The following is a 115,038-nucleotide window of genomic DNA, read 5'->3' on the forward strand; positions in this document are numbered from 1 at the left end:
CGCCCTCGCGCGGACCGACGGCACCGTCGTCGGCGACCCCGCCGAGCGTGCGCTCTCCTTCGACCATGCCGACGAGACCGCCCATCCCCACCACTATCGGGTGATCCTCGACGGCGGGATCGACGCGGAGCTGGCGGCGACCGATCACGTGGTCCTGATGCGGTTCCGGTTCCCGGAGGGTGCCTCGGAGGGGGTGCTCGTCTTCGACCAGATCCGCGGCGACGGCGAGCTCCGGCTCCCCGCCACCGGTGCGTCTCCGGACGGTGCGATCACGGGGCTCACGCGCGACGAGCGCGGAGGCGACCGCGCCCCGTCTCCTCCCTACCACCTGCACGCCGAGCTCGACCGGCCGGTCGTCGCCTCGGGGATGCTGCCGCGGTTCGGCGCCGACGTGCGCGGATGGGTGCGGGTGGCGCTCGGGGCCGATCGCACCGTCGTGGTGCGCGCCGCGACGAGCGCCATCGGTGCGGAGCAGGCGGCGCGCAGCATCCGCGTCGACGGCGCCGACGCGTCGTTCGACGAGGTCGTCGAGCGGGCGGCCACGGCCTGGGACGCCTGGATCTCGCGCGTCGAGATCGACGGCGCGACACCCGAGGAGCGCGCGACGATGGCGACCGCGCTGTACCGAGTGGGCATGTTCCCGCGGCGCGGCCACGAGGACCTCGGCACCCCGGGAGCGCCCGCGCCGCACTACGCGAGCCCGTTCGACCCCGCCGCCCCGGTCGTGGCGGGCGAGCTGAGCGTCGACCAGGGCTTCTGGGACGTCTATCGCACGTCGTGGCCGCTGCTGGTCCTGCTCGATCCCGCGGAGGCGGCGCGCCTGCTCGACGGCTTCGTCGAGCACTATCGCGCGGGCGGGTGGACGAGTCGCTGGAGCGCACCGGGGCCGATCGACTCCATGACGGGCACCTCGAGCGACGTCGTGTTCGCCCACGCCGCGGCCGCGGGCGTGCCCCTGCGCACAGGTCCCCCCGAGGGGGTCGACGACGCGCGGCTCGACCTCTGGTCGGCGTACGACGCGGCCGTGCGCAACGCGACGGTGCCCTCCGACGACCCGCGCGTGGGACGCAAGGGCCTGGGTCGGTCGATCTTCCGCGGGTGGGTCGACACCCGCGTGCACGAAGGCCTGTCGTGGACCCTCGACGGAGCGCTGGGAGACCTCGCCGTCGCTCGCCTCGCACGCGTCCTGACCGGGCTCGTCGGCCGGGACCACCCCCGATCGAGCGAGCTCGAGGCATCCATCGCGTACTTCACGGCACGCGCCGGCGGCTACGCCGACTCCTTCGACGCCCGCATCGGGTTCTTCCAGGGGCGCCGCCCCGACGGCCGGTTCCGTCACGACCCCGACGCCTACGACCCCACCGTGTGGGGATACGACTACACCGAGACGAACGGGTGGGGGACGGCGTTCTCGGCCCCGCACGACGGGGCGGGCCTCGTGACCCTGCACGGGGGTGCCGAGGCCTTCGCCGCCCGCCTGGAGCGGATGCTCGCCACACCCGCCGAGGCGGCCTGGCGCATCACGGGGTCCTACCCTTCCGTGATCCACGAGATGGTCGAGGCGCGCAACGTCCGCTTCGGCCAGTGGGCCCCGTCCAACCAGCCCGCGCACCACATCCCGTTCATGGCGCTGTTCGCCGGACGCCCCGATCTCACGCAGCGCCTCGTGCACGAGGCGGCGACCCGGCTGTTCGGCGGGGGCGAGATCGGCCAGGGATGGCCGGGCGACGAGGACAACGGCGAGATGAGCGCCTGGTGGGTCTTCGCCGCGCTCGGCCTGTATCCGCTCGTGCCGGCCACCCCGGGATACGTCCTCACCGCGCCGATCGTGCCCGCCGCACGCTTGCGGATCGGCGACGGTCGGATGCTGCGGATCGAGGCCCCCGGCGCCGGCCGCGACCGCCCGTACGTCGCGGGAGTGGAGATCGACGGCACCCCGTGGGAGTCGACCTTCGTGCCCCACGACGTGCTCACGGCGGCGCAGGTGATCCGTGTCGACCTCGCCGACCGGCCGCAGACGTGGGGAACGGATGTCGCGGCGCACCCGCCGTCGCTGACCGCGCCGTCCGCCCGTCCGCAGGTGCTTCGGGATGTGACGCGCGACGCACGCGTCGTCGCCGTGGTGGGCGGGTCCGAGACGGATGCCCGCGGGCTGGTCGACGACGACAGCGGGACTCCCGGGCTTCGGCTGGAGGCCGGCGACGCCGTCGAGATCGTGCCTCGGGAGCCGGGGGTCGCGCAGTTCCTGACGATCACCCCGAGGCGGCGGGGCGTCGTCGCGTTCCGGATCGAGCACGTCGCCGCCGACGGGCGCACGACGGTCGTCCACCACGCCTCGGAGGAGTTCAGCGGCGACCGGCAGACGCGACCCTTCCTTCTCGCCGAGCTCGGGCCCGCAGCGCGGTGGCGCTGGGTGGCGGAGTGCTCGGTCGAGCTCGTGCAGATCGAGGTGCTGCAGCGTGTGCCGTGGGCCCGACCTGCGGCGGAGCGCTGACCCGCGTCCGGCACCCCGGTACGCTGAACCCGTGCTGCTCAGCGACCGCGACATCCGCCTCGAGATCGACAACGGCCGGGTCGGCCTCGACCCGTGGGATCCGGAGATGGTGCAGCCCTCGAGCGTCGATGTGCGGCTCGACCGGTACTTCCGGCTGTTCGACAACCACAAGTACCCCTTCATCGATCCCGCCGAGGACCAGCCCGAGCTGACCCGCCTGATCGAGGTGCGGCCCGACGAGCCGTTCGTCCTGCACCCGGGGGAGTTCGTGCTCGGCTCGACCTACGAGCAGGTGACCCTGCCCGACGACGTCGCGGCGCGCCTGGAGGGGAAGTCGTCGCTCGGTCGCCTGGGCCTGCTGACGCACTCGACGGCCGGGTTCATCGATCCGGGGTTCTCGGGGCACGTCACCCTCGAGCTGTCGAACGTCGCGACGCTTCCGATCAAGTTGTGGCCGGGGATGAAGATCGGGCAGCTGTGCTTCTTCCGGCTGTCCTCGGCGGCGGAGAACCCGTACGGGACGGGCCCCTACCTCAACCGCTACCACGGACAGCGCGGGCCCACCGCGTCCCGCTCGTTCCAGAACTTCCACCGCACGGACGTCGGATCGACCGACGCCGGCGCGCGCGGCGCCTGACCCCACCCGGGCCGCGGCCGCTCAGTGCGCGGTCGTGACGCCGACGCGGTCGTGGACGAGCACGGCCGCCACGCGGGCGCCCTGCCCCGCCGCGACGATGAGCTGCTGCGGACCGGAGGCGGCGTCGCCCGCCGAGTACAGCCCCGGGATCGACGTGCGCCCGGCGCGATCGGTCCGCAGGTGTCCCGCATCGTCGCGGTCGGCGCCGATCCCGTCGAGGAAGTCCAGGGCGGGGTCCCACACCGGCCGGACGAACCCTCCGTCGATCTCGACCCGCGCGCCGTCGCCGAGCAGCACCGCCGCGACGGCGCCGCGTTCGCCCACGAGCTCGGCGATGCGCGCCCGCTCGACCCCGACGCCGGAGGCGACGAGCTCCGCCTCCTCCGCGGCATCGATCGTGTCTGCGCCGTTCGTGAACACCGTGAGCCGGTCCGTCCAGTGGGCGATGAGCCGGGCCCGGGCGGCGAGGTCGGGGGTCTCGCCGATCAGCGCGAGCCGGCCGCCCTGCAGCTCCCAGGCATCGCACGCGGCGCAGCTGAACAGCGACATCCCGTAGAACGAGCGGATGCCCTCCACGGCGGGAAGGGTCTCGCGCAGACCCGTGGCGACGACGATCGACCGGGCGGCCAGCCACGGCTCCGCGGTGCGCCCCTGGAGGGCGACGGCGAATCGGGCGCCGGCGGGCCGCATGGTGTCGGATGCGGGGACGACGGCGGTGGCGATCGTCCGATCGAGGATCCGCACGTCGGGGTAGCCCGCGAGCTCCGCGTGCGCGAGCTTGCGCAGCTCGATCGGCGGCACCCCGTCGCGCGTCAGGAACCCGTGCGACCGCAGGGTCGCCGCGTTGCGCGGTCGTCCCGCATCGACCACCACGACCGATGCCCGCGCACGGGCGAGGTTGAGCGCGGCGGAGAGTCCCGCCGGGCCGCCGCCGACCACGACGACGTCCACCGTCCGCACGCCCGACCCCGCGGCGGCCGGCCGCGTGCCGGTCACGACTCGATCAGCGCGCCCGCGCGCGAGATGTCGACCTGCTCCTCGCGGGGCACGACCTTGACGCGGTCGCGGGTGTGGACGTGGTCGGCGCCGAGCGCGCGCTCGTGCGCATCGAGGGCCAGCCAGCCGTCCCACGTCGTGTACTCGATCTGCCGCTCGTCGAGCAGCTCCCGCACGTCGGCACGCACCGTGGGGACGGGCAGGAGGCCGGAGCGCACGTCGGCGACGAGATGGGTCACCGTCTCGAGGGCGTCGGACTTGGTGTGACCGATGAGGCCGACGGGGCCGCGCTTGATCCATCCCGTCGCGTACAGTCCCGGGATCGGCTCGGCGGACGCGTCCGTGACGCGCCCCTCGACGTTCGGCACGACGCCGCGGAGCTCGTCGAACGGAGCGCCGACCACGGGCGTCCCGAAGTATCCGACGGCCCGGTACACCGCCTGCACCGGGACGTCGCGCAGCTCGCCCGTGCCACGGACGGCGCCGGCCGGATCGCCGGGGACGGGAGCGGTCCGCTCGAAGCGCACGCCCTCGACATCCGTCTCGCCGAGGACGGCGATCGGGGAGTGGAAGAAGTGCAGGTGCACTCTCCGCGCGCGCTCGCCGTGGGTGCGCGCGGCCTCGGGCTCGCGGGTGCGCCACGTGTCGAAGATCCTGCGGATGACCTTGAGCTGGTTGTTGCCGGGGGCGGCGGCCGCGTCGAGCGCCGCGACGTCCTCGTCGGCGAGGACGATGTCGACGCCGGGCACCTCGCCGAGCTCGCGCAGCTCGATGGGCGTGAACTTCACGTCGAGAGGGCCACGTCGGCCGAAGACGTGCACGTCGGTGACGGCGGACGCCTCGAGTCCGGCGAGCACGTTGTCGGCGACCTCGGTCGAGCGGAGGTCCTCGGCGTGCTTGGCCAGGACGCGGGCGACGTCGAGCGCCACGTTGCCGTTGCCGATGACGGCCACCTCTCGTGCCGTCAGGGGCCACGTGCGGGGCACGTCCGGGTGACCGTCGAACCAGGCGACGAAGTCGGCCGCGCCGTACGATCCCGGCAGGTCGATGCCGGGCACGGCGAGCTCGGCGTCGCGGATCGCGCCGGTCGCGAGGATGACGGCGTCGTAGCGCTCGTGCAGCTCGTCCAGGGCGATGTCCCGGCCGACCTCGACGTTGCCGAGGAAGCGGATCGATCCGGCGTCGAGCATCTCGTGGAGCGAGGTGACGATGCCCTTGATGCGCGGATGGTCGGGGGCCACGCCGTACCGGATCAGGCCGTACGGGGCGGGGAGGGACTCGAACAGGTCGATCGCGACCGTGCCGCCGGTCTCGCGGACGGCGTTGGCGAGGATGTTGCCGGCGTAGATGCCGGCCGGTCCCGCACCGACGATGGCGACGCGGAGGTCCGGGGTGGGGGCGATGCTCACAGGGATGCCTTTCGGAGGACGGGCTCGGCCGGCGTGACGGCGGCGAGGTCGGCGGGGGCGTAGGGGCTGAGGGTGACGACGTCGCCGACCACGACGACGGCGGGTGAGCGCACCTCGCGGGCGGCGGCCTGGTGCGCGATGGTCGCGAGCGTGCCGACGGTGACGCGCTGGCCCGGCCCGTAGCCGTCCTCGACGATGGCGACGGGGCAGTCGCCGCCGCGGTCGCCGCGGGCGAGGGTGAGCGCCGCGTGGGCGAGGGTGCCGACGCCCATGAGGAGCACCACGGTGTGGTCGCGCGCTCCGCCGACGGCGGAGATCTGGTCATGCGCGGTCACGACGGTGAAGGCCGTCGCGAGGCCGCGATGGGTGAGGGGGATGCCGGCGATCGCCGGCACCGAGACCGCGCTCGTCACGCCGGAGACCACCTCGACGTCGACTCCGTGCGCGCGGCAGTGGGCGAGCTCCTCGAGGCCGCGGCCGAACACGTACGGGTCACCGCCCTTCAGCCGGACGACCCGTCTGCCCTCGCCGGCGAGCTGGACGAGCAGCGCGTTGATGGCGTCCTGCGGCACGGCGTGGTGGCCCGGCGCCTTCCCCACGTCGACGACCTCGGCGGTCAGGGCGTACCCCTCCTCCGCCAGTCCGTCGAGGACGGCGCGCGCGCCGAGCCGGTCGGCCACGACGACGTCTGCCTCCTGGAGGGCGCGCAGCCCCCGCAGGGTCAGCAGGCCCACGTCGCCGGGGCCGGCGCCGACGAGGGTGACCCGGCCGGCCGGTGCGGGTGTCGGGATCGGCGCGTTCACCGGGGACTCCCGACGAGAAGGCCCCGGTTGCGGAGCATCCGCCGCTCGAGGGGTGCGAAGACGGCGAGCTCGACGAGGATGCCGATGGCGAGGATCACGAGGATCGTCGCGAGGACTCCGGCGAGGTCGGCGAGCTGACGGCTCTGGTCGAGCATCTGCCCCAGGCCGAACCCGATCGTCCCTCCGGTCGCGATGATCTCGGCGGCCATGAGCGAGCGCCAGGAGAACGCCCAACCCTGCTTCAGTCCCGCGACGTATCCGGGAAGGGCCGCTGGCAGGACGATGAGCAGCGGCTGCGTGACGCGCGTCGTCCCGAGGACGGTGCCCACGCGCCGCAGCTGCGGCGGCACCTGCGCGACGCCGGCGATCAGGCCGTTCACGATCGACGGGATCGCCCCCATGAGGATGACGAAGTAGACCGTGGCATCCGACAAGCCGAACCAGAGGATCGCGGCGGGCACCCACGCGACGGACGGCAGCACCTGCAGGCCCGAGATGATCGGCCCGACGGCGCGCCGGATCGGGCGGACCTCGGCCAGCAGCAGTCCGATGGGCGTGCCGACCGCGATCGCGATGAGGAAGCCGATCAGTCCCCGCTCGAGGCTCGTCGCGACGGCGAGCTGCAGACGCCCCGCGTCCCACGCGTCGCCGAGCGCCGTGGCGACGTCCAGAGGCGAGGGCACGATGTCGGGTCGGGGGTGGGCGATCACGACGTAGAGCTGCCACGCCGCCAGCGCGACGAGCAGGAACAGCACGGGCGGGAGCACGCCGCCGGCGATACGCCGCCACCGGCCGGGCGGACGGACGGAGTCGGTCTGCAGTCGGTCGAGGCCGGAGGCCAGGGTGCGCAGCTCGTCGTCCGACGCGGATGCCGCGGCATCCGCGCGTTCGACGGTCGTCGTCTCAGGCGGCATTGCGGCGGATCTCCTTGCGCAGGCGGTCGGTGATCTCCCCCGACAGCTTCGACACCTCGGGCGATTCGATGCGCCGGGCGGTCGCGCCGGGCACCCGCCACTCGTCCGCGACGCGGCCCGGGCGGCTCGAGAGCAGGATGACGCGCTGACCGAGACGCACCGCCTCGCGCACGTTGTGGGTGACGAACACGATCGTGCGACCGGTCGCGCGCCACACCCGCTCCAGCTCCTCGTGGAGCAGGTCGCGCGTGATCGCGTCGAGCGCGGCGAAAGGCTCGTCCATCAGCAGGACCGGCCGGTCCTGCGCGAGCGCGCGCGCGAGCGCCACGCGCTGACGCATGCCGCCGGAGAGCTCGTGCGGGCGCTTGTCGGCGGCGTCGGCGAGGTTCACGACGTCCAGCAGCTCGCGGGCGCGCTCGCGGCGCTGCGCCCGTGCGACGCCGCGCAGCTGCAGGGCGAGCTCGACGTTGCGCGACGCGGTGAGCCACGGCATGAGGGCGGATTCCTGGAACATGACGGCGGTGCCCTCGGGGGGCGTCTCGATCGTCCCGGACGAGGGGGCGTCGAGTCCCGCGATGAGGTTCAGCAGCGTCGACTTGCCGCAGCCGGATGCGCCGATGAGGCAGACGAACTCGCCGGGGGCGATGTCGAGGCTCACTCCGTCGAGGACGAGCGGACCGGTCCCGAAGCGCTTGCCCACGCCCTGCAGACGCACCAGCGGCGGCGCGGTCGGCCCCGCCGGGGTCGGCGGCGCCGCGAGGTCGAAGCTCGGCCCGAGGGGCGACGCGGGGCGGGCGGGCGGCGCCGGAGCGGACGCGACCTCCGGCGCGGGGGCCGCCGGTGCCGGGCGGGTCGTGGGGCGCGGACGGACCACGGTCACTCCTTCCCGAGGCCGTCGGCCGAGACGGCGGGTGCGCCCTGATCCTTCAGCAGCCCGTTGAGCAGGCGCAGATCGAACAGCCCCTCGATCGAGCCCTTCTTCTGCGTACCCGCGTCCAGACCGTGGTCGACCAGCGTCTGGAACGTCTCGGCGCGGGGGTCCGCCGAGAACGTCACGTGCGCGAGCGCCCGCTCCAGCACGGCGTCGCTCAGACCCTTGCCGGTGTCGGCGGTGAGCTTCGCGTTGATCTCGGCCGGCGCGGTGTCGGGGTGGTCCGCGATCCATGCGATCGCGTCGAGGTCGCCCTTCACGAGCGCGGCGACGGTCTGCGGATGGGCGTCGAGATAGTCCTTGCGCACGAGCAGCACGGTCGTGGGGAAGGCGCCGTCCGGCCAGAGGTCGGCCTCGTCGACGAGCACTTTCGCGCCCGCGTCGACGACGAGCCGCGAGACCCACGGCTCCGGGAGCCACGCGCCGTCGATCTGTCCCTGCTGGAACAGCGTCAGCGTCTGCGCGTTCTCGGTCGGCGTGACGTGCACGTCGCCGCCGCCGGTCGTGTCGGTGGTGAAGCCCTGCTCCTTCAGCCAGCTGCGCAGGGCGACGTCCTGCGTGTTGCCGAGCTGCGGCGTCGCGATCGTCGTTCCCGCGAGGTCGGCGGGCGTGTCGATGCCGTCGCGGACCACGAGGGCCGCACCGCCCGTGGTCGCGCCCGCGACGATGCGTGCGGAGGCGCCGCCGGACTGGATGAACGTGTTGATCGACGGGTTCGGCCCGATGAAGGTCGCGTCGATCGCTCCCGCCGAGAGGGCCTCGATCGCCGCCGGTCCGGCGTTGAAGGTCTGCGTCGTGAGCGCCGTGTCGCCGAGCGCCTCCTGGAAGATGCCCTCCTGGAGCCCGATCAGCGCGGGGGCGTGCGTCACGTTCGCGAAGTAGCCGAGGCGGAGCTCCGCCGCCGGCGTGCCGCCGGTGGGGTCGCCCGCCGTGTCGGCGGATGCCGCGGAGGAGCAGCCGGCGAACGCCATCATGCTCGACACGGCCAGTGCGGTCAGGGTGAGGATACGTGTGGTCTTCTTCATCGGTTCGCCTCCTTCGGGGTGCGGATGTGCGCGGATGCGCGGGTCGTGCGGGCGGTGCGGTCGGGGATCACGCCTGGACGGTTCCGGCGGCGAGGGTCGCACCGTCCTGGGGGTGGATCACGAGGAACGATCCGGTCGCCCGGTTCGTGGCATAGGGCTCGACGGCGAGATCGGCGGACAGCCGCAGGGTGGCGCGGCCGATCTCGTTGACCGCGATCGTCGTCGCCGGCTCGTGGGCGAGCGTGTCCAGGTCTCGTCGCGAGACGATGTCCGCGACGAGGGCCTGAACGGTGGTGGTGCCGTGCTTGACGAGCACTCGGCTCCCGGGCGTCAGGGCGCGGGCGTCGAGCTGGAAGAGCTCGGCGTCGATCGTGCGCGTCGGTGCCGGCAGGGTCCCGGCGGCGGCGATGACGGCGCCGCGCGCCGCGTCCACCTCGTCGGCGAGCTGCACCGACACCGACTGCGGGGCGACCGCCTCGTCGGCGGCGCGACCGGACACGTCGATCGCGGTGACGGTCGTGTCGACCCCGGCGGGGAAGACCGTCACCCGGTCTCCGACCCGCACGGACCCCGACGAGATGCGTCCGGCGAACGACCGGTGGTCACGGTGTCGTTCGGCGGCCTCCGGGTCGGCGGCGAGCTCGGGCGCGAGGCCGCCCTGCGGACGCAGGACGAGCTGGACCGGCAGGCGGAAGTCGTCGGAGGCGGTCTCGAGTTCGTCGTGCGCGGGGAGGGTCTCCAGGAGTTCGAGCAGCGCCGGGCCGCGGTACCAGGGAGTGCGGTCGGAGCGTTCGACGATGTTGTCACCCTCGAGCGCCGAGACCGGCAGGACGTGCACGTCGGCGATGCCCAGATCGCCGGCGACCGCGCGCACCTCGTCGGCGACCGGCGTGAAGCGGTCCTCCGCGAAGCCCAGCAGATCGATCTTGTTCACCGCGACCACGACGTGCGGCACGCGCAGCAGGGCGACCACGGCGAGGTGGCGCCGGGTCTGCTCCAGCACGCCCTTGCGGGCGTCGATCAGGACCACGACGGCGTCCGCCGTCGTGGCCCCGGTGACCATGTTGCGCGTGTACTGCACGTGACCGGGGCAGTCGGCGAGCACGAAGGAGCGCGTGCCGGTCGAGAAGTACCGGTACGCGACGTCGATCGTGATGCCCTGCTCGCGCTCGGCGCGCAGGCCGTCGGTCAGCAGCGCGAAGTCGAACTCGCCGTGCGCGAATCCGCGTTCGGCGGAGGTGCGCTGCACCTGGGCCAGCTGGTCGGCGAGGATGGCCTTCGAGTCGTGGAGCAGACGCCCCACGAGAGTCGACTTGCCGTCGTCGACCGAGCCCGCCGTCGCGAAGCGGAAGAGCGTCGGCGTCTGCGTGATCGTCGCGGTCATCAGAAGTACCCGTCCTTCTTGCGATCCTCCATGGCGGCCTCCGACAGACGGTCGTCCGCCCGTGTGGCCCCGCGTTCCGTGATCGTCGTCCGAGCGACCTCGCGGACGATGGCGGCCACGTCCGCGGCATCCGACTCCACGGCGCCCGTGCAGCTCATGTCGCCGACCGTGCGGTAGCGCACCGTGCGCCGGACGACCTCCTCGCCGGTGCGGGCGGGGGAGTGCTCGCCGATCGCCCGCCACATGCCGTCGCGGGCATACACCTCGCGCTCGTGCGCGAAGTACAGCGGCGGCAGGGTGATCCCCTCGCGCTCGATGTACCGCCAGATGTCCAACTCGGTCCAGTTCGAGATCGGGAAGGCCCGCACGTGCTGCCCGGGGGTGTGCCGTCCGTTGTACAGCGACCACAGCTCGGGGCGCTGGTTGCGCGGATCCCACTGGCCGAACTCGTCGCGCAGCGAGATGATCCGCTCCTTCGCCCGCGCCTTGTCCTCGTCGCGGCGCGCGCCGCCGAACACGGCGTCGTGGCGGCCCTCCGCGATCGCGTCGAGCAGCGGCAGGGTCTGGAGCGGGTTGCGCGTGCCGTCGGCGCGCTCCTGCAGGCGCCCATCGTCGAGATAGTCCTGGACGCGGGCGACCTCCAGAGTGAGGCCGAGCCGTGCGACGGTCTCGTCGCGGAACGCGATGACCTCGGGGAAGTTGTGGCCCGTGTCCACGTGCAGCACCGGGAACGGCACCCGCCCGGGGAAGAACGCCTTCGTCGCGAGGTGCAGTACGACCACCGAGTCCTTGCCGCCGGAGAACAGCAGGACGGGTCGCTCGAACTCGGCGACGACCTCTCGGATGATGTGGATCGCCTCGGCCTCCAGCAGGTCGAGGGTGCTCAGGCGCGCCGGCGCGATCAGGTCCGTGCTCATTCGTGCAGCCCGCATTCCGTCTTGGCCGACCCGGCCCAGCGGCCGGAACGGGGGTCGTCGCCGGGCGCCACGGGGCGGGTGCACGGTCGGCACCCGATCGAGGGGTACCCGAAATCCAGCAGCAGGTTCATCGGCACCGCGTGGGCGGCGGCGTACGCCATGAGCTCGTCGAAGCTCCAGGCGGCGACGGGGTTCACCTTGACGAGTCCGTTGCGCTCGTCCCACGTCACCAGCGGGGTGTGCGTGCGGGTCGGCGCCTCCTCGCGTCGCACACCGGTGAACCACACCTCGTATCCGCCGAGCGCGCTCTGGAGCGGCTCGACCTTGCGTCGTGCGCAGCACAGCGACGGGTCGCGTTCGTACAGGCGAGCCCCGAACGCCGCGTCCTGCTCGGCGACGGTCTGTTCGGGCAGCACATCGACGACCCGAACGTCGAGGGCGCGATCGACCTCGTCGCGCGTGACCCGCGTCTCGGAGAAGTGGTAGCCCGTGTCGAGGAACAGCACGTCGACGCCCGGCAGATGCCGCGAGACGAGGTGCGGCAGGGCGGCGTCGGCCATGGAGCATGCCACGGCCGCCGCCTCGGCGGCGAAGTTGTCGGCCACCCAGCGCACGACCCGGTCGGCGGACGCCTCGTCCGCGGTGAGGCTGCCGAGGGCGGCGTTCCCGGCCTCGGCCAGTGCGCGCAGCTCGCCGGCGCTGCGGCGGGTGGTGACCCGGGGAGCGAGCGAGACGCTCATACGAGAGCCTCCTCGTCCGCGCGGTGCGCCCACTGGGCGAACGTCTCGTCCGCCGCGACGTCGCGCTCCGCGACGAAGCGGGTGACCACGCGCTCGACGTAGTCGGCGATGCCGTCGGCGGCGACCTTGAGCCCGCGCACCGTGCGGCCGAGCCCGGCCTCGTCGCGGTCCTGCGAGGCGAGGCCGCCGCCCAGGTGCACCTGGTAGCCGGGCACCTGCTCGCCGTCGATCGTGACGAGCTGTCCCTTCAGCCCGATGTCGGCCGTCTGGATGCGGGCGCACGAGTTCGGGCATCCGTTCACGTGCAGCGACAGCCGATGCGGGACCTCCACGCGGGCGAGGCGCTCCTCGAGATCGAGGACGGCCCGCGTCGCATGGGCCTTCGTCTCGACGATCGCGAGCTTGCAGAACTCGATGCCCGTGCACGCGATCGTGCCGCGGCGGATGAGGCTCGGCCGAGCCGAGAGTCCGAGCTCGTCGAGACCCGCGACCAGCGAGGGCACGCGGTCCTCGGGGATGTCGAGGATGACGAGCTTCTGATGCGGCGTCGTGCGCAGTCGCGTCGATCCGTGCGCCTCGATCAGGTCGGCGAGCGCGTCGAGCGTGGGACCCGAGACCCGCCCGACGATCGGGGTGACGCCGATGTAGAACCGGCCGTCCTTCTGCCGGTGGATGCCGACGTGGTCGCCTGCGCTCACGGGCTTCGGCGCCGCGGGACCGTCGGGGAGTGCGTAGCCGAGGTACTCGTCCTCCAGCACCCGTCGGAACTTCTCGGTACCCCACTCGGCGAGCAGGAACTTCAGGCGCGCCTTGTTGCGCAGGCGCCGGTAGCCGTAGTCGCGGAAGATCTGGGCGACGCCGTGCCACACGTCCGACACCCGGTCCGCCGTGACGAAGACCCCCAGCCGCTCGCCGAGGCGGGGTGCGGTCGACAGGCCGCCGCCGACCCACAGGTCGTAGCCGATCCCGAGATCGGGATGCTCGACCGCGACGAACGCGACGTCGTTGATCTCGTGCACGACGTCCTGGCTGGGATGCCCGGTGATCGCGGACTTGAACTTGCGCGGCAGGTTCGCGAGCGACGGGTCGCCGATGAAGCGCGACTGGATCTCCTCGATCTGCGGCGTCGGATCGATCAGCTCGGTGGCGGAGATGCCCGCGACCGGCGAACCGAGGATGACGCGGGGCACGTCGCCGCACGCCTCGGTCGTCCCGAGACCCACCGCCTCGAGGCGACGCCAGATCTCGGGCATGGACTCGACCTCGATCCAGTGCAGCTGGATGTTCTGCCGGTCGGTGAGGTCGGCGGTGTCGCGTCCGAACTCGCGAGAGATCCCGGCGATGACGCGCAGCTGCTCGGTGGTCAGCTGGCCGCCGTCGATGCGCACGCGGAGCATGAAGAAGGCGTCCTCGAGCTCGTGCGGTTCGAGAGAGGCGGTGCGACCGCCGTCGATGCCGGGCTTGCGCTGCGTGTACAGCCCCCACACCCGGAAGCGGCCGTGCAGGTCCGTCGGGTCGATGGAGGCGAAGCCGCCCTGCGCGTAGATGTTCTCGATGCGGTCGCGGACGGCCAGCCCCTCGTCGACCTGCTTCCACTCCTCGTTCGCGTTGAGGGGGGTCGTGCCGTCGATCTTCCACTGTCCGTGCGGCTTCGAAGAGGGGCGCACGGGCCGGGCGGGACGCCCCGCCGGCGCACCGGTGTCCGCGGCACCCGCTGTGCGCGCGTGGCTGTCGCTCGTCGTCATGGTGGCCCCCGGCCCGCTGGATGATGCTCTCCGATGGTGGGGCGCGGTCCGTGACCGGACCCCACGGGGATGCCCCGAGGCATACCCCTCCGAGAGATTAGGGAGCGCCCTCGGGACCCGTCGCGGCCGGTGACACGATGCGTCACGGTGCGTAACGCGGCGTCACACGATCGCGCGCGGGGCCGGCGATGTGCTGCGCGGAGTGGGGCCGTATGCCGGGGCGCGGTATGCCGGGTCGCGGTGTCCGAGTGCGGCGTGCCGGGGCGCGTCGTCCGGGGGCGGCGTCAGAGCACGCCGCGATAGCGCTCGACGACGAGGTCGACCAGCGCGGGGTCCGGGGCGTCGGCGTCGAGCAGGGGGCGTGCGACGAGCGCACCCGCCGCCTCGCGGACGGCGAGGTCGTGGAAGTACCCGGGCGCGAGCAGATACGCGGAGACGACGACGGGGCGGCCGCTCGTGCGCGCAGCGGCGACCGCGGCGCGCAGCCGGGGTTCGGCGGCGGCGAGGAAGCCGATCCGGACGGGCCGCCTCACCCGCTCGGCGAGCAGTCGGGCCACCTGGCGGCAGTCGTCGTTGGCCCGCTCGTCGCTCGACCCCGCGACGGCGAGGACGATCTCGGGGCCGGTGTCGTCGCCGCGGACGGTGTCGTCGGCCGGGAACCCCGCCTCGACGAGACGGGCGAGCAGGACATCGACCAGGCGCGGGTCGGGTCCGAGCGCGGGGGCGATCGTGACATCCGTCCGCTCGGCGGTCTCCCGTGCGAGGTCGACCCGGACGTGGTAGCCCGCAGACAGCAGCAGCGGCACGAGCGTCACGCGACGCTCCGCGAGCGCGGCGAGAGAGGATCCGACGTCCGGCTGCTGGACGTCGACGTGGCCGAGCCGGACATCCGTCTCCGGCATCCGGTCGGCGACCGCCGTGACGAGCGCGGCGACGGCCGCCTGCCCCGCGGGGTCGCCGGTGCCGTGCGAGATCGCGAGGAGGGTCGTCATGCCGTCATTGTCTCGCGTGCGGCCCGGCTGGCGGGAAGAGGGGGTGGCGGGGTGGGATGCGGGGAGCGTCCCACCCCGGCGGGTTCAGGCCGTCGCCTCGCGGCCGCGGGCGAACCCGGCGTCGAAGCCCCTCGCGTACGCCTGCTCGGCGCGACGCCGGCCGTGGCCGTGGCCTCGGTCGTGGTCGCCGGAGCGGTCGTCGAGACCTCGGGGGCCGCCGAACCCGTGGCGTCCGAAGCCGCGGGGTCCGCCGAAGCCGCGGGGTCCGAATCCGGGGCGTCCGGATCCGGGGCGTCCGGCGTCGATCCGGTCCGCGCCGAGGTCCCGGGCGATGGCCTCGAGGGTCGCCCGCGTCGTGGCGAAGTCCGCCTCGGAGACGGAGCCCGCGACACGGGCGCGGACGCCGTCGAGGGCTGCGGTGAGACGCTCCTGGACGGCGCGCCCCTCGTCGGTGAGGCTCCAGCTGCCGTCGGACTCGGTCGCCCAGCCGCGATCGGCGAGGCGGCGCAGCTTCGAGGCGAAGCGACGGCGCAGACGCTCGTCCTCGTCCGGCGCGTGGGCGCCGGGGCCGATTCCTGCGACGACCGCGAGGAGACGTGCCTCGCGCGGCGAGACGCCTTCGTCGGCGAACACCGAGGCGGACTCGCGGGCGATCAGGTGGTCGACCGCGCGGAGCCAGAAGCCGAACGGGCGGTCGTGCGTGGAGCCGTGGCGTCCGTCGGCGGGTCGGGACGGGTCGGGGATGTGGGGGGTGGGGGTGTGGTTCTCCATGGGAGAGGTCCTTTCGAGAGATCTGAAGGGCGGCGGGGATCCGTTCGCCGATACATGTCATTGTGCATGTACATGCAGTATGACATGTATGTCGAGAGCATGTCAATACGCATGTAAATTCGGAGCATGACCGATGCTGAGAACGACCCGGCGGCGCGAGACCTGGATGCCATCGCCGCGGCGCTCGGCCGGATGCGCGGGCGCCCACGCGGTGAACACCCCTCGCGGGGCGCCGACCACGGCGACCGCGGCGACCGCGGCGACCACTCCGGCCACCGCGGTCACGGTGGACCGCACCGGCGGGTCGGGCGCGAAGCCGGGTTCGGACCGGGTCCAGGATTCGCGCCGGGTTTCGGGCCGGGGGCGCGGATGGCGGGCCTCGCCCGTCTGCGGATGCTGGACGCCCTGGCGACCGCGACGCACCCGTTGAGCGTCAGCGAGATCGGCGAGGCGATCGGTGTCGACCAGCCGCGCGCCTCGCGTCTGATCCAGCAGGGCGTCGAACTCGGCCTGGTGCGTCGCGAGGCCGATCCCGACGACGCCCGGCGCACCCGCGTCGCGCTCACCGAGGACGGCGCCGGCCTCGTACGGGGCGTCCGCGGCCAGCGGCGCGAGCATCTCGCGGAGGCGCTCGCGGACTTCACGGACGCCGAACGCTCCGAGCTCGCGCGTCTGCTGACGAAGCTGGCCGCGGGATGGCTCCCGCGGGACTGACCGCGGGTCTAGCGGGATCTCCCCGCAGAGGCAAGCTCGGATGGCGGCGGGATCTCCCGGATAGCCTGGGACGATGACCGAGATCCCCCCGGCCGCCGATCCGCTCGCCTCTCGAGGAATCTCCCGCTGGGTGTTCTGGCCCGCCGCCGCGGTGGTGGCGATCATCGCGGGCTTCGCGATCCTGTTCCCCGCGACGGCGGAGACGGTCTTCGCGACGCTGCAGTCGGCCATCGTCCGCACGTTCAGCTGGTACTACGTCCTGATCGCGGCCTTCTTCGTCGTCTTCGCCCTGGTGCTCGGCTTCAGTCGCTTCGGCGACATCCGGCTCGGACGCGACGACGACGAGCCGGAGTTCTCGTTGGGGGCCTGGTTCTCGCTGCTGTTCGCCGCGGGGATGGGCATCGGACTCGTCTTCTACGGTGTCAGCGAGCCGCTCAGCCACTTCGTGCAACCGCGCCCCGGCGTCTCCGGCACCGATGCGCAGCTCGCGCAGAGCGCGCTGACCCAGACCTACCTCCACTGGGGGGTGCAGGCGTGGGCGATCTACGTCGTGGTCGGGGTGGCGCTCGCCTACGCGATCCATCGTCGCCGACGGCCGATCTCGATCCGGTGGGCCCTCGAGCCCCTCCTCGGCAAGCGGGTGCGTGGTGCGTGGGGGAGCGTGATCGACGCCCTGGCCCTCGTCGGCACGATCTTCGGCGTCGCGACCTCCCTGGGGCTCGGCGTCCTCCAGATCGGTGCGGGGCTCGACGCGGCGGGCTTCGGGGCGCCCGACACGGCGATGCAGATCCTCATCATCGGCGTCATCACCGTCTTCGTGCTGGCGTCGGTGCTGTCCGGCGTGAGCCGCGGCATGAAGTGGCTGTCGACGTTCAATCTGGTGCTCGCGGGAATCCTGCTGCTGTTCGTCCTCTTCGCCGGCAACACGGTGTACCTGCTGCGCGAATGGGTGCAGTCGATCGGCGCGTACCTTCAGAACTTCGTGGGCCTGAGCTTCACCGTCAGCGCGTTCCAGGGCGAGGCGGGTGAGCAGTGGCAGGCGTCGTGGACGTCGTTCTACTGGGGGTGGTGGATCTCATGGGCGCCGTTCGTGGGCATCTTCATCGCGCGCGTCAGCAAGGGCCGCACGGTGCGGGAGTTCGTGCTCGGCGTCCTCATCGTCCCGACGCTCGTCGGCATCCTGTGGTTCGCCGTGCTCGGCGGGTCGGCCCTCGCGCAGGAGCTGCGCGAGCCCGGCTCGATGCTCGCCCCGGACGGCACCGTCGACCTGCAGGGCGCGCTGTTCCAGCTGTTCGCGCATCTCCCCGCGGGCCAGGTCCTCACGATCGGGGCGATCCTGCTCATCGCGATCTTCTTCGTGACCTCCGCCGACTCGGGCGCCCTGGTCATGGGCATGCTCGCCACGGGCGGCGACGCCGAGCCCCGCCGGTGGATCCGCACCTTCTTCACCCTCGCGACCTCGGTGCTCGCGGTGGCGCTGCTGCTCGCGGGCGGTCTCCAGGCGCTGCAGACCGCCGCGATCACCATCGCGCTGCCGTTCAGCGTCGTGATGCTCCTCATCTGCTGGTCGACCGTCATCGCGTTCCGGCGTGAACGGCGCGTCTACGAGCGGGCCGAGCGGGCACAGCTCGTCGAGTACGTCGGGGATCACTACGGCTTGGACGTCGAGTCCGGCAACGAGCAGGGCGTCCGGATGCCGACCTGGCTCCGCCCGCGCCGGCGCCCCCACCCCTGACCCTCGCGCGCCGGGGGGCCCTGCTCCGGGCATCCGTGCCCCCGGGCATCCGAGTTTCGGACGCCTCAGGCGCCCAAAACGCGCTCGTGGCGGGCTTCGGTCCTCACAGGCGCCCGAAACTCGCCGCCACGCTGGCCACGGATCGCGCCGCGAGGCTCAGCGCGGCGCGGCGGCTGAGCGGGGCGGCGCCTTCACGAAGATGAGCATCACGAAGCCCACGGCGAGCACGAGCGCGATGCCGAGGATGCCGTAGAGGGTCTGGTTCGCGGCGAGGGCGATGAACACGCCCCACAGGAGCGATGCCATCCAGCTGGCGGCGCGACCCGTGGTCGCGTACAGGCCGAAGACCTCGCCCTCGTGGCCCGCCGGCGTCACGCGCGCGAGGAAGGACCGCGACGCCGCCTGAGCGGGGCCGACGAACACCGCCAGGACGATGCCGACGATCCAGAACAGGGCCTTGCCGCTGCCCGCGGCGAAGAACACCGTGAGGCAGCAGGCGACGATGCCGCCGATCGCGACGAGGATGACGGTCTTGGGACCGAAGCGGTCGTCGAGGCGCCCCGCGAAGATCGTGGAGATCCCGGCGACGAGATTCAGGGCGATGCCGAACACGACGAGGTCGGTGAACCCGAACCCGAAGACGCGGCCGGCGATGACCGTTCCGAACGTGAAGACGGCGGCGAGGCCGTCGCGGTAGACGGCGGATGCCAGCAGGAACCACAGCGTCGGGCGGGCGGTGCGCCACAGCCCCCGGATCGACCGGACGACCTCGGCGTACCCGGCGAAGAAGCCCACCGCGCGCGCGTCGGACCCCGGCGGCGGCTCGGGCACGCTGAGGAAGATGGGGATGGAGAAGACGAGCGTCCACACCCTCGCCCCCGCCGCGACGAGCTGGAAGGTGAGCGGCTGGGTGCCGTCCAGGACGCCGGCCAGGATGAGTCCCACGACCGTGGCGAGGGCGATGATCCCGCCGAGGTAGCCGAACCCCCACCCGAGTCCGGACACGCGTCCGACGGTGGCCGGGGTCGACACGGAGACGAGGAGGGCGTTGTAGTTCGCTCCGGCGATCTCGCTCACGACGCTGCCGAGCGCGATCATCGCGACGCCGAACCAGAACATGGTGGGCACGCCCTGCACGAAGGCCATCGCGAGCTGGCACGCGACCAGGAGCCCCGTGAACACGCCCAGCATGAGCTTGCGCCGGCCGAGCGCGTCGGCGCGTTGGCCGACGACGGGCGCGATGAGTGCGATCATCAGCCCCGCGATCGTGATGCCCCATCCCAGGCTGGCGTCGAGGGAGCCGAGGCTGCGGCAGTACTCGGTGGCCGTGTTCGCCGCCGTGTCGCAGTCGATCGCCCTCCCGTCGACGACGCCGCTCGCCGCGACCGACGGGTCCAGGAAGAACGGCGACACCAGGAAGCTCGGCACCCAGACGAAGGTGAGGAGCACCGAGTTGAACGGCTGGGTCGCCCAGTCCCACAGCGCCCACGCGAAGACCCGGCGCCGAGGCACGGGGGCGGTCGAGAGCCCTGCGGAGGACGTCCGCTCGCCCGACGCGGCGACGGCATCGGGGGCGGGATGATCGGGGAGAGACATGTTCGTCACGCTAGGTCCTCTCGGTGAACTCCCGGTGCACCGCGGCGCCCGCTCGCCGCGACGACGCGGCTCGTGCCCACACTAGGCCCCGCACAAGGCGTTCGCACGGCTCGCGACGACTAGCGTGGGGGGATGACGACCGAGACCGCGCCCGAGGAAGCCCCGGCGACCCCCTCCCTCACCTTCGCCGACCTCGGCCTCGACGACGCCGTGCTCCGCGCCGTGCGCGACGTGGGCTACGAGACGCCGTCCGCGATCCAGGCGGCCACCATCCCGCCGCTGCTGGCCGGCCGCGACGTGCTCGGCACCGCGCAGACCGGCACCGGCAAGACGGCGGCGTTCGCGCTGCCGATCCTGTCGCAGCTCGACCTGTCGCAGAAGACGCCGCAGGCGCTCGTGCTCGCGCCGACGCGCGAGCTCGCCCTGCAGGTGTGCGAGGCGTTCGAGTCGTACGCCGCCCGGCTGAAGGGCGTGCACGTGCTGCCGGTCTACGGCGGCCAGGGGTACGGTCAGCAGCTGTCGGCGCTGCGGCGCGGCGTGCACGTCGTCGTCGGCACGCCCGGCCGCATCATGGACCACCTCGACAAAGGCACGCTCGACCTCTCCGAGCTCCGCTTCCTCGTGCTCGACGAGGCCGACGAGATGCTGAAGATGGGCTTCGCCGAGGACGTCGAGACGATCCTCGCGGACACGCCGGCCGGCAAGCAGGTCGCCCTGTTCTCCGCGACCATGCCCGCGCAGATCCGCCGCCTGGCGGGGACGTATCTGAAGGACCCCGACGAGATCAACGTCAAGGCCAAGACGACGACTTCGGCGAACATCACCCAGCGCTACCTCGTCGTCTCCTACCCGCAGAAGGTGGATGCCCTGACCCGCATCCTCGAGGTCGAGAACTTCGAGGGGATGATCGTCTTCACCCGCACCAAGAACGAGACCGAGACCCTCGCCGAGAAGCTGCGCGCCCGTGGATACACGGCCGCCGCGATCAACGGCGACGTGGCGCAGGCGCAGCGCGAGCGCACGGTCAACCAGCTCAAGGACGGCAAGCTCGACATCCTGGTCGCGACCGACGTCGCCGCCCGCGGGCTCGACGTCGAACGCATCAGCCACGTCGTGAACTTCGACCTGCCGATCGACACCGAGTCCTACGTCCACCGCATCGGACGCACCGGTCGCGCCGGCCGGACCGGCGACGCGATCTCGTTCGTCACTCCGCGCGAGCGGCGGATGCTGTCCACGATCGAGCGCGCCACCCGTCAGCCGCTCACCGAGATGGCGCTGCCGACCGCTGAGGACGTCAACGCGACGCGCCTCACGCGCTTCGACGACGCGATCACGGCGGCGCTCGGCGACACCGAGCGCATCGACCGGTTCCGCGACATCATCAACCACTACGTCACCCACCACGACGTCCCCGAGGCGGACGTCGCCGCGGCGCTCGCCGTCGTAGCGCAGGGTGAGACGCCGCTGCTGCTGGATGCCGAGGCCGACGAGCCCGCACGCCGCGAGCGCGACCGGTTCGAGCGCGACCGCACCCGCGACCGCGATGCGGGCGGATCGGGCGACCGGCCTGCGCGCGAGCGCCGGGCATCCGGACCCACGGCGACCTACCGCATCGAGGTGGGGCGCCGGCACAAGGTCGAGCCCCGCCAGATCGTCGGCGCGCTCGCCAACGAGGGCGGCTTCCGCCGCGAGGACTTCGGGGCGATCCAGATCCGGCCCGACTTCTCGCTCGTCGAGCTGCCCGCCGACCTGTCGCGCGACACCCTCAAGCGGCTCGAGAACACCCGCATCTCGGGGCGACTCATCGAGATCAAGCCCGACCGCTTCCAGCGCTCCGCGAAGCGCCCCGATCGTGGGGAGCGTCCGGTGCGCGATCGCGATCGCGACGAGCGTCGTCCCCGCCGCGACTGACCCGCACACGAGACGAGGATGATCGGTCGTGCCCAAGATCGTCGACCATGACGCCCGCCGCGCCGAGATCGTGCAGGCGACGTGGCGCGTCATCGCGCGCGACGGCATGGAGGCCACCACGATGCGCGGGCTGGCCTCCGAGCTGGGGATGGCCAACGGGGCACTGGCCGGGTACTTCCCCAACAAGCGGGCAATCCTCGCCGCGGCGTTCCGACACGTGTTCGACGTCACGAGCCGCCGCTACGCCGACGAGCGGGCGCGGGGTCTCCGGGGGGCAGCCGCCCTCCGGGCCTTCCTCGCCGAGCTCTTTCCGCTCGACGAGGAACGGCTGCTGGAGTCACGGATCGTGATCCCCTTCCTCGAGTACGCCGCCCATGACCTCGAGATGCGAGCGCTCTATCTGGAGCTGGTGGGTCAGTGGGAGGCCGAGTTCGAGGTCCTCCTCGAGGAGATGCAGGATGCCGGGGAGATCGCGCCGGGGCTCGATCGTCGCGCCTATGTCGACCACCTCCTGGCGGCCACCAACGGCGTGCAGGCGTCGGCCGTCCTGATGCCGGAGACCGCCACGACGGAGCGACTCGACGCACTGATCGGCTCGCTTCTGTCCGCGGCGCGCTGACACACCCCCGTCACGAAACGCGTCCGCGTGTGCCGGAGGTGTTTCCTCATGTAACGGCCGTGATAAATATCCGCCCCGAGTGCTCCGCGGCGTTGCGCGGCACGGAGCGCGGTGCCATTTTTGCTCTACCGCTGTATAGAAAAAACATCGCAGCACCCGAGGAGCGAGAATGACCGACCCCGCCGACCTGGTCGTACGCAACGCCCGTGTCCACACGCTCGACGACGCATCGTCCGTGGCCGACGCCTTCGCCGTCCGCGACGGTCGCGTCGTCGCCGTGGGCGCGGACGCCGAGATGGGGGCGCTCATCGGACCCGCGACGCTCGTCGAGGACCTCGACGGGGCGGTCGTGATCCCCGGGCTCGTCGACGCCCACAATCATCACTCGGCCGCGGGGCGCGCCGAGCTGTTCGAATGCTCGTTCCCGGACACGGCGGGGGTCGACGAGATCGTCGCCGCCGTCGCGCAGTGGGCGGGGAGCCACCCCGATGACGAGTGGATCGTCGGCGGAGCGTGGGGCTCGGGTCTGTTCGGGGCCCTCACCGACCCGGCGGCACTCGCGGCGCTCGATGCCGCGAGCGGGGGGAAGAAGGTGCTGCTCGCCGACGACTCGCTCCACAACCGGTGGGCCAACACGGCGGCGATGACGGCCGCGGGAATCACACGCGACTCTCCCGATCCGCAGGGCGGCCAGATCCTCCGTGACCCCTCCGGGGCGCTGACCGGGGTGCTGATCGAAGCGGCCGGTGCGCTCGTGGAGGTCGTGCGTGCCGAGGCGACGCCCGCGGATGCGGAGTTCTGGGCACGCTGTTCGGCCCGCGGGATCGAGATCATGAACGAGCGGGGCATCACTGCGTTCATGGACGCGTCCGCCTCCGAGGGACTCATGGCGGGCCTCGCGCTGCTGGATGAGCGGGGTGAGCTGTCGGCCTGGGCCGTGTCCGCGATGCTCGTCAACGACTTCATCTTCGGCACGTCGGTGCTGGGCGACGACCTGTTCGCGATGCGCGAGCAGTTCCGCACCCCGCATCACCTGCCCGACTTCGCGAAGATCTTCCTCGACGGCGTGCCCCCCGCCTACACCGCGGCCTTCCTCGAGCCCTACCGCGACGGCGGCCCGCACGGTGCCTGCTTCCACGGAACGACGACCATGCCGCCGGAGGAGCTGCTGGGCTGGCTGCGCAACGCCGGCGGTCGGGGCATCGGGGTCAAGGTCCACTGCACGGGCGATGCATCGGTCCGGTACGTGCTCGATGCCGTCGAGACGGTCCGATCCGAGGGCGTCGACGTCATCTTCCACATCGCGCACGGCCAGTTCATCGCCCCCGATGATGTGCCGCGCCTCGCGCGCCTCGGCGTCGTCGCGGAGATCTCGCCCGCGCTCTGGTCGCCGAGCGTCATCATGGACGCGCTCGAATCGGTCCTCGAGCCGGATGTCATGGCGCGCATCCATCCCAATCGCGACCTGCTCGACGCGGGGACCACCGTGGCGTGCGGCTCGGACTGGCCGGTCTCGCCCGACCCGAATCCCTGGGCGGCCATCAGCAGCCTCGTGACGCGCGCCGACCCGTACGGAGTGCTGCCCGGCACCGTGGCGATCGATCAGGCGATCGCGGTGCGAGAGGCTCTGCACGCCTACACGCGCGGCGGCGCCGCCGCGCTCGGACTCTCCGATCGCATCGGCACGATCGAGGTCGGCAAATCCGCCGACTTCGCCGTCATCGACCGCGACCCGTTCACGGTCGACCCGGCCGATCTCGCGACGACGCGCACCCTCGCCACGTGGTTCGCCGGGTCGCGCGTGTTCGCGGCCGCCTGAGCGGCGGCATCCGACTCTTCTGCACCGTTCCGCCTGCTCCACCTGCTCCAACGGCACCACCGGTGTTCGGCGTGCCCGCCGGACACCGTCACACCCGACCCTGGAAAGGACTGCGCATGCGCACTTCCACCCGCCGCGGCGCTCTCGCCGTCGCCGCCCTCACCACGGCAGCCCTCGTGCTCACCGCGTGCGGCACGACGAACGATGCCGCACCTGCCGACGCCTCAGCCGCCTCCGGTGACATCTCGACCGTGCTGTTCGACTACCCCTACACCGCACTTCCCGTCTACCAGGTGGTCGCGTCGGCGGCGAAGGCGCGCGCGGCGGAGCGAGGCGTCACCCTCGAGCTGACCAACGACAACATGGACCTCTCCACGCAGGTGAGCACGCTGAACACCTGGCTGACCAAGAAGCCCGGCGCCGTCGTGAGCTTCCCGATGGACCCGGCCGCGATCGAGAACATCGCTGCGGGCTTCCGCAGCCAGGGGTCGACCTGGGTGACCTACGGCGGCGACCTGGAGAACCAGGACGGGTCGCTCCAGTTCAGCTTCTACGACTCGGGGTACGAGCTCGGCAAGAACGCGGGCGAATGGGCGAACGCTCACCTCGACGGCACGGGGAAGGCGCTGCTGCTGATCGACGACACCATCCAACTGGGTCGCGAACGTTCTCAGGGGATCGCCGACGGTCTGGCCGCCAGCTCGCCCGGCATCCAGGTCGTCGCGAAGCAGCAGGCGATCACCCCGGAACAGGGCATGTCGGTCACCAACTCCGTCCTGTCGCAGAACGCCGACGTCAACATCGTGCTCGCCGCGTCCGGGGATGCGGCCCAGGGCGCCTACCAGTCGCTGATCGCCTCCGGACGCGCGGCGGACGACGCCTCGACCTACGTGGGCGGCCTCGACGGCAACCTGTCTCTGCTCCAGGCGATGAAGCGCGATGAGTTCGTCCGCGCGCTCACCACGATCGACCCCGTGGAGATCGGCAACGCGGTCATCGACGTCCCCCTCGACATCGCCGCGGGCACGCTGAAGGACGGCGTCTTCAACGTGGACGTCGACCTCGTCACGCGCGACTACCCGGGCCTGGACGCCCTCATCGCCGCCTTCGGCGGCTGAGCGGGGCACGAGCGATGACCGTCACCGTCACCGGGCTCACGAAGCGCTACGGCGCGACCCTCGCGCTGGACGGCGTCGACCTCGAGGTCGCGTCCGGCAGCATCCACGCTCTCCTGGGGCACAACGGTGCCGGCAAGTCGACCCTCATCGGCTGCCTCGGCGGCGGCACGACGCCATCGGCGGGCGAGATCGACATCGACGGGGTGCGTGTCGACGCTCTGACGCCGCGCACCTCGATCGCCCACGGGATCGCCGTCATCTATCAGCACCTCTCGCTCGTGGAGTCGCTGACGGTCGCGGACAACCTGTTCCTCGGGCAGGAGCTCACTCGCGGCGGGGTCGTGCTCGACAGGTCGGAGCAGAACCGCATCGCCCGTCGATCCCTCGAACGGGTCGGGGCGGTCTGCGGGCCGCACGATCTCGTCGGAGAGCTCTCCATCGGACAGCGGCAACTGGTGGAGATCGCGAAGGCGCTGCAACGCGACGCCCGGCTCCTCGTCCTCGACGAACCCAGCGCCGCCCTGTCTCCGGTCGAGGCGACGAATCTCGCCGCGCTCGTCGAGTCGCTGGCGGGCCAGGGGATCGCGATCCTGTACGTGACGCATCTGCTGGAGGAGGTCATGCGCCTGGCCGATCGGGTGACCGTGCTGCGCGGGGGCAGGGTGGTGTGGACCGCCGCCGAGCGCACCTTCACGAAAGCCGATCTGGTCGCGGCGATCAGCGACGGTCACGCGGGGGATCATCCCGCCCCCGCGCCGATCGACGAGGGCGCCGCGCCGGTCCTGTGCCTCCAGGACTTCCGCGGTCCCGGGCTCGGGCCGATCGATCTCGAGGTGCGCCCGGGGGAGATCATCGCCCTGTACGGGCTCGTGGGATCCAGCCGCACGCGTCTGCTGGAGATGCTCTTCGGAGCCCGCCGGCACGACTCCGGGACCGTGCTCGTCGACGGACGGCCGGTGACGATCTCGTCGCCGGCGTCCGCGCTCGCATCGCGCATCGCGCTCGTGCCCGGAGACCGGGCCACGCAGGGGCTGTTCGGCACTCTGCCGGCGCTGGACAACCTCGTCGTCCGGGCCATGCAGGTGCTGGCGCGCGGCGGCGTACGCCGGCGGGGCCGAGAGTCCGAGGTCTTCGCTCGTGCCGCGGCGCAGGTGTCGTTGCGTCCCGCCACGCCGGGTCTGGCGGCGGCGCGCTTCTCCGGCGGCAACCAGCAGAAGCTGATGTTCGGTCGCTGGGTCAACTCGACCAGCGACGTGCGCGTCCTGCTCCTCGACGACCCCACGCAAGGCGTCGACGTGGGAGCACGGGCGGAGATCTACGACGTGATCCGCGCTTTCGCGGCCGACGGGGGTGCCGCGATCGTCTTCGCGACGAACGAGCCCGAAGAGGTCGTCGCGCTGGCACACCGCTGCGTCGTCATGCACAAGGGGCGCCGGGTCGACGAGATCGACGTCCGCGCCAGCAGCGAGGAGGAGCTCCTCGCCCTCATCCACTCCCAGAACTCCGCGGCCTGACCGCGTCCACACAGGAAGACCGCAATGGACACCACTCTGCGTCATCGCGTGACGAACGCCCTCATCTCCAATCCGCTCTTCGTCCTCCTCATCGTCATGATCGTGGCCGTCGCCCTCGCGACGGGGGGCACCCTTCTGAACTGGGTCAACGTCCGGGGCATCCTTCTCGACGGAGCCATCGTCGCCATCGTCGCCGTGCCCGGCGCGATGCTCATCATCGCCGGATACATCGACCTCTCCGTCGGGTCCACGCTCGCTCTGGGCGGCGTGGTCGCCGGGTCGATCATGGCCGGAGGGCACGGGTCGCCGGCGGTGGCCGTGCTCGCCGCGGTCGGGGTCGGTCTCGTCGTCGGACTCGTCAACGCGGTCGCGAGTCCGCTGTTCGGCCTGTCGGCGTTCATCACGACGCTGGGCACCCTCACCGCCGTGCGGGGTGTGGCTCAGCTGGTCAGTCCGCTGGGTGCCAACAACTTCGGGTCCGCGTTCGGTCTCCTCGGCGTCGGTACGCTCCTCGCCGTGCCGATCGCGGTCTGGATCGCCGGGGCCGGACTCATCCTCGGGGCGTTGTTCCTCGTCTTCACGCCTGCCGGGCGCCACGTCTACGCGATCGGGGTGAATCCCCGTGCGGCGCACCTGTCGGGCGTCGACGTGAAGCGGATGCCGTTCATCCTCTATCTCGTCTCGGGCGCCGCGGCGGGGCTCGCCGGTGCCGTCACGGTGGCGCGGCTCAACTCCGCCCCCGCCGGTCAGCTGGGCCTCGGGTTCGAGCTCACCGTGCTGACGGCGATCCTCCTCGGGGGCGTCGCGCTGACCGGCGGCGAGGGCAGCATGTTCGGCGTGCTCGTGGGAGTCCTCTTCCTCGGCATCCTCAACAACAGTCTCGTGCAGCTCGGCGTGACCAGCTTCTGGCAGAACGTCGCAAGCGGTGTGGCGCTGGTCGCCGCGATCGCGATAGGCGCGGCGACGCACCGCCTCCGCCTACGGCTTCAGGCCCGCGAAGCCGTGCGCATCGCCCGTGAGACGCCGGCGACCTCGACCTGACCGACCGTCATCCCGCCCCCCACGACCCACGACCCACACCGGAGACACCCCATGAGCACCACCCCGCAGATCGACTTCCTCTACCTGTCCGAGCCCGACATGATCCGGGCCGGGGTCACCGACATGCCCGCCTGCGTCGACACGATGGAGGAGATGCTGACCCTGCTGCACGCGGGTGATTACCGGATGGCGGGATCGAACAACGACTCGCACGGAGCGATGGTCGTCTTCCCGGAGGAGTCGCCGTTCCCGACCATGCCGAAGCCGACCGCCGACAGGCGCTTCATGGCGATGCCCGCCTACCTCGGCGGATCGTTCGGCACGACCGGATGCAAGTGGTACGGCTCGAACATCGCCAACCGCGAGAAGGGCCTTCCCCGCTCGATCCTCATGTTCACGCTCAACGACACCGACACCGGTGCACCGCTGGCCTTCATGTCGGCGAACCTCCTGTCGGCGTACCGCACCGGAGCGATCCCCGGTGTCGGTGCGCGACACCTCGCCCGCGAGGATGCGACGGTCGTGGGCATCCTCGGCCCGGGCGTCATGGCCCGGACCTCGCTCGCGGCGTTCCTGGCGGTGCGCCCGGGCATCCGCACCGTCAAGGTCAAGGGGCGCTCGGCGGCGAGCCTCGACGCGTTCCGGGCGTGGGCCCTCGCCGAGTACCCGCAGCTCGAGATCGTCGACGTCGACAGCATCGAGGATGTCGTGCGCGGCAGCGACATCGTGACCTTCTGCACGTCCGGCGAGACCGGCGATCCGTCCACGTACCCGCTCGTGAAGCGGGAGTGGGTGAAGCCCGGGGCGTTCCTCAGCATGCCGGCGGGGGCCGACATCGACGAGGCGATGGAGGGGCCGGACGTCCGGAAGATCGCCGACAACATCGGCCTCTACGAGGCATGGGCGGAGGAGCTCCCCTCGCCCGCGCACCACCACGTCCCCGTGATCGGCTGCAAGTTCATGGACCTGATCGCCGCGGGGCGCATGGATGCCGAGGACCTCGAGGACCTCGGTGCGATCGCCGCGGGCGCGGCCCCCGGACGCCGCGACGACGAGGAGATCGCGATCCTCTCCGTCGGCGGGATGCCCGTCGAGGACGTCGCCTGGGGAACCGTGCTCTACCGCCGCGCGGTGGCGCAGGGCATCGGCGTGAGCCTCGACCTGTGGGAGACCCCGGCGCTCGCCTGAGCGACCGGGAACGGACGGACACGAGAAGAGAAGGACAGGGAATGTCGCAGACCAGAGTGGATGTCGTCGTCGTGGGGCTCGGGAGCATCGGGGCCATGGCGCTCTGGCGCACCGCGCTCGCGCTCCAGGGCACCGGCCGGACGGTGCTCGGGATCGAGCAGTACGGGCCGCTCCACGCGGCGGGGTCGTACACGGGGGAGTCGCGCCTGTTCCGGGTCGCGGCGAAGGAGGGGCACTTCTTCACCCCCGCCCTGCTGCGCTCGCGGGAGCTGTGGCACCAGCTCGAGGCCGAGAGCGGGCGACGACTGCTTCTCGAGGCCGGAGCCTTGAGCCTCGCCCCGTCGGGCCACCCCGACATCGCCAAGACGCTGCAGGCGATCGACGAGTTCGACCTGCAGTCCGAGGTGCTGGACGCTGCGGCGCTTCGTGCCCGCTACCCGCAGTTCGCCGTCGAGGACGACGATCTCGGCATCCTCGACCCGCTCGGCGGCGGATCGCGTCCGGAGGCATCCGTCCTCTCGGGGATCGAGGCCGCGGAGCGTCTCGGGGCGCAGGTGTGGAGCGGCGTCGGGGTGCAGCGGATCGATCCGACCGGTGATGGCGTGCGGATCGTCACGCCGCGGGGTGAGGTCGTCGCCGACCGGGTGATCGTCACGACCGGCTCGTGGACGACGCGGCTCGTGCCCGAGCTCGCCGACCTCGTGACGGTCGCCTCGTTCGGGCTGACCTGGCTCGTCCCGCGTCACATCGAGTGGTTCACTCCCGACCGATTCCCCGGGTTCATGCGGGACCTCGGCGACGTGCACGCCTTCGGGGTGCCCACTCTCGACGGCTTCAGCATCAAGATCTGTCCGCACGTGATCCTGCCGGAGGTCGGCGACTACGCCGACCGGTTCACCGAGCTCACCCCGGAGCAGCTGCGCTGGATCGGCGAGCAGGCGCAGCGGATCATCCCCGATCTCGTGCCCGACCCGGTGCGCTGGTCGGTGCATCCCGACTCGATGACGGCGGCGCGGCTGCCGATCGTCGACACGATCGCCGACGGCGCTATCGCGATCGCGACCGGGATGAGCGGCAACGGCTTCAAGTTCTCCCCGGTGTGGGGCGAAGCGCTCGCACAGCTCGCCGTCGACGGGCGCAGCGAGTGGCAGAACCCCCTCTTCTCGATCGCCGCCCATCGGGAGGGGTGGGCGATCGCCTGAGCCGCACTTCGCGACGTCGGAGTCCGGGGGATCAGGAGCGGGTCGCCTCCTCGAGAAGCTCGAGCACGTGCCGATACGTCTTCCCGGTCGCACGGGTCATGCCGATCTCGCACGTCCGGTTGCACGAGGCGTGGGCGTCGCCGCCGAGGGTGTGCACCTCCGCCGCCTCGGCGGCGGTCGCGGAGGCGGTGAGCTCCGGATGCAGCATGCCCCGGTCGCCGGCGAAGCCGCAACATCCCCAGGCGTCCGGCACGATCACCTCGCTCGCGACGGCCTCGCCGATCGCGCGGAGCGCCGGATCGAGGCCCATCTGCACCGACGAGCACGTGGGATGCAGCACAAGCCTCCGGGCCACGGGAGACACGTCGCCCAGGCGGGGCAGCACGACGCGGGCGACGAACGCGACCGCGTCCTCGGTCGCCCGCCCGCCCAGATCGGCGAGGAGATGCGCGAAGCCCTCGGTGCAGCTCGAGGCGTCGCTGATGATCGGCAGCGCGGCATCCTCCGACCGCAGGGTGCGCTCCACGCGCGCGGCCATGACGGCGCGCCCGCCGGCGAAGCCCTTCGACGTCCACGGGGTGCTGCAGCAGAGGCCTTCGATGCCGTCCGGCACGACCACGCGGACGCCCGCGCGTTCGAGGAGGAGCCGGAACGCCTCGGTCGCCCCCACCCCGCCCCCGTCGGCGCCGAACATGCTGTTGACGCACGCCGGGAGGTAGATGGCCGCGGGGGCGTCGTCTCCTCCGCCCGCCCGGCCCCGGAGTCGGCCGCGCGCCGCTCCGCCGCCGGGAAGCCCCGGGTCGTATCGCGGCACGGTGTCCGCACCGAGGAGCGCGCGGGCCGCTCTCGTGGCCCCCGTGACGAGGCCAGCCGGCAGGTGGTCCGCGGTCGTCAGCGCCGCGGCACCGACCCGGCTCACCGCTCCCCATCCGTGCGCGGCGGCCGTCCATCCCGCGGCGAGCACCGGGTTGGCCTCCTCGCGCCGCAGACGTTTGACGAGCTGACCGGTGTTGATGAGGACCGGGCACGCGGTCGCGCACATCCCGTCGACGGCACAGGTGTCGATCCCCGCGTAGTCGTAGTCGCGCTCCAGCTCATCTGCGAGGGGCGTGTCGCCCTCCGCACGGGCCCGGGCGATCCGGCGCCGCACGACGATCCGCTGCCGCGGGGTGAGGGTGAGGTTCTTCGAGGGGCACACCGGCTCGCAGTACCCGCACTCGACGCAGCGGTCCGCCTCGGGCTCGATGGGGTCCGTCCGCTTGATGTCGCGCAGGTGCGCCGTCGGATCGTCGGCGATGATCACGCCGGGATTGAGGATGCCGGCGGGGTCGCACAGGCGCTTGAGCTCTCTCATCACGTCGTAGAGCTCGTCGCCGTACTGACGCCGGACGTAGGGGGCCATGACCCGCCCGGTGCCGTGCTCGGCCTTGAGGTTGCCTCCGGCGTCGAGGACGAGGTCGACCATGTCGGCGGTGAAGCCCTCGAAGCGTGCCATCGCCGGTTCGCTCTCGAAGCGATCGGTCAGCATGAAGTGGATGTTGCCGTCCTTCGCATGCCCGAAGATGACGCTGTCGCGGTAGCCGTAGCGTGCGAACAGGTCGTGCAGCCCCTCGCACGTCGCGGCCAGCGACGGCACGGGCACGACGATGTCCTCCAGCAGCGCCGTCGTGCCGGAGGGCCGCGCCCCCGCGACGGACGCGTACAGGCCCTTCCGGAGCTTCCAGGCGCGCGCCCGCGCGCCGGGATCGCTCGAGAACTCGGCGGGCGTCTGCAGCGCGCTCTGCCCGAGCGCCGCCGCACCCTCCCGGGCCAGGCGTGACAGGTCCTCGTCGTCGTGCGCGTGGTACTCGATCAGCAGAGCCGCCTGGGAGGTGGCCTCGAAGCCCTGGATCTGCGGCGGGGCGTCGGCGATCGACTGACCGACGCGGATGCTCGTCGCGTCGAGGAGCTCGAGGGTCGCCGCCCGTGTCGCCACGAGCGCGGGGATGGCGCGCGTGGCCTCGTCGAGCGTGCCGAAGACCGCGAGCGCCGTCGTTACGTGGGGCGCGATCGGGACGGTGCGGAAGGTGGCCTCGGCCACGAAGGCGAGGGTCCCCTCGCTGCCGATGATCAGGTGCGCGAGCACGTCGACGGGCGAGTCGAAGTCGAGGAACGCGTTGACCCCGTAGCCCATCGTGTTCTTCATGGCGAACTGCCGCCGGATGATCGACACCGACGTCGGATCCTCTCGCACCCTCCGCTGGAGGCGGAGGATGCCCTCGAACAGCTCGGGTTCCTCGCGGCGGAGGATGGCATCCGCGTCCGCCGCGGCGGTGTCGACGGTGGCGCCGCCCGGCAGGACGAAGATCATCGACTCGAGCGTGCGGTACGTGTTCTCGACCGTCCCGCACGCCATCCCGCTGGAGTTGTTCGCCACCACACCGCCGATCGTGCAGGCGACCTCGCTCGCGGGGTCCGGGCCGATTCTCCGGCCATGCCGTGCGAGCCGGGCGTTCACGTGACGCACCGTCGCTCCGGGCTGGGAGCGCACGCGTGCTCCGTCGTCGAGGATGTCGATGCGGCGGAAAGCTGTGCGTGTGTCTATGAGCACGCCCTCCGTGCTCGCTTGGCCCGACAGGCTCGTGCCCCCCGACCGGAACGTGACCGTGACTCCCGAGGCGGATGCCGCTCGAAGGATCGCGCTGACCTCGCCCGCATCTGCCGCGGTCACGACGGCGCGAGGGGTGAGCAGGAAGTGCGAGGCGTCGGGGGCGTAGGCCGCTCGGTCGATCGCGCGCACGCTGAGTCGTGAGGGCTCGCCCAGAGCCGAGCGCAGCGATGCGTGCTTGCTCATCGACGGCGTGTCCGGCACGATTCCCTGCTCATCGCCGGCGGTCGGAGGAGACCGAGGCGAGCGCGCGGCGGAGGCTGGGCTCGCGCTCCACAGCGTGGTGCGCGTCGGACGCCTCGAGCCCGGTGAGGAGCATCACGACGGCGACTTTCACCGAGCCCGCGGCGAGCTGCAGGGTGTGCTGCGCCTGTGTCTCGTCTGCTCCGGTGATGAGCATCACGGCCCTCCGGCTGCGTGCGCGGAGCTTCTCGTTGGTCGCCCTGAGGTCGACCATGACGTTGCCGAACGTCTTGCCGAGCTTCACCATCGTGATCGTCGAGATCATGTTCAGCACGAGCTTCTGCGCCGTCGCAGCCCGGAGCCGCGTCGACCCCGCGACGATCTCGGGGCCGACGACGACCTCGATGGCGTGGTCGGCGGCGTCCCCGATCGCCGAGGGACTGTTGCAGGCGACCGCGACGGTCAGTGCGCCCAGCGCCTGTGCGTGGCGCAGCCCGCCGACGACGTACGGCGTCCGTCCCGATGCGGAGATGCCGACCACGACATCGCGCGCCGTGAGGGAGAGGGATTCGAGGTCGTTGACGGCGGCGACGGGGTCGTCCTCGGCGTTCTCGACCGCCGTGCGGATCGCGCCGTCACCTCCCGCGATCAGCCCGACCACCATGCCCGGATCGGTGTTGAAGGTCGGCGGACACTCGCTCGCGTCGAGGATGCCCAGGCGCCCCGGCGTCCCCGCACCGAGATAGACGAGCCGGCCCCCGTCGGCGAGTCGCTGCGTGACCCCGTCTATCGCCGCGGCGATCTCGGGAAGGACGCGCTCCACGGCGCGCGGCACGTCGTGGTCCCAACGGTTCATGGTCTGAACGAGCTGCGAGGTCGAGAGGGTGTCGAGGTCGCGCAGGTCGTCGGAGACCTGTTCTGTGGTGAGGGTCGACAGTTCGGTGAGCAGGTCCGACGCCGTCGTCGAAGGGCCGGGAAGGGGTTCAGACACGGATGACGAGCCTTTCGTGAGGGAGGTCGGATGCGGCAGCGAGCGCCGCTGCGCCATCGAGCGCATCTCCGAGCGGGTGGTGCAGTGTCAGGCCTTCCGCGGCCAGGGCCGTGGTCAGCTCCTCGCGGAAGAGAAGGTCATCACCCAGCCCGCCGGTCAGCACGATGCGCCCGTCCCCGGGGCGCACGGATGCTGCAGCGGTCGCGAGCCGTGCCACCGCCTCGCGCACGATCTCGTGGGCGATCGGATCGCCGTCTCGAGCGCGGTCCAGCACACGCGGAGCGAAAGCGGCCATCCGGGCCGCGCTGTCGATGCCGGAGACCATTCCCGGCAAGGACGACAGATGGCCATCGCAGAGGAGGAGCGCATCGTCGGTGAGAGCCGTCCGCGGTCCGCGTCCATCCGATGCTCGCAGGGCTGCCCTGAGTCCCGCCTCGCCGAGCCATCGGCCGCTTCCCTCGTCGCCGAGGACGGGCCCCCATCCGTCGGAGCGTGCCGCGCTCCCGTCGACGTCGATCCGTAGGGCCACGGCACCGGTGCCGGCGATCAGCAGCGTCCCGGCCTGCCCACCGAGGGCACCGGCGTGCGCAGTGACCATATCCGACGTGATCGCCACCGGTCGATCGACGACGGCCCGGAGCATCTCGGCGGCGCGACGAGCCGCGGACGGGGCGACATCCGCGCCCGCCGCGCCGACCGCCCAGGTATCGATGGAAGCTCTGATCCCGGCGGACCAGCCGGCAATGAGAGCGGTGATGCTGCGCACGGCCGCGTCGGCTCCCTCGCCATGCGCCAAGCCGGGAGCGCCGGCACCCGTCATCGAGAGGGGCGTCTCCGTGCGATAGCCGCGTAGCCGCACCTTCGTCTTCCCGAGGTCCACGGCGACACAGCTCGTGCGGTCGGTCTCCACGCCATCGCCTCTCTTTCGCGTCTTCATCGTCATGAATCAATTTACATAAAGGTTGGCGTGGATGTAAATGGTTGACATCATGGCGAGCTGCTGATGGAGTGGAGCCGACGGATCGGAGATCGGGATGACGGCGAGGGCTAGTGTTCTGTCTGTGAGCATCCAGAGCACCCTGCAGGCGCGCGCGGCGGGTCTGCCGCCGACGATGCGGCGCATTGCGGATGTCGTTCTGGAGCGCCCGTCGGTGGTGGTGGAGAGCACGATCTCCGAACTGGCGCGTCTGTGTCAGACCTCCGAAGCATCCATCGTGAGGTTCTGCCACGCCGCAGGGTTCGCGGGCTATCCCGCTCTGAAGCTGCAGCTGGCCACGGAGCTCGCGCGTGAGTCGGCGGAGTTCGCCGGCAACGTCATGAGCGCGCACGGCGGTGACATCAGCGCCGGCGACACCCTCGAGGAGATGGTGTCCAAGATCGCCAACAGCGAGATCGTCGGCATCCGGGAGACTGCGGACAATCTGGACATGCAGGTGCTCGGAAAGGCGATCCAGCGGATCATCCGCTCGCGGCGCGTGGTCTCGTTCGGGATGGGCGCGAGCAATGCCGGGGCGCAGGACCTCACCAAGAAGCTGCTGCGCATCGGATTCACCGCCCTGACCTTCCACGACCCGCACGAGGCGGTGATGTCGGCGACGCTGACCGAACCCAAGGACGTCGTGATCGCGTTCTCCCACAGCGGGGAGACCCGCGAGGTCGTCGCCTTCCTCGAAGCCGCCCGCGCCACGGGCGCGTTCACTCTTGCGATCACGAACCTGCCCGACTCGTCCATAGGTTCGCTTGCCGATGCCGTGCTGCGCACCGCGGTGCGGGAGACCACGTTCCGTTCGGGGGCGATGGCCAGCAGGATCGCTCAGCTCACCCTCGTCGACTACCTGTTCGTGGGCGTGGCGCGCGGCCGATACGACCGGACGGTCAAGGCGCTCAAGAGCACGTACGACGTCGTCCGCGATCTCCGCGACGGCATCTGACCCCGGCGGTGCGCAGCGGGCGCCCGCCCGCAGCCGTGTCGTGCCGCATCTCCGTCCGTCGCTCCGGCGACCCGTTCCACGAGGAGTGACTCCATGGCCCAGACCGATCAGCAGGTCCTCACCGGCGTCCAGCGCGTCATCGCGGACCGGTCGCTCATCCGGGGATCGCGGGTGGGGCTGCTCACCAACTTCACCGGCACTGCGCCCGACCTCGGGAGATCGATCGATGCCCTGCGCGGCGCCGGGGTGCCGATCACAGCGTTGTTCGCTCCCGAGCACGGACTGGGCGGTGCTGCGCAGGCCGGCGCCGCGTCCTCCGCGGCGGTGGACGGACGCACCGGACTGCCGATCTACGACACCTACCTCGCCTCGTCCCAGGATCTCGACCTCATGCTCGCGGCGTCGGGCGTCGACGAGCTCGTCTTCGACATGCAGGACATCGGTGTGCGGTTCTACACCTACGTCTGGACGCTGTTCGATCTGATGCACAGCGCGGCGCGCATCGGCATCCGCTTCACGGTGCTGGATCGCCCCAATCCCCTCGGGGGCGCGCTCGCGGCCGGCCCCGGCATCGCGTCGGCCGAGTACGCCAGCTTCGTCGGTCGCACCGATATCCGACAACGACATGGCCTGTCCGCCGGTGAGCTCGCGAGGCTGTTCGTCTCGCGCGACCTCGCACGTGCGGGACTGGCGGTGGACCTCACGGTCGTGCAGATGCAGGGATGGGACGCGTCCCGAGGGTTCGCCGCGACCGGGACCATCTGGGTGCCGCCGTCGCCGAACATGCCCACCCTGGACACCGCCTACGCGTTCTGCGGGACGGGGCTGCTCGAAGGGACGACGCTGAGCGAAGGGCGGGGCACCACCCGTCCGTTCGAGATCGTCGGGGCACCGTTCTTGTCGGACGGTTTCGCGCAGACCGTGCGCGCACTCGGCCTTCCCGGTGTGGTGGTGCGCGAGGTGGAGTTCGAGCCGACCTTCCACAAGTTCGCCGGGGAGCTGTGCCGAGGCATCCAGCTGCACATCGTGGATCGGGTCGCGTACGAGCCCGTTCGGACCGCGGTCGAGATCCTCAGGCTGGCTCGCGCGGATGCTCCTGACGCGGTTCACAGCCTCGCGGCGGGGGAGCGGCTGGACCCCGGTGACCGCGGATACGCGCTGGATCGTCTGTGGGGCTCCTCGACGCTCCGTCGAGCCCTCGACGAGGAGGGTGACTTCGACTCGCTGAGCGTGTCGAGCACGCGTGTGGATGCGCTGTACGGGGACGACGTCCTGCTCTATCCCCGATAGATGTGGAAATGATTGCCGGTCGCGCTAAGTTGGATGAAAGTGCTTGACACACACTTGAGTGTGAAGGTAACTTCAGTCTCACCACCCGAAATCGCACCGATGCGACGAGTCAGGAGACGAGCATGGACACCACCATCCGGAGCTTCCGGGCCGGAGACGGGCCCGAACTGGCGGAAGCGTGGACGGCAGCGGCCCCCGGTGATCCGATGACGTACATGCGCCTCCGCGACCAGGTGCTGCTCGACCGGAACTTCGACCCGGAGGGACTGTTCGTCGCGGAGGCGGCGGGGCGCATCGTCGGTGCCGCGTATGCGGTCCGCAGGCTGATCGCCGCCGACGGCGACGACCTCGAACGAGATGCGGGGTGGATCCCCTTCTTCTTCGTCGTCCCCGGCGCGCGGTCGGCGGGGCTCGGCCGGCGGCTCATCGTCGCCGCCCTCACGTGGCTCCGCGACTCGGGGGCCCGGGCGGCGTACTTCTCGTCCTACACCCCCAACTACATCCTCCCCGGGCTGGATGAAGAGCGTTATCCCGAGGCCTCGCGGCTTCTCCGCTCGCTGGGTTTCGAGACGCAGTACAAGGCCGCCGCGATGGACCGGACGCTCACCGACTACGCCCTTCCGGAGCGGGTCCGGGATCGCGTGGAGGCGCTCCGCGCGGAGGGCTGGTCGTTCGGATCGCCCGACGGCGACGATCTCGTGGATCTCATCGGTATCGCCGGACGGCGCTTCAATGCGGACTGGGCCCGGGGGATCCGCGAAGGTGTGCTGGGTGGCCAGTCACTCGAGCGCATCGTCGTGTGCCGGGACCCCTCGGGCACCATGCTCGGCTGGGCGATGCACGGCACGTACGAGAACGTCCTCGAACGCTTCGGTCCGTTCGGGGTGCTGCCCGAGAGTCGGGGCACGGGGCTCGGCGAGATCCTGCTGCATCTGACCCTCGAGAGGATGCGCGCTCTCGGCGCGCACTCGGCGTGGTTCCTCTGGACGGAGGAGACCTCTCCGGCAGGTCACCTGTACCTCAAGACGGGGTTCTCGGTCACTCGCACCTTCACCATCCTGCACGCGCCTACCGCCGTCTGATCACGGCTCGATTCGAGAGGAAACCATGCGCACACAAGGAACCCGCCGCTTCGGACGATGGGCGCTCGCCGCCGCATCGCTGAGCGTCACCGCGCTCGCCCTGGCCGGGTGCACCGGCGCCGGTTCGGGCGACGACGGGGTCGTCAAACTGACTTTCCTGAGCCACTACGGCAGTGAGCCGTTCAAGTCCGGGTTCGGTGACTTGATCGCTCAATGGAACCAGGAGAACCCCACCATCCAGGTCGAGATGCAGAGCGTCGACTTCAACGACCTCCTCACCGCGTTGAACGTACGCCAGAGCGGCGGGCGCGGTGCGGACATCGTCAGCTCGTACGCCCTGTGGGGCGGCCAGCTGCTGCAGAACGGTGTCCTGGCCGCGCCCCCCGCCGATGTCGCCTCCGACATCTCCGACAACTACAGCGCCTCCGCTGTCGCCGCCGTCACCAGCGGCAGCGGAGAGATCCTCGGGTATCCCACCGAGCTCAACACCTATGTGCTCTTCTACAACAAGGATCTCCTCGCCCAGGCGGGCTTCAGCTCCGCTCCCAAGGACTGGGACGAGCTGACCAAGGCCGCCAACGCGACGACGAAGAAGGACGGGAGCGGGAACTACCTCGTCCAGGGGCTCTCGCTGATCCAGGACGGCGACAACCACACGGTCCATCCCTTCCTCTCGCTCCTCGACGCCGCGGGCGGCAGCTTCCTCGCGCCGGACGGCGGTTCGGCGATGGACGACAAGGCGCAGAAGGTGATGCAGTTGGAGTCCGACCTCGCCGCGTCCGGTGCCACCGACACCTCGATCATGCCCACCAAATCGTTCGGCAGTGGTGGGGTCGCCATGGCGATCCAGGCGGGGTGGTGGGTCGGAAGCCTCAAGCAGGAGCTGGGGGACGCGTACTCCAAGGTCGGCACGGCGCCCGTTCCCGGGCCCAAGGCCGGTGACGTCGGGTCGCTCGCGTACGCCTTCTTCACCGGAGTGAACTCGGGAAGCAAGCACCAGAAGGAGGCGTGGCAGTTCCTCGAGTGGCTCAACAGCCACAAGACCGACGACGGCACCACCGCGCTCGGCGAGTTCCTCGCATCGCAGGGTCTGATCCCGCCCCGCACGGCGGACGCGGATGCCCTCTCGCCGAAGTACCTCGCCGAGGATCCGAACCTCGAGCCGATCTACGCCGCCTCGGCGTACGCCATGGCCGAGTCGAACGCCGCCAACGCGTATGAGGCCAAGACCGCGACCAACAACGCGCTGACCGAAATCCTCGTCAACGGCGCCCCGGTGCCGAAGACGTTCGAGGGACTGGTCGCGGAGATCGACAGCCAGAAGAAGTGACCGACCGAGGGCGGGCCTGCGCGCCCGCCCTCGGCCGACCCGACAGGAGACCCCGATGGCCAACACCCTGATGACCGTCGCGCGGGAGAAGGCGGATGACCTGCTGCCGCGCCCCCCGCGGACGACGGCCTCCCGTGCTCGACGGTTCCGTCACGAAGCGGGGGCGGGGTATCTCTTCCTGTCGCCCGCGCTGCTGTTCTTCACCGTCTTCCTCATCCTCCCGACGTTCTTCGCCATCTACCTGTCGCTGTCCGAGTGGGGCGGGTACGACCTGTCCGGGATCCGTTTCATCGGGCTGGAGAACTATGCGCAGATCCTGCGATTCGACAGCACGTTCGTGGCTCCGATCCTGGTCAACACGTTCGCCTTCGCCCTCATCGCGGTCGTGCTGGCCGTCGGCGGATCGCTCGTGGTCGCCCAGCTCATCGAGCGGCTGCGCTTCCAGGGGTTCTGGAGGTTCCTCTACTTCTTGCCGGTGGTGGCCACGGTCGTCGCCATCGGCAACGTGTGGAAGATGATGTACCAGCCGGCGGGCCTCATCAACGCACTGCTCAACGCGCTCGGGGTCAACTCGGTGGGTTTCCTCTCCGATCCCTCGATCGCGCTCCCGTCCGTCGCCGTCGTCCAGGCATGGGCGTCGATCGGCGCAGCGGTCCTGATCCTCACCGCGGGCATCAAGAGCATCGACCGCACCGTGTACGAGGCCGCGGATCTCGACGGAGCCGGTCCGTGGCGCACATTCTGGAGCATCACCCTGCCCCTGCTCCGGCCCTCGCTCGTGTTCGTCCTCATCACCCAGGCGATCGCGGGGCTGCAGTCGTTCGCGCTCATCATCGTCATGACCAAGGACGGCGGTCCGGCCAACGCGACCAACGTCGCGGCGTTCGAGATGTATCAGCAGGCCTTCAAGTTCGGGGCATGGGGGACGGCCAGCGCGATGGCGATGGTGCTGTTCCTCATCATCTTCATCGTCACGCTGCTCCAGCTCTGGATCAGCCGCCGCAGAGGAGGTATCGACGAATGAGCACCGCCGTACGCAGCGCTCGCACGGGTCGCAGGACGCCGATCCCCTGGATCTCCTATCTCGTGGTCGTCATCGGCGGTATCGCCATGACCGTCCCCTTCCTCGATACGGTCTTCAGTTCGCTGAAGGGGCCGGGAGAGTACGGCCGGCTCCCCTATCGGTTCTTCCCCGCCGAGTGGACGTGGGACAACTACGCCTCGGCCGTCGAGCAGCTGCAGCTGGGGAAGCTGTTCGTCAACAGCCTGGCCGTCACCGCGGTCGTCACCGGCAGCGTCCTCGTGACATCCGCGATGGCCGGCTATGCCCTGGCCAAACTGCACTTCCGTGGTCGCGAGGTCATCTTCCGATTCGTTCTGGCGACCATGATGCTGCCGCCGTTCCTCCTGCTGATCCCGGACTTCCTGATCATGCTGAACTGGCCCCTGGTGGGCGGGAACAACATCCTGGGTCAGGACGGCGACGGGGGGATGACCAACTACCTCGCGGCACTCATGCTCCCGTTCCTCGTGAGCGGCTTCGGGATCTTCCTCATGCGCCAGTTCATGGTCGGCATCCCCGACGAGATGCTGGAGGCCGCGCGCATCGACGGTGCAGGGGAGTGGCGACTGTTCTTCAGCATCGTGCTGCCGCAGACCGGCCCCGTGGCGATCACGCTCGGGTTGATCACGTTCGTGGGCCAGTGGAACGAGTACATCTGGGCGGCACTCATCTCGTCGAGCAATCCCGACCTCATGACCCTGCCCGTCGGTATCCAGCTGCTGCAGAGCTTCATCGATCCTAACCGCACCATGCCGATCGTCATGGCGGGAATCGTCATCAGCACGCTCCCGGTGCTGATCGTCTTCCTGCTGTTCCAGAAGTACTACGTACGCGGCGTCATGCTCAGCGGCATGAAGTGACCACCCCCTCTCACTCGAACGGAGACCTCATGAGCAGAACCGTCCTCGCCATCGGCGGCCACATCGGTGACATGGACCTGACGGCGGGACCTACCCTCGCCAAGATGGTGCAGGAGGGCGATCGAGCCATCATCCTCGCCTGCACGTACGGCGAGCGCGGACACCCGCGGCTCAGCCCGGAGGAGTACCGGCCGCAGAAGGTGGCGGAAGGGGAGGCGTTCGCCGCCGGCATCGGCGCGGAGTTCCGCGTCCTCGACTACTCGGACGGCTTCCTCCCGGACGACGACTCGGCCGCCGAGCAGATCGCCGACATCATCCGCGTCGAGAAGCCTGCCGTCCTCATCACGCACTGGGTGAAGAGCATCCACCGCGACCACATCCGCGCAGCGGTTCTGGCGGAGCGGGCCCGCTTCCTGGCGTCGCTGCCCGTCGGGAGCCCGCACGGCCGCCACGGCGTATCGCAGGTCCTGCACGCGGACAACTGGGAGGATTCCCAGGACTTCCAAGCCGACGTCTACGTCGACATCCCGGATGCGGCCTTCGACGCGTGGCGATCGGCGATCGAAGGCCAGGCGTTCGCCCGCGGCGAGACGTACGGGTTCCGCTACATCGACTACTACAGCGCCACGATGCTCGCCAACGGGTGTCTTGCGGGCACCACTCGTGCCTGCCGGTTCGCCGTCGGCGACAAGGGTGCAGAACTCGCCGGACCGTGAGTCTGACGCGAGCGGCGCATCGCGTCCTGATGGCCTCGTTCGCGGGGCCCGGAAGCGGGACTGAGCGACGACTTCCCGAGTGGGTGCGGCGCGCCGTGGATGACGGGCTCGGCGCCCTCGCCCTCTTCGCCGACAACGTCGTCGGCGAAGAAGGGGCTGCTCCGCTCACCCTCGACGCGCATCGCGGGCGTGCGGGCATCATCGTCGCCATGGATGAGGAAGGCGGCGACGTCACCCGGCTGCACCACCGGAGCGGCAGCACGCGGGTGGGTGCGGGGGTCCTAGGGCGAATCGACGACGTGGAGTCGACCCGGAGCACGGCGGAGCGGATCGGAGCCGACCTGTACGAGCAGGGGGTCGACCTCGCGCTCGCGCCGGTCGCCGATGTCGGCTCCGACCCTCGGAACCCCGTCATCGGTGCGCGCAGCTTCGGGGGCGACCCGGTGCTCGTGGCGCGCCACGTCACGGCGTGGGTCGAGGGCGTCCAGCGCGCGGGGGTCGGCGCGTGTCTGAAGCATTTCCCGGGTCACGGCGACACGACGATCGATTCGCACGTCGGCGTCGCCCGCGTTCGCGCGGATGCGGGACTCCTCGACCGCCGGGACTTCACGCCGTTCCGGGCGGGCATACGCGCGGGGGTGCACGCGGTCATGGGGTCGCACGTGGTCGTCGAGGCGATCGATCCCCTGCGTGTCGCGACCTACAGTCCTGAGGCGACCCGTCTGCTGCGCGCCGCCCCCTCCGCGGGCGGCCTTGGCTTCGACGGAGCTCTGCTCACCGATGCTCTCGATATGGCGGGCGCTCGTGGTGCCGGTGACATCCCCGCGAGGGCGGTGTCGGCTCTCGCGGCGGGCGCCGACCTGATGTGCCTCGGGGCTCGCATCGACGAATCCACCTTCGTGCGCACCGTCGAGGGCCTGGAGCGCGCGGTGCGAACGGGAGCGGTGCCCGCGGAACGACTCGAGGAGGCGGCGGAGCGGGTGGATGCGCTGTCGGCTCGGCTGGGGCGCCTGCGTGACGTGCGCCGCGCCCCGGTCGTGGGAGCCCGAACCGATGAGCTCCTCGCCGCGCGCGCGATCACGGTCGACGGCGAGCTGCCGTCGCTGCGAGACGCGGTCGTCGTGCAGTTCGTGGGGCCGCACCACGGTGCCGTCGGCACGGTCGCCGGGTGGGGCCTCCCCACGGAGGGGCGCGTGCTCGCCGGCCGTACCCCGGCACTCGTCGGAGAGGGCGACCCGCTTCCCGAGACCGCGGGACGTCCCGTGGTCGTCCTGGTACGCAACTCCGTGCGGTCGCCCTGGATGCGTGATCGTGTGCGACGTCTCGCGCGTCGTGCACGGCCGGTCGTGGTGGTCGAGTTCGGAGCGCCCGATCCGGACCTGCCGGCCCCGACGACCTACATCTGCACGTGGGGCGCGTCCCGCGCGGTGGCGGCTCCGCTGGACACGCTGCTCGCCGATGCGGCTCGGTGAGGAGCGGTGGTGTGAGCGCCCGGGGCGGTAGCGGCTCGCTGACAGCCCCCGATCTCCTCGCATGGTGAACGGCGCGGAGGGGTCGGCCTGGTCGTCGCTGCGGGCGCGCGGCGACGACCTCGAGGAGCACGTGGCGGGCACGCCCGCCGGCGACGATCCGACTCCGCTCACGCGTGAGCACCTGTTCGACCTGGCCTCGGTGTCGAAGATCGTGACGGCGCTGGCCGCCCTGACCCTCGTCGACGAGGGTCGCATCTCGCTCGACGAACCGGTGCGCTCCCGCGTGCCGGTCGGACGCGGTCCGCATGCCGCCACGATCACGCTCCGCCATCTCCTGACCCATACGTCGGGTCTTCCCGACACGGTGACCGACTGGCGGGAGGGCGTCGTCGGCGAGGCGCTCCTCGAGCGGTGCCTGGATGCGCCCCTGACCGCGCGCCCAGGAGCGGTCCACCGCTACTCCTGCGTCGGCTACATCGCCCTCGGCCGGCTCATCGAGGAGGTCGCCGGACAGAGTCTCGACGAGGCGGTGGCCGTGCGAGTCGCCGGACCGGCCGGGGCGTCGACGCTGCGCTACGGGCCCGTTGCGGCGGACTCCGCCGTCGCGACGGAGTACCGGCCGGCCGGGCGCCTCGTGCGGGGCTCGGTCCACGACGAGCTCGCCGCGGCGGTCGGGATGCCGGTCGGCAACGCGGGGCTGTTCGGCACGGCGCGCGACGTCTTCCGCATCGCTGATGTCCTGCGCTCCGGAGGGCGGGGGCCGGGCACGCGCGTGCTCACCGCGGAGACGGTGCGCCGCGCGATCTCCCCGGGCGTCGAGGCGGCGGGGTACCGGCAGGGGCTCGGCCTTCGCGTCGGCGAGCGGAGCTGGATGTCCTCCGCTCACGCCGTCGGACACACGGGGTTCACCGGCACCGCATTCGAGGTCGATCCCGCCTCCGACACGATCGCGGTGCTGCTGACCAACCGCGTCCATCCCCGCCGCACCTCGGCAGAGGCCATCACGCGCGCCCGGGCGCGGTTCTTCGCCTGCGATGGGCGCGGAGACGACCGCGACGGAGGCGACCGTCGGAGTCGAGCGTGACGGCCGCCGCGGGTCACTCCACGACGGCGAGCGCGTCGATCTCGACGAGCATCTCCGCGCGCGGCAGGCCGGTGAACACCGTCGTCCGCGCCGGCAGCACGCCGCTCGACACGTGCGCGGTCACGAACTCGCCGTACGCCTCGTTCATGGCGGCGAAGTCGTCGCGCGTCGTGAGGTACACCCGCAGCATGACGACATCCTCGAAGCTCGCCCCGCCCGCTTCGACGATCGCCCGGATGTTCTCGAGCGTGCGTCGCGTCTGGGCCCGCACATCGCCCGCGAACTGGTACTCGCCCGTGGCAGGATCGACCGGCCCCTGGCCGCTCACCTGCAGCAGCGGACCCTTGCGCACGCCCTGTGAGAACGTATGGGCGGGGGCCGGGGCGGACGTGGTCTCGATGGGCAGCTTCACCCCTCCACGATATCGAGGCGTGCCCGTCACGCTCGCTGACGAAAGGATCCTCCCGTGATCCCCCGATCTCCGATCTCCGTCGCCGACAAGGCCTTCCCGCCGCACCTGTGGGGGGTGTCCCCGACCGACCTGGAGGTTCCGCTCTCCGCGTTCGCGACCCCGGTCGTGACCCTCGACGACGCCGCGATCGACCACAACACGACGCTCATGGCCGCGTGGGCGCGGCGTCACGGGTTCGCGCTCGCCCCGCACGGCAAGACGACGATGGCGCCCGCGCTGTGGCGTCGCCTGCTGGACGCCGGCGCCTGGGGCATCACCCTGGCGACCGGATGGCAGGCGCAGGTGGCCCACGCCCACGGCATCCCGCGGGTGCAGCTGGCCGCCCCCCTGCTCGATGCGGCGGCGTGGCGCTGGTTGCGCGACGCGCGCGCGGGCGGGTTCGAGCTCGTCTGCTGGGCGGACTCGTCCGAGGCCGTGGCGCGGATGTCCGCGCAGGCGACGTCCGCGGCCTCGCCTCCCGTCCCCGTGCTCGTGGAGCTCGGCGGGCAGGGCGGGCGCACGGGCGCCCGGTCGATCGCCGCCGCGCGGGAGGTCGCCGAGGCGATCGCCGCGGCGCCCGGCCTGGCCCTGGCGGGCGTCGCCGGGTACGAGGGGGCGATCGCCCACGATCGCTCCTCCGCGTCGCTCGCGGCGGTCGACGCGTACCTCGGCCGACTGGCGGAGCTCTCCGACGCCGTGCGTCCGCTCGTCGGATGGGGCGCACCGCCCCTCCTCAGCGCCGGCGGCAGCGCCTACCCCGACCGCGTCGCGGCCGTCCTGTCGGGGAGGTCCGAGACGGTCGTCCTCCGCGCCGGGGCGTACCAGATCCACGACGACGGGTTCTACGCCGGGATCTCGCCGCTCCGCGCGGAGCTGAGGTCGGCGATGCACGCGTGGGCGCGTGTCCTCTCGACGCCCGAGCCGGGGTTCGCGCTGCTCGACGCCGGTCGTCGCGACGTCTCGTTCGACGAGGGGCTGCCGCGGCTGCAGGCGGTGCATCCCGAGGGTGTTCCCCGCCGGGACGCGGACGCCCCCGTGCGGGCCCTCAACGACCAGCACGCGTTCCAGGCGCAGCCGGTCGATGGGCCCCCGCTCGTCGTCGGCGATGTCGTGCGCCTCGGCCTCTCGCACCCGTGCACCGTGCTGGACAAGTGGCGGCGGCTGCCGCTCGTGGCCGACGCGCGGGCATCCGACCCGGTCGTGATCGGCGCCGTGGACACGTGGTTCTGATGCTCCTGCACGACGTCGTCCTCGTCGACGGGACGGGCGCCCCGGCGCGGCCCGCCGACGTCCGCGTCCGCGGAGAGCGGATCGCGGTCGTCGCGGAGCGGCGCGGCCTCGCGCCGATGCCCGGGGAGCGTGTGATCGACGGGCGAGGACGTGTCCTGGCGCCGGGCTTCATCGACATGCACGCCCACTCCGACCTGGAGCTCCTCCGCCCCGGCGATCACGCCGCGAAGCTCGCCCAGGGGGTGACGACGGAGGTCATCGGCCAGGACGGGCTGTCGTACGCTCCCGTCGACGACGCCGCGCTGGCGGACATCCGTGCGCGCATCGCGGGGTGGCACGGCGATCTCCCCGATGCGGAGTTCACGTGGCGGGACGTCGGCGGGTACCTCGACCGGCTCGACGCGGGCGTCGCCGTCAACGCCGCGTACCTCGTGCCGCAGGGGAATCTGCGGATGCTCGTCGTCGGGCACGGTGCGCGGTCGGCGACCGCGGAGGAGATCCGACGCATGCGGGGTCTGCTCGCGGACGGGCTGCGGGCCGGGGCGTTCGGCATGTCGAGCGGTCTCACCTACGCGCCGGGGATGCACGCCGATCGGGAAGAGCTCGTGGCCTTGTGCCGCGTCGTCGCGGAGCACGGCGGCTTCTGGGCGCCGCACACGCGCGGATACGGCGGGGGTGCGCGGGAGGCGTACAGCGAGGCGATCGAGATCGCCCACGACGCGGGATGCGCCGTGCACCTGACCCACGCGACGATGAACTTCCCGTCGAACGCGGGACGGGCGGATGCCCTCCTCGCGCTCGTGGATCGCGCGATCGCGGACGGCGTCGACGTGACCCTCGACACCTATCCGTACCGGTCCGGGGCGACGACCCTCGCGGCGCTCCTCCCGAGCTGGGCCGCCGAGGGCGGCATCGAGGCGACCCTCGCGCGGCTGGAGGACCCCGGCGAGGCCGAGCGGATCCGCGTCGCGGTCGAAGAGACGGGGTCGGACGGCGCGCACGGCGAGCCCATCGACTGGGAGACGATCCAGATCTCCGGGGTGACCGATCCGGCACTGTCCGTCGCGGTCGGACGCACCGTCGCCGAGCTCGGGCGGTCGCGCCCGGTCGAGCTCGGGTCGCCGCCCTCGGCGTTCGATGCGGCCCTCGCGCTGCTCCGGCGTGACCGGCTGCGCACGGGCATCCTGATGCACGTCGGCCATGAGGGGAACGTGCGCCGGATCATGGCGCACCCCCGCCACATGGGCGGGAGCGACGGCATCCTCGTGGGCGACCGGCCGCACCCGCGGGGATGGGGCACGTTCGCGCGCTACCTGCGCCGATACAGCCGCGAGCTGGGCATCCTCGGGCTGGAGGAGGTCGTCCGGCACCTCTCGGGTGCGCCCGCGCGCCGCCTCGGGCTGGCCGACCGCGGGGAGGTGCGCGTCGGCGCAGTGGCCGACCTCGCCCTGTTCGACCCCGCTCGGGTGCGCGACGAGGCGACGTACGACGACCCGCGCCGGCCGGCGACCGGGATGGACCTCGTCCTCGTCGGCGGCCGCGTGGCCGTCGAGGACGGTCGGATCTCGGGCATCCGCGCCGGGAGGTCGCTGCGTCGCGCCGCGGCGCGGTGAGAGGTGATCGACTCGCACCCACACCTCCCTCAAAGTTGAGCCAATCCATATCAAGTTCACTTGACACCGAGATCGCGGCTCGGTAACGTGGCATGCATCAGAAGTTGAGCCCCTATGACTCAACTCCCCAGCTTTCCCAACAGCCACGAACAAGGAGAAACACACATGGCACGTGCAGTGGGTATCGACCTCGGGACGACGAACTCCGTCGTCTCCGTCCTCGAGGGCGGCGAGCCGAAGGTCATCGCCAACGCCGAAGGATTCCGCACGACCCCGTCGGTCGTCGCGTTCACGAAGGACGGCGAGGTGCTCGTCGGCGAGACCGCCAAGCGCCAGGCCGTCACGAACGTCGACCGCACCCTGTCGTCGGTCAAGCGCCACATGGGCACCGACTGGAAGACGCAGTCGATCGACGGCAAGCAGTACACGCCGCAGGAGATCTCGGCGCGCATCCTGCAGAAGCTCAAGCGCGACGCCGAGACGTACCTCGGCGACTCGGTGACCGACGCCGTCATCACCGTCCCCGCGTACTTCAACGACGCCGAGCGGCAGGCGACGAAGGATGCCGGTGAGATCGCCGGCCTCAACGTCCTGCGCATCATCAACGAGCCCACGGCCGCCGCGCTCGCGTACGGCCTGGACAAGGGCAAGGAGGACGAGCTCATCCTCGTCTTCGACCTCGGTGGCGGAACGTTCGACGTGTCCCTCCTCGAAGTGGGCAAGGACGACGACTTCTCCACGATCCAGGTCCGCGCGACCGCCGGCGACAACCGCCTCGGTGGCGACGATTGGGACCAGCGCGTCGTCGACTACCTGATCAAGCAGTTCAAGGACACGACCGGCGTCGACGTCTCGGGCGACAAGATCGCGCTGCAGCGCCTCAAGGAGGCCGCGGAGCAGGCGAAGAAGGAGCTGTCGTCCTCGACGAGCACCTCCATCAACCTGCCCTACCTCTCGCTCACCGACTCGGGCCCCGTCTCGCTCTCCGAGACGCTGACGCGCGCCAAGTTCGAGGACCTCACGAAGGACCTGCTCGACCGCACCAAGAAGCCGTTCAACGACGTGATCGCCGAGGCCGGCATCAAGGTCGGCGACATCGACCACGTCGTGCTCGTCGGCGGGTCGACCCGCATGCCGCAGGTCACCGAGCTCGTCAAGCAGCTCACCGGCGGTCAGGAGCCCAACAAGGGCGTGAACCCGGACGAGGTCGTCGCCGTCGGCGCCGCCCTGCAGGCCGGTGTCCTCAAGGGTGAGCGCAAGGACGTCCTCCTCATCGATGTGACCCCCCTGAGCCTCGGCATCGAGACCAAGGGCGGCATCATGACGAAGCTCATCGAGCGCAACACCGCCATCCCGACCAAGCGCAGCGAGACCTTCACGACCGCCGACGACAACCAGCCGTCGGTCGCGATCCAGGTCTTCCAGGGCGAGCGCGAGTTCACCCGCGACAACAAGCCGCTGGGCACCTTCGAGCTGACCGGCATCGCGCCGGCCCCCCGCGGCATCCCGCAGGTCGAGGTCACCTTCGACATCGACGCGAACGGCATCGTGCACGTGTCCGCGAAGGACAAGGGCACCGGCAAGGAGCAGTCGATGACCATCACGGGCGGCTCGTCGCTGCCCAAGGAGGACATCGACCGGATGGTGCGCGAGGCCGAGGAGCACGCCGCCGAGGACAAGAAGCGTCGCGAGTCGGCCGAGGTGCGCAATCAGGCCGAGACGCTCTCGTACTCCATCGAGAAGCTGATCAAGGACAACGAGGACAAGCTCCCCGCCGAGGTCAAGGACTCCGTGCAGGCCGACGTGGACGCCCTGAAGGCCGCGCTCGCGGGCGAGGACGAGGACGCGGTGAAGAACGCGTTCGACAAGCTCAACGCGTCGCAGTCTCAGCTCGGCGAGGCGATCTACGCCTCGCAGCAGGCGGCCGGCGAGCCCGCCGACCCGACGGTCGCCGACCCGGGCAACGGCTCCGTGCCGAACCCCGAGGAGGACGTGATCGACGCCGAGGTCGTCGACGACGAGGACGAGAAGAAGTAAGAATCGGAACATGAGCGACAAGGACTTCGACAACAACGAAGTCCCCGGTGACGAGGGGTCGGAGGCTCACGCCTCCGGCCCCGACTCGCAGGGGGACATCCCCACGGGCGACGACGGGCTGACCGTCGAGGACATCCTCGACGCACCGCAGACCGACGAGGCCGCCGTGGCCGAGGCCGCGCCCGAAGACCGGGACCTGCTGCTCGACCTGAAGCGGCTGCAGGCGGAGTACGCCAACTACCGCCGCCGCACCGAGGAGCAGCGCGAGATCGAGATCTCGCGAGCTCAGGGGACGGTGGCCAAGAACCTGCTTCCGGTGCTGGACGACCTCGACCGCGCCGACAAGCACGGCGATCTCGTCGAGGGATCGGCGCTCGCCGCGATCGCGGAGAAGCTCCGGGGCATCGTCTCCCGTCTGGGCGTCGAGACCTACGGCGTCGCCGGTGAGGTCTTCGATCCGCAGCAGCACGAGGCGATCTTCTACGCGCCCAACCCGGGCGGTGTCGAGGACGGCACCATTCTGGACGTCGTCGAGGTGGGCTACCGCCTCGGGACGATCGAGCTGCGTCCGGCCAAGGTCGTCGTCGCCGGTTCGGCCGAGTAACGGGAGGGGGTGTTCATGGCCAGTCAGGACTGGTTCGACAAGGACTTCTACAAGGTCCTGGGTGTGTCGAAGGACATCTCCGCCGCGGACCTGAAGAAGACGTACCGCAAGCTCGCGCGCACCTACCACCCGGACTCCACTCAGGGAGACCCGGCCAAGGAGGCGAAGTTCAAGGAGATCAGCGAGGCCTACTCGGTGCTCTCCGATAAGGACCAGCGCGAGGAGTACGACCAGATCCGTGCGATGGGGGCGGGCGGCGCCCGCTTCCAGGCGCCGGGTGCGGGATCCTCCGGCGGGTTCGAGGACGTCTTCAGCCGCTTCGGGCAGTCGCGCGGCGGCTCGTATCAGGCGGCTGACTTCGACGACCTGTTCTCGATGTTCGGGCAGCAGAGCGGCGGATTCGGCTCCGGACGCTTCGGACAGTCGACGGGCGGCTTCCGCGGGTACGGAGGTCCGCAGCGCGGCGCCGACGTGACGGCGCGCTCGACGCTCGACTTCCAGACCGCGGTGCGGGGGGAGACCATCACCCTCGCCGGTGAGGACGGCAAGCCGTTCAAGGTGAAGATCCCCGCGGGGGTCGCGGACGGGCAGAAGATCCGCCTCCGCGGGCGCGGGCGGCCCTCCCCGGACGGCGGCGAGTCGGGCGACATCGTGGTTCAGGTGACGGTCCGACCGCACCCGGTCTTCACCCGGGACGGACTGAACCTCCGTGTCACCGTGCCGGTGACCTTCACGGAGGCGGCGCTCGGGGCGACGATCGAGGTGCCCACGCTCGGCGGCGACCCCGTCAAGCTCCGCGTGGCGCCGGGGACCCCGTCCGGCCGCGTGCTGCGCGTCAAGGGGCGCGGTGTCGAGACGAGCAAGGGCACGGGCGATCTGCTCGCCGAGGTCCAGGTCGCCGTTCCCGCGCACCTGGACGGCGAGGCGAAGGAGGCGCTCGAGCGCTTCCACGCGCTGGAGCCGAAGGAGAACCCGCGCGCCGACCTGATGGCGAAGGCGCGGGAGTGATCATGGCGCACGACGAGGACGCGGACGAGGAGACGCCGATCTTCGCGATCACGGTCGCCGCGCAGCTGGCGGGGATGCATCCCCAGACGCTCCGGCAATACGACCGCCTCGGCCTCGTCGTGCCCGCCCGTACCCAGGGCGGATCGCGCCGCTACGCGCTCCGCCACGTCAAGCAGCTGCGCGAGGTCGCCGCCATGTCGGCGGAGGGTATGAGCCTCCCGGCGATCTCGAGGCTCATCGAGCTCGAGAACGAGGCGCGGGCCCTCCGCCGCCGCGTCGCCGAGCTGGAGAGCCGGCTGCAGCAGGAGCGCGAGAGTCGCCCCGGAGCCCGCGTGTTCGCCGCGGCGCCGGGCGGGTCGGTCGTGACCCTCCGCCAGGGCACCCGGGTGCGCCGGGCGACGGACGTCGTCGTGTGGCGTCCGATCTCCGGCGACCGGGACTGACCCGGGCCGCGGCGGCGCGCGGTTCCGGGCGCCCCGAGGTCAGTCCGCGAGCGACGCCACGTACGCGTCGTAGTCCGCGCGCGACAGCTCCGCGTAGGCGTACGCCCACGCGACGATGGCGTCGGTGACCGCGGTGCGGTCGCCGATGTAGCCGACGATCCGGGCCGCGCCGGGCGTCTGGCCGTGCGCGCGTGCCAGGACAGCGGCGCACGCCTGCGCGTACAGGACGAAGGACGGGTCGTCGAGGGACTCCGGGTCGATGCCGCCCTTCATGTCGCGGAACTGGCGGACGTAGTAGTCGGCGACGTCGCCGCGGAAATGTCCGAGGAACGGATCCGACACTCCCTGCAGGATGCGCTGCATGGCGACGACCCGTGAGCCCTGTCCGTGCTCCGCGATGTAGGCGTCGACCTCGGGGGGCTGGGTGCATCCGCCGTACCGGGTGAGCACGCTCTCCCCCGCCTCCTTCGTCTGCAGCAGGAGCGCGTCCCCGTCCCCGTCGACGAGGAGGGTCACGTAGCAGCGGGTGCCGACGCTGCCCACGCCGACGGCCCGGCGGACGGTGTCGGCGATCGTGTAGTGCGTGAGGAGCATCCGGATGTCGGCGTTCGCGGTCTGCCGGTAGGCGCCGATCGCGCCGGCGACCCCCTGCTCCAGCTCGGCGTCGATGTGGGTCATCGCGGGCGGACGCTCGACGAAGCGCACCCTACCTTCGGGCGTGATCTCGGTGAGCTTCCGCGTCGCCTGGGCGCTCGTGCGGCGCTCGGCATCGGCGATGGCCTTGCGCAGCGTCTTCCGCGCCGACGCGGCCCCCGAGCGCAGACCGCCCTCGGCATCGAAGTGCTGGTAGAAGCGCCCGACGGGCGTCAGACTCAGGTTCTGGCGCAGCGCGATGGCGTACTGCGCGACCACGCGACGCGCCGCGTCCATGACCACCGCGTCGGCGCGACCGGTCGCCTGGCCGGCGATCACGACGGAGGCGACGAGCCGCTTGACGTCCCACTCCCACGGCGCCCACGCGGACTCGTCGAAGTCGTTGAGATCGAACACCAGGGTGCGCTGGGGCGACGCGTAGAAGCCGAAGTTCGCGATGTGGGCGTCGCCGCACGACGCCACGAGGATGCCGCTGCTCGGGCTCGCGGCGAGGTCTGCGGCCATGAGGGCGGCCGTGCCTCGGAAGAACGCGAACGGGCTCGCCGACATGCGCTCCGCACGCAGGGGGAGCAGGTCCGCCAGGCGGGTCGCGTTCTGGGCGCCCAGGATGCCCAGGGGGTCCCGATTCGCGGTGGTGAGCTCGGCGAGGCTCCGCCTCGGTGTCCGCGCGCGGAGGGCGCGGCCCGCCGCCCGGTCGTCTGCGGTCGTGGGCAGGGGTGCGGTCATCGCATCATCATGGCACCGCGGATGCCGGCCCGGCGATGCGCGGCGGCTCGCCGAGCCGGCGACGACGCGTGACGCCGGGGTGGCCGCCGTCCACCCTCCGATGTCGGACCCCCCGAGCACACTGGGGTCATGACGGAGTTCGCGGGGGTCACGAGCAGCGACGCAGACGTCGCCGCTCTCGCCGAGATCGTCTCGTCCGCCGAGAGCATCGAGGCCCAGCTGACCGCCGTCCAGGTCGCCCAGACGCGCCTGCTGGCGCGCGCGGGTCTGCTCGCCGAGAAGCAGGCGGCGGGTGCGCGGGCGGATGTCCGCGCGCACGACATGGCGCTGCGGTCGATCGCCGCCGAGCTGGGCGGGGTCGTCCGCGTGACCGACCGGACGATGCAGCAGCGCATCGACGAGGCGCGCGTCATCGTGGAGGAGTACCCGCACGCCCTCGTCGCGTGGGAAGAGGGGCGGATCACGCGAGGCCACGTGCGGGTGATCATCGATGCCGGTACGGTGGTCGCGCGGGAGCACCGTACCGACTTCGAGGAGCGGGCGATCGCGCTGTGCGAACGCGACACTCCGAACCGCGTTCGCCCGGCCGTCGAGATGCTCGCCGAGCGCTCGAGCGAGCGGTCGTTCACCGAGCGGCATCGCGATGCGGCGTCGCGGCGCGGAGTGCGCGTCGTGCCCCTGCGCGACGGTATGGCGCAGGTCGTCGCCGACGTGCCCACCGTCATCGCCGACGGGATCCTCGATCGGCTCACCCAGCAGGCGCGGACGATCGTCGACGCCCGCGAGGGTGCTGCGCCCCCGGCCGGTGCGAGCGACGCCGCCACCGGTGGCGACGGTGGCGAGCGCGACCGCCGGGCGCTCGGAGAGGTGCGCGCCGACGTGTTCGCCGACCTCCTGCTGGCGGGCGCGCCCTCGCTCGACCCCACGGTGCACCGCGACGGCGCCGGCTCCCTCGGCGCGATCCGAGCACAGGTACAGGTCATCGTCCCGGCACTGACGCTCCTCGGCGCCGACGAGGGCCCGGCCGACCTGGTCGGGCGCTCGCCCATCGACGCCGAGACCGCACGCTGCCTCGCCGCCGACGCGCCGACGTGGGCGCGGGTGCTGACGGAGCCGGTGGACGGGACGGTCCTCGCCGTCGACCGCTATCGCACACCCTGGCCGCAACGCCGCTATCTCCGCGCCCGCGACCAGCACTGCCGGTTCCCCGGGTGCCGGCGCGCCGCGATCCGCTGCGAGATCGACCACACCATAGACGCGGCGCTCGGAGGCCCCACCGCCCTGTGGAACCTCGCCCACCTCTGCCAGCGTCATCACAGCATGAAGCAGTTCACGGCCTGGCGGGTGCGGCAGCGATCCGGGGGCGTCCTCGAATGGACCTCACCGACCGGTCGCGTCTATCGCGAGGATGCTCCGGCGCCACCGGTGTCGTTCGTCCCGGGTGGTCCGGGTGCTCCGGGTGGTCGGCGTGTTCCGGGCGGTCCACCGGGTGTTCCCGTCCTCGCTCCCGCACACGCCGCGTCTGACGCGCCTTTCTAGCCCGCTGTCGGCGGCGGCATGTCATCGCCGGCGCGTATGGATAGCGTGGTCGTGTGGTTCGCGACTCGGTCACGGTGGAAGCCCGGATCAACGCGCCCATCGGGCTCGTTTGGCGGTTCCTGACGGCCGAGCGGGACGCCTGGTGGCCGGAGATGCGCTTCGAGGCCGCCGTCGGTTCGGCGCTTCTCGAAACGTGGATCGAGGAAGGTCGTCCGGCATCCGCGACGGGGACCATCACGCGATGCGACGAGCCGACCCTTCTCGGGTTCACCTGGACCGAACCGACGTGGGCGCAGCCGCTCGACGTCGTCATCCGTCTCGTGGCCGACGGGTCGTCGACCTCGGTCGCGCTCACCGAATCCGGGTTCTCACGCGCGCAGGCCCCGCCCTCGTTGGCGGCAGAGCACGAAGAGGGATGGCGATACCACCTGACCCGATGGGCGCGGGCGAGCGAGGGCGAGGCCGTCGGCCCGTCGTAGCCGGTCCGTGCCCCGGCGCCACCGCTGTCCCATCTAGGCCGGCGCCGCGTCGCTCCGCCCTCGCGCGTTCTGCAGGTTCGGGGTCGCATCTGGTCGTCATTCGAGCGTGGATGCGACCCCACGCGACCCCGAACTCGAAGGAGTGCGACCACGCGCGACCCCGAACTCGGAAGGGTGCCGCCACGGGCGACCTGCGCTAGCGTCGAGGGCGGCCGTGTCCCTCGCGAAAGGCTCCTCCGTGGATCCCGCCGTCGTGCTGCTCGGCACGCTCGCCCTGGTCGCGATGGGCCTCGTCGCGGTCGCGAGCGCTCTCGCCGCTCGGTTCTCGCTGACGGCGGCGGAGTGGGATGCGCAGCAGCAGGAGGTTCTGGTGGTGGTGTCGGTCGACCGCTGGCGGCGCATCATGGTCCGCACAGCCGGGGTCGTGGTCCTCGTCATCGGGGCGACGATCGTGTGGGGTGCGGCCACCACGCCTGACCCGCAGCCCGAGATGGGCATCGTGGGCACGGTCGCGGCCCTCATGGGTGCCTCGTTCCTCTGGCTGGCCCACGCGATGACGCGTATGCGCATCGAGATCACCCGGGAGGCGATCTGGGTGTCGCGCAGCGTGCGCGCGCCCCTGCGCACACGAGTGCAGGACATCACGCGGCTGCAGGTGCGTCCCTCGGGCCGCTACGGCGGGGTGGCGGCCAAGGCTGGGCGACGGACACTGTTCACCGCCTCCACGGCGATGCCGGGCTACCGCGACCTCATCTCCTGCTTCGAGGACAAGAGACCCGATCTGTTCCTCGCGGGTGGATTCCGCTGAGCGGTGCCGCTCCACGGCTGCCGACGGGCATCTCGGCTCGCCTCGAGGAGCGCCGCGGACCTCAGGCGGGATCGATGCGCAGCACGCTGCCCGACTCGCCGACGGCGACGTCGCCGGAGATCCGCAGCGAGCGGGAGAGGTCGTCCACGGCGCCGACCACGGTACCGAACCGCTCGCGGTCGCCGCCGACGGCCGTGACCGTCACGAGGTGCGTCCCCGTATCCCACGTGTACGTCGCGAACGGCGGAGGCACCGTGCCGCCGCGCGGCGGCGGAGTCGGCATCACGAGCTTCTCGCCGACCCCCAGATACGTGCCGCGGAAGCTCTCGGTGTCGTCGTACTCCATCGGCATCATCGCGCGCGCGGTGCGCAGGTGCGGCGTCAGCTCCTGCACCTGCGCCATGACGACCACCAGCTCCGGCTCCGCCCGCCAGACCCAGACGAGCACGCGCCCGTCGGCCGTGCGCATGAGGGCGGGCGCGGCCTGACTCATCGCCCACGCGGCGAATCGACCGCCGGGGCGCTCCGTCGCCCCCATCGCCGCATTGGCCTGCGCGAGCAGCATCCGGATCGCCCGCTTGCGCAGGCGCCGTCCGCCGAACCCGAAGGAGCCGGTCACGGGCACCCAGCGGTCGGGATCGGCGTCGGCCTGCAGGCGCATCATCCCTCCAGGGTAGAGGGGGCCACGTCGAGGGGGCCTGTGAGGTAGCGCTGGATCGTGGGTCCCACGTCGGCGACAAGCCGGTCGACGGAGGCCGAGGCCACCGGCTCGAGCTCGATGACGTAGCGCGTCACGATCAGGCCGACGACCTGGCTCGCGACGAGGCCGGCGCGGTGGGCCGCATCCGGTCCGCGGCCGATCCGGTCGCCGAGGCGGCGGAGGATCTCGCGGGAGACGAACCCGGTGACGAGGGAGGTGGTGCGGCGTCCGCCGACCGTCGAGCGGATCAGCGCGACGCCGCGGGGCCGGAACGCGGGATCGTCCCACATCGTCACGATCAGGCGCACGAGCCGTTCCCCGACGCCGTCGAGGTCGCCCGCGAGGGCACCGGGCAGCATCGTCGTGGGGTCGAACGGCACGTCGACGGTCGCCGTGAACAGGGCCGACTTGGTCCCGAAGTAGTGGTGCAGGAGCGCCGTGTCGACGTCGGCGCGCTCGGCGATCGCGCGCATCGTCGCGCCCTCGTAGCCCCGCACGGCGAATTCCTCCGCGGCCGCCGCGAGGATGCGCTCGCGCGTGGCGCCGGCTGCTCCGCGAGGGCGACCGCGGCGACGCCTCGGTGTGGGAGGGGCGGCGTCGTCGGGCATGCCGACAGCGTATGCGGCTCGGCTCTTGCGAGATATTCATCGCACGATGAATAATCCACTCATGCGCGCCGTCTTCGTCAAGGAGTTCCAGGAACTGAGGCGCGACCGCCTCACCCTCGCCATGCTCGTCGTCCTGCCGCTCCTGCTCCTCGTGATCTTCGGCTATGCCGCCAACTTCACGGTCGACTCCCTCCGCGTGACCGTCGTGGGCAGCCAGGGGAGCGCCGCGGCCGACCGGCTCACCGCCGTCGGGGACCTCGCCGATCACCTCGACATCGTGTCGACCGATGCCGCGGGAACCGACGCCGACGCCCGTGCGGCCCTCGTGGACCGTCGGTCCGACATCGCCCTCTACGCGGACGGCGACGGCACCGTCCACGTCTACATCGACGGGGCGAACCTCTTCGCCGCGCAGTCGGCGACGGTGCTGTTCTCCCGCGCGTCGGCGCAGCTCGCCGCCGAGGCATCCGGGGCGTCCGCTCCTGCCGGAGCCGCGAATGCGCCACCGACCCTCGACGTCGCGGTGCTCTTCAACCCCGACCTCACGACCTCGTGGGTCATGGTGCCGGCCATCATCGGGCTGATCCTGACCTTCATCGGCACGATCATCACGAGCATCGGCATGGTCCGCGAGCGTGAGGCTGGCACGTTCGAGCAGCTCGCCGTCATGCCGCTCAGCGCGTCGTCGGTCATCCTCGGCAAGATCACGCCGTACTTCCTGCTGGCGGCCTTCGACCTCGTGATCATCGCCCTCCTCGGGATCTGGTTGTTCGGGGTTCCCTTCCGTGGAGACGTCGCGGTGTTCGCCGTGGGCGCCGTGTTCTTCCTGTTCGCCGTGCTCGGCATCGGCGTCCTCATCTCCACGGTCGCGCGGACCACCGGGCAGGCGATCCAGATGGCGATGATGACGCTCCTGCCGCAGATCCTGCTGTCCGGCATGATCTTCCCGCTGGATGCCATGGCCGCGGGCGTGCGCTGGATCGGCTACCTCCTGCCCCTCACCTACTTCACGATGGTGTCGCAGGGGGTCATGCTGCGCGGCTCGGGGTGGGGCGCCCTCTGGCTCCCGCTCGTCGTGCTCGCCGCCATGTCGGTCGTGCTCTTCGCGCTTGCCGTGGTCCGGCTGCGGGCGAGCATAGCCCCCGCGCGGCAGCCGCGTGTCTCGCGCGTTCATGACTCGAGGGCCGGGACATCCGGGCGCACGGACGCAGCACGATGACCGGGATCGGCGTCGCGGGCATCCGCGTGACCTTCGGCGACACGACGGCGCTCGACGACGTCACCCTCGCGGTCCCCTCGGGGCGGGTCAGCGCCGTCGTCGGCGGTGACGGCGCGGGCAAGACCACGCTCCTGCGCGTCCTGGCCGGGCGCGTGGCGACCCAGGCGGGAGAGGTGCACACCCTCGGCACGCACGAGATCGGGTTCCAGCCGGCGACCTCGGGCGTCTGGGGCGGACTGACCGTCGACGAGAACGTCGCGTTCGTCGCGCGGGCGTTCGGGATGACCGGGCGGGCCGCTCACGCCCGCGCCGGTGTCCTCCTCGAGCGTGCCGGACTCGCCGAGGCGCGCGCTCGACTCGGACGCGACCTGTCCGGAGGGATGCGACAGAAGCTCGGCTTCGTGCTCGCGATCCTGCACGAGCCGCGCCTCGTGCTCCTCGACGAGCCCAGCACGGGCGTCGACCCCGTGAGTCGTGTCGAACTGTGGCGCCTGATCGCCGAAGCGGCGGCGAGCGGCACCGCCGTCCTCCTCGGGACGACCTACCTCGACGAGGCGGCGCGCGCCGCCGAGGTGACGGCCCTCGACCGCGGCGTCGTGATCGGCTCCGGCACACCCGACGAGATCATCGCCTCCGTGCCGGGACGCGTCGTCGCCGTCTCGGGCGGCGCGCCCGCGACATCCGACGCCGCGTCGCGCACCTGGCGGCGCGGGCCGTCCCGGCGCCGCTGGCTTCCGCCGGCGGCGACCGGGGCGGCCTCGCCCGGGGTGGCCGACGCGCCCGGGAGTGACGACGTCGTCACCATGGTCCCCATCGACCTCGAGGATGCCCTCATCGCGCTCACCCTCGCGCGCGAGAACGAACCCGGCGCTGCTCTCGGCGGTGGGCCGAGCATCGTCGCCCCTGCGCGCCAGGCGCCCGGGAACCGGGACAGCCGTCGCCCCGCGGGCGCGCTCGCCGTCGGGCGCGGCGTGAGCCGCCGCTTCGGGCGGCATCTCGCGGTCGACGACGTGTCGATCACCGTGGAACGGGGCGAGATCGTCGGGCTCATCGGCGCGAACGGCGCGGGCAAGACGACGTTCCTCCGCACCCTCATCGGACTCGACCGTGCCGACGCGGGCGACGTCCGGCTCTTCGGGCGACCGCCCTCCGCCGCGACCCGGACGCGGCTCGGCTACGTGCCGCAGGGGTCGGGTCTCTCGCCGACCATCAGCGCGGACGCCAACGCGGCCTTCTTCGCTCGGGTGTACGGCACGCCGGTGCCGCCCCTTCCGCCGGGCATCCGTGCGGTCGCGACGCGCCCCGTGGGCACCATCGGTCTCGGGCTGCAGCGGCAGCTGGCCTTCGTCCTCGCCCTGGCCCACGAGCCCGAGCTTCTCGTGCTCGACGAGCCGACCTCCGGCGTCGATCCGCTCGCTCGGGCGCGCCTGTGGGACACCATCCACGCGCAGGCGGATGCCGGCGCGGGCGTCATCGTCACGACGCACTACCTGCAGGAGGCCGAGCAGTGCACGCGGCTCGCGCTCCTCTCGCAGGGGCGGCTGGTGGGCACCGGCTCCGTCGCCGAGCTGACGGCGGGAGTGTCCGCCCTCGTCGTGCGCGCGGAGGACTGGCAGCGCGCGTTCGACCGCCTCACCGCCGCGGGGCTGCCGACGATGCTCGACGGCCGGACCGTCCGGGTCGCCGGCGCCGCCCCCGCCGACGTGCGCCTCGCCCTCGGCGACCTGCCCGCCGCGATCGACGAGACGGTCCCCACGCTGGAAGAGGTGATGGCTCTGCACGAGCGCGCCGGATCCGCACTCTCCTCCTCCCCCTGATACCGCTTCCCCCTCGCGACCGCATCGCCGCGCGGTACTCCCGCATCCCGGCGCCGGCGAGGGGCTCCGGTAAGCTCGGGGGCACCGCCGGCGCACCCGTCGGCTACGCCGCAGAGATAAGCAGCCACCACCCGTGACTCCTCCCGCCACCCCCGACGGTGACCCGCGCGCGACCCGCGACCCGCTCACCATCGTCATCGCCGCCGACACGTTCGCCCCCGACATCAACGGCGCCGCGCGCTTCGCCGAGCGCCTCGCCGCCGGACTCGCCGGCCGCGGACACCACGTCCACGTCGTGACGCCGAGCGTCGGCCACCGCAACCACGGCGTGTTCATCGAGAACATCGAGGGCGAGGACCTCACCGTCCACCGGCTGCCCGGCGTGCGCTGGCCTCCGCACGACTGGCTGCGCTTCGTGTGGCCGTGGCGCAGCAAGCACTACGCCCGGAAGGTGCTGGACGCGGTGAAGCCCGACGTCGTGCACAGCCAGTCGCACATCGTCATCGGTCGGGGGCTCACCCGGATCGCGCGACAGCGCGGCATCCCCGTCGTCGCCACCAACCACGTGATGGCCGAGAACATCATCGACTTCACGACCCTGCCGCCCCTGCTCGACAAGGTCGTGGTCAAGCTCGCCTGGGACGACGCGAAGCGCACCTTCGACATGTCCCGCGCGGTCACGACTCCGACGCGCAAGGCGGCGGAGTTCCTCGAGAAGACGATCGACATCCACGGCGTCATCCCGATCAGCTGCGGCATCGACAAGCGCAACTACGTCCCCGACCTGACGCCCCGCGAGCACCACCGCGTGCTCTTCGTCGGCCGGCTGACGACGGAGAAGCACGTCGAGGTGACCCTCGCCGCCATCGCGAAGCTCGCTCCGGAGATCCCCTCGATCACGTTCGACATCGTCGGTGGCGGGGACCAGCGCCGGAACCTCGAGCAGACGGCGCAACGCCTCGGCCTCTCCGACCGGGTCGTCTTCCACGGCCGCGTCGGGGAGGACGAGCTGCGCGCCTGGTACGGCCGAGCGGATGTCTTCGCCATCGCCTCGATCGCCGAGCTGCAGTCCATCGCGACGATGGAGGCCATGGCGTCCGGGCTCCCGATCGTCGCCGCGAACGCGGTCGCCCTGCCGCATCTCGTGCAGGACGGCGTCAACGGCTACCTCTTCGAGCCGGGAGACGTCGACGACCTCGCCGACAAGCTCCGCCGCGTGCTCACCGCCTCGCCCGAGGAATACCTCCGGATGCAGAACGCCTCGCTCGAGGGGGTCGAGATCCACGACATCGAGAAGACCCTCGACACGTTCGAGAAGCTGTACCGCGGCGAGCCGCTGGGCTGAGCGACGGCTGGACGACGACCCGCATGCGCCTGCTCTTCGATGCCCGGTACATCCGCACCGACTTCCACGACGGCATCAGCCGGTACTCCGCCGAGCTCGCGGCGGCCGTGTTCGCCGCGGCGCCGGCGCGCGGGGTCGACGTCGTCTTCCTGATCTGGGACGACGCGCAGCGCGCCCTGCTGCCGGAGGGCGCCCGCACCCGGCGCATCCACGCCCCCACCGCGCTTCGTGAGCCGTGGACGGCGCTCCTCCTCAACCGGCTCCGGCCGGACGCCGTGTTCTCGCCCATGCAGACGATCGGCTCGTTCGGGCGCCGCTTCGGGCTCGTCCTGACGCTGCACGACACGATCTACTATCGCCACCGCACGCCGCCCCGGTCGCTGCCGTGGTACGTGCGACTCGGTTGGCGCCTGTTCCACCTCTCCTACGTTCCGCAGCGCCTCACCCTGAACGCGGCGGACCTGGTCGCCACCGTGAGCGAGACCAGCGCGGCGGAGTTCGCGCGGGTCCGGCTGACGAAGAGGCCCGTCGTCGTGGTGCCCAACGCGCCGCAGCGGCTCGCCGAGCTTCTGCCGGACGGCACCGCGGTCGTCCCGGGCGCGCAGAACCTCGTCTACATGGGCTCGTTCATGCCCTACAAGAACGTCGAGACGCTCATCCGGGCGGTCGCCGAGCTCCCCGGTCGCACGCTCCACCTCCTGTCGCGGATCGCGCCGGACCGTCGCGCCGAGCTCGAATCCCTCGTCGACCCGCGCGGCGGGGCGGTCGTGTTCCACGGCGGCGTGACGGATGCCGAGTACGCCGCGCTCCTCGCGGATCACGCGGTGCTCGTCTCCGCCTCGCTCGACGAGGGGTACGGCCTGCCCGTCGCGGAGGCACTCGAGCTCGGCGTGCCCGCCGTCGTCACCGACATGCCGATCTTCCACGAGGTCGCCGGAGGCGGTGCCCTGTACGCGCCGGGCACGGATCCCGCGGCCTTCGCCGCCGCGGTGCGCTCCCTCGACGACCCCGAGCGTCACACCGCCGTCGTCGCGGCGGGGGCGGCGCACATCGCCCGGTTCTCGTGGGCCCGCTCGGCCGCGGTCCTCCTCGAGGCGCTCGCGCCTCTGCGCCGGCGCTGACCTCCGCCGCCGTGCCCGCTGGCCCGGCGCTGACCTCCGGCGCGGCTACTGCCGGCCGCCGTGTCACGGCAGGCGCGAGCGGTCGGTCGGGGTGCGGCGATAGCCGTCGACGCGGAGGGCGCGCGCGGTCGCGACGACGGCGGCGACGGAGACGGCGACCAGGGAGATCAGGAGAACGAGGGCGAGAAGAGTCATGGCAGAAACGCTACGCACGCTGCGATACAGACAGGAGTGGCAGAAGTGACGACGTGTGTATGATTCCTGCCATGAAGACTGTCGCGTGTGTCGTCCAGTCCGGGTTCGCGCCCTTCGAGTTCGGCCTCGCCTGCGAGGCCTTCGGTCTCGATCGGTCGGACGACGGCATCCCCAACTTCGACTTCCGGGTGGTGGCTCCCGATCCGGGCGTCGTCGCGAGCAACCTCGGCTTCTCGCTCAACGTCGACGCCGACCTCGCGTTCGCCGATGAGGCGGACCTCGTGGTGATCACACCGATCCCCCGTGAGAGCTGGGAGAACGTCGACGAGCGCGTCGCCGCGGTGGTCCGCCGCGCGGTCGCGCGCGGAGCGTGGGTGCTCACCGTCTGCAGCGGGTCGTTCGTGATCGCCGCCGCCGGCGTGCTCGACGGTCGCCGCGCCACGACGCACTGGCGCTACGCCGACACGATGGCGCGCATGTATCCCGAGATCGAGGTCGATCCGAACGTCCTCTACGTGCAGGACGGCCGCATCATCACGAGCGCCGGCACGGCGGCGGGTCTGGACGCCTGCCTGCACCTGCTGCGGATCGAGCTCGGCGCCGAGATGGCGAACACGATCGCGCGGCGGATGGTGGTGCCCCCGCAGCGCGACGGCGGTCAGGCGCAGTTCATCGCCGCGCCCCTGCCGGTGAGCACGTCGCTCTCCCTCACGCCGGTGACCGACTGGGTGCTCGAGCACCTGAGCCTCGACCTGTCCGTCGACCAGCTCGCCGCCCGCGCCCACATGTCGCCGAGGACGTTCGCCCGTCGGTTCAAGGCCGACTACGGCACGACGCCCGCCGCGTGGCTCGCCCGCCAGCGACTCATCCACGCGCAGCGCCTGCTCGAGCAGACCGAGCTCGGCCTCGACGCGGTCGCCTTCGAGAGCGGCTTCGGGTCTGCGGCGGTGCTGCGGCAGAACTTCACGCGGATGCTGGGCCTGAGCCCCACGGCATATCGCGCCCGCTTCGCCTGCGCGACTCCCGAGCCGGCGTCGATCGCCTCGTGAGCATGTCCGACTCTTGTTGGGGGCGCACTCGTTTGCTAAACTTGAGCCCAGACGACTCAACTTTGAGTCTCGAAGGTTTCCGCAGGTTCGAGGAGAACGAATGAACGCACAGCCCCAGCCCGGGCAGGACGAGCAGCAGAGCGCGCTCGAACAGTTCGGCATCAACCTCACCGATCGTGCCCGCCAGGGCAAGCTCGACCCCGTCATCGGGCGCGACAGCGAGATCCGCCGCGTCAGCCAGGTGCTCACCCGGCGCACGAAGAACAACCCCGTCCTCATCGGCGAGCCCGGCGTCGGCAAGACCGCCGTGGTCGAGGGCCTCGCCCAGCGCATCGTCGCGGGCGACGTCGCCGAGTCCCTCAAGAACAAGGAACTGGTGAGCCTCGACATCTCGGCACTCGTCGCGGGCGCGATGTACCGCGGCCAGTTCGAGGAGCGCCTGAAGAGCGTCCTCAAGGAGATCACCGAGTCCGACGGGCAGATCATCACCTTCATCGACGAGCTGCACGTCCTGATGGGCGCAGGCGGCGGCGAAGGGTCGGTCGCGGCGTCCAACATGCTCAAGCCCATGCTCGCCCGCGGCGAACTGCGCCTGATCGGCGCCACGACCCTCGACGAGTACCGCGAGTTCATCGAGAAGGACGCCGCGCTCGAGCGGCGCTTCCAGCAGGTGTACGTCGGGGAGCCGAGCGTCGAGGACACCATCGCGATCCTCCGTGGCCTCAAGGAGCGCTACGAGGCCCACCACAAGGTCGCCATCGCCGACGGCGCGCTCGTGGCCGCGGCATCCCTGTCGAATCGCTACATCCCCTCCCGCCAGCTGCCCGACAAGGCCATCGACCTGATCGACGAGGCCGCGTCGCGGCTGCGCATGGAGATCGACTCCGCCCCGCTCGAGATCGACGAGCTGCGTCGCCACGTCGACCGGCTCAAGCTCGAGGAACTCGCCCTCAAGCGGGAGAAGGACGCCGCGTCGAAGGAGCGCCTCGCGACGCTGCGCGAGACCCTCGCGGTCGAGCAGAAGCACCTCGACGAGCTCCAGGCGCGCTGGGAGCGCGAGCGTGCGTCGCTCAACGCGGTCGGTGACCTGAAGACGCGCCTCGACCAGGCGCGCATCGACGCCGAGCGTGCTCAGCGCGAGGGAAACCTTGAGAAGGCGTCGCGGCTCTACTACGCCGAGATCCCGGCGCTGGAGCGCCAGGTCGCTCAGGCCGAGAACGCCGAGGCGGCCCTGAACGCGGACGGCACGGGGGGCGAGCGCATGGTCAACGACCAGGTCACCGACGCCGACATCGCCTCCGTCATCGCCGCCTGGACGGGCATCCCGGTGGGGCGCCTGCTGCAGGGCGAGAGCGAGAAGCTCGTGCACCTCGAGGCCGAGCTCGGCAAGCGCCTCATCGGGCAGAAGGATGCCGTCAAGGCCGTCTCCGACGCGGTGCGCCGCTCCCGCGCGGGCATCAGCGACCCGAACCGGCCGACGGGGTCGTTCCTGTTCCTCGGCCCGACCGGTGTCGGCAAGACCGAGCTCGCCAAGGCGCTCGCCGAGTTCCTCTTCGACGACGAGCGCGCCATGGTCCGCATCGACATGAGCGAGTACGGCGAGAAGCACTCGGTCGCCCGGCTCGTCGGTGCCCCTCCGGGGTACATCGGCTATGAGCAGGGCGGTCAGCTCACCGAGGCCGTCCGCCGGCGTCCCTACTCGGTGGTGCTCCTCGACGAGGTCGAGAAGGCGCATCCGGAGGTCTTCGACATCCTGCTGCAGGTCCTCGACGACGGCCGGCTCACGGACGGCCAGGGTCGCACCGTGGACTTCACGAACACGATCCTGATCCTGACCTCGAACCTCGGCTCGCCGATCCTCATCGACCCGACGCTCACGATCGAGCAGAAGCGCGAGCAGGTCATGGCGCTCGTGCGGACGGCCTTCCGCCCCGAGTTCCTTAACCGGCTCGACGACATTGTCATGTTCCAGGCGCTGAGCGAGGACGACCTCGCCCAGATCGTGGAGCTGTCGGTGGATGCCCTCCAGCGCCGCCTGCGCGATCGTCGCCTGACACTGGCGGTGACGCCGGATGCCCGGGCGTGGCTCGCCGAGCGCGGCTACGACCCGATCTTCGGGGCCCGGCCGCTGCGTCGGCTCATCCAGTCGGAGATCCAGGACCGCCTCGCGATGGCCCTGCTCTCGGGCGGCGTGCGCGACGGCGACCTCGTCAAGGTCGACGTCGGCGCCGACGGCGCAGGCCTGGTGCTCACGAGCGCCGGCGCGTCCCCCGAGGCATCCGCCCCCGCCGCGGACGACGACGTCATCGAGGCCGAACTCCTCGACGACTGACCCCTCGCCTCGCGTCGCCTCGCCTCGCCTGGCCTCGCGTCGCCTCGCCGAGAAACCACTCCCACCGCGAGAAACCACCCCTGCGTGTGTTTCTCACGTCGGGGGTGGTTTCTCGCTTGCAGGGCGAGGTGCGGCGGGGCGGGGCGAGGACGAGGGGGGGCGTCAGGGACTGAGGCGAGAGCCCGTCAGGGCCAGTTGCAGCACGAGGACCAGGGCGGCGAGCATCACCAGGCGGAAGACGACGCGATCGGGGGTCCGCAGGGCGCGGATGAGGCCGATCGCGGCGATCGTGGCGACGCTCAGCAGCCCCAGGGGCGCGGCGAGGGGAACGGCGGTCTCTCCGCCGCCCGCGAGGACGGGCCCGAGCGCGACCGCCCCGGCGCCGACGGCGAGAGCAACGAACGACACGACGGCGCTCGCGCGGCGGCCCAGGCGGTGGGGTGTCCCGCGGATGCCGGTCGCCGCGTCGTCATCGAAGTCGGGCAGCACGTTCGAGAAGTGCACGGCGATGCCGAGGGCGGCTCCCGCGAGCGTCGCCCACGGGCTCGCGAGGAGGGGATCGGCGCGTGCCAGGGTCGCCAGCGACGGGAACAGGCCGAAGCTCACCACGAAGGGGAGTGTGGATGCCGCGGTGTTCTTGAGCCACGCGTTGTACCCCCAGGCCGAGCCGAGGGCGATCGTGTGCGCGACGAGGAAGCCCGGGCCGAGCACGGCCGAGGCAGCCAGGGCGACGAGCACCGCGGCGACCGCCGCCGTGCCGACCGCCCGAGCGCTGATCTCCCCGCGGGCGATCGGCTTGTCGGCGCGGCCGACCGAGGCGTCCCGGCGCGCGTCGATCGCGTCGTTCGACCAGCCCACCGACAGCTGACCGGCGAACACGGCGCCGGTCAGGAGCGCCAGCCGACCCGCGTCGAGACCCGCCGACACGCCCAGGACGAGGGCGAGCACCGACACGACGAGGGTGGGCCCCGGGTGGCTGGAGCGCCACAGCGCTCCGACCGCGAGCCGGCGGGACGAGCCTCCCGGGCCGGGCGGCGTCATCGGGGCGTCCGGAAGAGGCGGGCGTCGGGATCGAAGCCCATCGCGTACGCGTGCGCGAGGACGAGCGTGCCCGGTGAGGCGAGCGCGGCCCGCACGGCGGCCGCTCCGGCGGCGTTGGCGGGACGGCCGAGCACCGTGTTGACCGCCGCGATCCGGCCCGACCGCCCCGCGGCTGCTCGCCGGCGCCGCTCCCAGGCCGCGATCGCCTCCCACGGGACGGCGCCGGCGCGCCCCGGTCCGACGATCCCGGCCGTCTCCGCGCGGACCCAGCGGGAGAGGAGCGGCGCGAGGGTCACCGCGTCGAGGAGGCCCAGGTTCATCCCCTGGCCGCCGATCGGGCTCACCTCGTGGGCCGTGTCGCCGACGGCGAGGACCCGGCCCGCCCGCATCGCCGGGAGGGCGGACCGGGCGACCCCGAACCCCGTCGCCTCGGCGACGGCGGAGGCGGCGGCGTCCGAGCCCGTCCGCGTCGCGACGGCCTCGCGCAGTCGGTCTCCGGCCGGTCGCAGGTCGCCCGCAGGCATCCACGCCACGTAGCGGCGGCGTCCGTCCGGGAGCGGGAACGACTCGAGCACCCCGCGAGGATCGAGATGCACGACGGCGCGGTCGCCGTCGTCGCCGTCGTCGGCGCAGTCGGTCATCAGGTACCGGTCGGGGTAGCGGAGGACGCGGGCGCGCAGCGGCAGGAGGTCTCGGGCGCGCAGGCCTCCGGCGACGACGGCGACCCGGGCCTCCAGAGTCGCCCCGTCCGCGAGGATCAGCTCCACCCGATCGGCGCGAGGGACCAGCGCGCGCACACGGACGCCCCGCCGCGGCGGGGCGGCTCCCCAGGCGGCGGCGGTGTGCGCCAGCGCCGCCTCGGTCCGCGGCTGGGGGAGTGTCGCGACGTACGGATGCCGGGTGTGCAGCCGCTCGAAGCGGACGAGACCGAGCGAGCGCCCCTGCCGGCGCGCCTCGCCCAACCGCACCCGCCGCGCCCCGGCGAGCAGACGCTCGGTCGCTCCCGAGGCCTCCATCGCCGCGAGCGCCGTGGCGTGGACGCCGACCGCGCGGGATCCGCCCCCCGGCTCCGCGCGCTGCTCGAGCGTCACCGCCGCGACACCGTGCCGGGCGAGCTCGGCCGACAGGAGGACGCCGACGGGGCCCGCGCCCACGATGGCGACGTCGACGACCTCGCGCGTCACGGGGCCGCCTCCACGGTCGCGAGGAGTCGGAAGGGGGCGGGCCGCTCCACGCGCCACCCCGGCGGCAGACGCCGGGCGAGCTCGTCCGCGCGCCAGCTGCGCCGGATCGAGCGCAGCCCGTCCGTGCGCAGGAAGGTCCCCGGCGCCAGCGGGGTGATTCCCACCGCATACGCCGCGTACGCCGTGCGGGAGCGGGCGATGTCGGAGTGGAGAACGATCCCCTGCGACAGCGCGGCCGAATCGGCGAGGAAGGCCGGCAGCGCGCCCACGTCGAGGTGGTGCAGCACGTGGTTCGAGATCACGACGTCGAAGCGCCCCGTGCCGGGTGCGCCGGACGTGCCGGGCGTGCCCGACGTGCCGGATCCGCCGAGCTCCGCGACGAGGTCGGCGCTGTGGGCGCGGCGCAGGACGATGCCCGGGGCATCACCCGAGCGATCGTCCATGACGCGGCGTCGAGCGACGGCGAGCGCGCGCGGGTCCGGATCGATCCCGACCGCGTGCACCTCGACCCCGTCCGCCCGCGCGAGCGACGCGATCCGGTGCAGGACGTCGCCTCCGCCGCAGCCGATGTCGAGGATCGAGATCCGTCCGCGTGCGAGCGCAAGCGGGCGGATGCGTCGCCGGTAGACGGCGCCCCACCCCGACACCAGTCGATTGACGACGCGGAAGCGCTCGAGCGTGCGGCGCAGTCGCTCGGGATCGCAGTCCGCGTCGTCCATGAGCTCGCGCAGATCCTCGTCGCGCGCCGACAGCGGGCTCATCGCGCGTCGGCACCCGTCGGCGCGTGCAGGGTCATCCGCGCCGACTCCACCGTCAGGCCGGGCGCGAAGGCGACGGCGACGACGGGGACGTCCTCGTCGTCGCCCAGGTCGTCGAGCAACCGCTGCAGGATGAACAGGATCGTCGCGGAGGACATGTTGCCGAACTCCCTCAGCACCTCCCGCGAGTGCCGCAGCGCGTCGGCAGGGAGGGCGCATGCCGACTCGACGCGGTCGAGGATGCTGCGGCCGCCCGGATGCACGGCCCACCGCGCGGCTGCCGGGGCGTCTCCGTCCAGCAGATCCCCGGCGACCGGGGCGAGCGCCGCGCGCACCTCGCGTCCGACGATGCGCGGGACCTCTGCGGTGAGCGTCATCTCGAAGCCGTGGTCCCCGATGGTCCAGCCCATCGCCGCCTCGCCCTCCTCGGTGATCGCGGTGGCGAAGCGGTCGAGGGTGATGCGGCGCGCGTCCGGGGCCGGCGTCGCCGTCACGACGGCGGCCGCGGCGCCGTCGGCGAACACCGCCGACGACACGATCTGGTCGGGATCGCTCGAAGCGCGCAGATGGATGGTGCACAGCTCCGCGCAGACAACCAGCACGACGGCGCCCGGCTCGGCGACGCAGATGCGGGCGGCCGACCGCAGCGCCGGAAGTGCCGCGGCGCACCCGAGGAAGCCGAGGTGCTCCCGCGACACGGTCGTCGCGAGACCCAACTCGCGGACGAGGGCGACGTCGGGTCCCGGCGCGAAGAAGCCCGTGCACGACGCCGTCACGACATGCGTGACCGCGTCGGCATCCGTCCCCGATCGCGCGAGCGCGTCCCGCGCGGCGGCGGCGAACAGCGCGGGCGCCTCGCGCACGTACACCTCGTTGCGCACCCCGGTCGCCGGCCGCAGGATCCGCCGCTCGTGTGTGTCGAGGAAGGCGGATGCGGGGTCGTCCGATCCGGGCCGCAGCTCGGCGAGCACGCTGTGGCGCTCGTCGATCGCCGACTGGTCGAACGCCGCGGCGATGAGCCGTCTCGTCAGCCGGTCTGTTCCGGGCTGGCCGACGAAGAGGTCGCGCACCGCACCCTGCGGCAGGCGCGTCGACGGCACGGCCGTGCCGATTCCGACGATCGACGCCCGCGAGGGGGGAGAAGCGCTCATCTGCGCAGGCTACCCGCCGTTCCGCGGCAGCGGCACACGGCTTGTCACCGGCCGCCCCGTGTGCTGGGGTGGCCGGTCTCGGGTCGGGTGCGGTGCCCGCGCTCAGGCGCGCAGCGCGAGCCGCGGCAGCGAGGAGTCGCGTGTCGCTTCCCGGTACAGCAGATCCGTGGCAGCAAGGTCTTGCAGACCCATGCCGAGCGAGTTGAACAGTGTGATGTCGTCCGCGCTCCTGCGGCCGGGTTTGAGGCCGGCGGCCACCTCGCCGAGCTCCGTCGTCAACGACTCCTGATGGATCGCTCCCTCGGCGAGCGCCAGGAGCGCATCGCCCGACTTCGCCATCGTGTTCGCCACGCTGTCGACCACGACACGCGACCGTGACATGGCGACGCCGTCGACTTCGCGATGGTCGGCGCGCGGAGGGGCTCCCACGACATTGAGATGCTGACCGGGTGAGAGCCACCGCCCCGCGAGCACGGGGTCGGCGCTCGGGGTGAGGGTGCAGATCACGTCCCCATCGCGCACCGCGGCCTCGGGCGTCTCCGCCACACGGACGTCGCGCCCGTCCCGCCGCAACGCGTCGGCCAGCGCTTCGGCGCGCTCACGACCGCGATTCCAGATCGTGATCCTGTCGATGTCGCGGACGAGACAGATCGCACGCGCGTGGAGCGGCGCCAGGGCCCCTGCCCCCAGCAGTGTGAGCGTCCGCGCACCGGCGCGCGCCAGGAGCGACGTCGCAACGGCGGATGTCGCCGCCGTGCGCAGCCGGGTGACGCTCACCCCGTCGACGAGCGCGAGCGGGGTTCCCTCGGCATCATCGAGGAGGAGGATCGTGGAGCGCTGCGTGCTGATCCCGCGCGTCACGTTCGACGGGGTGTCGGTCATCGTCTTCACGACCGAACGACCCAAGTGCGCCGAAGAAGCGGCCATCGCCAGCACGTGCGTGTCGGTGGAGGCAGAGCTGAGCATCAGTGGGGCCGGGGCGCTCGCCCCGCCGAGTGCGTGCTCGCGGTGGGCGGCCTCGATGGCAGGGATGAGCGACTCGAGCGTCAGGAGTCGCTCGACGTCGACCGCAGTCATGGTGATCACGCGATGCTCCTTTCGAACGGGATTGATCTTGTATACCATATGCCGCACGTGATCTCGGACTCATCGTCAGCCCACGCCTGTAGCCATACAATGGGCGCGATGAGCAGAAGCGTGGGAGCCGCAGACGCGATCGGTCGCGCCGACCGCTCGCTGGCTGCGCAGATCTACGACGAGCTGCGTCGACGCATCATCGAGGGAGAGATCCCCGCGGGCACGTGGTTGCGCGAGCGGGAGCTCGCCGAGGAGTTCTCCGTCTCGCGCATCCCCCTGCGCGAAGCGCTCCCCCAGCTGGAAGCGGAGGGGTTCATCGTCACGCACCCCCGCCGGGGCGCCGTTGTCCGTGAACTGACCGTCCGCGATGCGACGGAGTACTTCGACGTGAAGTCTTCGCTCGAGGTCCTTGCCGCGAGGTCGGCCGCGTCGCGCGTGCGCGCGGGAGCCGATACCGCGCGCCTGGGCGGAGCCTGGGCGGCTGCGCAGGCGGCGATGGCCGCCGGCGACGACCGCGCGATCGCCGAGGCGAATGCCCGAGTGCACGACGAGATCGTCGAGCTGGCGGACAATCGCTTGCTCGCATCCTCACTACGCCCGCTGCACGGACTGCAGCGCTGGTTCTTCGGGGTCACCTCCGACCGGGACCAGACCGCTCTCGCTCAGGAGCACGCAGCCCTCGTCGCCGCGATCTGCGACGGTGACGTCGAGTACGCGGGGTCGCTGGCGTACGCGCACATCGAGAAGAGCCGCCGCGAGAGCCTGCCGCTGCTCGCCGAGCGGCTGCCCGCCGGCTGAGCCGGACAGCGCTCCGCTGTGCCGTCGGTTCGGAGCGCTCACGAAACATGACCGTTACCTGACGGTCGCGGGCGGTATACATCAATTGGGCATTCTGTATACCAACGGAGCCCGCCGGGCTCTCGCCGCTCCTCCCTGAACCCCGACCTCCAGGAGACCGCGAACCATGAACGCCTTCCGTGCGACCGCGAGCGTGCTCGTCGTCGCGACTGCTCTCGCCGTCGTTGGATGCTCCGCGTCCAGCGGGTCGGCGCCGTCCGCGGCGCCGACCGCCTTCGTCGCCCAGACCACGATCAACACCGTGGATCCCCTGCTGAGCGACACCATCCAGAACGATGTGCCCAGCGACCTTCTCTACGACTCCGTCGTCGACTACGACGATGCCGGGAATCTGGTCCCCCGCGTCGCTACGGAGTGGGCGATCTCCGACGACCTCACGAGTGTCGACCTCACGCTGCGCGACGACATCACGTTCTCCGACGGCTCCCCCCTCACCTCGGCCGATGTCGTGTACAGCATGAAGCGCATCCTGGCGGCGGGCGTGGGAGCGGCGTCGTTCCTGTCCGGGGTCGCGGATGTCACCGCGCCCGATGCGACTCATGTCACCATCACCCTGAAAGCCCCCGATGCCACGTTCCTGGGGGCGCTCTCCAAGGTGTTCGTCGTGAACAGCGCCGTCGTGTCCTCGCACGAGGGGTCGGACAACGCCCAGTCCTGGCTCGCGGCGAACGCGGCGGGCAGCGGGGCGTACACGCTCACCTCGATGACGCAGGCCGAGACGATCAGGATGGCCCTGCGCACGGACGCCTGGCAGGCGGTGGACGGGATGCCCGACACCTACGTGCTGCAGGCGTTCTCGGACAGCTCCTCGCTGAGCACGGCACTGCGTGGCGGTGCCGTCAACCTCGGAACCCTTCTGGCCAAGGACGCGCAGCTGTTCACGGGAGACTCCGCCTACGACGTGCAGAGCTTCGACGGCGTCAGTGGAACCTACGTCTACTTCAACACCCGCGCCGGCATCACGGCGGACCCGCGGGTGAGGGAAGCGATCAGCCTCGCGTACGACTATCAGGCCCACGTCGACGGAATCCTCGGCGGCGAGGGAGTGGTGGCGTCCTCGATCCTCCCGCCGACCGGCTCCTGCACCGTCGACCTGCCCGCACGCACGCAGAACGTCGCGAAGGCGACGTCGCTCATCGAGCAGGCCGGCGTCGCAGGGCAGAGCCTGACGCTCGTCTATCAGCCGAACCAGCCCGACCACGCGGCCGCGGCGGTCCTGCTCCAGTCCAACCTCAAGGACATCGGCCTCGACGTCACGCTGCAGACGACGACGTTCCCCGCGTACAACGACTCCCTCAAGAGCATCGACACCACTCCGGCTCTCGCGATCGCCAACGACCGCGCGCGGTACCCCGAACCGTATGTCATGCTCAATCGTCAGTTGAACTCCGCCTTCGTGGAGAAGGGCAGCAACCGCAGTCAGTACTCCAACCCCGAGGTCGACGCGCTGCTCGCCCGAGCCCAGACGACGCCGGACGCGGCCGCCCGCTGCGAGGTGTACTCCGCCATCGAGAAGATCGTCGCCGACGATGACGCCGTCATGCCACTCGCCTTCCCCGACGTCACCTTCGTGAGCAGCTCGGACGTGTCGGGTGTGGCCTACAGCCCCGTCCGTATCCAGTTCGACCCGATGTCGGTCCGCGTCGGCTGACCCGCGGGAGGACCTGTCGTGCTTCGATTTCTCGGGCGTCGCGCCCTGTTCGCGATCGTCAGCATGTGGGGGCTCGCCACCGCGGTGTTCCTGATGATCAAGGTGATCCCCGGCGACGAGGCGGCCGTCGCGGCGGGGGAGAGCGCGACGCCCGAGATGATCGAGCAGACGCGGCAGCGGCTGGGGCTCGACCAGCCGCTGCCGGTGCAGTACGTGGCATTCCTCAGCCGCCTGGTACGAGGTGATCTCGGCTCCTCCATCACGTCGTATCAGCCGGTCACCACGACGCTCGCCGACCTGCTCCCCTACACCCTCGAGATGGTGGCCGCGGCGATGCTGCTCAGCCTCGTCGTGGCGGTTCCTGTCGCCGTGTTGCTGGTCTCACGGCGCGGCGGCCCGATCGACACGGTCGGACGTGTCCTCACCGTGATCGTCGCGGGGATGCCGGTGTTCTGGATCGGGTTCGTGGTGATCTACTTCGTCGCTCAGAACCGGGTGCTCCCGGTGTCCGGGACCATCTCCCTGCAGTACGCGGTGCCGCGGGTCACCGGTTTCCTGACGATCGACAGTCTGCTCGCCGGCGACGGCGCGGCGTTCTGTGATGTGCTCGCCCACCTGGTGCTGCCGGCGATCGTGCTCGGGCTGACGCAGTCGGCGGTGATCATCCGGACCCTCCGTACCTCACTCATCAACGAGCAGCACGAGGACTACGTCCTCCTGGCGCGGGCGAAGGGCGGCAGCCCCCTCCGGGTGCTGATCACCCACGCGCTGCGCAACTCTGCGGTCGCGACCATCGCGACCCTGGGGCTGCAGGTCGGATACCTCATCGCCGGATCGGTCATCGTCGAGTCGCTCTTCGCCCGACCGGGGATCGGATCGTACCTCGCCAACTCCGTGACCCAGAAGGACACGTTCGCCGTTCTGGGCGCCGTCCTGTTCGTCGGGGCCGTGGTGATCGTGATGAGCTTCCTCGTCGATCTCGCCCAACTCGCCATCGACCCGCGTGTGCGCGCGCAGACACTCCGCGGAGCGCGCGCATGATCCCCGCCACGATGGGTGCCGCTCTCCGACGTCCCACGCGCGCTCTGTGGACGGCGGCGCCGTGGCTGGAGGTGTTTGTCTACCTCTCCCTCGCGCTGCTGGCGGTGGCCGTCCTCTTCGGGTCGTGGCTCGCGCCGTACGATCCGTTCCAGGTAGACCTCGCGAATGCGCTGCAGCCGCCGTCGTCGGCGCATCTCATGGGCACCGACCAGAACGGGCGCGACATCTGGTCGCGGATCCTCGACGGGGCATCCGGCACGCTGCTGTCCGCGGCGATCATCGGTGTGGCCGCCGCCCTCATCGGGGTCGCCGTCGCGGCCGTCGCGGCGATGTTCGGAGGGTGGGTCGACGAGGCTCTCATGCGACTGTGCGACATCGTGCTCGCCGTGCCCGGCCTCGTCCTCGCTCTCGGCATCGCGATCGCCCTCGGCCCGAGCCTCCAATCCGCCGTGATCGCGATGATCGTCGCGCAGTGGCCCGGGACGACCCGTGTGGTGCGGAGCGTCTTCCGCACCACCATGAGCCAGGCATACGTCGAGTCTGCGACCGCGATGGGGTCTTCCCGCCTCCGCATGATGATCCAGCACGTCATCCCGAACTCGCTCGACGTCGTCATCGTCCAGACCGCGTTCGACATCGGAGGCATCACGCTGATTCTCGCGGGACTGTCCTACATCGGGGTCGGCGCGCAGCCGCCGAGCGCGGAGTGGGGATCGATGGCCGCCGACGGGGGCGCGTACGCATTGACGTCATGGTGGGTGGCGATGTGGCCGGGCCTGGCCATCACCTTCGCCGTCGTGACATTCGCCCTCTGGGGAGAGATCCTTCAGACCCGGCTCAACCCCGCGTTGAAGAAGTGAGGTCCTCATGAATGCGACGGAACAGCTGCTGTCCATCCAGCGGCTCACGGTCGACGTTCCCCGTGGCGACGGCGCGACCCGTCTGGTCGATCGCTTCGATCTGGACATCGCTCCCGGCGAACGCGTCGCGCTCGTCGGCGAGTCGGGCTCGGGAAAGAGCGTGACGGCGCGAGCGATCGTCGGGCTCAACGAGGGGATGCGCACGGGCGGATCGGTCACCCTCGAGGGGGAACAGCTGGTGGGCGCGCCGGATCGGCGGATGCAGAGGGTGCGAGGTCGCAGAATCGGCTTCGTCTTCCAGGATCCGCTGCGAAGCCTCAACCCGGTCAAGACGATCGGCTCCCAGGTGGCCGAGCCGTTGCGACTGGCGGGAGCGACGAAGCAGGACGCGTGGCGTCGTGCCCGTGAGACGCTCGACGACCTGGGCGTGGTCAACGCCGCCGAGCGGATGCGTGCGTACCCCTTCGAGTTCTCGGGAGGGATGCGGCAGCGCGTCGCCATCGCGATCGCGATGGTCGCCGATCCGCGACTGCTCATCGCCGACGAGCCGACCACGGCACTGGACACGATCGTCCAGCGTCGCGTGCTCGGGCTGCTCGATGCGATCGCACGCGATCGCGGCGTCGCCGTCCTGCTGATCACCCACGACCTGGGGGTTGTCGCGGGCTTCGCCGACCGCGTCGCCGTCATGTACTCCGGCCGCAAGGTGGAGGATGCGCCGGTGCGCGACATCTACGCCCGCCCTGCGCATCCGTACACACAGGGTCTCCTCGCGGCGGTGCCGCGCATCGATCGTCCGGTCCGCAGGCTGCCCGCGATGCCGGGCAGTCCGGTGCCTCCGAGCCGACGCGGGGAGGGGTGCGCTTTCGCCCCACGCTGCGCCCTCGCCGAGGACCGATGTCGCGAGGCGGTGCCGCCGCTGGATCTCCTGTCGCCGCGCCACGAGGTCGCGTGCTTCGTCGCCGCGGATCGAGTCGCCGCAGATCGAGTCGCCGCAGATCAGGTCGCGGTGGATCGGGTCGCCGCAGATCAGGAGGAGACCTCATGAGCGCACTGCTCGACGTCCGCGGAGTGTCGAAGGTGTTCGCGCCGCGGTCCAAGGAGCCGGTCATCGCCCTGGACGGGGTGGACCTCAGCATCGGTCGCGGGCGGATCCGCGGACTGGTCGGCGAGTCGGGGTCGGGGAAGTCGACGCTCATCCGCTCGATCATCGGGCTGGAGAAGCCCAGTGCAGGCGAGATCGTCTTCGACGGCGTCGACATGGTCGGAGCCGACCGGGACGCCTGGACGAGGTTCCGTCAGTCCGTGCAGACGGTCTTCCAGGACCCGTTCTCGAGCCTGAACCCTCGGATGACGGTGGAGCGCATCGTCGGTGAGGGTCTGATCATCCACGGCAAAGCGCCTCTTCGCGCAGAGCGGCGAGTCCTGGTGGCGGAGGCGCTCCAGATGGTCGGTCTCGACCCGACGGAGATGACGAGGTATCCCGGCTCGTTCTCGGGCGGTCAACGCCAACGCATCGCCATCGCACGCGCGATCGTGATGAGGCCGCGGCTGCTGATCTGCGATGAGCCGGTCTCCGCACTGGACGTCTCGGTCCAGGCTCAGGTCGTCAATCTGCTCAAGGACATGCAGCAGAAGCTCGACCTCACGATGCTCTTCGTCGCGCACGACCTCGCCGTCGTCCGATACCTGTGCGACGACGTCACGGTCCTCCACCGCGGGCACGTCGTCGATGAGGGGGACAGCGAGTCCGTGTTCACGGCGCCGCGCTCGGACTACACGCGCTCCCTCATCGATGCCAGCCCCATCCCGGACCCCTCCGTGCCGTATCTCGAACTGTGAGCGATCAGGCTCGGTGGTCGACGATGACGACCACCGAGCCGCCGCCGGGAGCCCCCTGGTGGATGCCCGCTCCCGAGATGTAGAACGCCGGGTTGCCCAGCGCCGCGGCGAACATGCCGCCGACGGAGGCCTTGAGCTGCGTCGTATAGGAGGTGTCGAGCCCGCCACCGCGCTGGACCTGCGGGTATCCGCGGAGCGTGGCGTCATCGGTGGGGTTGCACTTGACGAACATCGCCGCGACGCGGTGGGCGAAGGTGGCGGGATCGGCGAAGTCGGCGACATCCAGGCCCGCCGCGCGGCAGGCGCGATGGAGAGCGCTCACATCGAGCGCGTCGCGCATCGCCGCGTATCCCGCGGACAGATGCCCCGGCACTCCGGGGGCGTTCCCGAACACGACCGTCTGGGCGCGGTCGCTCTCCGCGCCCGAGGAGGCCGACACCCGCGCGGAGTAGAGCGCCGGGTCGGTCCCGATCTGCTCGGAGGTCGCGACGAGATCGCCCAGCGCCTGCGCCGCACCGAGCGCTGCGCCGCCGCTCTGCTTGAACAGGGCGGACATCCCCGTCGGCGGATGGATGAGGTCGAGACCCTCGCGCGCCGCCTCCTCGATGAGTCGTGGCGTCAGCATCGGGTTCTTGACCATGGCGTACATCGCCTGGTCGGCGGAGAGTCCTCCGTCGCGGAGGGCGTCGCGCACCGCCTCGTCGATGGCGGTCACCATCGGCATGCGGCCGAGCTCGTCGGGCCGGAGCCGACGTGAGACTGAGCGACCCAGCCGCAGTCTCGGCTCGGCGGCGGCGAGCTCCGCGTCGTCCGGCTCCGCCGAGAGGAAGACCGTGAAGTGCGGGGAGATCACTCCGCCACTGCCTCCGGAGAAGTTCATCGGAACGGCGGCGATCTCGCCGTCCGAACGGACGCCCGTCTCGTGCAGGAGACCGCGGATGGCACTGTCGATGGCTGTGCGCGAGTCGTCGTCCGGGCCCCCGGGGCCCTCGGTCTTGCCGGTCACGGCGACGATGTCCGCGAGCACGAGCCGACCGCGGCGGGCGTCGGTGCGCAACGCCTCGATGTCGTCGGGTGTGCGAAGAGGGTAGGTGTGAACGCGAAGAGCGCGAGAGTGTGTGGTCACCTTCCGTGTATAGCAGGATTGGTATACCAAGAGTCTCGGAGATATCTAGCGGTTTCCCGCGTTTACATGAATTTTACACAGAGGCGACGTCTTGCACTGTCCGCTCTGGCATTGTGTATACCAACTCGAGAAAGGCACACATCGATGTCCACCGCCTCCGTGACTCACCTGCGCATGCGTCTGTCCTGCCCCGTACTCGTCCAGGGGGATCCGGGCTACGACCGTGCACGCACGCTCTGGAACACCGACATCGATCGGCACCCCTTCGCCGTCGTGCAGCCCGACGACGCCGAACAGGTCGCCGTCGCCGTGCGCTGGGCGGCCGACGCGGGGATCGGTGTCACCGTTCGCGGTGGCGGACACAATCTCGCCGGCACGAGCGTGCGCGACGGAGCCCTCATGATCGACCTTCGTTCGCTGGCATCCGCGACCTACGACCACGAGGCCGGACAGGTCACCGTCGGCGGAGGCATCCTCCTGGGTGGTCTCGATCGGGCGAACGCCGCACAGGGCGTGACGCTCCCCGCGGGCACGGTGTCGCACACGGGCGTCGGCGGACTGACGCTGGGCGGCGGGAACGGCTACCTCAGTCGCCTGTACGGCCTGACCGTGGATCACCTCGTCTCGGTCACGCTCGTGACGGCCGACGGCAGGATCCTGTGCGTTTCCGAGGACGAGCACCCGGATCTCTTCTGGGCGCTGCGAGGCGCCGGCCACAACTACGGCATAGCGGTCGCATTCACGTTCCGGTACATCCCACGCCTGTTCACCGCCAACGTGCGGCACGAGTTCTATGCCACGGACGATCGGGAGAAGGTGCTCGCGTTCTATCGGGACTGGGCCTACGACCAGGCGCCCGACGAGGTCGCCACCTACGCTCGCCTCGTCGAGGTCCCCCCGTACTGGACGTCCTTCGAGCCGTCGGCGCGCGGCACCCAGGTCCTCAGCATCGCGACGATCCACTGGGGTGATGCGAAGGAGGAGGACGCGGCCGTCTCGCCGATGTTCGCTCAGGCCCGGCCCATCTGGCAGCGACGGTACCGGACGCCGCACCTCGAGCTGCAGCACGCCTGCGACGACGACTTCCGTCACGGCGTGAAGCACTACTGGCGTGCAGGGAACCTCGTCGACTTCCCGGACACCGCCATCCAGACGGCGATCGACTTCAGCGACCGTTACCCCGGCCGACCGCTGCAGGCATCGTCGACGATCGCGCCCCACTTCACCTGTCCGTTCCAGTTCTTCCCGCGTGGAGGGGCCACGGGCCGCGTCGCGCCGGAGGCGACGGCGGTCGGCGAACGCAACACGTCGAAGTGGGTGTCGACGCTCGGCGGCGAGTGGGAGTTCGGCGACGAGCGCGAGGCGATCGTCGAGTGGACCCGTGCGTTCGACGAGGCGATGAACCCCTATAAGGACGGCGCGTACGTCAACTTCCTGAGCGAGGCGTCCGCGCCCTCGGCGGCCAGGTGGCTGTACGGCGACAAGTACGAGCGTCTCGTCGCCGTCAAACGCGAGTACGACCCCACCAACATGTTCAGCTCCGGGCTCGTCGACCTGCTCGCTGAGGAGGAGGCCGCGTGATCCCGGCACCGACGGCGCCCGTCCTGTCGCTGAACGAACGCGATCGACGCAGGTCGCTCGTCGAGACGCTCGTGGCCGAGGAGGACCTCGCGGCGATCATCGTCTTCCCCGGCGGCGCGGAGCGGCTGGAGCGATACCTCACCAACGAGATCAACAACGGAACGGTGATCCTGGTCGCGGGGCGTGAACCCGTGTACGTGGTCGGACGGCATCCCCTTCCGCGGTTCGACGCGATCGGGAGGCTCTACGAACGCTGGGTAGAGGACATTCGTCTGGGAAACGCCGTCGAGATCGCTCGTGAGCTCGTCGCCGAGGTGCCTCCGGGGCGCCGGGTCGGCATCGTCGGCCGGTCCAGCCGATCCGTCGGGGCGGGCGCGGGCACGATCCCCGCAGGCGTCTGGGCGCCGTTCGCGGACGCGTTCGCGGCGTACGAGCTCGTGGACGTGTCCATCGCATTCGAGCATCTCGTGTTGGTCAAGAGCGACGAGGAACTGGCGATGATGCGCTACTCCGCTGAGCTCGGCGAGCGTGCCTGCGCGGGATTCGTCACCGCGAGCAGGGCCGGACGGCCGGAATCCGAGTCTCTGGCCGCGGCGTTCGCGGCCATGGTCGCCGGGGGAGGGGAGATCACCGGCCCCGTGATCCAGCGCTCCGGTTCGGACAGGTTCGGCTGGGCGGCGCCGGAATGGGTGGCCATGGGCGGCGGCTCGCGCGTTCTCCGAGCCGGAGACACCAACTCGGCGGAGATCTTCTCGCATTACGCCGGCTATCAGACTCAGCAGCAGATCGATGTGTCGATTGGTGAACCCGACGTGTTGTTGCGCGAACTCGAGGCCGTCTGCATCGAGTCCTATCGGATCGGTGTCGGCATGATCCGGCCGGGCGTCCGGTTCGGGGACATCGCCGCGGCGATGGAGGCCCCCGTCATCGACGCCGGATTCTGGAACACCGGGCCGCAGATCCAGACGGTGTCTCCCGTCATGTACAACAGCGCCACGCACCAGAACACGCACGTGGATCCGCGCCTTCGCGCCCTGCCGTACATGCCGCCGACGGTTCCTCAGGACGGCGACTTCGTGCTGGAGAAGGGCATCGTCTTCGCGGTCCAGCCCAACGCGCTCCTCCGCGGACGCCGGGTCAGCATCGGCGGAGCGGTCATCACCGGCGCCGAAGGCGCCGAGGAACTCAACACGATCCCGCTCGCCCTCAACGTCGTGGAGGCCTGACCGAGAGCGTCACGGGGTGACGAGAACGATCTCCGACATCTCCCGGCGCGTGCGCGGCTGCTTCTCGCGCGCCTGCAACGCCTCGCTTGCGAGGCTCGGGTCTCCCATGACACCGACCGCCATCACGGTCATCGGCACCACGCTTGCAGGCAGAGCGAAGGCCGCGGAGATGCGATCGCGGTGGAAGCCGCCCATCTGGTGGGTGCGGAGCCCGAGGGCTTGGGCCTGGACGCTGAAATGTGCGGCTGCCTGACCGGTGTCGTACACGGCCCAGTCGGCCGGTGCGGCACCGAGGTCGGTCTCCGCGGCGAAGACGATCAGTGCCGAGGCGGAACCTGCCCAGGCCTGGTTGAAACCCATCAGCGCGTCGAAGATCGCCGCGTGTGCCGCTGTTCCGCGGCGCCCGATGATCAGCCGCCACGGCTGCGTGTTGCTCGCCGACGGCGCCCAGCGCGCGGCTTCGAGCGCGCTCGCGAGCGCCGCCTCGTCGATGGGTGTCGTGGGGTCGAAGACGCGCGTGCTCCAGCGCTCGGCGAGGACGTCGAGGATCGGCGCGTCGGTGTCGGCGGGGTGTGCGGTGACTGTGCCCATGGGTCTCTCCCGGATGAGTGGACTGTTCGTGGTCGGGGACGCCATCGGCCCGACGATGCGAACGTCCGGGGCCGTCCCGCTGTTCCCGCATGTCCTTATGTGTCGCAGAAGGTCGCCGGATCTTCCCGCCCGGGTCCCGCCCGCGCGCCCGAGGGCCTCGCTAGCGTGGCGTCATGACCATCGCCACCGCGGACCTGTACGACGAGCGCGGCGACGCGCTCGACTCCCTCGCGCTGCAGCTGCACGACATCGGCGGGCGCACCGCGTTCCACGGTGCCATCCGGACCGTGCGGTGCCACCGCGACAACGCCCTCGTCAAGGCCGTGCTCGCAACTCCCGGCGACGGCGCCGTGCTCGTCGTGGACGGCGGCGGATCGCTCGAGTCCGCGTTGGTCGGCGACCTCATCGCGGCATCCGCCGTCGCGAACGGGTGGGCGGGGATCATCGTGCACGGTGCCGTTCGTGATCGGGATGCCATCGGCGAGCTTCCCCTGGGCGTCAAGGCGCTCGGCTCGAATCCGCGCAAGAGCGCGAAGGAGGGCCGCGGCGAGGTCGACGTGCCCGTCGAGATCGCCGGCGTCGTCTTCCGCCCGGGAGCGCACGTGTGGGCGGATGCGGACGGGGTGGTCGTCGAGCGCTGAGCACGTGGACGGATGCCCGACCTCTTGCGCCGCCGCGCGCATCGGCGCATCCTGGGACCGCACAGGGCGACGGGAGCGGCATGATCACCTTCACCGACAGTTTCGGCGGCTACTCGGTCGACGACATCGATGCCGCCGAGTTCTTCTACCGTGAGACGCTCGGCCTCGAGGTGGCGCGCAACGAGATGGGCATCCTCGAGCTCACCCTGCCCGGTGCGGCCGCGGCCCCGATGATCCTCTACCCGAAGCCCGACCACCGCCCCGCGGTCTTCACGGTCCTCAACCTCGTCGTCGACGACATCGACGCGGCGGTCGAGGCGCTCAACGAGGCGGGCGTCGTCACCAAGATCTACGACGACCCCGACTACGGCACGGATGCCCGCGGGGTCTCCCGGGGGCGCGGGCCCGACATCGCCTGGTTCCGCGACCCGGCCGGCAACGTCCTGTCCGTGATCGTCCCGGTCTGACGCGGCGGATCGTCGTCGCCCCACGGGTGCGGCAGACTGATCACGACCGCGCGGACCGGTGCGCGGCGCCTTCCGGCGGCGAACGGGCGCCGGGGACCGACGGAGAGGGAACCGTGCCACTGATCTTCCTGTGCGGGTTCGTCGTGATCGCGCTGTGGTCGCTCGTCGGCCACCGGTTCGCCCGCGTGGGCGTGGCGGGCCCTGCCGTGCTGCTGGTCGCCGGCGCGGGTCTCGTCTTCATCGACGTCGCCGGCTTCTCCGCGGCGGTCGACAGCGAGGGGGCGGAGCACGTCGTCGAGCTCGTGCTGGCGGTCCTCCTGTTCGTCGACGCCTGCGAGGTCAAGGGCGGGTTCTTCGGCGGGGAAGGGCGTGTCGTCGCCCGACTCGTCCTCATCGCCCTCCCGCTGTCGCTGCTCGCGGTCGTGTTCAGCGGCGTGCTCCTCCTGCCCCAGCTCAACGTGCTCGTGCTCATCGTGGTCGCGTGCGTCGTCATGCCCACCGACTTCGCACCCGCCGCGACCCTGCTGCGCTCGCCGCGGATCCCGGCGCGGATCCGCCAGATCCTGAACGTCGAGAGCGGCTACAACGACGGCCTGGTCTCGCCCGTCTTCGGCATGGCGCTGGCCGCGGCCGTCGCGCTCCCCGCCCTGATGACGGCGGCCGACGGCGGCACCCTCACGACCGACGGCGAGGCGGAGCTCGAGGCGCAGCTCGAGGAGTTCGTGACGGCGTTCTTCGGCGCGGTCCCGGCGACCGTCGGAGCCATCCTCATCGGAGCCGTGCTCGGCGGTCTCTTCGGATTCCTCGCGCGGGGAGCCGTGCGCCGGGCATGGGCGGACGCCGCGGGCATCCGCTACGTCATGCTCCTCGTCCCGCTCATCGCCTTCGCGGTCGCGACGTTCAGCGCCGTCGCGGCGAACGGCTTCGTCGCGGCATTCGTCGCGGGCATCGTGTACCGGCTCATGCGCACCCGGGGCACGACGGAGCACACCATCCCCCACGCCGAGACCCTGCTCGTCGAAGAGGCGGGGACGCTCGCTGCGAACCTCGTGTGGTTCGTCGTGGGTGCCATGACGACCGTCGTGGTGATCAACGGCGTGGAGCCGGGCGTCCTGCTCGTCGCGCTCCTGGCCCTCACCGTCTTCCGCGTCGTGCCGGTCTACATCTCGCTGCTCGGATCCTCGGTGCCGTGGTCGTCTCGGACGCTCGTCGGCTTCATCGGGCCGCGCGGCACCGCCACCATCGTCTTCGGGCTCCTCGCGTTCAACAAGCTTCCCGAGGATTCGGCGTACGACGTCCTCGCCCTCACGGTCTTCACCGTGGTCGGGAGCATCATCGTGCACGGCCTGATCGTCCCGCAGATCGTGAATCGGCGGATGCCGGAGCTCGCCGCCCCGGCATCCGCCGATCGTGTCTGAGGGAGGCGATCAGCCCGCGATCGCCTCCGACAGCTTGACCCGCGCACCCATCCGGAGGATGGAGTTCTCGTAGATCTTGGCGCCGACCCAGATCGCGGCGACGCACGTGACGAGCATGATGGCGAGCGAGACGAGCGGCTCCCACCACTGCGCCTGTCCGAGGAAGAGGCGCACGGGCATCCCCACCGGAGCCGAGAACGGCACGTACGACATCACCGAGAGCACCGTCGGGTTGTTCCAGAAGAAGATGACCAGGAAGTACGGCGCCAGGATGAGGAACATGAGCGGCGTCGTCGTGGAGCCGATGTCCTCCTGACGCGAGACCATCGCCGCGGCGGCCGCGAACAGAGCGGCGAGCAGCACAAACCCGAAGAGGAAGAACACCGAGAACCAGGCGATCGGCCCGCCGATGCCCTGCAGGAACTCCGTCTGCCCCGTGACGGTCAACCCGACCACGGCGATCGCGGCCAGGACGAGCACCTGACCCATCGCGAGGACGGTGTTGCCGACGACCTTCCCGGCCAGCAGCGCGCGCGCCGGGATCGACGAGATCAGCAGCTCGACGACGCGCGTCTGCTTCTCCTCGACGACGCTCTGCGCGATCGTCGCTCCGAAGGTCTGGGCCGCGAAGAGGAAGACGATGCCGAAGCCGATCGCCGCGATGTAGCCGATCCAGTCCGTCGCACCGGCGGGGTCGAGCACGACCACGTTCGGCGACTGCGAGAGCGACATCAGCAGCCCGGAGGGCACGTCCGACTCCACCACGACGGAGAACCCGAGCGGAGCCGCGCCGTCGCCCACGATCGCGGCGTCGACGGTGCCGTCCGCGACCAGCGCCTCGGCGGCGGCCTGGTCGGCGACCTCCGTGAGCTCCAGCCCCGGCACGTTCGCCACGTGCTGGGCCGAGTCCGCGGTGACGGCGACGGGCGTCGTTGACGCGCTCTTCGCGCTGAACCCCGCCCAGATGACTCCGGCCAGGGCGAGCGCGAACAGGATGCCGAACGAGATCAGGAACGCCTTGCTGCGCAGCTTCGAGCCGATCTCCCGCTCGGCCACGAGCCAGACGCTCTGGGCGAAGGTGGGGGCGGTGGCGGTGTGCGTGCTCACTGGATGACCTCCTTGAAGATCTGGGCGAGGGAGGGGTGCCGGGGGGAGAAGCTCGCCACGTCCCCCGCGGCGACCGCGCGTCGGAGGACCCGCTGCGCGGTCTCGTCGCTGTCGGCGTCGAAGAGGGCGTAGCCGCCGTCGAACTCGACCACGTCGACTCCGGGCTCGTCGCGGAGCCAGCCGGCGTCGCCCGCCGAGATCATCTCGAACCGCCGCTGCGCATGCTGGGCGCGCAGCTGCTCGCGCGATCCGGTGGCGCGGATCGTGCCGCCCGCGATGATGACGAGCTCGTCGCACAGCCGCTCGACGACGTCGAGCTGGTGCGAGGAGAACAGCACCGCGGTCCCTGCCGCGGCGCGCGCCTGGAGGACGCCCGCCACGACGTCGACCGCGATCGGGTCGAGGCCGGAGAACGGCTCGTCGAGGATCAGCACCTCCGGGTCGTGGACGAGGGCGGCCGCGATCTGCGCGCGCTGCTGGTTGCCGAGCGACAGGGTCTCGATGTTGTCGTTCAGACGCTCGCCGAGGCCCAGGTCGGTCAGCAGCGCCTCGGCACGGGCGGTCGCGTCGGCCTTGCCGAAGCCGTGCAGCCGGGCGAGGTAGACGATGTGCTCCAGCACACGCATCTTCGGGTACAGACCGCGCTCCTCGGGCATGTAGCCGAAGCGGCGGCGGTCGGCGGCCGTGACGGGGGAGCCGTCGAGGGTGACCGAGCCGTCGTCGCGGGCGAGCACGCCCAGGATGATCCTCATCGTGGTGGTCTTGCCGGCGCCGTTGCCGCCGACGAAGCCGGTGAGCCGCCCCGGGGCGACCTGGAACCCGACGTCGTCGAGCACGCGCGTGGTGCCGTAGCTCTTGGTGATCCCGCTCAGTTCGAGCATGCGCTCCTCCTTCTCGGATGCTGCTTCCACGCTACGGCGGCGCTCCGGACGGGGCCTCCCCCACGGGGCGGGTTTGACGGGACCGGATCCCTCCCCCGCGCGGGGGAGGACGGTCGCCGCGGAGGCGGATCAGGCGAGGCCGTGACGGTGCGCGTAGACGACCGCCGCGACCCGGTCGCGAGCGCCGAGCTTCTGCAGCACGTTCGAGACGTGGGTCTTCACCGTCGCCTCGCCGATGAACAGGGCGGCGGCGATCTCCGCGTTGCTGCGGGCGTCGGCGAGCAGGCGGAGCACCTCGTCCTCGCGCTCGGTGAGCTCGACGGCGATGCCGGACGACGCGTCGTGCGCCCGGGTCTCCGCGGGCGTGGGCGTCGTCGAGGGCGCGTCGCCCGCGGCCTGTCGGGTGAACCGCTCGATGACCCGACGCGTCACGGCCGGGGCCAGCAGGGCGTCACCGGCCGCGGCGACCCGCACCGCGGCGACGAGCTCTTCGGGGCCGGCGTTCTTCAGGAGGAATCCGCTCGCGCCCGCCTCGAGCGCCTGGAAGAGATAGTCGTCGCGGTCGAAGGTCGTCACGACGACGACCGCGGCCGCGATCGCGGGGTCCGCGACGATCCGGCGGGTCGCCTCCAGGCCGTCCATATCCGGCATCTGCACGTCCATGCAGATCACGTCGGGGCGCAGGGCGTCGGCGGCCGCGACCGCCTCGACCCCCGTTCCGGCCTCGCCGACGACGGAGATGTCGGGTTCGGCCTCGAGGATCATCCGGAACCCGGCCCGCATGACGGCGTGATCGTCCACGAGCAGCACCCGCACCGGCGCGCTCACGCGGATGCCTCCGCCGCGGACCGCTCTCTCCGGCCGCCGCGCCGTCCGCCGGACGGACCGGGAGCGGACTCCTGCGACGGGACGAGAGGCACGCGCAGTCGCACGAGGAAGCCGCCGCGCGGGCGCGGGCCGAGCTCGATCGTGCCGCCCGAGGCCGCCGCGCGCTCGCGCATCCCGACGAGCCCGAGCCCCGGGCGGCCGACCAGCGGGGCGCGGCCGGTGTTCGCGACCTCCAGCTCGAGGGCGTCGTCCTCGTAGCGCAGTCGCACGTCGGCGGTGGCGCCCGGGCCGCCGTGACGGCGGGCGTTCGTCAGCGCCTCCTGAGCCACGCGGTGCACGTTCACCTGCACGAGCTCGGAGGCCGGCGCGGGTTCGCCCACGACGGAGAACGTCGTCGGCAACCCGTTCGCGTTCGCGTGCGCGACGAGGTCGGGGAGGGCGGACAGGTGCACGGTCGAATCGGCGGGCGTCTCGGCATCCGGCGTCCGGAGCGTCTCGAGCAGCTGGCGCAGCTCCACGAGCGCGCCGCGCGCGGACTGCTCGACCGTCTGCAACGCTTCGCGCGCCGCCGCCGGATCGCGCTCCAGCACGGTCCGGGCGGCGCCGGCCTGCACCCCCATCGCCGAGACGTGGTGGGCGACGACATCATGCAGCTCGCGCGCGATGCGCACCCGATCGAGCGCCACCGCCTGCGCAGCGGTCAGCTCCCGCTCCTGCTCCAGCTCGAGGGTGCGCTGCTCGAGAGCTGCCCGTTCGCGGCTCTGGGCCCATGCCCGCTCGCCGAACAGATAGGCGCCGCCGAAGAACGCGGCGTTCACGAGGAACTGCAGGATCATGTACGCCGCGAAGGGCGAGAACAGCCCGGCGCGCGAGGGGCCGGTGCCGTCGTCGGCCGTCGCCGCCTCGAAGGTCGTCACGAGCAGCCACACGAACATCCCGGCGATGATCAGCAGGCGCACGACGGTCGCGCGCCTGCGGTCGGTGACCCACGCGCCGACGGAGTACATCCCGATGAACAGCGCCACGTTGCCCACGTAGAGCTCGGGGATCCGGAACGAGACCCCGACGAAGAACGCGACGGCCACGACGATCAGTGCGACCTCCGGCATCCGCCGCCGCAGAGCGAGCGGGAGGGTGATCGCGGCGCCGTACAGCAGCGCCCAGCCGAAGGCCGGGGTGTCCTGCCGGTAGACGCCGGCCACCTGGCCGAGCCACGCGCTGACGACCGCGGCGACGAGCAGCGACAGGGCGAGGGCGAGATCGGTCCGCCGCTGCGGGGCGGTCACCGGACGCACCCAGGGGAAGCGCATCTGCGGAGGCATCCCTCTACGCTAGAGGGGGCGGGATGCCGCGACCTCCCCCTCGCGGCGGAGAATCGACACTCAGCGAATTGCCAGGTGATCGTCATACCGGGTCCACCTGACACTCAGCCGGGTTCTCTACACTCATCCGGGTGACGACTGCGCCCCAGCATCGCCGCGCCATCAGCGCGAGCGGCAACGATTCCCTCGCGTGGCTGCCCTCGGGCGCCCGCCGCCGCGTCGACCAGCTGTGGAGGATGCGCGCGCCGCTCCTGCGGTTCGCCCTCACGCGACGCGGCCTGCTCATCGGGTTCGCCGTCGTGCACGGCATCTACTTCCTGAGCCTGCTGCCCACGATCCTCGCCGGCCAGGCGCAGGGCGACCTCCCGCTGTACCGCCTGTGGGCGGAGCAGGCCAAGCTCGGCTACTGGCCGGTCATCGACATGCCGTGGGTGTACCCGGCCGGAGCGCTCGCCCCCATCGTGGGAGCGATCGCGGCCGGCGCGTACAACTATCAGCTGCTGTGGCTGGTGATGGTCGCGGGCGCGAACTTCGTCGCGATCCTGGCGCTCACCGGGGGACTGCGCCGTCGCTCCGGCTATCTGGCCGCGTGGTACTGGCTCGCGATCCAGATCCTGCTGGGGCCGGTGTCGATGCTCCGCCTCGAGGCGTTCTCCGCTCCGCTCGCGATCGCCGGTCTCGTCTTCCTCGTCCGTCGCCCCGCCGTGGCGGGCGCTCTGATCGCCGCTGCGACCTGGATCAAGGTGTGGCCCGCCGCGATCGCGGCTGCCGCCGTGACGATGGTCTCCTCGCGCCTGCGCATCATCGTCGGCGGCGTGGTCGTCTCGATCGTGATCGCGCTGACGGTCGTCGCCTACGGCGGCGGGTCGAACCTCTTCAGCTTCGCCACGATCCAGGGCGACCGGGCGCTGCAGCTCGAGGCCCCCGTCGCGACGCCGTGGGTGTGGGGGACGGTGCTGGGACTCCCCGGCTCGGAGATCCGCCAGAACTACGTGCTCGCCACCCGCGAGGTCGCCGGACCGGGCGCTCAGCTCGCCGGTGAGATCGTCGGAATGCTTATGCCGCTCTCGTTCGCCGTCATCGTGCTGCTGCTGTGGCGCGCGCGGCGCCTCGCGATCCGCGAGGGTCGCCTCACTCCGCAGCTCCAGCTGAAGCTCGTACTGAGCGGCAGCTTCGCCCTCACCGGCGCGCTCATCGTCTTCAACAAGGTCGGATCGCCGCAGTACATGCTGTGGCTCGCCCCGATCGTGGCCGTCGGCATCGCCGTCGACCGCGCCGCCTGGTCGCGCGCGGCGGGATGGATGGCGGCGACCTGCTTCCTGACCACGCTGGTCTTCCCGGTGCTGTACATGCCGCTCATCGACGGCCACCCGTTCGCCGCGGGCGTCCTGCTCGCGCGCAACGTGATGCTGTGCGGCCTGTTCGTGTGGAGCGTCGTCGCCCTGTGGCGTGCGGGGAGTGTCAACGTCCGCCAGAGCGGCAGCGTCCTCGTCCCGGCACGCGTTCCGGCCCTCGCCCGCGGCTGACCGTCGGGCCCGACCGCCGGTCTCGACCGGCGGTCGGCCTGTCCGCGTCGTCGGGATCAGCTCAGAAGATCATGGGGCGGTCGTCGTCGTCCGGGCCGTCCAGCTCGAGCTCGACGGCGACCGGTACGTGGTCGCTCGGGATCTCGCCCTTGCGCTCGTCGCGGTGGATGGCCGCCGCCACGACCGCGTCCGCGAACGCGTGGGAGCCGAGGACGAAGTCGATGCGCAGCCCCTCGTTGCGCGGGAACCGCAGCTGCTTGTAGTCCCAGTAGGTGTACCCCGTCGGGACGAGCGGCCGCACGGTGTCGCTGAGGCCGGCGTCGAGGAGGGCCTGGAAGGCCGCGCGCTCGGGCGGTGACACGTGGGTCGTGACGCCTTCGATCACGGTCGGGTCGCCGTTGTCGGCATCCGTCGGGGCGATGTTGAAGTCGCCGGTGAGAGCGAGCGACCGGTCGGGATCCCTCCGGAGCGTGTCGACCGTGTATCCACGCAGCGCCTCCAGCCAATCCAGCTTGTAGCGGTAGTGCGGGTCGTCGAGCCCCCGTCCGTTCGGCACGTACAGGCTCCACAGCTCGACCCCGCCGATGGTCGCGCCGAGGGCGCGGGCCTCCTGCGGGGCGTCCGGCCCCTCGTGCCCCTTCGCGAAGCCGGGCATGCCCGGGAATCCGACCTGGAGGTCGTCGATCGGCTCACGACTGGCGATCGCCACCCCGTTCCACTGGTTGAGGCCGTGCGCCTCGACCGTGTAGCCGGCGTCCTCGAACTGCGCGTAGGGGAACTGGTCGGGCTTGCACTTGATCTCCTGCATGAGCAGGACGTCGATGTCCTCACGCACCGCGAACTCGACCGTCCGGACGACGCGGGCGCGGATGGAGTTGACGTTCCAGGTGGCGATGCGCATGGCATCCAGCGTATGCGCCCCGGCGGACGCGCCCGTCCCCGGCTGCGCGCGTCGAGACCCGCTGCGCACGTCGAGACCATCCGTCACGTCGCGGGTCTCGACGCGGGAGGCGGGTCTCGACGCGGGAGGGGCGGACGGGCGACGATAGTCCCGGCGGGTGCACCGGCGGGGGAGGACGGCGCGGTGTAGCCTCGGGCCATGTCAGGTGCGCCGCGGGGCATCCGGATCGGACTGGCGATCGTCGGGTGGTTCCAGGTGGTGTCGTGCCTGATCGGGGGCGTGCTCGGCGTCTTCCTCGACGGCGCCGGTGTCCCCCATGCCTGGCTCGAGGGCACGCCGTTCGAGTCGTTCGTCGTCCCCGGCGTGATCCTCGGGCTCGTCGTGGGAGGATCGCAGGCTCTCGCCCTCGCGGCGCAGCACGGACACTTCCGCGTCGCACCCGGGATCCACGCGGCAGCGGGACTCGTGATGATGACCTGGATCTTCGCCGAGATCGCCATCCTCCGCCAGTGGTCGCCGCTGCAGGGCATCTACTTCGCCACAGGGCTCGTCCAGGTCGCCCTGGCCGTCCTCGCGCTGGGCGCGTGGCCCAGCCCGTTCCTGAGCCGCGATCACTGACGAGGCCGGGCGTCACAGGGCCTGGACGATGTCCTCCACGCGCTCCTTGGCGTCGCCGAAGAGCATCTGCGTGTTGTCGCGGAAGAACAGCGGGTTCTGCACGCCCGCGTAGCCGGATGCCATGGAGCGCTTGAACACCACGACGTCCTTCGCCTCCCACACGTGCAGGACCGGCATGCCCGCGATGGGCGAACCGGGGTCCTCCGCGGCGGCGGGGTTCACCGTGTCGTTCGCACCGATGACGAGGACGACATCGGTGGCGGCGAAGTCGTCGTTGATCTCGTCGAGTTCGAGGACGATGTCGTACGGCACCTTGGCCTCGGCGAGCAGCACGTTCATGTGGCCGGGCAGGCGTCCGGCGACCGGGTGGATGCCGAAGCGCACCTCGACCCCGCGCTCGCGCAGCCGCTTCGTGAGCTCCGCGACCGGGTACTGCGCCTGGGCGACCGCCATGCCGTAGCCGGGCGTGATGACCACCGAGCGGGCCTCGCGCAGAAGCTCGGCGACGGCGGCGGCGTCCGTCTCGCGGTGCTCGCCGTGCTCCTCCTCGCCGCTCCGGGGCGCCTCGATGCCGAAGCCGCCGGCGATCACCGACAGGAACGACCGGTTCATGGCCTTGCACATGATGTACGACAGGTACGCACCGCTCGATCCGACCAGCGCGCCCGTGACGATCAGCAGGTCGTTGTTCAGCAGGAAGCCGGCCGCCGCCGCCGCCCAGCCGGAGTAGCTGTTCAGCATCGAGACGACGACGGGCATGTCGCCGCCGCCGATCGACGCGACGAGATGCCAGCCGAGGGCCAGGGCGAGCACCGTGACGGCGATCAGCAGGCCCAGCGAGGGGACGGCGACGTACCACACCGTGAGGGCCACGAAGAGGACGAGCGCACCGACGTTGAGCAGGTTCTTGCCCGGCAGCATGAGTGGCTTGGACGACATGCGCCCCGAGAGCTTGAGGAAGGCCACGATCGACCCCGTGAAGGTGACGGCGCCGATGAACACCCCGATGAACACCTCGGCGTGGTGGATGCCCACCAGCTCCTCGGGAAGGCCCTCGGCGTAGAGGTGGCCGTTCCAGCCGACGAGCACCGCCGCGAGGCCGACGAACGAGTGCAGGAGCGCGATCAGCTCGGGCATCCCGGTCATCTCGACGACGCGGGCGCGCCAGAGGCCGATCGCCGCGCCCGCGACGACCGCCGCCACGAGCAGGCCCACGCCGAGGAACGCGGCGGTGTCGTCGGGGGCCAGCGCGCCCCCCGCCAGAACCAGGACGAACGTCGCGAGAAGGGCGATCGTCATGCCCGCGATGCCGTACACGACGCCGCGGCGGGCGCTCTGCTGCTTGCTCAGGCCGGCGAGCGCGAGGATGAACAGCAGCGCGGCGACGATGTATGCCGCTGTGGCGATGGACTGTGCGAGGCTCAGCAGGGACACGTCGCTGGTGGTCACGATGGTCACTGGTCGTCACCCTTCCGGAACATGGCGAGCATGCGCCTGGTGACGGCGAAGCCGCCGAAGATGTTGATGGACGCGAGCAGGACCGCGACAGCCGCCAGGATCTGGACGAGCGGATGCGGCACCGTCAGCTGGGTCATGGCCCCGACGATGATGATGCCGCTGATGGCGTTCGTGATGCTCATGAGCGGAGTGTGCAGGGCATGCGCGACCTTGCCGATGACGTAGAAGCCGATGACCACCGACAGGGTCAGCACCAGGAAGTGCTGGGGGAGCGGGGCCGGTGCGACGGCGCAGACCAGGAAGAGCGCAGCGATCCCGGAGACGATCAGGCCCGTCTTGGCCGCGGCGGAGAGGCCCTTCTTCACGGGGGCCGCGGGGTCGGCGGCGGCGTCGCGCCCGGCCGGCGTCGCCGCCGGAGCCGCCGAGACCTGCACGGGAGGTGGTGGCCACGTGACGGCGCCGTCCTGGGTGACGGTGACCGCCCGTTGCACGACATCGGACTCGTCGACGGTCAGCGCGCCGTCCTTGCCCGGCGTCAGCAGCGCGAGCAGGTTCAGCAGGTTGGTGCCGTAGAGCTGCGACGCCTGCTGGGGAAGGCGGCCGGCGAGGTCGGTGTAGCCCAGGATGATGACGCCGCCGTCGGTGACGACGCGCTCGCCCGCGACGGATCCCTCGACGTTGCCGCCCTGGCCCGCGGCCATGTCGACGATGACGCTTCCGGGCTTCATCGCGGCGACGTCCGCGGCGGTGAGCAGACGCGGCGCCGCCCGACCCGGGATGAGCGCCGTCGTGATGACGATGTCCACGTCGGCGGCCTGGTCGCTGTAGAGCTTCGCGGCGGCCGCGTCGTAGGCGGCGCTCGTCGCCTTGGCGTAGCCGTCGGACGACACCTCCTTCTGCTCGTCGGGCACGACGACCTCGAGGTAGGAGCCGCCGATGGATGCCACCTGGTCGGCGACCTCGGGGCGCGGATCGGTCGCCCGCACGATCGCACCGAGGCTCGACGCGGCGCCGATCGCGGCGAGACCGGCCACGCCGGCGCCGGCGACGAGCACCTTCGCGGGCGGGACCTTGCCGGCCGCGGTCACCTGCCCGGTGAAGAAGCGGCCGAACTCGTTCGCGGCCTCCACGACGGCGCGATAGCCCGCGATGTTCGCCATGGAGCTCAGCACGTCCATCGACTGCGCGCGGGATATGCGCGGAACGGCATCCATCGCGAGAGCCGTGACTCCGCGGGCGGCGAGGGTCGACAGCAGATCGGGGCGGAGCGCCGGAGAGAGGATGCCCACGAGTGTCGAGCCCGGGTGGAGGAGCGCGATCTCGGCATCCGTCGGTGCGGCGACCTTGAGCACGATGTCCGCGGCCCACGTCTCGTCCCGGGGCGCGACGGCGGCGCCGGCGGCCTCATATGCGGCATCCGGGAACGACGACGCGGCGCCGGCGCCGGTTTCGACCACGACGTCGTAGCCGAGGGCGCGGATCTTTCCGACCGTGGTGGGGGAGGCGGCGACGCGCGTCTCGCCGGGCTGCTCGCGGACGATGCCGATGCGTGCCATGGTGCTCCTTCGATGGGTCCGGTCGGAGCGGGCACGCCCGCACACCGCGCCGGGTGACCTTCCCGACTCTAGGGGGCGCGGCGGATTCCCCGGCTGCAGATGACACGGAAAAAACCGGGGTTCTTCGCTCCGTAGACTCGGGTGCATGACCGCCGCCTCCACGCCCGAGCTCGAGTCCGAGCGCCGCGCCCTCATCGACCTCATCGCCGCCGAAGCCGTCTTCCACGGCGACTTCACGCTGTCCAGCGGCAAGAAGGCGACGTACTACGTCGACATGCGCAAGCTGACCCTCGACCACCGCGCCGCCCCCGCGATCGGCCGGCTCGTGCTCGATGCGGTGCGCGACCTCGACATCGACGCCGTGGGCGGACTCACCCTGGGCGCCGACCCGATCGCCAACGCCGTGATGCACGCCTCGGTCGCCGCTGGGACCCCCGTAGACGCGTTCGTCGTGCGCAAAGAGCCGAAGGACCACGGCCGCGGCCGCCAGATCGAGGGCGCCGAGGTCGCCGGTGCGCGCGTCGTCATCGTGGAGGACACCTCGACCACCGGAGGATCGCCGCTGAAGGCCGCCGAGGTCGCCGCCGCCGCCGGCGCGGAGATCGTCGCGGTCGTCACCGTGGTGGATCGCAAGACCGGCGCGCAGGGCCCCGTCGAAGCCGCGGGCTACGAGTGGCGCTCGATCATCGACCTCGACGACCTGGGGCTGGCGGCGCAGTAGGGCGCGCGCTCGGCTGCGGGCTCGCGCTCGCGCGGAGATCTGCACAATCGCGGATGCCTGCACCTCCAGCCACCGCAGTTGTGCAGATCTCCGCTGCTGTGCACGCGCGGCTCGCCGCGGGGCGGCGGGACTGGTCACTGTGCACAGTCCCGAAGCGTGAGGACTCCGCGACCCTGGGCTGAGGGCGGATTCGCCGCCCGATCAGACGAGGAGTTCTCATGTCCACTTCACAGCGCCGGGCGGTTCCCGGCGCCCTGCTCACCGGCTTCCTCGCGGGCGCGGCGGTCGTCGCCCTGGCGGGCTGTGCGTCCACCGCGGCGCCGGCCGGATCCACCTCGCCGACGGCATCCGTCGCGGCATCCTCCGCGCCGACTCCGGACGGCGCGTCGACGCCGAACGCTGGTCCGACCCAGGCCGGCCCGACGCCCCTCGACGAGACGTGCGACGACATCATGCCCACCTCGGTCCTCGACCAGTACGCCTCCGGGTTCGCGCTGCAGGCCGCGTATACGCCCGCCCCCGACTCCAACGCGGCCCAGATCGTGGCGGAGGGCGGCATCGCCTGCGAGTGGATCTCGACGAGCGGCGACCACGTCCTGATCGCCGTCGGCCAGCCCTCCCACGACGCGCTGACGAGGGCCGAGACGGCGGCCGGCGGCGCGGGCGAGCCGACCACGCTGTTCGGGCCCGATCTCACGGCGTGGGCGGCGAAGGGCGGCGGAACCTTCCCGGGGCAGTTCGACGTCTTCACGCCCATCGGCACGTGGCTGTCGACGACCTCGTCGCTGTACGTCGACGCCGAGTCGCCGGCGGCGAAGACGTTCGTCCAGCAGGTGCTGCAGGCATTGCCGAGCTGATCGGCGACGGCCGGGCGACGGATCCCGGCCTCTCCGCCGAGCGTGCGTGAAGCTGCGCCCCCGCGCGGTGTGGCTGAGATCCTCGTTCCTGCGGAGATCGGCGCATCTGCGGATGCCTGGGGCGTGCGGCTCCGCAGGAGTGCCGATCTCCGCCGTGGTGCAGCCGTCGTGGCTCAGCGGACGACGGCGGTCACCGTCGTCAGGCGCGACAGCACCTCTTGGCTGATCGATCCGAGCAGGAACCGGGCGAGCGCCCCGCGTCCGTGGGTGCCGACGACGATCATGCGGGCATCCGTCGCCGCCTCGCTGAGCACGTGCGACGGGTAGCCGCGCACCGCGCGACGTTCCACGACGAGGTCGGGGTGGTCGACCGCGACGCCCGCGAGGGCGAGCGCCAACACCTCCTCGGTGGCCGCCTGCATGTTCGCGAGATACATGTCGGGGTACACGGCCAACGCATTGCGCGGAGCCGTCAACGGCGTCCAGACGCTCACCGCGATGAGGGTCTCGCCGAGGCGGTCCGCCTCGTCCGCGGCGAATCGCAGGGCGTGCTCGGAGGTCGAGGATCCGTCGATGCCGACGACCACGCCGCGCCGCTCGCCGGTCTCTGCTGCGGGCACGACGACGACGGGGCACGACGATCCGGCGGCGATGCGGATTCCGTGCACGCCGCGCGCGGGACCCTCCGTCTGGCCGCGGTAGTCACTGCCGATGACGAGGAGCACGGCGACGCGCGAGGCTTCGTTCAGAACCCGCACGGGGTCGCCGGTCGAGACGCGCGTCGAGACCGCGAGCGTCGGGTACGCGGCGCGCACGCGCTCGATCTGCTCGTCGAGCAGTTCCTGCGAGGCGGCGCTCGCCTCGGCGACGATGCTCTCCTCGCCGACCGCACCGACGGCTCCGCCGACGATCGCGATCAGTTCGAGGGCCTGTCTGCGGGCGTCGGCCCTCGCTGCTGCCCAGTCCACGGCGTGGCTGCCGACCTGGGCATCCTTCACGCCGACGATGATCGTGTTGTTCATGGTCCGTCCCTTCGTCGGGAGTTGTCCGGAATCCCACGCTACGCGAACGCGGGATGCGCTGCGCCCGCGCGCACCGTGAAAACCCGTGCTCTCCCCCGGTCCCGTGCCCTCTGCTCGCCCGCCCGCCCGCCCGGCCCCGCCCGGGCCGCCCGGCCGGCCCGGTCACGTTCGGGGTCGCTTCTGGTCGCATCGAGGTGCGCGTGGCGACCACTTGCGACCCCGGACTTGCCCGAGGGCGACCTGACGCGACCCCGAACTCGAGGGGGCGGGTGCTGAGCGCTGCCCCTCGCCCCCGGTCCTGAGGGGCGCGTGATCCACGTTCGGGGTCGCCTCTGGTCGCATCGAGGTGCGCGTGGCGACCACTTGCGACCCCGAACTCGCTCGCCGGCGACCAGACGCGACCCCGAACTCGCCCGAGGGGCGACCAGACGCGACCCCGAACCCGCCCGAACCCGCCCGAACCCGCCAGACCCCCCGCCCGGCCCGGACGGGCGTCGGCTCAGCGGAACAGCGGCAGCTGGGATGCCAGGGCGAGGAGCAGCCCCGCGAAGGTCAGCAGCATGATGCCGCGTCCGTTGGGCAGCGGCGTGCCCTGGGGTGCGTCCTTCCGTCCGCGGACGAACAGCACGAGCGCCGTGATCAGCAGCGCGAGGCCCGTCAGCACGAAGAAGACCGCCATCAGCGCTCGCCCCCCACGCCACCCTCGCCGCGGTCGCGAGGACCCTCGCCGCGGTCGCGAGGATCGCCGCCACGGCCGCGCGGATCGCCGTCGCGCCCGCCACGATTGCGCCGGTCGCGGCGCGTCATCCGGGTGAAGCGGGCCACGGTCATGATCAGCACCCCGAGGAGGATGATGATCGTCGTCACCTGCAGCATGATCTGTTCGACCGGGTTCACGACGCCTCCTCCGCCCGCGGCGGGCATCGTCAGCCTAGCGTCGCCCGTGGCACGAGGCCCGACGGTCCGAACACGCGCGACGCGAAGCGGGCGCCGATCTCGGCGTACAGCGCGGTGTCCGGATGCAGGCTGTCCGGCAGGGTGAATCGGTCGAGGTCGTCGGGCCCGTACAGGCTCAGCCCGTCGAGCGAGAACAGGTGCTCGCCGCTCGCCGCGCGCTCGCGGACCACGAGCTCGAGGTGCCGCCGGGACTCGACCATGGTCAGAGCGCCCTTCGCGACATCGCCGCGCTGTCCGGCGGTGTGGCACCGTACGCGTCCGCCGTCCAGGAACTCGACGTCCGCGGGCCCGGGCACGTCTTCGCTGCCGGGCCAGAGGATGGACGAGGCGAGCACGATCGGAGTGTCGGGATGTCCCGCGCGCACCCGGTCGAGGAAGCCGTGGACGGCGGGCACGAACGTGCGCTGGTCCATCGCGCGGGCCCCGACGATGTTGACGCCGACCTTGATCGAGATGACGTCTGCGGGGGTGGCGGCGATGGCATCCGCGACGAACGGGTCGAGCATGCAGTGCCCGCCGAAGCCCAGGTTCACGAGCGAGAGCCCGGCGGTGCGGGCGGCCACGACCGGCCAGACCCCGGTGGGAGAGGGGGTCTCGACGCAGTGGCTGATGGAGCTGCCGTGGTGGATCCAGACCGGCGCTGCCGACGGCTCGGCGGGGGCGATCGGCGCGTCGCCCCGCAGGGACAGCAGGTCGACGATCATCCCCTGCGGGAGCCAGATCGTGACGGTCTTCTCGCCCGTCGGCAGCCCCGCGAACGAGACGACTCCCGGCTCCTGCTGCGGCAGGGCCTCGCTCGCGTTCCCCGAGAAGCTGACGCGCCGGATGTCGTGGACGGGAGCCTGCACGACGCCGACGACCGTGTCGTCGACCTCGACCACGATGTCGTTCACGGGCCCCGGCAGCTGCTCGAAGAACAGCTGCGTGCACCGCAGCCCGAGCTCCAGTCGCGTCGCCGCCGTGCGCACCCGGACGCGCACACCGCTCGCGTTGGAGACGATCGCCGCAAGAGTCTCGCCGTTCGGGGGGAAGTGCCGCCACGCGCCGCGCGGGAGGCGCAGCGGACGGATGCCCTCGCTGCGATCGATGTCGAGATGCCCTTCGAGCAGGACGGACGTGCCGTCGAGGTCGACGACCTCGCCGATCGCGCGGCGGGCGGGAGCGGCGCCGGGTGCGGCGCCGTCGGCGGTGAGGAGGGTCATCGGGTGGCCTTTCGGGTGTGCGAGGAGAGGAAGTCCGTGGTGCGCGCGATCAGCTCGTCGCGCTGAGGGAGCTGAGCCCAGCCGTGGTCGGCCCCCTCGACCACCACGAGCTCGGCGCGCTCGCCGAACACGTCGTCGCGGGTGTACCGCTCGGCGCAGCGCACGGGGACGAAGTCGAGCGTCCCGTGCAGCAGCAGCGCGGGGCCGGCATAGGCCGCCGCGCGCGCGTAGGGGTCGAACTCCAGGGCGTCCCGGCGCATCGCCGGACCCATCCGCATCCCCAGGAAGTCGAAGTACCCGCCGGGCTCGTCGAGTCCGGCGAGGGAGCGTCCCTGGATCTGCCCGTCGCGGATGTCCTCCACGAACACGGAGGCCGTCGACCAGAGGGTGAGCGATCGGATGCCGCCGTCCTCCGCGGCGACGGCCGCCGCGATCACGGAGCCCAGGCTCATGCCCACGAGGTGGATGTCGTCCGCCGCGACGCCGGGCAGGGCGCGCACGGCGGCGAGCACGACGGCGGTGTCCGCGATGTCGCCCGAGGCCGTCGTGTTGAAGAACTCGCCGTCGCTCTCGCCGTGCCCGGCGCGGTCGAATGCGACCACCCCGACTCCCGCCGCAGCGAGGGCGCGCGCCAGCGTGACGAACACCCCCGTCGTCTCGACGCGGCTTCCGCCGAACCCGTGCAGCAGCACCGCGGTCGGCGCGTCGGGCGAGGGGTCGCCGTCCCCGCCGGGCGCGGCGTCCGGCAGGTAGTGCGTGCCGCGCAGCGTGAGGCCGCGGACGTCGGCGGTGAACGGGAGGACGTGCATGGGCTTTCCGATCTCGGGTGCAGGGTCCGGCTCGGGGCTCGGACGGGAGGGGGTCAGGGGCGGAGCGGGTCGCCGGCGAGGGAGGGCTCGAGCGGAACCGATCCGGAGACGAGCTCGTCCTCGACCTGGAACGCGTTCGAGACGCCGCGGCGGAACCCGATCCAGCCGATGAGGAAGCCGAGGGCCGCCACGATCGACACGCCGACGTAGACGCCGCTCGGGTTCATCACGAGCAGGGCCGGGGTGACGACGTTGAACCCGGCGGTGGCGAAGCGCGCGACGGCGTACACGGTGCCCTGCGCGGTCGAGCGGAGCATCGTCGGGAAGGACTCCTGCGTCCACACCTTCATGATCGTCTCGAAGCAGAACGCTCCCGCGAACGTGGACACGAGCACCGACACGATGAGTGCGGGGAGGGTGAACCCGAAGACGACGGGGATGAGGTTCGCCGCGACGACGGCGATCGAGCCGGCGACGAAGTACGACATCCGCCAGCGCGTGTCGGCGAGGGCCATGAACCAGAGGGCGCCGAGGATGGCGGCCGGCATCGCCAGGAGCGTCCAGGTCTGGTACTCGTTCACCGGGATGCCGGCGACGTTGACCGCCACGAAGGGGCCGAAGCTGCCGGCGACGCTGATCGCGACGGAGGCGAGAGTGTAGTAGACGAGGAGCGTCACGAACGGACGGCGGTAGGGCTTCCGCCCGAAGTCGCGGATGCGGCCGCGCTCGGCGCGCACGGTCTGGACGCCGCTGCGGCGCTCGTCGCGGGCGGCGAGCCACGTCGGCGACTCCGGGATCGTCAGGCGCAGGGCGAGGACGACCAGGCCGACACCGCCGAAGGCGGCGAACATGATGCGTCCGCCGGTCTCGCCGAGCGATCCGAAGAAGATGCCGACGAGCACGGCGAGGAGGATGCCGAAGCCGCCGAGCAGGTTGGAGAAGACGAGGATCTTGCCGCGGTTGCGGTCGTCGGCCGCCTCAGAGATCGAGGCGAGCGCGGCGGGCAGGTCCGCGCCGACGCCGAGGCCGATCAGCGCGATGCCGGGCAGCAGCACGCCGACGGAGATGCCCAGGAACGGCGTGATCGATCCGAGCACGATCAGGGTCATCGTCACGAGGAAGACGCGGCGACGACCGAAGCGGTCGGCGAGGCGGCCGCCGACGAGCGATCCGACCGCGACGCCCGCGGTGAGCACACCGGTGAGGAGGCCGACCTGGTCGAGGGTGAGCCCCGGCATCCCGGGCGCGAACGACTGGAACAGGACCAGCGCGACGGCGATGCCGGTGGTCGCGGCGGCGTCGACGAAGGTCGCCATTCCGCAGACGAATCCCACCCACCAGGGATTGGGGGAAGTGCGAGCGGGGGTCGCGCTCATGGTCATACTCCTTTGTACGTGCTCGGTGCTGATGAGGGCCGATCGCCCTCGGACAACGTTATGCTATACCGATATAGCAGAGGTGACAAGACGCACTTCCGGCCGTCGTCCCGTCGCCTCGGAACCCGTCGTCAGGCGCGCGGCGCCGCGATGGATCCGCCCGCGGTCGCCGGCATCGGGACCCGCTCGACCCCTGCCGCCGCGGAGCGGTCCAGGAGCAGCTCCGCGGCGCGTCGGCCGATCTCGGCCTGGGGAAGGCGCAGCGACACGAGCGCCGGATCGACGGCCTCGGCCAGCGCTCCGCCGTCGAACGACACGATCGAGACATCGGCGGGCACCCGCAGCCCCGCGCGCCGCAGGGCGTGCTCGACCCCGACGGCGACCGCGTCGTTGACCGCGACGACCGCTCGGGGCACCGTCCCGGTCGCCAGCAGGCGTTCGGCGGCGAGCAGGCCGTTGCGCACGTCCCAGTCGTCGTCGATCGGCATCTCGCCGGCGAGCGACGTGCCCGCCTCGCGCAGGCTCGCCCGCAGTCCGTCGAGCCGGCGCGGCAGCGCGACCGGTCCCCACGCGTGCCACGCGTCGCCGCCCGTGCGACCGGGGCGGAACGTGCCGACGAACCAGATGTCCTGACGGTGCCCGGCCTCCAGCAGAAGACGTCCCGCGTGGCGGCCGGCGCCCTCCTCGTCCGGGATCACGGCGGGGAGGTCGCCCTCCTCCGCCTCGCAGTTCATGAGCACGAGGGGCACGCGCCGCGCCTCCGCCGGCACGGCGACGCGCCGGGTGAACATCGACGCGTACAGGATCCCGTCGATGTCCCGGGCGATCAGATCGTCGAGGAAGCGCCGCTCGACGTCCGTGTCGCCCTGCGTGTCCACGGTGAACAGCAGCAGGCCCGCCTCGCGCAGGCGTTCGAGCGCGCCGCGGACCATCGAGTTCGCGAACGAGGTCGAGCTCACGAAGTCCGACACGAGCGCGACCGTGCCGGACCGCCCGGTGCGCAGCGTCTTCGCGGTGACGTTCGCGCGGTATCCGAGCTCCTCCGCGGCGCGCCGCACGCGCGCCATCGTCTCCTCGGAGAGGCGCTGGTCGAGGCGGCCGTTGAGGGCGAAGGACGCGGCCGAGCGGGACACGCCCGCCCTCTCGGCGACCTCGGTGAGCGTGACGCGACGGCCGGTGCCGCCCGCGTTCATCCCTCCGCCGTCCTTCACCGCGCCCTGCCGGGGCGGGTCACAGGATGTCCTGGTCCTCGGACTCGATCGGCTCGGTCGACACCAGGTCGGCGACCGAGTCGAGGACCTCGTCCGGGCGGAACGGATAGCGCTCGATCTCGGCGTCGTCGGAGATCCCCGTGCGGACGAGGATCGTGTGCAGGCCCGCCTCGATGCCCGCCACGACGTCGGTGTCCATCCGGTCGCCGATCATGCCGGTGTTCTCGGAGTGCGCGCCGATGCGGTTCATCGCCGAGCGGAACATCATGGGGTTCGGCTTGCCGACGACGTAGGGCGCCTTGCCCGTCGCGTGGGTGATCAGAGCGGCGAACGACCCGGTCGCCGGCACCACTCCGGTCGGGGTGGGGCCGGTGGCGTCCGGATTGGTGATGATGAACCGGGCACCCGCGTTGATGAAGCGGATCGCCTGCGTGATGCGGTCGAACGAGTAGTTGCGGGTCTCGCCGACGACGACGTAGTCGGGCTGGGTCTCGGTCATCACGTAGCCCGCCTCGTGGAGCGCCGTGGTGAGCCCCGCCTCGCCGATGACGAAGGCCGTCCCCCCGGGGTGCTGCGCGCGCAGGAACTCCGCCGTGGCGAGGGCGGAGGTCCAGATCCGGTCCTCCGGCACGTCGAGGCCCGAGATCCGCAGCCGGGCGCTGAGATCTCGCGGCGTGTAGAAGGGGTTGTTCGTGAGGACGAGGAAGGGCGTCCCGCTGTCGCGCCACTGCTGCAGCAGCTCCGCAGCGCCCGGGATGGGCTTGTTCTCGTGGACGAGGACGCCGTCCATGTCGGTGAGCCAGCACTCGATATCGGCGCGTGTCCGCATGGGCCCAGCCTAGCGGGGCCTCGGGGGCCTAGTCTCGGAGCCGTGGCACGAGACGACTGGGACCCCGACCGCCTCCCCGACCTCGACGGTCGGCGGTACCTCGTCACGGGCTCGACCGCCGGTCTGGGCTTCTTCTCCTCGATGCAGCTGGCGGGCGCGGGCGGCCACGTCATCATGACGGGGCGCAATCCGAACCGACTCGCCGCCGCGCGCGCGGCGGTGCAGAGGCACGTCCCCGGAGCCTCCGTCGAGACGCTGCTGCTGGACACCAGCAATCTCGGCTCGGTGCGCGCCGCCGCCGCCACCGTGCGCGGGCGGGCGGGCCTGCACGGCCTCCTCCTCAACGCCGGGATCGTCCACCCGCCGCGCCACCGCGAGACGACCCCCGACGGGCACGAGGTCGTCTTCGCCACGAACGCGCTCGGTCATTACGCGCTGGCGGGGGAACTGCTCCTGGCGCTCGCCGCCGGGCGCGGGCGGATGGTCTGGGTGGGCTCGATGTCCACCGCCATGTCGCCGTACGATCCGGTCGACCCGGAGCTCGTCCACGACTACACGCCCTGGCGCGCGTACGTGCAGTCGAAGATCGCCACGACCGCGCTCGGCTTCGAGGCGGATCGTCGGCTGCGCGCCGCGAACGTGCCGATCGCGAGCCTCGTCGCCCATCCCGGATACGCGATCGGCGGGCGCACGCGCGGCGTCATCGGGATCAACGAGCCGACGCCGGGGAAGCGCTTCGTCGACAACCTGCAGGCGCCGATCACCCAGTCGAAGGAGCGCGGGGCGTGGCCGCTCGTGCGCGCCCTCGTCGACCCCGACGCGACCGGCGGGGAGTTCTGGGGGCCGGCGCGCATCGTCCACGGGATGCCTCGGCTCGCGAAGCCCGCCAAAATCACCCGCGACCGGGAGATCGCCCGGCGGCTCTGGGACTACTGCGAGCACGCGACCGGCCTGCCGTGGCCCTATCTGAAGGCGAGCCGCACGCGGCGGCGCCGCTGAGACCGCCCTCAGCGACGCGGCGGCGCCGCTGAGGGGACCGGGCCCGTCGGGCCCTGTCGGCGCGTTGTCAGGCGGTCAGCCAGACGGCGGAGGCCGCCGCCGGCGGCAGCTCGATCGGCGCCCCGCCGTCGATGCGCACGGTGTCGCGCCCCGCGACGGTGACGACGTGCCCGACGTCGACGCCGGCGCCCTGCAGGGCGCGCAGCAGCTCGGGGTTGCGGTCGCTGACCCGCAGCACACGCCCCGTGTGCCCGATCCGGGCGATGCCGAGCAGGACGAACGGCTCGCGCGCGACGACCCCCGCGGCATCCGGGATCGGGTCTCCGTGCGGGTCGTGCGAGGGATGACCGAGCCGCGCGGCGATGCCCTCGAGCAGGCGGTCGCTGATCGTGTGCTCCAGGACCTCGGCCTCGTCGTGCACCTCGTCCCACGCATAGCCGAACTCGCGCACGAGCCACGTCTCGATCAGGCGGTGACGACGGATGACGGCAGCGGCGCGGGCGCGCCCGGCATCCGTGAGCGACACGGGTCCGTACGGACGGTGCGACACGAGTCCCTGGGCCGCGAGCTTCTGCACCATCTCGGTCACCGTCGACGGGGCGAGCGAGAGCTCCGCCGCCAGCTGCGAGGGGGTGACGGGGTCGTCCTGCCACTCGGTGTGGTGATAGATCGTCTTCAGATAGTCGTCGATCGCGGCGGAGGGGGAGGGCACGGGCTCCAGGCTACCCGCCGGCCAGCACGAGCCAGAGGAGGAGTCCGTTGAGCCCGACGAGGAACACCGCGGCGGTCGTCCCGGCCGCGGTCGTCCACCAGCGGTTGCGGTGGGTGCCCAGCAGGTCCCGCCGCGCGGTCAGGGCCACGAGCGGGATGAGCGCGAACGGGATGCCGAAGCTCAGCACCACCTGACTCAGCACGAGCGCGCCCGTCGGGTCGACTCCGGCGGCGAGGAGCGCGATCGCCGGGACGAGGGTCACCAGGCGCCGCGCGAGCATCGGCACGCGCAGACGCAGCAGGCCCTGCATGATCTCGGCCCCCGCGTACGCGCCCACGGCGGTGCTGGCGAGTCCGCTCGCCAGCAGACCCACCGCGAAGAGGGTCGCGACGGCGGCGCCGAGCCCCGCGTGCAGCGCGGCGTACGCGCCCTCGAGGGTGTCGGTTCCCGGAACGCCCGCGAGGTTGGCGGCGGCCAGGAGCAGGATGCAGAGGTTCACGGTCCCGGCCACGACGAGGGCGATCGTGACGTCCCACCGCGTCGCGCGCAGCACGCGGGCGATGCCGGTGTCGCGGTCGGCGGGGTGCGCCGAGGCGGACCGGAACCGGTCGCGGGCGAGGGCGCTGTGGGCGTAGATCGCGTGCGGCATGATCGTCGCCCCGAGGATCGAGGCGGCCAGCAGAACGGACTCGGCGCCCTCGAAGCGGGGGACGAGCCCGGCGACCACGCCCCCGGCGTCCGGCGGAGCGAGCAGCACCCCGAAGCTGAAGCCGATCGCGATGACGGCGAGGAGGCCGATCACGACGAACTCGAACGCGCGCGCCCCGCGGCGCTGCTGGACGAGGAGGAGGGCGATCGACACGCCGCCCGTGATCAGTCCGCCGAGCGGGAGGGGCACGCCGAACAGCAGCCACAGCGCGACGGCGCCGCCGATCACCTCGGCCACGTCGGTCGCCATCGCCACCAGCTCCGCCTGCAGCCAGTAGCCGCGCCGCGCCCACGGGCGGGTCAGTCGCGCGCCGAGCGTCTCGGCGAGACTGCGACCGGTGACGACGCCGAGCTTGGCGGAGAGGTACTGGATGAGCCAGGCCATCGCGTTGCCGAGCACGACGACCCACACCAGCAGGTAGCCGAACGACGCTCCCGCGGTCATGTTGGTCGCGACGTTGCCGGGGTCGAGGTAGGCGACTCCGGCGACGAGGGCGGGCCCCAGCAGCCAGGCCGTCCGCGACGTGGAGGGCGCGCGCGACGGGAGAGGGCGCTCGAGGGAAGGTTTCGGCATACCGAAAAGCTAGCAGAGGATATTTCGGCGTGCCGAAAAATCCTCTGCGGCTAGCCTGGATCCGTGCACGGGAGCGACGATCCGGACGAGGCGACCACGGCGGGCGAGCCGCAGCTCGAGGTCGGCGTCGGCCCCTGGCCGGGCGGGCCGGACGCGTGGCCCGCCGACGAGCGCTACGACCGCGAGCTCCTCGCCCACGGTGACCGCCGCAACGTCCTCGACCGGTTCCGCTACTGGTCGCTGGAGGCGATCGTGGCCGACCTGGATGCCCGGCGGCATCCGTTCCACGTCGCGATCGAGAACTGGCAGCACGACATGAACATCGGGTCGATCGTGCGCAGCGCGAACGCCTTCGGCGCCGCGGAGGTGCACATCGTCGGCAAGCGGCGCTGGAACCGGCGGGGGGCGATGGTGACCGATCGCTACCAGCACGTGCGCCACCACGACGACATCGCCGGACTCGTGGCGTGGTCGTCGGAGGCGGGGCTTCCCCTGGTCGCGATCGACAACGTCCCGGGGGCCGTGCCGGTCGACCGCGCCGAGCTCCCCGAGAGCTGCGTCCTGCTGTTCGGTCAGGAAGGACCGGGACTGTCCGCCGCCGCCGTCGACGCGGCCTCCGCCGTCGTGGAGATCACCCAGTACGGATCGACCCGGTCGATCAACGCCAGCGCCGCCGCCGCCGTCGTGATGTACGAGTGGTGTCGTCGCTGGGCTGAGGCCCCCGTTGCACCGGCACCGCCCGGGGCGACCCGGCCGTAGCGGAGACGGGCGGCCCGTCCCCCGGGAGACCCATGCTCAGGCGCCGACGGTGAGCCACTCCGGCCGGCGTGCGCGCCAGGCGAGGGTCGCGAGGCGGGCGAGCATGTAGACCCCGAAGAAGCACGCCGCGAGCCAGGCCAGCCCCCCGGCGCCTGTGGGATGCAGGAGCACCACCGCCAGCAGCGCGGGGGCGTACGGGATGAGGTTCAGCCCGCCGGCGATCGCGAGGTAGCGGGCGTCGCCGGCCCCCATCAGCACCCCGTCGAGGACGAAGACGATGCCGCACACCGGCTGGGCGACGGCGAGGACGAGGAGCGCGGGCTGCACGAGCGCGGCCGCCTCCGGCGATCCGGTGAACACGAGCCCGATGACCCCGGACGAGGTGGCGATCAGCGCACCGACCGCGACGCCGAACCACGCCCCCCACATCACGGTGCGACCCAGCACGCGATGGACGAACGGCTCGTCGGACGCCCCGAGTCCACGGCCGATGAGAGCCTGCGCGGCGATGGCGAGGGCATCCAGGGCGAAGGCGGCGGCGGAGAAGATCGTGAACGCGACCTGCCACCCCGCGAGCTCGTCGGTGCCGAGTCCCGTGGCGACGAACACGGTCGCCAGCAGCGCCACGCGCAGCGACACCGTCCGCAGGAACAGCCAGCCGCCCGACGCCGCCGATCCGCGCAGGCCCTGTCGCTGCGGCAGGACGGACGCCGCGTGGCGCCGGGCCAGGCGACCGACGACGATCGCGTACGCCCCCACCATCGACCACTGGGCGACGACCGTGCCGGCGGCGGACCCGGCGATGCCCCAGCCGAATCCGTAGATGAACAGGGCGTTCAGCAGCGCGTTGAGCCCGAACCCGATCCCGGCGATCCACAGCGGCGTGACCGTGTCCTGCATCCCGCGCAGCAGCCCCGTCGCGGCGAAGACGATCAGCATGGCCGGCAGCCCCCACATCGACAGCTGCAGGTAGATGACGGCCTGCGCGCTCACGGCGGCGTCGGCCCCGAACAGCGACACGAGTCCGGGCGTCGCCAGCGAGCCGCAGACGGCGAGGACCACGCCGAGCCCCAGGGCGAGCCACAGCCCGTCGACGCCGGCGCGGACGGCGTCGGTGTGCTCGCCCGCCCCGAAGCGCCGTGCGACCGCCGGTGTCGTCGAATAGGCGAGGAACACCATGAGGCCGACGATCGTCTGCAGCACCGCCGACGCGATGCCGAGCCCGGCGAGGGGCACGACGCCCAGGTGGCCGACCAGCGCCGAATCGACGACGAGGAACATCGGTTCCGCGAGCAGGGCGCCGAGCGCCGGGACCGCCAGCCGCAGGATCTCGCGGTTGAGGGTGCGTGCCGCCATGGGCATGAGCATAGGCGTCGCCGGGGACGGCGGACGTCCGTGCGGCCCGTAGCCTGGACGGATGGCACGCACCGGACTGCTCGACGCGCTCCCGCTCGGGCGGCTGGTCGCGCGCATGCCGGTGTGGGTGCGCATCGCCCTCTCGACCGTGTCGGTCGTGCTCGGGTCGGTGATCGTCCTGCGCCCCACGACGGCGCTCGACGTGCTGGCGCTGCTCCTCGGCGGCGGCATGGTCCTCACCGGCATCCTCGAGGCCTCCGGACGCACCGAGGAGGGCGAGAACCGGTGGCGCGGCTGGATCGCGGTCGGCTGGATCGTGCTCGGGGTCTTCGTCCTCGGATGGCCCGGGCTCACGGTGCGCGGGGTGGCCGCCATCGTCGGCATCCTGCTGCTCGTGAACGGCGCCGCCGGCCTCGGCACGGCGATCTTCCGCGACCGCGGCTGGAACGACCGCGTCGCGGACGCCGCCTTCGGCATCACCGGCCTCATCTTCGGCGTCCTGGCCCTCGCATGGCCCGACATCACCCTGCTCGTCGTCGCGGTCGTCTTCGGCGCCTCGCTCATCATGCGGGGGGTGGCCGACCTGGCCGCGGCGGTGCGGATGCTCCGTGCGCGCCGCGGCGCCCCGGACACGGCGGCGCCGCCCCGGTCGCGCCGCCCCTGGGGGCGCGCGGTCGTCGCCGTGCTCTCGGTCGTCGCGGCCGTCGCCGCCGCGCTGCTGACGGTCCCCCTGCGCGACGGCTCCGCCGTGGTCGACCCCTTCTACGCCGCGCCGCGGTCGCTGCCGCACGAGGCCGGACGGCTCGTGCGCGCGGAGCCGTTCACCCACGAGGTCCCCAAGGGCGCCGAGGGGTGGCGGATCCTGTACACCACGACGGGCGTGGACGGGCGCATCCGCGTCGCCAGCGGCCTCGTCGTCGTCCCGAAGGGCGGAGACCCGGACGATCGGTGGCCCGTCATCGACTGGAACCACAGCACCACCGGCTACGCGCGCCACTGCGCGCCCTCGCTGTACCCGCGCCCGTTCTGGGCCGGTGGCATGTTCGTGATCAAGAAGGTGCTCGCCCAGGGGTGGGCGGTCGTCGCGACGGACTACATCGGCCTGGGCACGGAGGGTCCGCATCCGTACCTCTTCGGCGAGGCGAGCGCCCATGCCTCGCTGGATGCCGTGCGCGCCGCGCACGAGATCCGCGAGGCGCGGCTCAGCGTCGAGACCGTCGTCTGGGGGCACTCGCAGGGCGGCGCGGCCGCGCTGTGGACCGGTGCGCTCGCCCGTGACTACGCGCCCCACCTCCTGGTGCGCGGGGTCGCGGCCTTCGCCCCCGCGAGCGATCCGCCCGCGCTCGTCGAGCGGGTCTCCGACGTGCAGGGCGGCCTCATCTTCGCGTCGTACGCCTTCGCCGCCTTCTCGGACATCTACCCGGACATCACCGAGGAGGACTACATCCGCCCGGGTCTCCAGCCGGTCATGCGGGCGATGTCGCAGCGCTGCCTCACCGATCCGTCGATGGCGCTGTCGGTGCTCGCGGTGCTCGGCACCAGCGCCGACCGGCAGGTCTTCGAGGACGATCCCTCGTCGGGTCCGCTCGGGGAGCGGCTGCGCGAGAACGTCGCCCCGGTCTGGATCGGTCCTCCCCTCTTCCTCGGGCAGGGCGGCGCGGATGCCATCGTCGCGCCCGCGACGCAGGACGCATACGCGGCGCGGGTGTGCGAGAGCGGGCAGCGCCTGGACTACCGCCGCTACGCCGGCTACCAGCACGCCGAAGTGATGGAGACCTACTCGCCGATGGTCGCCGATGCGATCGAGTGGACCCACGCCCGCTTCGACGGCGCGGTGATCGACGCCGCCGATCCGCCCTGCGACATCACCGACGTCCCCCGCTGAGGGGCGCGGGACCCCGCCGTCGACGGGCGAACCTATGACCCTCCCGTGATGTGCGGGCCGGGCTCGGCGGCGTCGGCGGCGCCGCCTATTGTGGAGGGATGACCGAGAACTCCCCCCGTTCGGGGATCGAGCTGTCCGAGTTGAGTGCCGAGGTCCGCCCGCAGGACGACCTCTTCCGCCACGTGAACGGCGGCTGGATCGAGCGCACCGAGATCCCCGACGACAAGGCCCGCTGGGGCTCCTTCCACCTCATCGCCGAGCAGGCGGAGAAGGACGTGCGGGCGATCGTCGAAGAGTCGGTGAGCGCGGAGCCGGGCACGGAGGCGCGCAAGATCGGCGACCTCTACACGAGCTTCATGGACACCGAGCGCATCGAGGCGCTCGGGGCGGCGCCTCTCGCCGGTCAGCTGTCGCGGGTGGACGCGATCGACTCGATCCCCGCCCTCCTGCGCACCGTCGGCGAGCTCGAGCGCGAAGGCGTCGGCGGCCTCTTCGGCACCTACATCGAGCCGGATCCGGGCAACCCGCAGCGCTACGTCGCCTTCATCGTCCAGTCCGGCCTGTCGCTCCCCGACGAGAGCTACTACCGCCTCGAGAACTTCGACAAGACGCGCGTCGCCTTCCGCGAGTACGTGGCGACGATCCTCGGCCTCGCCGGCGTCGACGACCCTGCCGCCCAGGCCGATCGGGTCCTCGCGATCGAGACGGAGATCGCGGCGCACCACTGGGACAACGTGCGCAGCCGCGACGCCGTCGCGACCTACAACCTGATGGGCTGGGGCGAGCTGCGCGAGCTCGTCGGCGTCGACCTGGACCCCTGGCTGGACGCCGTGGCGCCCGGCTTCCAGGACGGGTTCGCGGAGGTCGACGTCAACCAGCCGAGCGCTCTGGCCGGGCTGGGCACGCTGCTCGTCGCGGAGCGTCTCGACGACTGGAAGGCCTGGGTACGGCTGCACGTCGTCCGCGCCTCCGCCGCGTTCCTGTCCGCCGCGTTCGTCGATGCGAACTTCGCCTTCTACGGCACCGAGCTCACGGGCGTGCCGGTCAACCGCGAACGCTGGAAGCGCGCGGTGAGCTTCGTCGAGGCGGCCATGGGCGAGGCCGTCGGCAAGGTGTACGTCGAGCGGCACTTCCCGCCGCAGGCGAAGGTCGAGATGGACGAGCTCGTCGCGAACCTCATCGAGGCGTACCGGCAGTCGATCTCGAGCCTGGAGTGGATGACCCCCGCCACGCGGGAGCGGGCGCTGGAGAAGCTCGCCGCCTTCACGCCCAAGGTCGGCTACCCGGTGCGCTGGAAGGACTACTCGGCGCTCGAGGTCGACCCCGCCGACCTGATCGGCAACGTGCTGCGCACGAACGCATGGGAGCACGACCGCCAGCTCGCCAAGCTCGGCGCGCCCATCGACCGCGACGAGTGGTACATGACGCCGCAGACCGTCAACGCGTACTACAACCCGCTGATGAACGAGATCGTCTTCCCCGCCGCGATCCTGCAGTACCCGTTCTTCGACCCGGCGCGCGACGCGGCGGCGAACTACGGCGGGATCGGGGCCGTCATCGGGCACGAGATCGGCCACGGCTTCGACGACCAGGGGTCGGCGTTCGACGGCACGGGCGCGCTCAACGACTGGTGGACCGACGAGGACCGTGCGGCCTTCCAGGAGCGCACCGGTGCCCTCATCGCCCAGTACGACGCGCTCGTGCCGCAGGGGCTCGCCGCCGAGCACCACGTCAACGGCGCGCTCACGATCGGCGAGAACATCGGCGACCTGGGCGGACTCGGCATCGCGCTGAAGGCGTACCGGCTGCACCTGGCCGCGACGGGCGACGGCGACGAGGTCGACGGTCCCGTGATCGACGGGCTCACGGGCATCCAGCGTCTGCTGCTGAGCTGGGGGCAGATCTGGCGGCAGAAGAGCCGCGAGGCCGAGACCATCCGGCTGCTGACGATCGACCCGCACTCGCCCAACGAGTTCCGCTGCAACCAGATCGTCCGCAACGTCGACGAGTTCTACCGGGCGTGGGGCGTCACCGAGGAGGACGGCCTCTGGCTCGACGCGGATCAGCGCGTCACGATCTGGTGAACGAGCCGCCCCGCACGCGCCGCGGACACGCGGAGGACCCGCGCGACGCCGCCGGGCCGCGCGCGGGCGAGCGCGGGTCTGCCCGCCGCGACCGGACGGACGCCGGCACGCCGGGCACGGGCGGGCCGGGCGCATCGCGCCGCGCCGCGCGGGGGCGCGCCGTCTCCGAGGAGCGACTTCCCCGCCGGGCATCGCTGCGCCCGCGCTCGTTCATCGGGACGCTGAAGGCCCTCGATCAGATCGCCGCGTCCGGCGGCGTCGTCTCGGTGCGCGTCGCCGACCTCGACACGGGCGAGGAGATCCTCACCGGCGACGACCACCTGACGCTTCCGGTCGCGGGCCTGGGCGTCGTGCCGCTGCTCGTCGAGGTCGCCGCCCGCATCGAGTTCGGCCAGCTCGACCCCCTGCAGATCGTGGAGCGCCGATCGGTCGACCCCGTCGGGGTGTCGGGCGTGTGGCAGCACCTGATCGCGCCCGCGCTGCCGGTCGCCGACCTCGCCGTGCTCGCCGCGGCGGCATCCGACGCGTCCGCCGCCAATGCGCTGCTCGGCCGGGTGGGCCTGGACGCCGTCCGCGCGCGGCTCGAGGCGATCGGCCTGCCCAAGACCGCGCTGCTCGACGGATTCCGCGACGCGCGCGGCCCCGACGACGCCCCCCAGGTCGCCCTGTCGACCGCGGGCGAGATGTCGAGGCTGTTCGCGGGGCTCGTGAACGCGCAGATCGTCTCGCCGGCCGTCAGCGCCCAGGTCGGGGAGTGGCTCAACCTGAATCAGGATCTGGCCCTCGTGGGATCCGCCACGGCGCTCGACCCCTTCGCGCACGAGCAGGACCGGCACGGACTGCTGTTCGTCAACAAGACCGGGCGCGGCGACGGCATCCGTGCCGAGGCCGGGGTGCTGGCCGGGCCGCGGCACGGAGTCGCCTTCGCCCTGATCGTCTGCTTCGACGACCTGTCGATCGCCCACCGCCTGCGCGCGCACGAGGCGTTCCGCGCCTTGGGGATCGATCTGATGGAGTACGTGTACTGAGCGGGCGACGCACCCCGGCGGTGCGCACGGACGGACGAGGGGAGGACGACGAGCGATGAGTGAGCTCCAACCGGCTCCCGGCGCGTCCGTCGGGCGTCGCCGCTCGCCGGTCCACCAGATCCTCACCCTGTTCGGCGACTACTGGCTGCGCGTCGACGAGCCGCTGCCGACGGGGGCGATCCTGTCCGCGCTCGCCGATCTGGGCGTGAAGGGTCCGGCAGCGCGGGCGGCGCTCGTGCGACTCACCGAGCGCGGTCTGCTCGAGCCGACGAAGTCCGGCCGTCGCACGAGCCACGCGCTCACCGCGCAGGGCGACGCCATCATCCTCGACGAGGCGCGGTGGCTGCGCGGCTTCGGGCGTGACGACCCCGAGTGGGACGGCGAGTGGAGCGCG

At 71.6% G+C, this 115,038-nt stretch carries 103 protein-coding genes (2 of these 103 only partly in view); 57 read left to right on the forward strand and 46 right to left on the reverse strand.

The genetic code is table 11. The features are described from left to right. Both WFI00_RS05240 and dcd read left to right on the forward strand, forming a co-directional pair. Positions 1–2,494: the 3' portion of a GH92 family glycosyl hydrolase gene (locus tag WFI00_RS05240; protein WP_336630420.1), read on the forward strand. The gene continues 1,019 nt to the left of window position 1, outside the view; 2,494 of the gene's 3,513 nt are visible here — the last part of the coding sequence; its start codon lies off the left edge, out of view; its stop codon occupies positions 2,492–2,494. 31 nt (positions 2,495–2,525) lie between these two features. Further along, positions 2,526–3,131 (forward strand): dCTP deaminase, encoded by a 606-nt coding sequence (gene dcd / locus WFI00_RS05245; protein ID WP_336630421.1) that lies wholly within the window; start codon positions 2,526–2,528, stop codon positions 3,129–3,131. A 21-nt stretch (positions 3,132–3,152) separates the two neighbouring features. On the opposite strand, the gene WFI00_RS05250 is transcribed toward dcd, so the two are convergent. The 12 genes from WFI00_RS05250 to WFI00_RS05305 all read right to left on the reverse strand — a co-directional run bounded on the left by WFI00_RS05250 (position 3,153) and on the right by WFI00_RS05305 (position 15,758). Continuing rightward, positions 3,153–4,127 carry an NAD(P)/FAD-dependent oxidoreductase gene (locus WFI00_RS05250; RefSeq protein WP_336630422.1) on the reverse strand — a complete coding sequence of 325 codons (975 nt, stop codon included), beginning with the start codon at positions 4,125–4,127 and terminating at the stop codon, positions 3,153–3,155. Continuing rightward, a complete protein-coding gene (locus WFI00_RS05255; protein ID WP_336630423.1) occupies positions 4,124–5,536 on the reverse strand; it encodes an FAD-dependent oxidoreductase in 1,413 nt (470 codons plus the stop codon). Before WFI00_RS05255 ends, WFI00_RS05250 begins: the two co-directional genes overlap by 4 nt. Further along, the gene (cobA, locus tag WFI00_RS05260; RefSeq protein ID WP_442928296.1) at positions 5,533–6,339 is read right to left on the reverse strand and encodes a uroporphyrinogen-III C-methyltransferase; all 807 of its coding nucleotides are present in this window, start codon (positions 6,337–6,339) and stop codon (positions 5,533–5,535) included. Before cobA ends, WFI00_RS05255 begins: the two co-directional genes overlap by 4 nt. Beyond that, positions 6,336–7,253, reverse strand: a complete 918-nt coding sequence (locus tag WFI00_RS05265) for an ABC transporter permease (protein WP_336630424.1) — start codon at positions 7,251–7,253, stop codon at positions 6,336–6,338. Before WFI00_RS05265 ends, cobA begins: the two co-directional genes overlap by 4 nt. Continuing rightward, the gene (locus WFI00_RS05270) at positions 7,243–7,971 is read right to left on the reverse strand and encodes an ABC transporter ATP-binding protein (RefSeq protein WP_442928301.1); all 729 of its coding nucleotides are present in this window, start codon (positions 7,969–7,971) and stop codon (positions 7,243–7,245) included. The genes WFI00_RS05265 and WFI00_RS05270 overlap by 11 nt, the downstream gene beginning before the upstream one ends. A gap of 158 nt (positions 7,972–8,129) precedes the next feature. Next, positions 8,130–9,209 carry an ABC transporter substrate-binding protein gene (locus tag WFI00_RS05275; RefSeq protein ID WP_336630425.1) on the reverse strand — a complete coding sequence of 360 codons (1,080 nt, stop codon included), beginning with the start codon at positions 9,207–9,209 and terminating at the stop codon, positions 8,130–8,132. Between the two features lie 67 nt (positions 9,210–9,276). Then, positions 9,277–10,593 (reverse strand): sulfate adenylyltransferase subunit 1, encoded by a 1,317-nt coding sequence (locus tag WFI00_RS05280; protein ID WP_336630426.1) that lies wholly within the window; start codon positions 10,591–10,593, stop codon positions 9,277–9,279. Then, positions 10,593–11,510: a sulfate adenylyltransferase subunit CysD gene (gene cysD / locus WFI00_RS05285; RefSeq protein ID WP_336630427.1), complete on the reverse strand. Its 918-nt coding sequence runs from the start codon at positions 11,508–11,510 to the stop codon at positions 10,593–10,595. The genes WFI00_RS05280 and cysD overlap by 1 nt, the downstream gene beginning before the upstream one ends. Continuing rightward, entirely contained in the window at positions 11,507–12,250 is a 744-nt protein-coding gene (locus WFI00_RS05290; RefSeq protein ID WP_336630428.1) for a phosphoadenylyl-sulfate reductase, read from the reverse strand. Before WFI00_RS05290 ends, cysD begins: the two co-directional genes overlap by 4 nt. After that, a complete protein-coding gene (locus WFI00_RS05295) occupies positions 12,247–13,995 on the reverse strand; it encodes a nitrite/sulfite reductase (protein ID WP_336630429.1) in 1,749 nt (582 codons plus the stop codon). The genes WFI00_RS05290 and WFI00_RS05295 overlap by 4 nt, the downstream gene beginning before the upstream one ends. A gap of 284 nt (positions 13,996–14,279) precedes the next feature. After that, entirely contained in the window at positions 14,280–14,987 is a 708-nt protein-coding gene (locus WFI00_RS05300; protein WP_336630430.1) for a sirohydrochlorin chelatase, read from the reverse strand. Positions 14,988–15,071: 84 nt separating this feature from the next. Continuing rightward, positions 15,072–15,758, reverse strand: coding sequence for a hypothetical protein (locus tag WFI00_RS05305; RefSeq protein ID WP_336630431.1), 687 nt, complete (start codon positions 15,756–15,758; stop codon positions 15,072–15,074). A 126-nt stretch (positions 15,759–15,884) separates the two neighbouring features. Between WFI00_RS05305 and WFI00_RS05310 the strand changes: the two genes are divergently transcribed. Both WFI00_RS05310 and WFI00_RS05315 read left to right on the forward strand, forming a co-directional pair. Beyond that, complete coding sequence (locus tag WFI00_RS05310) at positions 15,885–16,472, forward strand: MarR family winged helix-turn-helix transcriptional regulator (protein WP_336630432.1); 588 nt, start codon at positions 15,885–15,887, stop codon at positions 16,470–16,472. 73 nt (positions 16,473–16,545) lie between these two features. Continuing rightward, the gene (locus tag WFI00_RS05315; RefSeq protein WP_336630433.1) at positions 16,546–18,207 is read left to right on the forward strand and encodes a BCCT family transporter; all 1,662 of its coding nucleotides are present in this window, start codon (positions 16,546–16,548) and stop codon (positions 18,205–18,207) included. A 156-nt stretch (positions 18,208–18,363) separates the two neighbouring features. Here the strand turns inward: WFI00_RS05315 and WFI00_RS05320 are convergent, their stop codons facing one another. Further along, positions 18,364–19,803 carry an MFS transporter gene (locus tag WFI00_RS05320; protein WP_336630434.1) on the reverse strand — a complete coding sequence of 480 codons (1,440 nt, stop codon included), beginning with the start codon at positions 19,801–19,803 and terminating at the stop codon, positions 18,364–18,366. Between the two features lie 132 nt (positions 19,804–19,935). On the opposite strand from WFI00_RS05320, the gene WFI00_RS05325 reads away from it, so the two are divergent. The 8 genes from WFI00_RS05325 to solA all read left to right on the forward strand — a co-directional run bounded on the left by WFI00_RS05325 (position 19,936) and on the right by solA (position 30,218). Next, on the forward strand, positions 19,936–21,717 hold the full coding sequence (locus WFI00_RS05325) for a DEAD/DEAH box helicase (RefSeq protein WP_336630435.1): 1,782 nt from the start codon (positions 19,936–19,938) through the stop codon (positions 21,715–21,717). 28 nt (positions 21,718–21,745) lie between these two features. Next, on the forward strand, positions 21,746–22,336 hold the full coding sequence (locus WFI00_RS05330) for a TetR/AcrR family transcriptional regulator (RefSeq protein WP_336630436.1): 591 nt from the start codon (positions 21,746–21,748) through the stop codon (positions 22,334–22,336). A 169-nt stretch (positions 22,337–22,505) separates the two neighbouring features. Further along, positions 22,506–24,155: an amidohydrolase gene (locus tag WFI00_RS05335; protein WP_336630437.1), complete on the forward strand. Its 1,650-nt coding sequence runs from the start codon at positions 22,506–22,508 to the stop codon at positions 24,153–24,155. Between the two features lie 116 nt (positions 24,156–24,271). Continuing rightward, positions 24,272–25,273, forward strand: coding sequence for a sugar ABC transporter substrate-binding protein (locus WFI00_RS05340; protein ID WP_336630438.1), 1,002 nt, complete (start codon positions 24,272–24,274; stop codon positions 25,271–25,273). A gap of 14 nt (positions 25,274–25,287) precedes the next feature. Beyond that, complete coding sequence (locus WFI00_RS05345; protein WP_336630439.1) at positions 25,288–26,787, forward strand: sugar ABC transporter ATP-binding protein; 1,500 nt, start codon at positions 25,288–25,290, stop codon at positions 26,785–26,787. 24 nt (positions 26,788–26,811) lie between these two features. Beyond that, positions 26,812–27,828, forward strand: a complete 1,017-nt coding sequence (locus WFI00_RS05350; RefSeq protein ID WP_336630440.1) for an ABC transporter permease — start codon at positions 26,812–26,814, stop codon at positions 27,826–27,828. Between the two features lie 51 nt (positions 27,829–27,879). Further along, positions 27,880–29,016 (forward strand): tyramine oxidase subunit B, encoded by a 1,137-nt coding sequence (locus tag WFI00_RS05355; RefSeq protein WP_336630441.1) that lies wholly within the window; start codon positions 27,880–27,882, stop codon positions 29,014–29,016. 41 nt (positions 29,017–29,057) lie between these two features. Then, positions 29,058–30,218 carry an N-methyl-L-tryptophan oxidase gene (solA, locus tag WFI00_RS05360; protein WP_336630442.1) on the forward strand — a complete coding sequence of 387 codons (1,161 nt, stop codon included), beginning with the start codon at positions 29,058–29,060 and terminating at the stop codon, positions 30,216–30,218. Positions 30,219–30,249: 31 nt separating this feature from the next. Here the strand turns inward: solA and WFI00_RS05365 are convergent, their stop codons facing one another. Genes WFI00_RS05365 through WFI00_RS05375 form a run of 3 tightly spaced genes read right to left on the reverse strand, consistent with a single transcriptional unit; the run spans position 30,250 to position 34,949 of the window. Continuing rightward, positions 30,250–33,051 carry an FAD-binding and (Fe-S)-binding domain-containing protein gene (locus tag WFI00_RS05365; RefSeq protein ID WP_336630443.1) on the reverse strand — a complete coding sequence of 934 codons (2,802 nt, stop codon included), beginning with the start codon at positions 33,049–33,051 and terminating at the stop codon, positions 30,250–30,252. A 28-nt stretch (positions 33,052–33,079) separates the two neighbouring features. Further along, complete coding sequence (murQ, locus tag WFI00_RS05370; RefSeq protein ID WP_336630444.1) at positions 33,080–34,039, reverse strand: N-acetylmuramic acid 6-phosphate etherase; 960 nt, start codon at positions 34,037–34,039, stop codon at positions 33,080–33,082. Beyond that, entirely contained in the window at positions 34,032–34,949 is a 918-nt protein-coding gene (locus WFI00_RS05375) for an N-acetylglucosamine kinase (RefSeq protein WP_336630445.1), read from the reverse strand. Before WFI00_RS05375 ends, murQ begins: the two co-directional genes overlap by 8 nt. Before the next feature lie 151 nt (positions 34,950–35,100). Between WFI00_RS05375 and WFI00_RS05380 the strand changes: the two genes are divergently transcribed. From WFI00_RS05380 to WFI00_RS05420, 9 genes are all read left to right on the forward strand, one after another. Beyond that, positions 35,101–35,970 (forward strand): MurR/RpiR family transcriptional regulator, encoded by an 870-nt coding sequence (locus WFI00_RS05380; protein ID WP_336630446.1) that lies wholly within the window; start codon positions 35,101–35,103, stop codon positions 35,968–35,970. Positions 35,971–36,063: 93 nt separating this feature from the next. Beyond that, positions 36,064–37,260, forward strand: coding sequence for an exo-beta-N-acetylmuramidase NamZ family protein (locus tag WFI00_RS05385; RefSeq protein WP_336630447.1), 1,197 nt, complete (start codon positions 36,064–36,066; stop codon positions 37,258–37,260). Between the two features lie 122 nt (positions 37,261–37,382). After that, positions 37,383–38,342 carry a GNAT family N-acetyltransferase gene (locus WFI00_RS05390; RefSeq protein ID WP_336630448.1) on the forward strand — a complete coding sequence of 320 codons (960 nt, stop codon included), beginning with the start codon at positions 37,383–37,385 and terminating at the stop codon, positions 38,340–38,342. Between the two features lie 25 nt (positions 38,343–38,367). Next, positions 38,368–39,672 carry an extracellular solute-binding protein gene (locus WFI00_RS05395; RefSeq protein ID WP_336642277.1) on the forward strand — a complete coding sequence of 435 codons (1,305 nt, stop codon included), beginning with the start codon at positions 38,368–38,370 and terminating at the stop codon, positions 39,670–39,672. Positions 39,673–39,727: 55 nt separating this feature from the next. Next, positions 39,728–40,696, forward strand: coding sequence for a carbohydrate ABC transporter permease (locus WFI00_RS05400; RefSeq protein WP_336630450.1), 969 nt, complete (start codon positions 39,728–39,730; stop codon positions 40,694–40,696). Beyond that, positions 40,693–41,595 carry a carbohydrate ABC transporter permease gene (locus tag WFI00_RS05405; protein ID WP_336630451.1) on the forward strand — a complete coding sequence of 301 codons (903 nt, stop codon included), beginning with the start codon at positions 40,693–40,695 and terminating at the stop codon, positions 41,593–41,595. Before WFI00_RS05400 ends, WFI00_RS05405 begins: the two co-directional genes overlap by 4 nt. Before the next feature lie 29 nt (positions 41,596–41,624). Beyond that, complete coding sequence (locus WFI00_RS05410) at positions 41,625–42,311, forward strand: PIG-L deacetylase family protein (protein ID WP_336630452.1); 687 nt, start codon at positions 41,625–41,627, stop codon at positions 42,309–42,311. Beyond that, entirely contained in the window at positions 42,308–43,783 is a 1,476-nt protein-coding gene (locus tag WFI00_RS05415; protein ID WP_336630453.1) for a glycoside hydrolase family 3 N-terminal domain-containing protein, read from the forward strand. The genes WFI00_RS05410 and WFI00_RS05415 overlap by 4 nt, the downstream gene beginning before the upstream one ends. Positions 43,784–43,844: 61 nt before the next feature. Continuing rightward, positions 43,845–44,867 carry a serine hydrolase domain-containing protein gene (locus tag WFI00_RS05420; RefSeq protein WP_336630454.1) on the forward strand — a complete coding sequence of 341 codons (1,023 nt, stop codon included), beginning with the start codon at positions 43,845–43,847 and terminating at the stop codon, positions 44,865–44,867. 13 nt (positions 44,868–44,880) lie between these two features. Here the strand turns inward: WFI00_RS05420 and WFI00_RS05425 are convergent, their stop codons facing one another. Next, the gene (locus tag WFI00_RS05425; RefSeq protein ID WP_336630455.1) at positions 44,881–45,279 is read right to left on the reverse strand and encodes a RidA family protein; all 399 of its coding nucleotides are present in this window, start codon (positions 45,277–45,279) and stop codon (positions 44,881–44,883) included. Between the two features lie 54 nt (positions 45,280–45,333). Between WFI00_RS05425 and WFI00_RS05430 the strand changes: the two genes are divergently transcribed. The 6 genes from WFI00_RS05430 to WFI00_RS05455 all read left to right on the forward strand — a co-directional run bounded on the left by WFI00_RS05430 (position 45,334) and on the right by WFI00_RS05455 (position 52,253). Next, positions 45,334–46,548 carry an amino acid deaminase gene (locus tag WFI00_RS05430; RefSeq protein ID WP_336630456.1) on the forward strand — a complete coding sequence of 405 codons (1,215 nt, stop codon included), beginning with the start codon at positions 45,334–45,336 and terminating at the stop codon, positions 46,546–46,548. Beyond that, positions 46,548–48,161, forward strand: coding sequence for an N-acyl-D-amino-acid deacylase family protein (locus WFI00_RS05435; protein WP_336630457.1), 1,614 nt, complete (start codon positions 46,548–46,550; stop codon positions 48,159–48,161). The genes WFI00_RS05430 and WFI00_RS05435 overlap by 1 nt, the downstream gene beginning before the upstream one ends. A 165-nt stretch (positions 48,162–48,326) precedes the next feature. After that, complete coding sequence (gene dnaK / locus WFI00_RS05440; RefSeq protein ID WP_336630458.1) at positions 48,327–50,198, forward strand: molecular chaperone DnaK; 1,872 nt, start codon at positions 48,327–48,329, stop codon at positions 50,196–50,198. 10 nt (positions 50,199–50,208) lie between these two features. Continuing rightward, positions 50,209–50,802 carry a nucleotide exchange factor GrpE gene (locus WFI00_RS05445; protein ID WP_336630459.1) on the forward strand — a complete coding sequence of 198 codons (594 nt, stop codon included), beginning with the start codon at positions 50,209–50,211 and terminating at the stop codon, positions 50,800–50,802. A 15-nt stretch (positions 50,803–50,817) separates the two neighbouring features. After that, on the forward strand, positions 50,818–51,810 hold the full coding sequence (locus WFI00_RS05450) for a DnaJ C-terminal domain-containing protein (protein WP_336630460.1): 993 nt from the start codon (positions 50,818–50,820) through the stop codon (positions 51,808–51,810). 2 nt (positions 51,811–51,812) lie between these two features. Beyond that, positions 51,813–52,253 (forward strand): heat shock protein transcriptional repressor HspR, encoded by a 441-nt coding sequence (locus WFI00_RS05455; protein WP_336630826.1) that lies wholly within the window; start codon positions 51,813–51,815, stop codon positions 52,251–52,253. Positions 52,254–52,292: 39 nt separating this feature from the next. Here WFI00_RS05455 and WFI00_RS05460 read toward each other — a convergent pair whose 3' ends face one another. Beyond that, complete coding sequence (locus tag WFI00_RS05460; protein WP_336630461.1) at positions 52,293–53,633, reverse strand: DUF2252 domain-containing protein; 1,341 nt, start codon at positions 53,631–53,633, stop codon at positions 52,293–52,295. 129 nt (positions 53,634–53,762) lie between these two features. On the opposite strand from WFI00_RS05460, the gene WFI00_RS05465 reads away from it, so the two are divergent. From WFI00_RS05465 to WFI00_RS05475, 3 genes are all read left to right on the forward strand, one after another. After that, entirely contained in the window at positions 53,763–55,172 is a 1,410-nt protein-coding gene (locus WFI00_RS05465; protein ID WP_336630462.1) for an HNH endonuclease signature motif containing protein, read from the forward strand. Positions 55,173–55,225: 53 nt separating this feature from the next. Further along, positions 55,226–55,651 (forward strand): SRPBCC family protein, encoded by a 426-nt coding sequence (locus WFI00_RS05470; protein ID WP_336630463.1) that lies wholly within the window; start codon positions 55,226–55,228, stop codon positions 55,649–55,651. Positions 55,652–55,889: 238 nt separating this feature from the next. Then, positions 55,890–56,459: a hypothetical protein gene (locus WFI00_RS05475; protein ID WP_336630464.1), complete on the forward strand. Its 570-nt coding sequence runs from the start codon at positions 55,890–55,892 to the stop codon at positions 56,457–56,459. A 61-nt stretch (positions 56,460–56,520) separates the two neighbouring features. On the opposite strand, the gene WFI00_RS05480 is transcribed toward WFI00_RS05475, so the two are convergent. Both WFI00_RS05480 and WFI00_RS05485 read right to left on the reverse strand, forming a co-directional pair. Further along, positions 56,521–57,123, reverse strand: coding sequence for a hypothetical protein (locus WFI00_RS05480; protein ID WP_336630465.1), 603 nt, complete (start codon positions 57,121–57,123; stop codon positions 56,521–56,523). After that, on the reverse strand, positions 57,120–57,767 hold the full coding sequence (locus WFI00_RS05485; protein WP_336630466.1) for a TetR/AcrR family transcriptional regulator: 648 nt from the start codon (positions 57,765–57,767) through the stop codon (positions 57,120–57,122). Before WFI00_RS05485 ends, WFI00_RS05480 begins: the two co-directional genes overlap by 4 nt. A gap of 61 nt (positions 57,768–57,828) precedes the next feature. Here WFI00_RS05485 and WFI00_RS05490 point away from each other — a divergent pair, with 61 nt between their 5' ends. The 4 genes from WFI00_RS05490 (at position 57,829) to WFI00_RS05505 (ending at position 63,269) form a co-directional block, all read left to right on the forward strand. Beyond that, the gene (locus WFI00_RS05490) at positions 57,829–58,986 is read left to right on the forward strand and encodes an ABC transporter permease (RefSeq protein WP_336630467.1); all 1,158 of its coding nucleotides are present in this window, start codon (positions 57,829–57,831) and stop codon (positions 58,984–58,986) included. Then, a complete protein-coding gene (locus WFI00_RS05495) occupies positions 58,983–60,803 on the forward strand; it encodes an ATP-binding cassette domain-containing protein (protein ID WP_336630468.1) in 1,821 nt (606 codons plus the stop codon). The genes WFI00_RS05490 and WFI00_RS05495 overlap by 4 nt, the downstream gene beginning before the upstream one ends. Positions 60,804–60,936: 133 nt before the next feature. After that, a complete protein-coding gene (locus tag WFI00_RS05500; protein ID WP_336630469.1) occupies positions 60,937–62,148 on the forward strand; it encodes a glycosyltransferase in 1,212 nt (403 codons plus the stop codon). A 23-nt stretch (positions 62,149–62,171) separates the two neighbouring features. Then, positions 62,172–63,269, forward strand: a complete 1,098-nt coding sequence (locus WFI00_RS05505) for a glycosyltransferase (RefSeq protein WP_336630470.1) — start codon at positions 62,172–62,174, stop codon at positions 63,267–63,269. Positions 63,270–63,332: 63 nt separating this feature from the next. Here WFI00_RS05505 and WFI00_RS05510 read toward each other — a convergent pair whose 3' ends face one another. After that, positions 63,333–63,464, reverse strand: coding sequence for a hypothetical protein (locus tag WFI00_RS05510; protein WP_336630471.1), 132 nt, complete (start codon positions 63,462–63,464; stop codon positions 63,333–63,335). Between the two features lie 71 nt (positions 63,465–63,535). Here WFI00_RS05510 and WFI00_RS05515 point away from each other — a divergent pair, with 71 nt between their 5' ends. Then, positions 63,536–64,513 (forward strand): helix-turn-helix domain-containing protein, encoded by a 978-nt coding sequence (locus WFI00_RS05515; RefSeq protein ID WP_336630472.1) that lies wholly within the window; start codon positions 63,536–63,538, stop codon positions 64,511–64,513. A 100-nt stretch (positions 64,514–64,613) separates the two neighbouring features. Further along, positions 64,614–66,845 carry an ATP-dependent Clp protease ATP-binding subunit gene (locus tag WFI00_RS05520; protein ID WP_336630473.1) on the forward strand — a complete coding sequence of 744 codons (2,232 nt, stop codon included), beginning with the start codon at positions 64,614–64,616 and terminating at the stop codon, positions 66,843–66,845. Positions 66,846–67,007: 162 nt separating this feature from the next. Here the strand turns inward: WFI00_RS05520 and WFI00_RS05525 are convergent, their stop codons facing one another. From WFI00_RS05525 to WFI00_RS05545, 5 genes are all read right to left on the reverse strand, one after another. Next, positions 67,008–67,886, reverse strand: a complete 879-nt coding sequence (locus WFI00_RS05525) for a UbiA family prenyltransferase (protein ID WP_336630474.1) — start codon at positions 67,884–67,886, stop codon at positions 67,008–67,010. Continuing rightward, positions 67,883–69,070 carry an FAD-dependent oxidoreductase gene (locus WFI00_RS05530; RefSeq protein ID WP_336630475.1) on the reverse strand — a complete coding sequence of 396 codons (1,188 nt, stop codon included), beginning with the start codon at positions 69,068–69,070 and terminating at the stop codon, positions 67,883–67,885. The genes WFI00_RS05525 and WFI00_RS05530 overlap by 4 nt, the downstream gene beginning before the upstream one ends. Then, a complete protein-coding gene (locus WFI00_RS05535; protein ID WP_336630476.1) occupies positions 69,067–69,831 on the reverse strand; it encodes a methyltransferase in 765 nt (254 codons plus the stop codon). The genes WFI00_RS05530 and WFI00_RS05535 overlap by 4 nt, the downstream gene beginning before the upstream one ends. Next, positions 69,828–70,979 (reverse strand): type III polyketide synthase, encoded by a 1,152-nt coding sequence (locus WFI00_RS05540; protein WP_336630477.1) that lies wholly within the window; start codon positions 70,977–70,979, stop codon positions 69,828–69,830. The genes WFI00_RS05535 and WFI00_RS05540 overlap by 4 nt, the downstream gene beginning before the upstream one ends. 102 nt (positions 70,980–71,081) lie before the next feature. After that, positions 71,082–72,056, reverse strand: coding sequence for an ornithine cyclodeaminase family protein (locus tag WFI00_RS05545; protein WP_336630827.1), 975 nt, complete (start codon positions 72,054–72,056; stop codon positions 71,082–71,084). Between the two features lie 108 nt (positions 72,057–72,164). Between WFI00_RS05545 and WFI00_RS05550 the strand changes: the two genes are divergently transcribed. The 6 genes from WFI00_RS05550 to WFI00_RS05575 all read left to right on the forward strand — a co-directional run bounded on the left by WFI00_RS05550 (position 72,165) and on the right by WFI00_RS05575 (position 78,308). Then, positions 72,165–72,854 (forward strand): GntR family transcriptional regulator, encoded by a 690-nt coding sequence (locus WFI00_RS05550; RefSeq protein WP_336630478.1) that lies wholly within the window; start codon positions 72,165–72,167, stop codon positions 72,852–72,854. A gap of 166 nt (positions 72,855–73,020) precedes the next feature. After that, positions 73,021–74,565: an ABC transporter substrate-binding protein gene (locus WFI00_RS05555; RefSeq protein ID WP_336630479.1), complete on the forward strand. Its 1,545-nt coding sequence runs from the start codon at positions 73,021–73,023 to the stop codon at positions 74,563–74,565. Between the two features lie 18 nt (positions 74,566–74,583). After that, positions 74,584–75,606 (forward strand): ABC transporter permease, encoded by a 1,023-nt coding sequence (locus tag WFI00_RS05560; protein ID WP_336630480.1) that lies wholly within the window; start codon positions 74,584–74,586, stop codon positions 75,604–75,606. Continuing rightward, positions 75,603–76,466: an ABC transporter permease gene (locus WFI00_RS05565; RefSeq protein ID WP_336630481.1), complete on the forward strand. Its 864-nt coding sequence runs from the start codon at positions 75,603–75,605 to the stop codon at positions 76,464–76,466. Before WFI00_RS05560 ends, WFI00_RS05565 begins: the two co-directional genes overlap by 4 nt. Before the next feature lie 7 nt (positions 76,467–76,473). Beyond that, positions 76,474–77,514 (forward strand): ABC transporter ATP-binding protein, encoded by a 1,041-nt coding sequence (locus WFI00_RS05570; protein WP_336630482.1) that lies wholly within the window; start codon positions 76,474–76,476, stop codon positions 77,512–77,514. Further along, positions 77,511–78,308: an ATP-binding cassette domain-containing protein gene (locus WFI00_RS05575; RefSeq protein WP_336630483.1), complete on the forward strand. Its 798-nt coding sequence runs from the start codon at positions 77,511–77,513 to the stop codon at positions 78,306–78,308. Before WFI00_RS05570 ends, WFI00_RS05575 begins: the two co-directional genes overlap by 4 nt. 4 nt (positions 78,309–78,312) lie before the next feature. On the opposite strand, the gene WFI00_RS05580 is transcribed toward WFI00_RS05575, so the two are convergent. Then, a complete protein-coding gene (locus WFI00_RS05580; protein ID WP_336630484.1) occupies positions 78,313–79,434 on the reverse strand; it encodes a ring-opening amidohydrolase in 1,122 nt (373 codons plus the stop codon). Between the two features lie 144 nt (positions 79,435–79,578). Here WFI00_RS05580 and WFI00_RS05585 point away from each other — a divergent pair, with 144 nt between their 5' ends. Together WFI00_RS05585 and WFI00_RS05590 are read left to right on the forward strand one after the other, a co-directional pair. Next, a complete protein-coding gene (locus WFI00_RS05585) occupies positions 79,579–81,015 on the forward strand; it encodes an FAD-dependent oxidoreductase (protein WP_336630485.1) in 1,437 nt (478 codons plus the stop codon). Next, positions 81,012–82,241 carry a M24 family metallopeptidase gene (locus WFI00_RS05590; protein ID WP_336630486.1) on the forward strand — a complete coding sequence of 410 codons (1,230 nt, stop codon included), beginning with the start codon at positions 81,012–81,014 and terminating at the stop codon, positions 82,239–82,241. Before WFI00_RS05585 ends, WFI00_RS05590 begins: the two co-directional genes overlap by 4 nt. 9 nt (positions 82,242–82,250) lie before the next feature. Here WFI00_RS05590 and WFI00_RS05595 read toward each other — a convergent pair whose 3' ends face one another. Continuing rightward, on the reverse strand, positions 82,251–82,832 hold the full coding sequence (locus WFI00_RS05595; protein ID WP_336630487.1) for a nitroreductase family protein: 582 nt from the start codon (positions 82,830–82,832) through the stop codon (positions 82,251–82,253). Between the two features lie 173 nt (positions 82,833–83,005). Here WFI00_RS05595 and rraA point away from each other — a divergent pair, with 173 nt between their 5' ends. The 3 genes from rraA (at position 83,006) to WFI00_RS05610 (ending at position 85,358) form a co-directional block, all read left to right on the forward strand. Continuing rightward, on the forward strand, positions 83,006–83,473 hold the full coding sequence (gene rraA / locus WFI00_RS05600; RefSeq protein WP_336630488.1) for a ribonuclease E activity regulator RraA: 468 nt from the start codon (positions 83,006–83,008) through the stop codon (positions 83,471–83,473). A gap of 80 nt (positions 83,474–83,553) precedes the next feature. Then, positions 83,554–83,940 (forward strand): VOC family protein, encoded by a 387-nt coding sequence (locus WFI00_RS05605; RefSeq protein ID WP_336630489.1) that lies wholly within the window; start codon positions 83,554–83,556, stop codon positions 83,938–83,940. Positions 83,941–84,053: 113 nt separating this feature from the next. Beyond that, the gene (locus WFI00_RS05610; protein ID WP_336630490.1) at positions 84,054–85,358 is read left to right on the forward strand and encodes a cation:proton antiporter domain-containing protein; all 1,305 of its coding nucleotides are present in this window, start codon (positions 84,054–84,056) and stop codon (positions 85,356–85,358) included. A gap of 9 nt (positions 85,359–85,367) precedes the next feature. Here WFI00_RS05610 and WFI00_RS05615 read toward each other — a convergent pair whose 3' ends face one another. The 4 genes from WFI00_RS05615 to WFI00_RS05630 all read right to left on the reverse strand — a co-directional run bounded on the left by WFI00_RS05615 (position 85,368) and on the right by WFI00_RS05630 (position 89,496). Continuing rightward, positions 85,368–86,465 (reverse strand): ABC transporter permease, encoded by a 1,098-nt coding sequence (locus WFI00_RS05615; RefSeq protein ID WP_336630491.1) that lies wholly within the window; start codon positions 86,463–86,465, stop codon positions 85,368–85,370. Then, entirely contained in the window at positions 86,462–87,346 is an 885-nt protein-coding gene (locus WFI00_RS05620; RefSeq protein ID WP_336630492.1) for an ABC transporter ATP-binding protein, read from the reverse strand. Before WFI00_RS05620 ends, WFI00_RS05615 begins: the two co-directional genes overlap by 4 nt. Before the next feature lie 129 nt (positions 87,347–87,475). Beyond that, entirely contained in the window at positions 87,476–88,174 is a 699-nt protein-coding gene (locus WFI00_RS05625) for a response regulator transcription factor (protein ID WP_336630493.1), read from the reverse strand. Continuing rightward, positions 88,171–89,496: a sensor histidine kinase gene (locus tag WFI00_RS05630; RefSeq protein WP_336630494.1), complete on the reverse strand. Its 1,326-nt coding sequence runs from the start codon at positions 89,494–89,496 to the stop codon at positions 88,171–88,173. Before WFI00_RS05630 ends, WFI00_RS05625 begins: the two co-directional genes overlap by 4 nt. Positions 89,497–89,627: 131 nt before the next feature. Between WFI00_RS05630 and WFI00_RS05635 the strand changes: the two genes are divergently transcribed. Beyond that, the gene (locus WFI00_RS05635; protein ID WP_336630495.1) at positions 89,628–91,022 is read left to right on the forward strand and encodes a hypothetical protein; all 1,395 of its coding nucleotides are present in this window, start codon (positions 89,628–89,630) and stop codon (positions 91,020–91,022) included. A gap of 61 nt (positions 91,023–91,083) precedes the next feature. Here the strand turns inward: WFI00_RS05635 and WFI00_RS05640 are convergent, their stop codons facing one another. Then, entirely contained in the window at positions 91,084–91,923 is an 840-nt protein-coding gene (locus WFI00_RS05640; protein ID WP_336630496.1) for an exodeoxyribonuclease III, read from the reverse strand. A gap of 198 nt (positions 91,924–92,121) precedes the next feature. On the opposite strand from WFI00_RS05640, the gene WFI00_RS05645 reads away from it, so the two are divergent. Continuing rightward, a complete protein-coding gene (locus WFI00_RS05645; protein ID WP_336630497.1) occupies positions 92,122–92,541 on the forward strand; it encodes a hypothetical protein in 420 nt (139 codons plus the stop codon). A 12-nt stretch (positions 92,542–92,553) separates the two neighbouring features. On the opposite strand, the gene pntB is transcribed toward WFI00_RS05645, so the two are convergent. Both pntB and WFI00_RS05655 read right to left on the reverse strand, forming a co-directional pair. Next, entirely contained in the window at positions 92,554–93,999 is a 1,446-nt protein-coding gene (gene pntB / locus WFI00_RS05650; RefSeq protein WP_336630498.1) for a Re/Si-specific NAD(P)(+) transhydrogenase subunit beta, read from the reverse strand. Further along, positions 93,996–95,555, reverse strand: a complete 1,560-nt coding sequence (locus tag WFI00_RS05655; protein ID WP_336630499.1) for a Re/Si-specific NAD(P)(+) transhydrogenase subunit alpha — start codon at positions 95,553–95,555, stop codon at positions 93,996–93,998. Before WFI00_RS05655 ends, pntB begins: the two co-directional genes overlap by 4 nt. A gap of 145 nt (positions 95,556–95,700) precedes the next feature. Between WFI00_RS05655 and pyrE the strand changes: the two genes are divergently transcribed. Beyond that, positions 95,701–96,276 carry an orotate phosphoribosyltransferase gene (gene pyrE / locus WFI00_RS05660; protein ID WP_336630500.1) on the forward strand — a complete coding sequence of 192 codons (576 nt, stop codon included), beginning with the start codon at positions 95,701–95,703 and terminating at the stop codon, positions 96,274–96,276. Positions 96,277–96,494: 218 nt separating this feature from the next. Then, entirely contained in the window at positions 96,495–97,133 is a 639-nt protein-coding gene (locus WFI00_RS05665) for a hypothetical protein (protein ID WP_336630501.1), read from the forward strand. A 173-nt stretch (positions 97,134–97,306) separates the two neighbouring features. On the opposite strand, the gene WFI00_RS05670 is transcribed toward WFI00_RS05665, so the two are convergent. The 8 genes from WFI00_RS05670 to WFI00_RS05705 all read right to left on the reverse strand — a co-directional run bounded on the left by WFI00_RS05670 (position 97,307) and on the right by WFI00_RS05705 (position 104,539). Next, positions 97,307–98,155 carry a universal stress protein gene (locus WFI00_RS05670; protein ID WP_336630502.1) on the reverse strand — a complete coding sequence of 283 codons (849 nt, stop codon included), beginning with the start codon at positions 98,153–98,155 and terminating at the stop codon, positions 97,307–97,309. Between the two features lie 499 nt (positions 98,156–98,654). Beyond that, positions 98,655–98,834: a hypothetical protein gene (locus WFI00_RS05675; RefSeq protein WP_336630503.1), complete on the reverse strand. Its 180-nt coding sequence runs from the start codon at positions 98,832–98,834 to the stop codon at positions 98,655–98,657. Beyond that, a complete protein-coding gene (locus WFI00_RS05680) occupies positions 98,834–99,052 on the reverse strand; it encodes a hypothetical protein (RefSeq protein ID WP_336630504.1) in 219 nt (72 codons plus the stop codon). Before WFI00_RS05680 ends, WFI00_RS05675 begins: the two co-directional genes overlap by 1 nt. A 29-nt stretch (positions 99,053–99,081) precedes the next feature. Further along, positions 99,082–100,314 (reverse strand): GDSL-type esterase/lipase family protein, encoded by a 1,233-nt coding sequence (locus WFI00_RS05685; RefSeq protein WP_336630505.1) that lies wholly within the window; start codon positions 100,312–100,314, stop codon positions 99,082–99,084. Continuing rightward, complete coding sequence (locus tag WFI00_RS05690; RefSeq protein ID WP_336630506.1) at positions 100,311–101,123, reverse strand: alpha/beta hydrolase; 813 nt, start codon at positions 101,121–101,123, stop codon at positions 100,311–100,313. Before WFI00_RS05690 ends, WFI00_RS05685 begins: the two co-directional genes overlap by 4 nt. A gap of 53 nt (positions 101,124–101,176) precedes the next feature. Further along, the gene (locus tag WFI00_RS05695) at positions 101,177–102,499 is read right to left on the reverse strand and encodes an MFS transporter (RefSeq protein ID WP_336630507.1); all 1,323 of its coding nucleotides are present in this window, start codon (positions 102,497–102,499) and stop codon (positions 101,177–101,179) included. Positions 102,500–102,630: 131 nt separating this feature from the next. Next, positions 102,631–103,692, reverse strand: a complete 1,062-nt coding sequence (locus WFI00_RS05700) for a LacI family DNA-binding transcriptional regulator (RefSeq protein ID WP_336630508.1) — start codon at positions 103,690–103,692, stop codon at positions 102,631–102,633. Positions 103,693–103,729: 37 nt separating this feature from the next. Further along, positions 103,730–104,539, reverse strand: coding sequence for an HAD-IIA family hydrolase (locus tag WFI00_RS05705; RefSeq protein WP_336630509.1), 810 nt, complete (start codon positions 104,537–104,539; stop codon positions 103,730–103,732). Between the two features lie 42 nt (positions 104,540–104,581). On the opposite strand from WFI00_RS05705, the gene WFI00_RS05710 reads away from it, so the two are divergent. After that, positions 104,582–105,538 (forward strand): SDR family NAD(P)-dependent oxidoreductase, encoded by a 957-nt coding sequence (locus tag WFI00_RS05710; RefSeq protein ID WP_336630510.1) that lies wholly within the window; start codon positions 104,582–104,584, stop codon positions 105,536–105,538. Positions 105,539–105,605: 67 nt separating this feature from the next. Here the strand turns inward: WFI00_RS05710 and WFI00_RS05715 are convergent, their stop codons facing one another. Together WFI00_RS05715 and WFI00_RS05720 are read right to left on the reverse strand one after the other, a co-directional pair. Next, positions 105,606–106,250 (reverse strand): metal-dependent transcriptional regulator, encoded by a 645-nt coding sequence (locus WFI00_RS05715; protein WP_336630511.1) that lies wholly within the window; start codon positions 106,248–106,250, stop codon positions 105,606–105,608. A gap of 10 nt (positions 106,251–106,260) precedes the next feature. Next, positions 106,261–107,532 carry an Nramp family divalent metal transporter gene (locus tag WFI00_RS05720; protein WP_336630512.1) on the reverse strand — a complete coding sequence of 424 codons (1,272 nt, stop codon included), beginning with the start codon at positions 107,530–107,532 and terminating at the stop codon, positions 106,261–106,263. Positions 107,533–107,595: 63 nt separating this feature from the next. On the opposite strand from WFI00_RS05720, the gene WFI00_RS05725 reads away from it, so the two are divergent. Next, on the forward strand, positions 107,596–108,291 hold the full coding sequence (locus WFI00_RS05725; RefSeq protein ID WP_336630513.1) for a TrmH family RNA methyltransferase: 696 nt from the start codon (positions 107,596–107,598) through the stop codon (positions 108,289–108,291). A 36-nt stretch (positions 108,292–108,327) separates the two neighbouring features. On the opposite strand, the gene WFI00_RS05730 is transcribed toward WFI00_RS05725, so the two are convergent. Further along, a complete protein-coding gene (locus WFI00_RS05730; RefSeq protein WP_336630514.1) occupies positions 108,328–109,647 on the reverse strand; it encodes an MATE family efflux transporter in 1,320 nt (439 codons plus the stop codon). A gap of 61 nt (positions 109,648–109,708) precedes the next feature. Here WFI00_RS05730 and WFI00_RS05735 point away from each other — a divergent pair, with 61 nt between their 5' ends. The 4 genes from WFI00_RS05735 to WFI00_RS05750 form a co-directional block, all read left to right on the forward strand. Continuing rightward, a complete protein-coding gene (locus WFI00_RS05735) occupies positions 109,709–111,532 on the forward strand; it encodes a lipase family protein (protein ID WP_336630515.1) in 1,824 nt (607 codons plus the stop codon). Between the two features lie 98 nt (positions 111,533–111,630). Further along, positions 111,631–113,616: a M13 family metallopeptidase gene (locus tag WFI00_RS05740; protein WP_336630516.1), complete on the forward strand. Its 1,986-nt coding sequence runs from the start codon at positions 111,631–111,633 to the stop codon at positions 113,614–113,616. Continuing rightward, complete coding sequence (locus tag WFI00_RS05745; protein WP_336630517.1) at positions 113,613–114,644, forward strand: serine hydrolase; 1,032 nt, start codon at positions 113,613–113,615, stop codon at positions 114,642–114,644. Before WFI00_RS05740 ends, WFI00_RS05745 begins: the two co-directional genes overlap by 4 nt. Positions 114,645–114,699: 55 nt before the next feature. After that, positions 114,700–115,038 carry the 5' portion of a PaaX family transcriptional regulator gene (locus WFI00_RS05750; RefSeq protein ID WP_336630518.1) on the forward strand. 558 nt of this gene lie beyond the right edge of the window, so only the first 339 of its 897 coding nucleotides appear in the window; its start codon is at positions 114,700–114,702; its stop codon lies beyond the right edge, outside the window.

It is taken from the genome of Microbacterium sp. MMO-56 (genome assembly GCF_037146215.1).
Classification (GTDB): domain Bacteria; phylum Actinomycetota; class Actinomycetes; order Actinomycetales; family Microbacteriaceae; genus Microbacterium.

Bases quoted from the DNA above. Each gene is read 5' to 3' on its own strand.
- WFI00_RS05265 (WP_336630424.1), bottom strand. From the start codon at position 7,253: ATGCCGCCTGAGACGACGACCGTCGAACGCGCGGATGCCGCGGCATCC.
- WFI00_RS05275 (WP_336630425.1), bottom strand. From the start codon at position 9,209: ATGAAGAAGACCACACGTATCCTCACCCTGACCGCACTGGCCGTGTCG.
- WFI00_RS05280 (WP_336630426.1), bottom strand. From the start codon at position 10,593: ATGACCGCGACGATCACGCAGACGCCGACGCTCTTCCGCTTCGCGACG.
- cysD (WP_336630427.1), bottom strand. From the start codon at position 11,510: ATGAGCACGGACCTGATCGCGCCGGCGCGCCTGAGCACCCTCGACCTG.
- WFI00_RS05290 (WP_336630428.1), bottom strand. From the start codon at position 12,250: ATGAGCGTCTCGCTCGCTCCCCGGGTCACCACCCGCCGCAGCGCCGGC.
- WFI00_RS05295 (WP_336630429.1), bottom strand. From the start codon at position 13,995: ATGACGACGAGCGACAGCCACGCGCGCACAGCGGGTGCCGCGGACACC.
- WFI00_RS05300 (WP_336630430.1), bottom strand. From the start codon at position 14,987: ATGACGACCCTCCTCGCGATCTCGCACGGCACCGGCGACCCCGCGGGG.
- WFI00_RS05305 (WP_336630431.1), bottom strand. From the start codon at position 15,758: ATGGAGAACCACACCCCCACCCCCCACATCCCCGACCCGTCCCGACCC.
- WFI00_RS05310 (WP_336630432.1), top strand. From the start codon at position 15,885: ATGACCGATGCTGAGAACGACCCGGCGGCGCGAGACCTGGATGCCATC.
- WFI00_RS05315 (WP_336630433.1), top strand. From the start codon at position 16,546: ATGACCGAGATCCCCCCGGCCGCCGATCCGCTCGCCTCTCGAGGAATC.
- WFI00_RS05320 (WP_336630434.1), bottom strand. From the start codon at position 19,803: ATGTCTCTCCCCGATCATCCCGCCCCCGATGCCGTCGCCGCGTCGGGC.
- WFI00_RS05325 (WP_336630435.1), top strand. From the start codon at position 19,936: ATGACGACCGAGACCGCGCCCGAGGAAGCCCCGGCGACCCCCTCCCTC.
- WFI00_RS05335 (WP_336630437.1), top strand. From the start codon at position 22,506: ATGACCGACCCCGCCGACCTGGTCGTACGCAACGCCCGTGTCCACACG.
- WFI00_RS05340 (WP_336630438.1), top strand. From the start codon at position 24,272: ATGCGCACTTCCACCCGCCGCGGCGCTCTCGCCGTCGCCGCCCTCACC.
- WFI00_RS05345 (WP_336630439.1), top strand. From the start codon at position 25,288: ATGACCGTCACCGTCACCGGGCTCACGAAGCGCTACGGCGCGACCCTC.
- WFI00_RS05350 (WP_336630440.1), top strand. From the start codon at position 26,812: ATGGACACCACTCTGCGTCATCGCGTGACGAACGCCCTCATCTCCAAT.
- WFI00_RS05355 (WP_336630441.1), top strand. From the start codon at position 27,880: ATGAGCACCACCCCGCAGATCGACTTCCTCTACCTGTCCGAGCCCGAC.
- solA (WP_336630442.1), top strand. From the start codon at position 29,058: ATGTCGCAGACCAGAGTGGATGTCGTCGTCGTGGGGCTCGGGAGCATC.
- WFI00_RS05365 (WP_336630443.1), bottom strand. From the start codon at position 33,051: ATGAGCAAGCACGCATCGCTGCGCTCGGCTCTGGGCGAGCCCTCACGA.
- WFI00_RS05385 (WP_336630447.1), top strand. From the start codon at position 36,064: ATGGCCCAGACCGATCAGCAGGTCCTCACCGGCGTCCAGCGCGTCATC.
- WFI00_RS05390 (WP_336630448.1), top strand. From the start codon at position 37,383: ATGGACACCACCATCCGGAGCTTCCGGGCCGGAGACGGGCCCGAACTG.
- WFI00_RS05395 (WP_336642277.1), top strand. From the start codon at position 38,368: ATGCGCACACAAGGAACCCGCCGCTTCGGACGATGGGCGCTCGCCGCC.
- WFI00_RS05400 (WP_336630450.1), top strand. From the start codon at position 39,728: ATGGCCAACACCCTGATGACCGTCGCGCGGGAGAAGGCGGATGACCTG.
- WFI00_RS05405 (WP_336630451.1), top strand. From the start codon at position 40,693: ATGAGCACCGCCGTACGCAGCGCTCGCACGGGTCGCAGGACGCCGATC.
- WFI00_RS05410 (WP_336630452.1), top strand. From the start codon at position 41,625: ATGAGCAGAACCGTCCTCGCCATCGGCGGCCACATCGGTGACATGGAC.
- WFI00_RS05420 (WP_336630454.1), top strand. From the start codon at position 43,845: ATGGTGAACGGCGCGGAGGGGTCGGCCTGGTCGTCGCTGCGGGCGCGC.
- WFI00_RS05435 (WP_336630457.1), top strand. From the start codon at position 46,548: ATGCTCCTGCACGACGTCGTCCTCGTCGACGGGACGGGCGCCCCGGCG.
- dnaK (WP_336630458.1), top strand. From the start codon at position 48,327: ATGGCACGTGCAGTGGGTATCGACCTCGGGACGACGAACTCCGTCGTC.
- WFI00_RS05445 (WP_336630459.1), top strand. From the start codon at position 50,209: ATGAGCGACAAGGACTTCGACAACAACGAAGTCCCCGGTGACGAGGGG.
- WFI00_RS05450 (WP_336630460.1), top strand. From the start codon at position 50,818: ATGGCCAGTCAGGACTGGTTCGACAAGGACTTCTACAAGGTCCTGGGT.
- WFI00_RS05455 (WP_336630826.1), top strand. From the start codon at position 51,813: ATGGCGCACGACGAGGACGCGGACGAGGAGACGCCGATCTTCGCGATC.
- WFI00_RS05460 (WP_336630461.1), bottom strand. From the start codon at position 53,633: ATGACCGCACCCCTGCCCACGACCGCAGACGACCGGGCGGCGGGCCGC.
- WFI00_RS05465 (WP_336630462.1), top strand. From the start codon at position 53,763: ATGACGGAGTTCGCGGGGGTCACGAGCAGCGACGCAGACGTCGCCGCT.
- WFI00_RS05480 (WP_336630465.1), bottom strand. From the start codon at position 57,123: ATGATGCGCCTGCAGGCCGACGCCGATCCCGACCGCTGGGTGCCCGTG.
- WFI00_RS05485 (WP_336630466.1), bottom strand. From the start codon at position 57,767: ATGCCCGACGACGCCGCCCCTCCCACACCGAGGCGTCGCCGCGGTCGC.
- WFI00_RS05490 (WP_336630467.1), top strand. From the start codon at position 57,829: ATGCGCGCCGTCTTCGTCAAGGAGTTCCAGGAACTGAGGCGCGACCGC.
- WFI00_RS05495 (WP_336630468.1), top strand. From the start codon at position 58,983: ATGACCGGGATCGGCGTCGCGGGCATCCGCGTGACCTTCGGCGACACG.
- WFI00_RS05505 (WP_336630470.1), top strand. From the start codon at position 62,172: ATGCGCCTGCTCTTCGATGCCCGGTACATCCGCACCGACTTCCACGAC.
- WFI00_RS05510 (WP_336630471.1), bottom strand. From the start codon at position 63,464: ATGACTCTTCTCGCCCTCGTTCTCCTGATCTCCCTGGTCGCCGTCTCC.
- WFI00_RS05515 (WP_336630472.1), top strand. From the start codon at position 63,536: ATGAAGACTGTCGCGTGTGTCGTCCAGTCCGGGTTCGCGCCCTTCGAG.
- WFI00_RS05520 (WP_336630473.1), top strand. From the start codon at position 64,614: ATGAACGCACAGCCCCAGCCCGGGCAGGACGAGCAGCAGAGCGCGCTC.
- WFI00_RS05525 (WP_336630474.1), bottom strand. From the start codon at position 67,886: ATGACGCCGCCCGGCCCGGGAGGCTCGTCCCGCCGGCTCGCGGTCGGA.
- WFI00_RS05535 (WP_336630476.1), bottom strand. From the start codon at position 69,831: ATGAGCCCGCTGTCGGCGCGCGACGAGGATCTGCGCGAGCTCATGGAC.
- WFI00_RS05540 (WP_336630477.1), bottom strand. From the start codon at position 70,979: ATGAGCGCTTCTCCCCCCTCGCGGGCGTCGATCGTCGGAATCGGCACG.
- WFI00_RS05545 (WP_336630827.1), bottom strand. From the start codon at position 72,056: ATGACTGCGGTCGACGTCGAGCGACTCCTGACGCTCGAGTCGCTCATC.
- WFI00_RS05550 (WP_336630478.1), top strand. From the start codon at position 72,165: ATGAGCAGAAGCGTGGGAGCCGCAGACGCGATCGGTCGCGCCGACCGC.
- WFI00_RS05555 (WP_336630479.1), top strand. From the start codon at position 73,021: ATGAACGCCTTCCGTGCGACCGCGAGCGTGCTCGTCGTCGCGACTGCT.
- WFI00_RS05565 (WP_336630481.1), top strand. From the start codon at position 75,603: ATGATCCCCGCCACGATGGGTGCCGCTCTCCGACGTCCCACGCGCGCT.
- WFI00_RS05570 (WP_336630482.1), top strand. From the start codon at position 76,474: ATGAATGCGACGGAACAGCTGCTGTCCATCCAGCGGCTCACGGTCGAC.
- WFI00_RS05575 (WP_336630483.1), top strand. From the start codon at position 77,511: ATGAGCGCACTGCTCGACGTCCGCGGAGTGTCGAAGGTGTTCGCGCCG.
- WFI00_RS05585 (WP_336630485.1), top strand. From the start codon at position 79,579: ATGTCCACCGCCTCCGTGACTCACCTGCGCATGCGTCTGTCCTGCCCC.
- WFI00_RS05595 (WP_336630487.1), bottom strand. From the start codon at position 82,832: ATGGGCACAGTCACCGCACACCCCGCCGACACCGACGCGCCGATCCTC.
- rraA (WP_336630488.1), top strand. From the start codon at position 83,006: ATGACCATCGCCACCGCGGACCTGTACGACGAGCGCGGCGACGCGCTC.
- WFI00_RS05605 (WP_336630489.1), top strand. From the start codon at position 83,554: ATGATCACCTTCACCGACAGTTTCGGCGGCTACTCGGTCGACGACATC.
- WFI00_RS05620 (WP_336630492.1), bottom strand. From the start codon at position 87,346: ATGCTCGAACTGAGCGGGATCACCAAGAGCTACGGCACCACGCGCGTG.
- WFI00_RS05630 (WP_336630494.1), bottom strand. From the start codon at position 89,496: ATGCCTCCGCAGATGCGCTTCCCCTGGGTGCGTCCGGTGACCGCCCCG.
- WFI00_RS05640 (WP_336630496.1), bottom strand. From the start codon at position 91,923: ATGCGCATCGCCACCTGGAACGTCAACTCCATCCGCGCCCGCGTCGTC.
- WFI00_RS05645 (WP_336630497.1), top strand. From the start codon at position 92,122: ATGTCAGGTGCGCCGCGGGGCATCCGGATCGGACTGGCGATCGTCGGG.
- WFI00_RS05655 (WP_336630499.1), bottom strand. From the start codon at position 95,555: ATGGCACGCATCGGCATCGTCCGCGAGCAGCCCGGCGAGACGCGCGTC.
- pyrE (WP_336630500.1), top strand. From the start codon at position 95,701: ATGACCGCCGCCTCCACGCCCGAGCTCGAGTCCGAGCGCCGCGCCCTC.
- WFI00_RS05665 (WP_336630501.1), top strand. From the start codon at position 96,495: ATGTCCACTTCACAGCGCCGGGCGGTTCCCGGCGCCCTGCTCACCGGC.
- WFI00_RS05670 (WP_336630502.1), bottom strand. From the start codon at position 98,155: ATGAACAACACGATCATCGTCGGCGTGAAGGATGCCCAGGTCGGCAGC.
- WFI00_RS05675 (WP_336630503.1), bottom strand. From the start codon at position 98,834: ATGGCGGTCTTCTTCGTGCTGACGGGCCTCGCGCTGCTGATCACGGCG.
- WFI00_RS05685 (WP_336630505.1), bottom strand. From the start codon at position 100,314: ATGACCCTCCTCACCGCCGACGGCGCCGCACCCGGCGCCGCTCCCGCC.
- WFI00_RS05690 (WP_336630506.1), bottom strand. From the start codon at position 101,123: ATGCACGTCCTCCCGTTCACCGCCGACGTCCGCGGCCTCACGCTGCGC.
- WFI00_RS05695 (WP_336630507.1), bottom strand. From the start codon at position 102,499: ATGAGCGCGACCCCCGCTCGCACTTCCCCCAATCCCTGGTGGGTGGGA.
- WFI00_RS05700 (WP_336630508.1), bottom strand. From the start codon at position 103,692: ATGAACGCGGGCGGCACCGGCCGTCGCGTCACGCTCACCGAGGTCGCC.
- WFI00_RS05705 (WP_336630509.1), bottom strand. From the start codon at position 104,539: ATGCGGACACGCGCCGATATCGAGTGCTGGCTCACCGACATGGACGGC.
- WFI00_RS05720 (WP_336630512.1), bottom strand. From the start codon at position 107,532: ATGCCGAAACCTTCCCTCGAGCGCCCTCTCCCGTCGCGCGCGCCCTCC.
- WFI00_RS05730 (WP_336630514.1), bottom strand. From the start codon at position 109,647: ATGGCGGCACGCACCCTCAACCGCGAGATCCTGCGGCTGGCGGTCCCG.
- WFI00_RS05735 (WP_336630515.1), top strand. From the start codon at position 109,709: ATGGCACGCACCGGACTGCTCGACGCGCTCCCGCTCGGGCGGCTGGTC.
- WFI00_RS05740 (WP_336630516.1), top strand. From the start codon at position 111,631: ATGACCGAGAACTCCCCCCGTTCGGGGATCGAGCTGTCCGAGTTGAGT.